Origin of the sequence: Variovorax sp. OAS795 (genome assembly GCF_040546685.1) — a bacterium.
Lineage (GTDB): Bacteria > Pseudomonadota > Gammaproteobacteria > Burkholderiales > Burkholderiaceae_C > Variovorax.
Window position 1 is genome coordinate 554860 of record NZ_JBEPOH010000002.1, and the last position, 111051, is coordinate 665910.

Here is a 111051-nt window from a genome sequence, read left to right on the forward strand (position 1 = left end):
CGCATCGAGGTCTTCGTCCATTTGCCAGCACCTCCGCAAAGGGATGAGGCGGGCGAACTGCGCCTGGGCGCAATCCCCAGCCCGAGAGTGCGCAGGATAGTGCGAGGCGGCCGAACTGCCCAGCTTTCGAACGACCGGCTGGCGGCCTATGCCGCGCCCGCGTGCGACCAGCCGAGCGACACGCGGGTGCCTTCACCGCGCCGGCTCTCGATGCGCAGCCGGGCGCCGATCGCCTCGGCCTGCTCCCGCAGTCCCACCAGTCCGTAGTGGCCCGCCGCCTCGGCGCCCGGATCGAAGCCGATGCCATCGTCGGCGATCTCCAGCTCGACGCCGCCATCCGCCGCGCGCTGCAGGCGGACCAGGAGCCTCGCCGCGCCCGCGTGGCGTTCGACGTTGCGCAGCACTTCCTCGCACATGTGAAACACGGTCTCCGCCGGCTCGGCCGCCAGTGCGGACAGTTCGGGGTCGATGCGGGCATCGAGCTCGATGCCGGAGCGCTCGCCCAGGCTCTTGGCCAGTTCGGCCAGGGCCGCACCCAGCCCGATGTCGCGCACCGGGTTGCTGCGCAACTGCTCGATCGCGCGGCGCGCCTCGTCCAGGCCGTCCCGGGCCGCCTGCTCGGCGCGGACCAGCTCGTCCGGCAGCGCATCGGGCCGGCTGGACGCCAGGCGCTTGAGCACCCGAATCTCGGTGAGCATCGCCATCATCGAATGCGCCAGCGTGTCGTGCAGTCCGCGCGCCAGCCGCAGGCGCTCGCGCACCACCGCGGCGTCGCGCGATTCCTTGGCCAGCCGGTTGATCTCCTCGGTGCGCTGGCGCACGCGTTCGTCCAGCTCGGCATTGAGTTGCCGCAGTTCATCGCGCTCGCGCTGCAGCGTGTCCAGCAGGCGGTCCAGCGCGCTGCCCAGCCGCGCGGCCTCGTCGACGCCTTGCGGCACTTCGATGCGCGTGGCGCTTCCGGCCAGCACCGCGTCGGCCGAATGCGCGATCACGCTCACGCGGCGCGTGAGGCGGTGCGCCACCACGACACCGGCCGCCGCGGCGGCCAGGCCCAGCAGGCTCAGCACGATGGAGATGCGCCATTCGATGGCGGTTGCAAAGGCCGCGACCGATTCGACCGGCTGGATCACCACCGCGTGCCAGCCGAGCCGGCGCAGCGTGCCGTCGCGGGCATTGGGCGGGGTCGCGATGAGGTAGGGCCGGTTGTCCAGCAGCCGCCTGGTGCGGATGCGCGTCGGCAGATCGGACCCGTCGGTGCCCAGGCCGGCCACGGTCGGATCGAAGGGCGTGACCGGTTCCCCGAGGTCTTGCCAGCGCTTGCCCAGCAGCGCGCCCGGACCGTGGCGCACGATGCCGTCGCGATCGACCAGGAGCCATTCGCCCGGCGAGGCGCGGATCTCGCCCACCATCTTCTGCACCCAGTTCCAGCTCAGGTTGGCGGCAACCACGCCGATGATCGCGCCGTCGGCGTTGCTCACCGGCGCGGTGAGCTTCAGGAAGCGCTCGTTCGGCGAGCGGCCGTCCTCGATCCACGCGGCGTCCAGGCCTTGCGAGATCCATGCATGCTGGTTGACGTTCTGGCCGACCACCTGTTCGTCCGTCGCCGCGACGATGAAACCGTCGGCGTCGGTCACCGCCAGCCAGATCAGGTCCGGCACGCCGCGGCGCACCGCCTGCAGCGACCGCTTCAGGCGTTCGCCCTGGCTGTCCTGCACGTCTTCCGACAGCATGGTCGCCACCACGCTGACGGCCTGCAGGCGCAGCAGCAGTGCGGTGTCGAGCTCGGCATTGACGTGTTCGGCCGCGGCCTCCAGGCGCTGGCCGTGCTGCTCGAGCAGCGTGGTGCGCACGAAGCTGCGCAGCCACAGGTTGGCCGCGAGTGCCAGGCACAGGGTGAGCGCGATCAGCAGCCAGCCGATCGCGGCCGCCATGGAGCGCCGGGGATCGATGCGACGTGCGAGGTTCATTGCATGCGGATTCTCGCAAACGGAGGCCATGACTTTCGGCATGGGTAGTTCCCCTTGGCACTCGGGGTTTGTCTCGATCCGCCGCGTGACTTCCGGCAGGCGCGCCCGCGGCGGTTTGCGGCAACAGTTGCACCCATCGCGATCCGTGCCCCCAGCGCGACTGATTCACAACCCTGACAACGTGCCGCGACGCGATCGGCGCGACAACGAACGGAGACAAACGAATGAACCCCACTTCCCCGGCACAGCCCGCATCCGGCGCGCCGCCCCGCCTGTTCGACAACCGCTGGCTGCAACTGGCCGTCGGCATCGTCTGCATGATCGCCACCGCGAACATCCAGTACGCATGGACCTTGTTCGTGCCGGAAATCCAGGGCAAGTTCGGGTGGGAGCGGGCGTCGATCCAGATCGCCTTCACCATCTTCGTGCTGGTGCAGACATGGCTCGCGCCGATCGAGGGCTATTTCATCGACAAGTTCGGGCCGCGCCTGATCGTGGCCTTCGGCGCACTGTTCATCGGCGCCGCCTGGGTTGTCAACTCGCAGGCCACGACGCTGATGGGCTTCTACCTTGGCGCGGCCATCGGCGGCATCGGCGTGGGCTCGATCTATGCCACCTGCATCAACAACGCGCTCAAGTGGTTCCCCGACCGCCGCGGCCTGGCGGTGGGCCTCACGGCCGGCGGCTACGGCGCCGGCTCGGCCGCCACCATCCTGCCGATCGCCGCGATGATCGAATCCTCGGGCTTCCAACAGGCGTTCCTGTTCTTCGGCCTGCTGCAGGGCTCGCTGGCCTTCGCCGCGGCCTGGTTCCTGCGCCAGCCCAAGGGCAACGAAGTCCGCGGCTCGACCAAGCTCGCGCAGAGCCGCCGCGACTACACGCTGGGCGAAGCGCTTCGCACGCCGCTGTTCTGGCTCATGATCCTGATGTTCTCCTGCGTCGTCACCGGCGGCATGATGGCCGTCGCCCAGCTGGGCGTGATCGCACAGGACCTGGGCGTGAAGAACTTCAAGGTGGACCTGTACTTCGTCACCATGGCCGCACTGCCGCTCGCGCTGATGCTCGACCGGGTCATGAACGGCATTTCGCGTCCGCTGTTCGGCTGGATCTCCGACCACATCGGCCGCGAGAAGACGATGGTGATCGCCTTCACGCTCGAAGGCATCGGCATCATCGCGCTGGGCTACTTCGGCCACAACCCGTGGGCCTTCCTGATCCTGTCGGGCGTGGTCTTCCTGGCCTGGGGCGAGGTGTATTCGCTGTTCTCCGCGCTCGCCGGCGATGCCTTCGGCACCAAGCACATCGGCAAGATCTACGGCGTGCTGTACTGCGCCAAGGGTGTCGGCGCGCTGTTCGTGCCGCTGGGCAACCTGATGATGGAAGCCACCGGCACCTGGTCGACCGTGCTCTACACGGTCGCGGGGCTGGACCTGTTCGCGGCCTTCCTCGCCATCGTCGCGCTGCGGCCGATGCTGGCCCGTCACACCTCCGGCAACGCTGCCGCATCGCATGCGCCATCGCCGTCGCCTTCGCCTGAAATCGCGATGCCGGGGCTCTCGCCCGCAGGCCGCTCGGCCTGAGCGTCCCGCTCTCTGAATTCAATGCACCCGTGGGTCCGGCCTTGCCGGTCTCACGGGTGCATTTCGCATTCAGGGAGGCGCCGAGGCGCGTCGCGGACTACTTCTTCAACACCAGCACCGCCAGTTCGGTGCGCGTGTTCGCGTGAAGCTTCTGCATGATGCGGCTGACGTGGTTCTTGGCCGTTCCCTCGGCAAGGTTCAGCGCGGTGGCGATCTGCCGATTGCCGTAGCCCTTGGCGATCAGTTCGAGCACCGCGGCCTCGCGCTCGGTCAGCGGCTTGGTCGCATCGGGCTGCGGCGACGTGCCGGCCTGGGCCTCGGCGCGCGCATCCGGCACGGGCATGGGTGCGGGAGCCGGCTCCTGCGCGACGCGGTCCGCGAGCAGGCGGAACTGGTCCATCACCTTGCGCGCGATCTGCGGCGTGAGCCGCGATTCGCCGCGATGCACCGCGCGGACCGTGTCCAGCACCTCTTCTTCCGAGGCATCCTTGAGCAGGTAGGCTTGCGCGCCGGCACGCACCGCGTCGAACACGAGGTCGTCGCGGTCGAAGGTGGTCAGCACCATCACGCGCGTGTGCGGCAGCGCGGCCGAGATCTCACGCGTGGCGAGCACGCCGCCCTTGCGCGGCATGTGCAGGTCCATCAGCACCACGTCGGGCCGCGCGCGGCGGGCCAGCTCCACGGCTTCGACGCCGTCGGCGGCCTGGCCGACCACTTCGATGTCGGGCGCGGCATCGAGCAGCATGGCCATGCCGCGGCGGATCAATGCCTGGTCGTCGGCAATCAGCACGCGGATTTTCGGCGCGGCCTGCGCAGCGGAAGGCGAGGGTTCGGCAGTGGTGCTCATGGCTAGGCCGATTGTGCCCCGAGGCGTGCGGAAAGGGTGTTGCAGATGTGTACGGCCTCACGGCCTGCCTGCACCCTTTGGATCTACGCGTACCCCAGGAGAATCTTCGTGAGCGCTTCAGGCGCGAGCCGCGGGATATCGTGTGCGCAGTCCAGGCCGTGCGTGGCCCATCCGGGGTCCGCTTGCAGGCGCTGGTACAGATCGGCGAACGGACTGCCCTCCCAGCCGCACGCCGCGATGAAGGCCTTGCTGCGCACGAGGCGCCAGTTGCCCGTCAACGCGATCGCCTGCAGGAAGGTGGCGATCGGATGCGGACGGCACCGGCGGTCCAGATGCGCCGGCGGCGCGCAGTTCAACCCGTCCGCAGCGGCGCCCATGATGAAGCGCTCCCTGTAGGCCGGCCCGGCGAGTGCCCAGACCGACTCGCCGTGTTCCGGCACGTACGCATCGGCATAGACGATGGCCCTGACCAGCGAGGGCTCCTGGTCCGCCGCGCCGGTGATGACCATGCCTCCATACGAATGGCCGGCGAGCACGGCTTGCGTCTCGCGCGTGCGAAGGGCTTCCACCACCTCGTCGATGTGCCGCTCGAGATTGGTTCCGCTCGCCGGCTCGTCGCCGAGCCCCGAGAGAGTGAGCGCCTGGACGTCATGGCCCTGGCGCAAAAGCGCATCGCCGACCGCGTCGAATGCCCAGCCTCCATGCCAGCCACCCGGCACCAGGATGAATCTTGCCATCGTGTGTCCTCTCGAATGCGGCCGCAGTCAATTCGGCCCGCGCTCATTGTGGCCCGGAGACCTTCCGGGAGCCATTCGCCGCACGCAGGCAGGCACCACGCCTGACGCTTTTCGCCAATCGGCTCGAGCGCTGCTGCCATTGCCGCGCTGCCGCACAGCGCCTAGATTGCAGCCCACATGACCTCTTCTCCTGAATCCACGGCGCGCGCATCCACGGGTGCGCCGCTCGCCGGCGTGCGCGTGCTCGACCTGACCCGCCTGCTGCCCGGACCGCTGGGCACCATGCACCTGGCCGACCTGGGCGCGGACGTCGTCAAGATCGAAGACACCGGCGCCGGCGACTACGCAAGCCCCTCGGTGCGCGCGCTCGTCAACCGCAACAAGCGCGCGATCCGCATCGACCTGAAGCAGGCGCAGGGCGTGGCCACGCTGCTTCGCCTGTGCCGCGATGCCGACGTGCTGGTCGAGGGCTTCCGGCCCGGCGTGATGCAGCGCCTGGGCGTGGGCTATGACGCGGTGGCGGCGGTGAACCCGCGCATCGTCTATTGCAGCATCAGCGGCTTCGGCCAGACCGGCCCGTTGCGCGACACGCCGGGGCACGACCTGAACTACGCCTCGCTCGCGGGCGTGGCCGACCAGATCGGCAATGCCGCGGGCCCGGCCCTGTCGAACCTTCCGGTGGCCGACCTGCTGGGCGGCACCATGACCGCGGTGGCCGGCATGCTGGCCGCGCTGTTCGATGCCGCGCGAACCGGCCGCGGCCGGCATGTCGACATCGCCATGGCCGACGGCGTGCTGGCCCATGCAGTGCTGCCGCTGGCCGGCCTGCACCAGCACGGGCAGGTGGCGCGCGTCGGCCACAGCGCGCTCACGGGCGCCCTCGCCTGCTACGGCTACTACCGCACGGCCGACGACAGGCAGGTGGCGGTCGGTGCGCTGGAACCCAAGTTCTGGCAGGACCTGTGCCGGCTGCTCGAGCGCCCCGACCTCGCACCGCTGCACCGCAGCGGCGATGCCGCCACCGAGGAGCGCCTGCGCGACGCGCTGGCCGCCATCTTCCGCGCGCGGCCGCTCGCGCACTGGCGCGACCTGTTCCACGACGGCGTGGGCTGCGTGACGCCGGTGCTGCGCATCGACGAGACGCTGGAACATCCACATTTCCGCGCGCGCGGCATGCGCGTGGCCACCGACGACGCGGCGCCGCCGCAGCTCGGCTGCCCCATCAAGATGACCGGCTTCGAGCCCGCCCCGCCGCGCCCTGCCCCTCGCGCCGGCGAGCACACCGACGAGATCCTGCGCCAGGCCGGGCTCGACGCATCGGCCGTGGCCGGCCTGCGCGCGGCCGGCGCCGTCGATTGAAGCGCCCTCCCCTGCGGGAGCGCTGCCTACAATCCCGACGGCCGCATTGCAGCGGCCGCGAACGATGACGCCCACCCACCACACCGTTGCCATCCAGCAGGTGCACAGCATCCTGATGGGCGCGCGCCACCGCGGCGTCGATCCGGCGCGCGTGCTGGTGCGTGCGGGCATCGCGCCCTCGCTCCTGGAGTCGCCGCTCGCGCGCATCTCGCAGCGCCAGTACGCATCGCTGATCCGCGCGCTGCGGCGCGAACTGCGCGACGAGATCTGGGGCCTCTTGAGCGAACCGCTGCGGCCCGGCAGCTTCGGCCAGTGCATGCGCCAGCTGGTGCGCTGCGCCACGCTCGGCGAGGCGCTGCGCGACGGCTTTGCCGCCTACCACCTGCTGCTGGACGACTTCGTGCCGCGCCTCACGGTGCAGGGCGGCAGCGCGCGCGTGCAGTTCGTGCTGCGCCGCGAGGCCGATGCGCGGATGGACTATGCGGTGAAGGCTTTCATGCTGTTTGCCTTCAACGCATCGTCATGGCTGGTCGCGCGCCGCATTCCGCTGCTCGAGGTCGACTACACGGCCGAGCAGACGAATACGGAGACCTCGCGGGTCTACCAGGTGCCGATCCGCTACGGCCAGGCGCATGTCGGCATGTCGTTCGAGGCGCGCTGGCTCGACCTGCCAGTGGTGCAATCGCCACAGAGCCTGCGCGAGTTCCTGGCTGGATCGCCGGCCAACCTGATCGTGAAGTACCGCGACGCCAGCAGCCTCACGGAGCGCATCCGCCGGCTGCTGCGCAAGCGGCTGGGCAGCGAGCTGCCGTCGCTGGAAGAAGTGGGCGATGCGCTCGCCGTCACGCCCCAGACGCTGCGCCGCCGGCTGCGCGACGAAGGCCGCGGCTTCCAGCAGATCAAGGACGAGCTGCGGCGCGACGCCGCCATCGAATACCTGCTGCACACGCCGCTGCCGCTGCTCGACATCGCCAACCGCGTGGGCTTCTCGGAAGCCAGCACCTTCCACCGCGCCTTCAAGCAGTGGACCGGCGTGGCGCCCGGCGAGTACCGCGCCACGCACGGCCCCGAACGCTGAGCGGTTTCGCCAAGCCCTTTGGCGCTTCCCGCCATGGGTGCGGCGCACGGTGCGCCATAAGCTGTGCCGCATCTTCGTTATCCCTCGGCGGCTCCCATCGTGTACCTGACCCAAGGCCTGCATCGCGCGCTCCAGCGCAACTCCGGCATGACGGCGCTCACCCACGTGAGCGACAGCGGCGCACGGCGCCAGACGCACGTGCAACTGGCGGGCAGCGTGGCACGGCAGGCCGCCGCGCTGGCACGGCGCGGCATTGCACGCGGCGACCGCGTGGCGCTGCTCGCCCCCAACAGCGACCAGCTGGTAAGCGCCATCCTCGCGTGCTGGTGGCTCGGCGCCGTCGCCTGCCCCTTGAACGTCCGCTGGAGCACGCCCGAGCTCGCGCATGCGCTGCAAGACAGCGAAGCGTCGCTGCTGCTCGTGGACGACTCTCTGCTGACTCTTGCACCGGCCGGCGAGACCCCGCTGCTGCGCCTCGGCGCGCTCGAAGAAGAAGCCGCCGCGCTGGAGCCGCTGGCCGACACGCGCACCGGCGGCGACGCGCTCGCAGCCATCCTCTACACCGGCGGCACCACCGGCCGCTCCAAGGGCGTGATGCTGAGCCACGCGAACTTCTGGACCGCGTCGATGACGCGTGGCGCCGAGCTCAACAACGCGCCCGATTCGGTCTCGCTGCTGGTGGCGCCGCTGTTTCATGTGGCCGGGCTCGGGCGCCTCGTCGGCCAGCTGATCGTCGGCGGCAGCTGCGTGACCATGGCGCAGTTCCGGCCCGCGGCGGTGATCGAGGCCATTGCCGAGCACCGCATCGGCGACATCATCGTGGTGCCCAGCATGCTGCAGTCATTGCTCGACGATCCCTCGTTCACGGCCGAGCGCGTGCGCAGCCTCACGCGCATCGCCTTCGGCGCCGCGCCGATGCCGCCCGACCTGCTCGACCGCGCGCTGGCCGCCTGGCCGCATGCCGAGTTCTTCCAGGCCTACGGCCTCACCGAAACCGCGGGCGCGGTGTGCATCAACCTGCCGGCCAACCACCGGCCCGAGGCGCGCGCGCTGGGCCGCCTCAATGCCGTGGGCCGCGCAGGCCTCGGTGCCGAGATCATCGTCGCCGACGAAAGCGGCCGCGAGCTGCCGCGCGGCGAAGTGGGAGAGATCCTCGCGCGCGGCCCGATGGTGATGCGGGGCTACTGGCGCAACCCCGAAGCCACGGCCGCCGCGCTGCGCGATGGCTGGCTGCGCACCGGCGATGCCGGCCGCATGCTGGACGACGGCTACCTGTTCATCGTCGACCGCCTCAAGGACATGATCATCAGCGGCGGCGAGAACGTCTACTGCGCCGAGGTGGAGGCCGCGCTGCGCAGCCATCCGCAGGTGCGGCAGGCGGCGGTCATCGGCGTGCCCGACGTGCGCTGGGGCGAGGCGGTGCACGCGGCGGTGGTGCTGGCCGGAGAGGGTGCCGCCACGGCCGACGAGCTGCGCGCCTGGTGCCGCGAGCGCCTGGCCGGCTACAAGTGCCCGCGCGCCGTGAGCTTCATGCGCGAGCTGCCGCTGTCGGCCGCGGGCAAGGTGCTGAAGAACGTGCTGCGCGAACGGGTGCAGGCGTGATGAAACCCGTCACCGGCGCGGACCGACGCCACCTGTTCGGCCAGGTGCCGTTCATGCGGCTTCTGGACGCGCGCCGCGAGTTCTCCGAAGGCGGGCGCGCGCGCCTCGTCCTCGACGAGCGGGCCGAGCTCGGCAACGTCATCGGCGCCGTGCATGGCGGCGTGCTGGTCACGCTGCTCGACGTGGTCATGGCCAGCGCCGCCGTGTCGCTGTTCGACTTCGAACGCACCGCCGTCACGCTCAACCTCAACACCAGTTTCCACGCGCCGGGCCGCGGCCGCCTCACGGCCGATGGCGAAGTGGTGCAGCACGACGCCAACGTGGCGTGGTGCCGCGCCTCGGTCAGCGACGACGCGGGCCATGTGGTCGCGCGGGCGCAGGGCTCGTTCCGCTACCTGCCGCTGCCGCAACCCGCATGAGCCTCATGACCCGCAAATTTCAAACGACAGGAGACAACACCATGACGAAGATGCATCGCCGCGCGGCCCTGGCCCTGGTGGCCGCCTGCGCGCTGGCCGCGCCGCTGGCGCAGGCCGCCGACCCGTATCCGAGCAAGCCGATCCAGCTCGTGCTGCCGTTCCCGCCGGGCGGCTCCTTCGACCCGATCTTCCGCACGCTGGCCGAGGCCGCCTCCAGGGAGCTGGGCCAGCCCATCGTGCTGATGCACAGGGCGGGTGCGGGCGGCGTCACCGGCACCGCATCGCTGGCGGCCATGAACGACGCCGACGGCTACACGATCGCGGTCATGCACAACTCGGTGATCCGCGCGCCGCTGGTGCAGAAGGTGACCTGGGACCCGCTCAAGGACTTCACCTACCTGATCGGGCTGGCCGGCCTCACCACCGGCATCGTCGTGGCCGCCGACGCGCCCTGGAAGTCGCTGCCCGATCTGCTGGCCGACGCGAAGAAGCGGCCCGGCGCAGTGAGCTGGGGCAACGTCGGTGCGATCAGCATCAACCGCATCTATGCCGAGCGGCTCGCCAGGCAGGCCGGCACCTCCTTCAACCTGGTGCCCTACAAGGGCGGCAGCGAGGCCTTCCAGGCGGTGATCGGCCGCCATCTCGACGTCTACGGCGATCCCGGCTTCGGACCCCAGGTGCAGGGCGGCAAGGTGCGCCTGCTCGCCACCTTCACGGCGGAGCGGCTCAAGCGCTACGACGCGCCGACCGTGAAGGAGCTGGGCCACGACATGGTGATCGAGTCGCCGGTGGGCCTGGTGGCGCCGAAGAACCTCGATCCGAAGATCGCCGCCAAGCTGCACGCGGCCTTCGGCAAGGCCGCGGCCGACCCCGCCTACCTCCAGCAGCTGGAGCTGTTCGACATGCAGCCCAAGCTGATGACCGGCGAGGGCTATGCCGACTACGCGCGTGCACAGTTCGAGCGCGAACGGAAGATGCTGGCCGAGATCGGCTTCAAGCCCGAGTGACAGGAGCAATGAACCCCATGGACTTTTCCGCATTCGATTTCAAGGGCCGCCACGTGGCCGTGGCCGGCGGCTCCAGCGGCATCAACTTCGGCATCGCGCAGGCCTTTGCGCGTGCCGGGGCACGGCTCACGGTGCTGAGCCGCTCGGCCGACAAGGTGGCCGCGGCCGCGCAGCGCCTCGAGGCACTCGGCACCGAGGCGCTAGGCATCCCGGCCGACGTGCGCCAGCCCGAGGCGCTGGAGCGTGCCTTCGCAGCGGGCGCCGAACGCTTCGGGCCCATCGACGTGCTGGTCTCGGGCGCCGCGGGCAACTTTCTTGCGAGCGCGCTCGACATGTCGCCCAACGCCTTCAAGACCGTGGTCGACATCGACCTGCTCGGCAGCTTCAACGTCGCGCGGCTCGCGCACGCGCACCTGCGCAAGCCCGGCGCCTGCGTGATCCAGATCTCCGCCGGGCAGGCCTTCACGCCCACGCCGTTCCAGGCCCATGTGTGCGCGGCCAAGGCGGGCGTCGACATGCTGACGCAGGTGCTGGCGCTGGAGTGGGGTCCGCAGGGCATCCGCATCAACTCCATCGTGCCCGGCCCCATCGCCGACACCGAGGGCCTGAAGCGGCTCGCACCGACCGACGACACCATGGCCGCGATGGCCCAGCGCGTGCCGCTCAAGCGGCTGGGCCGCATCGAGGACATCAGCCGCATGGCGATGATGCTCGCGAGCGACTGGGGCTCCTACATCACGGGCGCGGTCATTCCCGTGGACGGCGGCCTCGCGCTGACCGGGCCGCGCGACTTCACGGCCGCCGCTGCCGCGTCGAAGCGGGGAGCCGCGCCATGAGCCTGCAGCTTGCGAGCACGGCGCCCGGAGGCGACGACCGGCCGCGCAGCGGACCGCAGCGCTACGTGCCGTTTTCCGAGCACCTCGGCCTCAGGGTCGAGCGAGCCGAAGGCGGCGAGTCGCTGGTGTCGGTGGCGCTGCGCCCCGAGCTGCTGAACAACCATGCCGCCGGCCACGGCGGCGTGCTGATGACGCTGCTCGACAGCGCCATGGCGCATGCCGCGCTTTCGCGCGTCGCCTATGCGCGCGAGGTCGTCACCGTCGACATGCACATCGCCTTCATGCGGCCTTCGAACGGCGTGCTGCAGGCCGAGGGACGCGCCACCGGCGGCGGGCGCTCGGTGTGCTTTTGCGAAGCCACGGTCACCGACGCGAGCGGCGAAGTGGCGGCGCGCGCCATGGGCACCTTCCGCTACCGCGACCCCGCGTGAGCGCAGCGCCGCGAACGCGCCGGTGAGCGTTTCGGCCAATCGTTTTGGGCCGATCCGCGATTGTCGGACGCGGTGCCCGGGCGGAGACTCATTCCATCGTCACCGCGTCCCATCAGGAGTTTCCATGACACGTATGCAACGCCCCGTCCATGTGGTCGGCGTGGGTATGATTCCCTTCACCAAGCCCGGCGCCAGCGACCCGTACACCGTGATGGGTGCACGCGCCGCCAGGCTCGCGCTCGACGACGCAGGCGTCGACTATTCGCTGGTGCAGCAGGCCTATGTCGGCTATGTCTACGGCGACTCCACCGCCGGGCAGGCCGCGATCTACGGCGTCGGCCTCAGCGGCATCCCGGTCTTCAACCTCAACAACAACTGCTCCACTGGCTCCAGCGCGCTGTTCCTCGCGCGCCAGGCGGTCGAGAGCGGCATGGTCGAATGCGCCATTGCGCTCGGCTTCGAGCAGATGCAGCCCGGCGCGCTCAAGGGCGCCTACGACGACCGGCCATCGCCGATGGCGCGCTTTGCCGATGTGATGGCCGAGAAGCAGGGCTACGTTCCCGAAGCGCCGCGCGCCGCGCAGTTCTTCGGCGGCGCCGGCCGCGACTACATCGCGCAGCACGGCATCCGGCGCGACACCTTCGGCCGCATCTCGGTGAAGGCGCGCCAGCACGCCGCACGCAACCCGCTCGCGGTGTTCCGCCAGACGCTGACGCTCGACGAAGTCATGGCCTCGCCGGTGGTGTTCGATCCGCTCACGCGCTTTCAATGCTGCCCGCCAACCTGCGGCGCGGCCGCAGCGATCGTCTGCTCGGCCGAGTTCGCCGAGAAGCACGGCCTCGACAAACGCGTGGTGATTGCCGCCCAGGCCATGACCACCGACACGCCCTCCACCTTCGAGAGCAAGGACATGCGCAAGCTGGTCGGCTACGACATGACCGTCGCCGCAGCCCGGCAGGTGTACGAGGACGCCGGCATCGGGCCCGAGGAGCTCGACGTGGTCGAGCTGCACGACTGCTTCACCGCCAACGAACTCATCACCTACGAGGCGCTGGGCCTCACGCCCGAAGGCACGGCCGAACGCTTCATCGTCGAGGGCGACAACACCTACGGCGGGCGCGTGGTGACCAACCCGTCGGGCGGCCTGTTGTCCAAGGGCCATCCGCTCGGCGCGACCGGCCTCGCGCAATGCGCGGAGCTGGTGTGGCAGCTGCGCGGCCGCGCGGAGCAGCGTCAGGTCGAAGGCGCACGCCTCGCGCTGCAGCACAACCTGGGCCTCGGCGGCGCCTGCGTCGTCACGCTGTACCAAGCGGTTTGAGATGATCGACCGCCGCCACATCGGCCACGACCTTCCGCCCTTCCAGGTGGTTGTGGAGAAAGGCCGCCTTCGCTTCTTCGCCAAGGCCACGGGGCAGACCGATCCCGTCTACACCGACGAAGCCGCGGCAGGCGATGCGGGGCACCCGGGCCTGCCGGTACCACCCACCTTCTTCTTCTGCCTGGAGATGGAAGCGCCGAACCCCGCGGCCATCCGCGAGCTGCTGGGCATGGACTACCGCAGCCTGCTGCACGGCGAACAGGGGTTCAGCTACCACGCCATGGCCTATGCCGGCGACACGCTGACCTTCCGCCAGCGCATCGAGGACATCTACGACAAGAAGAACGGCGCGCTCGAATTCGTCGTGCGCAAGACACGCGTCAGCAACCAGCGTGATGAACTCGTGGCCGAATTGCGCTGCATCACGGCGGTGCGAAACCAATGAACGACCGGAGCACGACGATGACCACCGCCAAACTCCCCGACTGGCGCGCGCTGCAGCCTGGCGATGCCCTGCCTCCGCTCGTGTTGCCGCCGATCAGCCGGCTCGACCTGGCGCTGTACTGCGGCGCCTCGGGCGACCACAACCCGATCCACGTCGACATCGACTTCGCCAGGTCCGCCGGCATGCCCGATGTGTTTGCGCACGGCATGCTCTCGGCGGCCTGGCTCGCGCGGCTGTTGACCTGCTGGGTGCCGCAGACGGCGATCCGTTCGCTCGACGTGCGCTTTGCCGCGCTCACCCTGGTGGGCGAGCGCATCCGCTGCACCGGCACGGTCGACGAGAAGTTCGAGCACGAAGGCCGCCGCAGCGTGCGCCTGAAGATCGCGACCGCCAACGCCGACGGCGCCATCAAGCTGAGTGGCGAAGCCCTCGTCGCCTGGCCCTGACACATCCCCGAGGAGACACCCCATGAACAGCAGCAGCAACAACAGAAAACTCGAAGGCAAGGTCGCCATCGTCTCCGGCTCCGGCCGCGGCATCGGGCGCGAGATCGCGCTCAAGCTGGCGAGCGACGGCGCGCGCGTGGTCATCAACGACCTGGACGCCGAACCGGCCGCGCAGACCGTCAACGACATCGTGGCCGCGGGCGGCAGCGCCATCGCCTGTGCCGGCAGCGTGACCGACAACGGCTTTGCCGACCGCTTCGTGGGCACCGCCGTCGAAAGCTACGGCGGCCTGGACATCATCGTCAACAACGCCGGCTACACCTGGGACAACGTGGTGCAGAAGATGAGCGACGAGCAGTGGGAAGCCATGCTCGCGGTGCACCTCACTGCGCCCTTCCGCATCCTGCGTGCCGCGTCCGGCTTCATCCGGGATGCCGCGCGGCGCGAAGCCGACGAAGGGATCGAGGTGTTCCGCAAGGTGGTCAACATCTCGTCCACCTCCGGCGTGTACGGCAACGCGGGCCAGGCCAACTACGCGGCCGCCAAGGCCGGCATCAACGGCCTGACCAAGGCCATGGCCAAGGAATGGGGCCGCTACAAGGTCACGGTCAACAGCGTGGCCTTCGGCCTCATCAAGACCCGGCTGACCGAGGCCGATGCCAGCGCGGGCGCGAGCATCGACATCGAGGGCCGGCAGATCAAGGTCGGCGTCAACCCGCAGATCCTCAAGAACGCCGAAGCCATGATCCCGCTCGGCCGCGGCGGCACGCCGCAGGAAGCGGCCGGCGCGGTCTACATGTTCTGCATTCCCGAATCGAACTACGTGAGCGGCCAGGTGCTGGTCTGCGGAGGCGGGCGGCCATGACCGGCGGGGCCGTTGCCACGCGGCCGTGGATGAACGAGGAACTCGAGATGCTGCGTGACAGCGCGCGGCGCTTCTTCGAGCGCGAATGCGTGCCCCATGAACCGCGCTGGCGCGCGCAGCACCACGCCGACCGCGGCATCTGGACCCAGGCCGGCCAGGCCGGCCTGCTGTGCGCCAGCATCCCCGAGGCATACGGCGGCGGCGGCGGCAGCTTCCTGCACGAGGCGGTGATCTGCGAGGAGCAGATGCGCGCGATGGCACAGGGCTTCAGCAACAACGTGCACAGCGGCATCGTCGCGCACTACCTGCTGGCCTACGGCACCGAGGCGCAGAAGCTGCGCTGGCTGCCGCGCATGGCCAGCGGCGAGCTGGTGGCCGCCATCGCCATGACCGAGCCCGGCGCCGGCACCGACCTGCAGCGCATCAAGACGCAGGCGCGGCGCGATGGCGAGCACTGGCGCATCAGCGGCAGCAAGACCTTCATCACCAACGGCATGCATGCCGGCCTGGTCTGCGTCGCGGCCAAGACCGATGCGGCGGCGGGTGGCAAGGGCATCTCGCTGCTGATGGTCGAGACCGAGGGCACGGCGGGTTTCCGCCGCGGGCCTCTCCTGGACAAGATGGGCCAGAAGACGCTGGACACCACCGAGCTGTTCTTCGAAGACGTGCGCGTGCCGGCCGACAACCTGCTGGGCGGCCAGGAGGGCGCCGGCTTCGCGCAGCTCATGGCGCAGCTGCCGCGCGAGCGCATGCTGATCGCCGTCGGCGCGGTGGCGACCATGCAGCGCGCCATCGCGGACACGCTCGACTACGTGCGCGAACGCCAGGTGTTCGGGCAGCCGCTCCTGAAGATGCAGAACACCCGCTTCAAGCTGGCCGAGTGCGAGACGCAGGCGCAGGTGGCGCGCGCCTTCGTGGACGACTGCATCGCCCGCCTGATGCGCGGCGAGCTCGACGTGCCCACCGCAGCCATGGCCAAGTGGTGGACCACCGACACCTGCTGCCGCATCGTCGACGAATGCCTGCAGCTGCACGGCGGCTACGGCTTCATGAACGAATACCCGATCGCGCGGCTGTATGCCGACGTGCGGGTCGGCCGCATCTACGGCGGCGCCAACGAGGTGATGAAAGAGATCATCGCCCGCGCGCTCGAAAAACAATGAGCGCCACAGCCGGTCAGCCGCCGCACTTCCGCTTCTGGCCCAAGGGCGTGGCACGCCATCTGCGCGTGCCACGCGCCAGGCTGCCCGACTACCTGGACACCGCCGCCAGGCGCTATCCCGACAAGCCGGCCATCGCCTACTGCGGCACCACCCTTGCCTACGCGCGGCTGCGCGAGCGCGTCGATGCCCTGGCTGCCTACCTGCAGCAGCGCCTGGGCGTGGCGCCGGGCGACCGCGTGCTGCTCGCGAGCCAGAACTGCCCGCAGTTCGTCACGGCCTTCTATGCCGTGCTGCGCGCCGGCGGCGTGGTGGTGCCGGTCAACCCCATGAGCAAGGCCGCGGAGGTGCGCCACCATGCGCTCGACAGCGGCGCGCGCGTGGCCTGCGTCGCGCAGGACCTGCTGGCCGCGCTCACCCTTGGTGAAGGCGACGGCGAGCTGCGCGCCGTGCTCGTGCATGCCTACGCCGATGCGGTCGATGCGAGTGTGGGCGACGACGTCTTGCCCGAGTGGGTCACGGCGCCGCGCGCGCCGCTCGACGATGCGCGGCTGCATGGCTTCGAACAGGCGATCGCGCCCGGCCTCGTGCCCGCCGATCTGCCGCTGTCGCCCGACGATCTCGCGGTGCTGCCCTACACCTCGGGCACCACAGGCCATCCCAAGGGTTGCATGCACACGCATGCCACGCTGCTGGCTTCGCTCGCATCCTCGGCGGTGTGGAAGCAGCTGCACGTGGAGACCGTGACGCTCGCCGTCGCGCCGCTCTTCCACATGCTGGGCCTGCAGAACGGCATGAACCTGCCGATGTTCCTCGGGGCCACGGCAGTGATGATGCCGCGCTGGGACCCGGCCATGGCCGCGCGCCTGATCGAGCGCCATGCGGTCACGGCCTGGTCGGCACCACCGGCGATGGTGATCGACCTGTTCTCCCACCCTGAAGCAGACCAGCGCGACCTCTCCAGCCTCGCGCTTCTGTCGGGCGGTGGCGCCGCGATGCCCGAAGCCGTGGCCGCGATGCTCCAGCAACGCCATGGCCTTTCGTACAACGAAGGCTACGGGTTGACCGAGACCGCCTCGTTCCTGCATGCGAACCCGCCCGCGCGCGGCAAGCGCCAGTGCCTGGGCATGCCCACGCAGGGTGTCGATTCGCGCATCGTCGATCCGGTCACGTTCGAGGAACTACCACCCGGAGAAACCGGCGAGCTGGTCACGCGCGGCGCGCAGGTCATGAAAGGCTACTGGCGCAACCCCGAGGCCGACCGCGAGGCCTTCATCGAGATCGGCGGCCAGCGCTTCTTCCGCACCGGCGACCTGGCCTCGATGGACGAGGAAGGCTACTTCTTCCTGCGCGACCGTCTCAAGCGAATGATCAACGCCTCGGGCTACAAGGTGTGGCCCACCGAGGTCGAGAACGCGATGTACGAGCATCCGGCCATCCACGAGGCCTGCGTGATCGCGGTGCCCGACGGCAAACGCGGCGAGTCGGTCAAGGCGCTGGTGGTGCTCAAGCCCGCACAGCGCGGCCTTGTCGGCGAGGAAGAGATCGTCGCATGGTGCCGCGAACGCATGGCCGTCTACAAGGCGCCGCGCGTGGTCGAGTTTCTCGACCGCCTCCCGAAGTCCGGCACCGGAAAGATTCTTTGGCGCGAGCTGCAGGAAGCCCATCGCGCCGCCGCCCAGGAGCCCACTTGACGAACGATTTCACCGCACTGCGCTACGAGCGCCACGGCAGCACCGCGCTGCTGACGCTCGACACGCCCGCCAATCGCAACGCCTTCACCCCCGTCATGCGCGACGACCTCGCACGGGCCATTGCACAGGTGAGCGCCGACACCGAGGTGCGCGCCCTGGTGCTCACCGGCGCTGGCGGCCAGTTCTGCTCGGGCGGCGACCTGCGCGGCATTGCCGATGCGAAGCTCGACAACGCCGGCTGGCGCGGCCGCATGCAGGCCACGCAACGCTGGTTCAGCGAACTGGTCCTGCTCGACAAGCCCGTGATCGCCGCGGTCGATGGTGCGGCCTATGGCGCGGGCTTCAGCCTGGCGCTCGCGGCCGACTTCGTGCTGGCGAGCCCGCGTGCGCGCTTCTGCATGTCCTTTCTGAAGCTGGGCCTGGTGCCGGACTGCGGCGCCTTCTACACGCTGCCGCGCGTGGTGGGCGCGCAGCGCGCACGCGAGCTGATGCTGTCGGCACGCGAGGTTGGCGCCGCCGAGGCGCGCGAACTCGGCATCGCCATGGAACTGCATGCGCCCGAGCAGCTGCTGCCGCGCGCATTGGCGCTGGCCGAAAGCTTTGCCGGCGCCTCGCCGCTCGCGGTGAGCCTGGTCAAGCGCGCAACCGGCGATGCGGGCGCGCTGGCCGCGCTGCTCGACACCGAGGCGAACGTGCAGGCGCTGGCCTTCGGCAGCGCCGAGCACCGCGACGCCGTGCACCGCTTTCTCGACAAGAAGCCGCTGGCCTTCCAATGGCCCGCGAACAAGGAACCGAACCCATGACCGAGAACACCACCGGCGTACAGGCCTTCCATCAAGGCGAGCTGGACGCCGGCCGCTTCCTGCTCCAGCGCTGCGGCGACTGCAGCCGCCATGTCTATTACCCGCGCGAGAACTGCCCGCACTGCGGCGGCGCGGCGCTCGAATGGAAGACACCCGGCGGGCTCGGCACCGTGCATGCGGTGACGACCGTGCGGCGCAAGCCGTCCGACGGCGGCGACCTCAACGTCAGCCTGGTCGAGCTCGACGAGGGCGTGCGGCTCATGAGCCGCATCGAGAACCTCGCGCCCGGCGCCGTGCGCATCGGCCAGCGCGTGAAGGCGCGGGTGCAGGTGAAGGATGGCCGCGGGCTGGTGCTGTTCGATGCGATCGAAGGAGTAGCGGCATGAGCGCTGGACTCAAGGCATTGCGCGGCAGCGCCGCGATCGCAGGCGCCGCCACCTTCGGCTGCGGCGAGATGCCGGGCTTCACCGACATGGAACTGCTCGCACGCGCCGCGCGCGCGGCCGTGGCCGATGCGGGCTTGCAGATGCGCGACATCGACGGCCTCTGCACCGCGAGCGCCTCGGCCGCGATGTGGGCCTTGCCGGTGGTCGAATACCTGGGCCTCAATCCGCGCTACATCGACGGCACCATGCTGGGCGGCAGCAGCTTCATCGCGCACCTGCTGCCTGCGATGCAGGCCATCCGTTCGGGCCAGTGCAGCGCGGTGCTCATCTGCTACGGCAGCGCGCAGCGCAGCGCCGCCTTCGGCCGGCGCGAGATCGTGGCGGCACGGCGCTTTCTCGACCCGCAGCCTTACGAGCATCCCTACGAGCCGATGCTGCCCGTTTCGGCCTACGCGCTGGCGGCATCGCGCCACATACACGAGTTCGGCACCACGCGCGAGCAGCTCGCCGACGTGGCGGTGGCGGCACGTGCCTGGGCCGGGCTCAACCCGGAGGCCTTCATGCGCGAGCCGCTCACGCGCGAAGAAGTACTAGGCGCGCGCATGGTGTCCGATCCGCTCGGCGTGCGCGATTGCTGCCTGGTCACCGATGGCGCGGGCGCCTGCGTGCTGGTGAGCGCCGAACGCGCCAGGGACCTGCCGAAAAAGCCGGTCTATGTGCTGGGCAACGCCACGGCGGTGTGGAACCGGCAGATCTCATCGATGGCGGACCTCACCACCACCGCAGCCAGCCAGTCGGGCCGCGAGGCCTTTGCCATGGCCGGCCTCGCGCCCAAGGACATGGACGTGGTGCAGCTGTACGACGCCTTCACCATCAACACGCTGCTGTTCCTCGAAGACCTGGGCTTCTGCCCCAAGGGCGAGGGCGGCCGCTTCGTGGCCGAGGGCGCCATTGCGCCGGGCGGAAGGCTCGCGGTCAACACCAACGGCGGCGGGCTCTCGTGCGTGCACCCCGGCATGTACGGCATCTTTGCGCTGATCGAAGCGGTGCGCCAGCTGCGCGGCGACTGCGGCGAGCGCCAGGTGAAGAACGCGCGCACCGCGGTCGCGCATGGCAACGGCGGCATGTTGTCGAGCCAGGCCACCGCCGTGCTGGGCACCGCGGAGGCCCTGTGACTTGCATCTGCGTGCGCGAAGCGATGCGCTGAAATTTTTCCGATCCACCCGAGGAGACAAAACACCGTGAAGACATCGAAGATGCGAAGACTCTGCCTGGCCGCCGGCCTGGCTGCGCTGCTGGCCGCGCCGGCACTGGCGCAAACGCCCTACCCGGCGCAGCCGATCAAGCTGATCGTGCCCTACCCCGCCGGCGGCGCCACCGACACGCTCGCGCGCACCATCGGCCAGAAGCTGCAGGAAGCCTGGGGGCAGACCGCGATGGTGGAGAACCGGCCCGGCGCGGGCGGCACCATCGGCAACAGCGTCGTTGCCAAGGCGGCGCCGGACGGCTACACGGTGCTGATTGCCATCACCGCGCTGATCCAGCAGCCGACGCTCATGGAAAAGCTGCCCTACGACCCGCTGAAGGACCTCGCACCGGTCACGATGATCGCGCGCAGCCCCAGCATGCTGGCCGTGCCGCTCGACTCACCGGCCAAGGACCTGAAGAGCTTCATCGCGCTGGTCAAGGCCAGCCCGGGCAAGTACAACTTCGGCAGCTACGGCGCGGGCACCTCCTCGCACATCCAGGGGGCGCTGCTCAACATGCAGGCCGGCATCGACCTGGTGCACGTGCCGTTCCAGGGCGCCGCGCCGCTCGTGACCAACCTGGTGGGCGGCCAGCTCGCCTCGGCCTTCATCGACAGCGCGACCGCGCGGCCGCACCTCAAGTCGATGCGGCCGCTGGCCGTGACCGGCACGCAGCGCATGCCCGGCCTGCCCGACGTGCCCACCTTTGCCGAACTGGGCTACCACTCGTTCGATCCGTATGGCTGGTTCGGCGTGTTCCTGCCGGCCGCCACGCCGGCCCCCGTGGTGCAGAAGCTCTCGGACGAGATCAACCGCATCGTGCACCTGCCGGAGGTCAGCGCCAAGATCGAGGCGCTGGGCCTGCAGGTGGCGGGCGGCAAGCCCGAAGAGTTCCAGAAGGTGGTGCGCGGGGATGCCGCCATCTACGCAAAGATCATCAAGGACGCCAACATCCGCGTGGCGCAGTGAGGGCGGCGCCCTGAGGCGCCGGAACTTCGCTTCAATGGGCCATGCACCTCGCGGCGTGGCTCTGGCGTGGGGTCCGAACGGGCGTCCGTCCAAAAGTAGGCGCAGCGTTGCGCGTGACTGTGGGTGTCATGTGTTCTCCCAGGACGCGACAAAATCGGACTTTCGTCACGGCCACCGGGTTTCGTTCCCGGGCGTCGTCACCGGCGCCCGACCATTGGCTACATTCGCGCCCAACGATGAAGCCCTATTCGCGCGAATGATCTACCGACTGGATCCTGTCTACCTGGAGCGACTGGAAGGTCAAAAGAACTTGAGGATGTTCTACGGCCATTCAATCGCGCTAGGTGTCTTCGTCGTATCAATCTCGCAGCTGGGGATCCGCGCAGCACCTCTCGCCGCCCTCGCCTTCGGCGCATCCGCTTTTTTTCATTGGAAGCTCGACCAGATTCATGCCCAGAACATGAAATCGGCCGAAGACTTCGAGGTTGAAGTCGTCGACGGCTACCTCGTTTTCCGGTCCGCGGTAGACGAGCATCGTCTCTTCCTGAAAGACCTTGAATCGGCTCGACAAGCATCCAGATTCGAGCCCATCAAACTGGTTTTCAGTGGGAGACCTCCGCTCAAGCTCGAAGGCTTGCGTGATGCACACAAGCTGGTCGACGAACTTGCCGGGCACGTCCGATAGCCCTTGGCGAGCATTTGGCCAGTCGCTGAAGTTGGCTGTGCCCCTCCCATTCGCTCTTCCTCAAAATGCACAAGTCCCCCCCTCTTTCGCAAGGAGAATACAACGGCCCACCGGCCGCAAAGAAGGATCGGTGGAGACTATCGCGACCAGCGACACGCAAAGGACCAAGCCCTCTCCGACGCAAAGCGAAGTTCAATGCACGCCAACGTGCATCGCGGCCGTGACTACACGCCTCTTTTCAAGTTCCTGCTGGCGAATGTAGGCAAGTCTTGGAACGAGATTTACTCAGAAGCGGCTAGCCGGCTCGATCGTCCCGAGCCGATTTTCTGGTTGGTTGCGTTGACTGAACGCGATCGTCGTGAGTTCGTTCGCGTGGGGGAGTCGTCCTACTACAGTGGCCTCTATGTCGACGACGGCCTTCTGCTACGAGTCAATCCGAAGCTCGGACCGTCCAGCCTGGCTCCGAGTTGCAAATGCTGTACACACACGTTCAACGGTGTCCGCTTCACTCAGCCGTTCCGATTGGCGGATTCCGCCTTAGAGTCAGGTTGAAATTCTGAGGTTAGGCGTACTCCTGCTGCAACGTTTTCGAGCCGAGCAAGTCAAGCCTTGTCCCGATCGACAATGTCTGCAGTTTCACACGGTTGCGAGCCAGCATGACCAAGATTTATGTTTACGGGGCTGAGGCGACGTACGCCGGAGAAGGCGACTACGAATGGGAAGCGCCCACCCTCGGTGCCACACATAGGCTTATGCTTTTTCTGGCACAAGAAGAAAATATCTCTCGAGAGGACAAAGCCACATCAGAGCTGGCGCGATTTGGATTCATCGAAGTGCACGTCGCCGCTGGGCGACCGATCGAGGTTGAATCGCTCAACGACCCGCGGATGCATGCGTTCAAGAAGCACTATGAGGGTGCGCTGTCAGAGGGCTCCTCACTTGTTTGGTATCCGTAGTGGAGCTAAGTGGGAAAGGCAACATTCGGCCTCAACCGGTCGTTTGCCGCGCTGCTGATTTCGACGGGTAGCCGACGTTCGAGGGCCCGTGCAATGATGTCTGTTCGGTTCCGGACCGCTTGCCGTTCCAGGATGCCCGAGAATCTCCGCATGCCCCATGCAGTCGCCCGCCTGCGCTCCGCCCGCCTGGCGCGCAGCTCCAAACCCTTTCTTGCCCGTGGCGGCTTCAAGCGCGAGCGCTGCGTGGACTGCCGGCTGGTGCCCAGCCATTGCATGTGTTCCGTGCGCCCTTCGTTGACCCACGCGCGCAGGGGTGTGTTTGCTCATGGCGGACATCGAGCCGCTCAAACCGAGCAACACGGGCTGGTTGGTCGCCGATGTGGTGGCCGATACCTTCGCCTTTGGGTGGACGCGCACCGACGCCGACCGAGACCTCCTGGCCTTGTTGAGTGACCCGCAATGGCAGCCCTACGTCGTGTTTCCGGGCCAGTACGCAGCGCCCGAACGGGTGGTGCGCACCGTTGATCCTCCCGACAGCCTCTTGGATGACGCTCGGCAGAAGCGCCCGCTCTTCATCGTGCTGGATGGGACCTGGTCCGAGGCGCGCAAGATGTTCCGAAGAAGCCCTTACCTGGACCGACTGCCGGTGTTGAGCCTGGAGCCCGACCGGACATCGCAATACAAGCTGCGCAGCTCCGGGCGCACCGACCACCTTTGCACCAGCGAGGTGGCCGCCCTGTGCATGAAGCTCGCGGGCGAACGCGTTGCCGAGCAAACGCTGGAGGCCTACCTGGCGGTGTTTACCCACCACTATCTACACGCGAAAAACCAACAGCCCATCGTGTGGGATGGCTTGGCCCACCAGCAATTGCACGAGGCGTCGCACCTGCCAACGGGATCTCTGGGGTAGGTGCTCAAAGGAACTGCTGGCAGAGCTGAACGCCCATGGCGCTCCAGTTCCGGAGGCTGAATTCGTGTACAGACTGACCGACGTCTTGTGGCCGGCTACGGCCGTTCCGTCCCGACGGCCACAAGAACGAGGAATCGATGCTTGGCAAAAAGAGCTTCGCCTGCACATCATTTTCGTCAGTACATATCGGCTGGCAGCGCCGTCACGCTCTCCGCACCCTCGACGATGCTGTCGCGCATCCCCGGCACCTTGTTCAGGATGTGCTCGGCATAGAAGCGCGCCGTGGCCACCTTGGCCTGCATGAAGGCGGTATCGACGTTGCGCGAGGCCAGGTCTTCCGCGATGACCAGCGAGCGTGCGAGCTGCCAGCCGGCCATGAGGTTGCCCGCGAGCATCAGGTAGGGCACGCTGCCCGCGAACACCGCGTTCGGCGATGCCTTGGTCTGCCCCGCGACGAAATCGACCACCTGCACGAAGGCCTCGCGTGCGGCCTTCAGGCGCTTCCGCACCGCGGCGGCCGCTGCGCTGTCGTGCTTCGCAAGCTCGCCCTCGGTCTTCTCGATCTGCGCGGCGATGGCCTTGGCGGTCTGGCCGCCGTCGCGCGCGGTCTTGCGGCCCACGAGGTCGTTGGCCTGGATCGCGGTGGTGCCTTCGTAGATCGTCAGGATCTTGGCATCGCGGTAGTACTGCGCCGCGCCGGTCTCCTCGATGAAGCCCATGCCGCCGTGCACCTGCACGCCCAGCGAGGTCACTTCCAGGCTCATCTCGGTGCTGTAGCCCTTGACCAGCGGCACCATGAATTCATAGAACGCCTGGTTCTGCTTGCGCGCGTCCGCATCGGGGTGATGGTGCGCGGCGTCGTAGGCGGCGGCAGCCACGCTCGCCATGGCGCGGCAGCCTTCGGTACAGGCACGCATGGTCATCAGCATGCGCTTGACGTCGGGGTGGTGGATGATCGGCGCGCTGGCGTTGATCGAACCGTCGACCGGGCGGCTCTGCACGCGGTCCTTGGCGTAGGCCACGGCGTGCTGGTAGGCGCGCTCGGCAATGGCGATGCCCTGCATGCCCACGGCATAGCGGGCCGAGTTCATCATGATGAACATGTACTCGAGGCCGCGGTTCTCCTGGCCTACGAGATAACCGACGGCGCCACCGTTGTCGCCGTACTGCAGCACCGCCGTGGGCGAGGCCTTGATGCCCATCTTGTGCTCGATGCTCACGCAGTGCACGTCGTTGCGCTCGCCCAGGGACCCGTCCTTGCCGACGATGAACTTGGGCACCACGAACAGGCTGATGCCCTTCACGCCTTCGGGCGCGCCGGTGACGCGGGCCAGCACCAGGTGCACGATGTTCTCGGCCATGTCGTGCTCACCGTAGGTGATGAAGATCTTGGTGCCGAACACCTTGTAGGTGCCATCGGCCTGGGGCTCGGCGCGGCTGCGCACCATGGCCAGGTCGCTGCCGGCCTGCGGCTCGGTGAGGTTCATGGTGCCGGTCCACTGGCCGCTCACCAGCTTCTCCAGGTACACCGCCTTCAGTTCGTCGGAGCCGGCTGTGAGCAGCGCCTCGATGGCGCCGTCGCTCAGGAGCGGGCACAACGCGAAGCTCATGTTGGCCGAGTTGAGCATCTCGCCGCAGGCCGCGCCGATGGTCTTGGGCAGGCCCTGGCCGCCGAAGTCCGCCGGATGCTGCAGGCCCTGCCAGCCGCCCGACACGTACTGCGCGAACGCTTCCTTGAAGCCCGGCGTGGTCACGACCTCGCCGTCCTTGAAGGACGACGGGTTGCGGTCGCCCGCCACGTTCAGCGGCGCAACCACGTCCTGGTTGAAGCGCGCGCATTCCTCGAGCACGGCCTGCGCGGTCTCGAGGCCGGCGTCTTCGAAGCCGGGCAGCTTGGCGATCTCGCCGATGTTGGCCAGGTGCTCGATGTCGAACAGCATGTCCTTGAGGGGGGCGGTGTAGCTCATCTCAACTTTCCTTTTCCTTCCTTTCATGAGCATCCACGAGCTGCGCGAGCAACCTCATGAAAACAACGCGATCTTCTGGCGACAGCGGTTCGATCAGCAGTTCTTGAGAGCGGTGAATGCTTTCTTGCAAGTCGTTGATCAGGTTGAGTCCATCCGTGGTGATTACCGAAAGCCTTGATCGACGATCGTCCGGGTTGACGCGGGTTTCGACCAACCCTTTGTCACCGAGACGCTTCAGAACTTCCGCCGTCGTTGTCCGGTCCAGCGAAAGCTCTCGACCGATCGCTTTCTGATCCAGCCAAGGGTTCATCGAAAGCGCCGTCAGCATGCCGACCTGCAGCGGAGTGATGCTTTCGGACTTGCATAGATCAAAAAAGATCGCCTGTCCGATCTGGGTCAACCTGCGGATGAGGAAACCCGGGCGGCGCCACATGACTTGGCGCAATGGATTGAAGGGCTCCAGGACCGGGGGCTTGGTCACTTCGGCGGAACCGGGTGTCTTTTTGTGAGCGGGAGAGCGCTTTGTCATTGTCTCGAGATCGCTGATAGTGGCGGCCGACGAGTTTATCGACTCCCCTGCTTGTGAATGGAAACAAGCGCGCTTCAGGTTGCCCTAGCGCAGGTCGACCTTCAGGTATTCACCAAGCAAGCGGTGGAAATCTTCCTCGTCATCCCACGGGATCATGTGCCCAGCGTTCAATGCGGTGCATTGCAACAATCCAGGCGCGAGAGCCTCGATTTCCGCCAAATCTTCCGGCAGCATCACCCCTCCTCGCCCCGCCGCCATCAGAAGTCCAGGCGTCTGCAGTTTGGGTAGATCAGCATGAATGTCGTCCTTGTGGAAGCCAGCATGCGCCTGGACGATGGCACCCTGGTCGCACGTATGAAGCCATTCGGCCCGAAGCTGCACTTGTTCGTCTGTCCAAGTGGGTGCATAGGGGCGAAGCTCTTCGGCCGTGATGCCGCTGACAGCCATTTGGATCGACTCGACATACCAAGACAGAGGGACTGGGTAAGGTCGGCGGCCCGGGCCGGACATTGGCGGATCGACCAGCAGCAGCCTGGCCATGCGTCCCGGATCGAGCGCTGCGGCGCGAATCGCCACGCGGGCGCCCATTGAGTGACCCAGTACCGTCACGGACGACCACCCCAGGACGCCCAGCAGATCCAGCACATCGGCCGCCATGGCGTCAAGGCTCGCGTCCATCCCGGGCGCGCTGAAGGACAGACCGCGCCCACGGAAGTCAAGGACATGGACGTCGAAGTGCCGCGCCAAACGCTCGGCGACGAAGCCCCACGTGATCGCGGGGCTTGTGATTCCGGGCAACAGGAGCAGTCGAGGGCCCTGCCCTCCGTAGCGCAAGAGGTGCAGCCGCACCCCGTTCGCTCGGACGTGATAGCCATGAAGAAAGCGACCCATGTCAGGCCTGCGGCGACTTTCCAAACCAGCCACGGATACGACTCCAGAGCACGCTCCACATCATCCCGGCGACGGAAACCGTGGGTTGTGGTTCGCTGGAAGCACCCGTATGCCCGCCCAGCCTTCGCGTGATCTGCTTTCCAAAGTCCGCGACCATGCGGCGCACGAAATCCTTCACGAGCCCGGAGCGCGAGAATTGAGCGAGCGGACCCTGAAGGGCATAGATCATGTCCACGTGGACACGGGTGCTGCCGGCCGACAGTGCTTCCAGGCGATAGATGATGTCTCCCTGGGTGCGCGATTTGCTCAGGCTGTCCTGGCCGGCACCACGCAGCACTGCGCGCCTGGCAACGTCGTCACGCTCCAGCCGCGCTGCACCGGCGAAGGCCGCCGACATCGGACCGAACTTGATCGCGATGGTGCCCTTGACCCTCTCCCCTTCGTGCGAGTCGATGGTTGCACCGGGCAAGCAGGAGGCAACCGCAGGCAGGTCGCCCATGAACTCCCACACCTGATCCGCCGGATAGGGCACATCGAAATGCACTTCGATCGCGTTGCCCTTGGCCTTGGCCTTGGCCATCGCGACGGGATCGACCTCCGCCATTTCCGCGGAAGCCACCGGATCCGCCGCTGGCGGCTTGGCGGGGGATCGGGCGGGCAGCTGCGCCTGATTCGGTGACGTGAGCCGGTCCACTGCAATGGTCCGCGGCAAGCTCAGTGCCTTTCGCAGGTTTTCGACTTGCGTGTCGGGGGTGTCACGCTGCTGTTGCAGCACATCCAGGATGGCGTCCACGATGCCCTGGTATCCGGTGCAACGGCACAGGTTCCCGGACAGCTCGAGGCGCACGCGCGCCTCGTCGGCATGGGGCACGCGGAGCACGATGTCACGCGCCGTGGTGAGCATTCCGGGTGTGCAAAAGCCGCACTGCAATGCATGGTGACGCGTGAACGCCGGGCGCAGCCTCTGCATCACTGCATCATCGTCGTAGCCCTCGATGGTGGTGACCTCCTGGCCCTCGCACGCCACGGCAAAAGTGATGCATGAGCGTGTCGGTTGCCCGTTGACGAGCACCGTGCAGGCGCCGCAGACGCCATGCTCGCAGCCAAGGTGGGTTCCTGTGAGGCGCAGTTCGTCCCGCAGGAAGTCGCCGAGATGCATCCGCGGCTCGGCGCGCCGGCTGTAGCCGCGGCCATTGACCTGAATAGAGATGGAGTCCAAGTCTGCTTACTCCGCAATCTTGAGGTTGGAAAAAACGTCGGATTGCTCGAGTGCGCGCTCGACGCAGGCCGTGAAGAGCTTCCGGTCGATGGCATCGCGATCAGGGAGAGCGGCGCTGACGGCCGCGTGGACCTTTTCACGCTCTGCAGCCTGCGCACCCTTGCTGGCAACTTCCACTGCGAATTCATTCAACAGGATCGGTGGGCCGTCCGTGGCCCCCAGAACGACGCGTGCACGCTTGCGCGAGACATCGAAATAAGCTGCGGCACTGGCCTCGGCAAATTCGCCAGGCTTGCGGCAGACCTTGTGATACCCCCAGCGCGTCGTGGGCGTCTCGGATGGCACAAGAATGGCCACGATCAACTCGTCAGCCTCGAGCACCGTCGTATAGGCGCCGAGCATGAGGCCGTCCGCCTCGATCGTGCGTTCTCCACGCGGCGACCTGACCACGATGCGCGCACAAAGTGCAGCGAGCGTCACGACCCAGTCCGCTGCAGGATCTGCATGCGCCAAGCTACCTCCGACGGTGCCGCGGCTGCGGATCGCCCGGTAAGCGATCCCTCCTGCGACCTGACGCATGGGATGCGCCGCCAGCGGCGGGTACACGCCATCCTCGATCTCGGCATGCGTGACGGCTGCGCCGATCTCGACCCACTCGTCCTTGCGACTGACCGCGCGCAGCGCTGCAATATTGGCGACGTCGACCACTTGAGCCGGTCGCGCCAGTCTCAAGTTGAGCATCGGACCGAAGGATTGACTTCCACTCATCGCCTTTGCCGTGCCGCCGCCGTTGGCCAGCAACTCGATCGCCTCATCCACGTCGAAGGCCCGCGTGTATGCAAATTTCGCAGCCTTCATCTGACGACCTCCGCTTCTAGCTTCGCGCTTTCGAGGGCCTTGAGCAAGCGACGCGGTGTCAGGGGCGTCATCAGCACCTCGGCAGCACCTGTGCCTCGCAACGCGTCGTTTACGGCATTGAAGATCACCGCCGGCGGCGCGATTGCACCCCCCTCCCCCACGCCCTTGGCACCGAATTCGGTGTGAGGCGAAGGTGTCTCGAAGTGCTCGATACGGATGCGCGGCACTTCCGTGGCGCCAGGCAAGATGTAGTCGGCCAGCGTGGAAGCCAGGGGCTGGCCTTGGTCGTCGTATGGGCTTTCTTCATACATCGCGGTGCCGATGCCCTGCGCGATGCCCCCGATGGTCTGCCCCTCCACGATCATCGGATTGACCATGGTGCCGCAATCCTCGACGACGACGTAGTCGAGGATCTCGACCTCGCCAGTCTGCGTATCGACGGCGAGAACGACGGCATGGGTGGCATACGTGAAGGTACCCGTGTCGACTTTGGGCTTGTACGCACGCGAAACCTCCAGTCCACCGAGATGAACGTTCTCGGGCAGGTCCTGTGGCGTGAGATACCACGCGCCGCCCACTGTGGACAGGGGAATCGACTTTTCCCCGGCGACGGCGAACCCCTCGACCAATGCGACGGTCTGCGGGTCCACGCCCATGAGATACCCGGCGATCGACTGGATGCGAGGCAACAGTTCCTTGCACGCCGTCGAGATGGCGCCGCCCGACATGACGGTGGCCCGGGAGGCGTAGGTGCCCGAGGAGAAGGGCGTGAGCGCGGTGTCGCCATGCACGACCCGGATCCGGGACACAGGAATGCCAAGTACATCGTTGGCGATCTGCGCAAAGCTGGTCTCCATGCCTTGGCCATGCGAGTGCACGCCGACGCGCACTTCCAGTCCGCCATCCGCGGTCATCCTGACGACCGCCTGATCGAAGCCAGGCACAACCGGCAACCCCCAGTTGGCGAAAACAGTCGTGCCGTGGGCAGACTGCTCCGTATAAGTTGCCGTTCCGAACCCGATCCGGCGTCCGTCCGGCTCTCCCCGGGCTTGCCGCTCGCGGACTGCAGCGAGTCCGATCATCTCCACGGCTCGGCGCAGGCTCGCGGGAAAGTCGCCACTGTCAAAGTGCTTGTTGGCCACGTTGACGTAGGGCATGGCGGCGGCGGGGACCAGGTTGTCCATGCGGACCTCCCAGGGCTCTCGGCCCACTTCACGCGCCACGGCATCCATGAGAAGTTCGATCGCGAAACACACGCCGGTGCGCGCCACGCCGCGGTAGGCCATGAAGCCCGGCTTGTTGGTTGCGACACACAAAGTCTCGCAGCGATAGCCGCGGAAGGTGTAGGGGCCCGGCAGGTTACCGATCGCCTGGCCAGGTTCCAGACCGACGAAGAACGGATAGTAGGAATACGCACCGCCGTCGATGGTGATGACAGCGTCCAAAGCGAGCAGCTTTCCCGTCCGATCCGCGTAGGCAGTGAGCTGGTAGTGATGCTGCCGCGTGTTGGCGCCGACGATCAGATGCTCGCGCCGATCCTCGAGATAGCGGAACGGCGTTCGGTACGTCTTGGCCAGCCAGGCAACGCACAGATCTTCGGGGTACAGCTGCCCCTTGTAGCCAAAGGCGCCCCCGACATCAGGGGACACCACGCGCACCGCTTCCTCGTTCATCGAGAGGTGCTGGGCGATACCGACGCGCAGCAGATGCGGGACTTGCGTCGCGCTGACGACCACGAGTTGATCGGCCTGGAAGTCCCAGTAGGCCAGCACCGACTTTCCCTCCAGCGGCACGATGCACTGACGCGACAGCTCGACGGTGCGGCTGACCTTCACCTCCGCCTTCGCGGCAAGCTCATCGAAGTCGCGATTGGCCCGCAGCGTGAGAAAGACATTGTCTTTCCACCCGGGGTGAAGGAAGTCATCCGTCGCCGCAAGCGAGGACTCGGCGCCGTGGTAGACGGGCAGCTCGTCGTAGCAAACCTGCACCTCCTCGAGCAGGTCTTCCGCCACTGCACGGGTTGGCGCAACAGCCATGGCGATCGCCTCGCCCACATGCCGGACCTTGCCCGAAGCCAGCGGCGGCAAGGCCGAGTACTGGTATGTGGGCAGCGAAGAAGGCGAGCCGATGTCCGCCGCGTCCAGCATCATCTCGCGCAAGAACACCTTGCCCGCGAGCTCTTCCGGAATCTCGACACCCGTGATGGTGGCATGCGCCAGAGGGCTGCGCAGGAACGCGACCTCCTGGAGACCCGGCAGCACGAAGTCGCCCACGAAGTTGCCTTTGCCCACCATATGGCGCGCGTCCTCCTTGCGAGGCACCCGGGCTCCGATGCCTTCGCGCTTGAGCACTCTCGCCGGAATGTCTGCCTGGTTCATGCGTTTCCTTTTCCTTGACTGATTTTCCCGGGCGCGCCGCACGGCATGCGTGGCACGGAGGCACTGTGTCGGCGATTCAGCGCCAGCCGCTCCGTTTCATGACTTCCGTTCTATTTTATGACAGTACACGTGCAGAAGTATAGACGTGATGATCCGGCCTGTGAAGCAAGCGGTTCTCGATGAAAACCCTGACACATTGACTTCACTCATTCGGTGCGTTTGCCAGTGGCTACGCACCCTTTTCACCCGTCGGCCAGGTGCAACCTCATCCACTCTGGTGCAGCCCCACCAAGTACAAACCCGTACTTGAAAAGACGATCTGATCCGCCTAATATGACAGTTCACTGAGTATTTATTTTAGGTCTTTCAACAGCAGGATGGAGCCATGGATTGGATCAAGGTCGCCTCGGCGCAGGAGCTGAGCAACGATGAAGCGAAGACGGTCGACGTCGCTGGCCACGGTGTTGCGCTGTACCGGATCGATGACGAGTTTTTCGCCACGGACAGTTTGTGCACCCATGCCACCGCGCTGCTGTCGGAGGGGTACGTGGAAGACGGTTGTGTCGAATGCCCCTTGCATCAGGGCCGCTTCGACATTCGGACGGGCAAAGCAATGTGTGCGCCGGTCACCGTGGACCTGCGCACTTACGCCGTGAAGCGGGAGGGCGACCACATCTACGTGTTGTCGCCTGCTGGCAAATGACCTCGCGCGGCATCGTCATCGTCGGTGCGGGCCAGTCGGCAGCCGTGGCGGCCCAGGCCCTGCGCGAGCATGGTTACAGCGGGCGCATCACGATGCTGGGTCGGGAGCGCCACAGACCGTACGAGCGCCCGGCTTTGTCCAAGGCCGCCCTGGTGGCTGCCGGGGACCCCAGGCTCGACGTCCTCACGGACGAATCCTGGACGCGCAGCAAGATCGACCTGCGCAGCGGCAGCGATGCGGTTGCATTGGATCTTCTGCAGCAGCAGGTTCGCCTTGCGAACGGGCAGGTGCTCGAGTACGAGATCTGCCTGATCGCCACCGGCGGTGAGGCCACCACGCTCGCAGCCGCGACGGCCGGCCGTCCGGGTGTGCACTACCTGCGCACCCAGGATGACGCGCGCAGGCTGCGGGCAGCCCTTCAAGGAACGCCGCGGGTCGCGATTCTGGGCGGTGGTTTCCTCGGCCTCGAAATTGCCAACTCGGCACTGTCCGCAGGCGCTTCGGTGACGGTGATCGAACGTGCGACATCCCTGCTCGATCGCTTTGTGCCGCCGGGGGCGTCGGCATGGCTTGCATCGCGAATGCGGGCGGCGGGCGCAAGGCTCCTGCTCGGCGCTTCCTGCAGCGGCGTTCATTCAGTGCCCGTCGATCGGTTGTGCCTGACCACCAGCACTGGCGATCTTGAAGTGGATGAGGTGATCATTGCCATCGGCCTCTCTCCCAACGACGCGCTGGCCCGCGATGCGGGGCTGGAGATCGCGGCAGGCGGCGGCATTCTGGTCGACGCGTCCTGCCGCACGAGCAACGAACACGTGTTTGCATGTGGCGACTGCACCAGCCAGCGTCGCCCGGGCCAGGCTGTGCCAACGCGCATCGAATCCTGGCAAAACGCGAATGAGCAGGCGCGCACTGCCGCCGCTGCCATGCTGGGCGCGCCTCTTCCTGCGCCCGCGCTGCCCTGGTTCTGGACCGACCAGGGAAAACACAACATCCAGATGCTGGGCCTGCCGTCCCGCGATCTCGAATATGTGCGCCGCGGCGACCCCGCCAACGACAAGGTGCTGTGGATCGGCCATCGGGGTTCTGTCCCATTGCACGGCGTCGCCATCAATGCAGGCGCCGATTTGCGAGCCGTTCGCCCTCTCTTCGAACGCGGGCAGCCCGTGCGGTTGGAGGACTTTCAACGGGACGCCACCAACCTGCGCGCCTGGGCCAAGCAGATGCAAGCCGACACCGCGACACCCGCTTAAACCACCTCTCTCAAAGCTAAGGAGCTTTCATGTATCAATCGCAGGCGCTCATCGGCATCACGAATGCCCGAAAGAACCCGCCCCTGGAACAGTGCGTCTGGCCAGCGGACGCCATGAACAACATTCCGGACTGGGTCTACACCAGCCAGGCGATCTATGACCAGGAGATCGAGCGCATCTTTCGGGGGGACACCTGGAACTTTGTCGCCCTGGAAGCGGAGATTCCCAACCCGGGCGACTACAAGCGCGGGTATGTGGGCGCCACGGCCGTCGTGATCGCTCGCGCAGAGGACAACACGATTTCCGTCTTCGAAAACCGCTGTGCCCATCGCGGCGCGGAGTTCTGTCGCTCCAGCCAGGGAAATACGAAGGAATTCGTCTGCCCCTACCACCAATGGTCGTACGACCTCAAGGGAAACCTGCAGGGCGTCCCGTTCAAGCGCGGCATCAACAAGGTGGGCGGCATGCCGGCGGACTTCAAGAACGCCGACCACGGCACCCGCCAGTTGCGCGTGGCCACACGCAACGGTGTGATCTTCGCCACCTACTCCGACAAGACCCCCCCGTTGGAGGAGTACATGACCAAGGAGATCGTCGAGGAGTTCGACGTCCCCTTTTCGGGCAAGAGACTCAAGATCCTGGGCTATTGCCGCAACGAGCTCCCGTGCAACTGGAAGATGTACCACGAGAACCTCAAGGATCCATACCACGCGACCCTGCTTCATTCGTTTCTCGTGGTGTTCGGCCTGCTGGTTCCCGGCATCAAGTCCATCGTGTTTGCAGACAAGGCGCACGGTCGCCATGGCTTCATGGCATCGGCCAAGCCGGACGAGATCTATGCCACTGTCGCCGCCGACGACAAGGCGGAGATGCGATCCTTCAGCGACAACCTCCGGTTGCGCGATGAACGGTTCCTGGACTATGTACGGGAGTTCAATTCGCCCTGGTCGGCCAACATGATGACCATGTGGCCGAATCTCATCGTTCAACGCCAGATGAACACGATGGGTGTGCGCCAGATCATCCCGAACGGTCCGAACAGCATGGTGATGCAGTGGACGATGTTCGGATACGAGAATGACACACCGGAAATGACCCGGCACCGCCTTCGTCAGGGCAACCTGATGGGCCCGGCCGGCTTCCTGGGCCTCGAGGACAACGAGGCATTGAAGTTCGTGCAGGAAGGCCTGCGCAACTCGTCCACTGGCAACAACGTCGTCAAGCTCGATGCCGGCCATCAGGGCACGGCACGCAATCTCATTTCAGAGTCCTGTATCCGCTCCCTCTACCGGTACTACCGGGACGTGATGGACATCCGTGTCGCGGAGAAAGCAGCATGAAGGAGCGGCTCGCCTATGCCAAGGCCAGCATCTCGCCGCGACGCGCCGCCGAGCTGCGCGCCGAGATCGAGTCGTTTCACGTCGAATACTGCGCTGCCTTGGATGCGAACGAGGTCGAACGCTGGCCAGACTTCTTCAGCGAGGAAGCGACGTACCGCGTGACATCGCGCCAGAACGCGCTTCTGAACATGCCCGTGGGACTCATCTACTGCGAGGGCCTGAACATGATCATCGATCGCGCCCTTGCCGTAGCGCACTCGCAGATGTTCGCGCCGCGACACATGCTGCATGTCCTGGGTATTGCGCGCGTACTGCAAGAGACAGGAGACGCTATCAGCTCCCAGACGCCCTTCATCTTGCTGCAGACCCTGGTGGAGGGCCCATCGACGGTGCATCTCGCCGGGGTCTATCACGACCGCTTCGTGCGCGAAGGCGACCGGCTGCTCCTTGCCAGCCGCGAAGTGGTCCACGACACGGAAATTCTCGACACCGCCTTGGCGTACCCGGTCTGAGGCCACTTAGGAAAGACTATGAATCAAACCCCAAAAATCGCGCTGGAGGAGCACTTCTCCGCTCCCGGCTTCGACGCGTACTCGGCTCCCTATACGCGAGCGCTTCCCGCCGAATTCGTCGCCAAGCTCGACGCCAGGCTGGCCGACTTCGACGACCAGCGCCTTGCGGAGATGGACGCAGGGAACATCGAGTACGTCGTGCTGTCGCAAACGATGCCTGGTGTACAGGCTGAGACGGATCGCGACACCGCCATCCGCCGAGCGCGCGAGAACAACGAGTTCCTCGTCGAACGCGTGTCGCGCCATCCGCAACGTTTCGCCGCCTTTGCCCACGTGGCCATGCAGGATCCGGCCGCCGCAGCAGAGGAGCTGGAACGAACGGTCGTCGAGTATGGCTTCAAAGGCGCAATGATCAACGGCCATACCCTGGGCCGCTACTACGAAGGTAGCGCATTCGATGTGTTCTGGGAGCGCGCGCAGGCGCTCGGAGTGCCCATCTATCTGCATCCCAACGCGTTCAGCCAGGCACCGGCTCTGCTGGAAGGCATGCCGGTGCTCCAGGGCGCTGCGTGGGGTTGGGGCGTGGAGACGGCGGGCCATGCGTTGCGCCTGCTGTTCGGCGGGGTGTTCGACCGGTTCCCGCGCCTCACCCTGGTCTTGGGCCACATGGGGGAGGCCCTGCCATACCAGCGCTGGCGCATGGACAGCCGCTTCGCCGCGTATCCGTCCGGCATCAAGTTGGCGCGCAAACCGAGCGAGTACATCGGCAGCAACATCCTGATCACCACGTCCGGGGTGTGCTCTGCACCGGCATTGCTGGGTGCCATTGGCGAGCTCGGGGCAGAGGCCGTGCTCTTTTCGGTGGACTACCCCTATGAGTCAACCGCCGCGGCCTGCACCTTCATTGAAGACGCACCGCTCGACGACAGGACCCGGGCGCAGGTGTGCCATGGCAATGCGCGCCGGCTCTTCAAGCTAGGCAGCCCGGAAGACCTGGCGCTGCTGCAGTTCTGACACTTCACTCCAAAGGACGAAAAATGGCAGTCAGCGATTCTCAAATGATCAAGGCCTGGGACGAAGTCCTGAAGCTCAGCAAAGTGGCGCGCGGACAGACGGTCTCGATCTTGTGCGGCCCCCACACGCACCCTCAGACCCTCCAGACAGCAACGATCGCAGCGCAGGCCGCGGGCGCAATCGTGACCAGGATCGAGTTGCAACCCATCAACGCGGAGAAGGCCACCAGCCGCGACCTGATGAACTACCTGGGCGCAACGCCCCTGACCAACAACCCGGCCGCGCTGGCGGCGATGAAGAACAGTGACCTCGTCCTGGATTTGATGCTGCTGCTGTTCTCGCCCGAGCAGATGGAGATCCTGGAATCTGGAACGAAGATCCTACTTGCGGTGGAGCCGCCGGAGGTACTGGTGCGCGCGCTCCCGACCGAAGCCGATCGCAAGCGCGTACTGGACGCTTCGAAACTGCTCAAGAAGGCAAAGAGGATGCACGTGACCTCGCCGGCGGGCACGGACGTGATGTTCCAGCTCGGCGAATTTCCGGTCATCAGCGAGTACGGCTTCTGTGAGGAACCCGGGCGTTGGGACCATTGGCCGAGCGGCTTCCTCTTTACCTTCGCCAATGAAGGCGGCAGCGACGGCACCATCGTGATCGATCGCGGCGACATCCTGCTGCCGCAGAAGAACTACGTCTCGGACAAGATCACGATGAATCTGAGCGGTGGTTTCGTGCGCAGCATCGAAGGTGACGTCGACGCCGCCCTGCTGCGCGAGTTCATGGAAGCCTACAAGGACCCCGAGGCCTACGCCATCGCGCACATCGGCTGGGGGATGCAGCCACGGTGCTACTGGCACACACTGTCGCTGATGGACCGCGAGGCGACGACTGGCCAGGATGCGCGCTCGTTCGAAGGCAATTTCCTGTTCTCTCTCGGGCCGAACAACGAGGCCGGCGGTTCTCGCACAACGCCTTGCCACCTCGACATTCCGCTGCGCAATTGCACGGTGACGCTGGATGACATCGTCGTGGTTCGCGACGGCAAGGTGATCGACGGGGCTTTCCAATGAGCTTCGATCAAGACATCTACGAGAAGCAAGGATTCGGCAACGCCGTGGCGCCCATGGCGCCCTACGGCCTGTTGATCATCGACTTCATCAACGGCTTCGCCGATCCGCTCACGTTTGGCGGCGGCAACATCGCCAGTGCCATCGAATGCACGCGCGGGCTTCTTGCCGAAGCGCGCCAGCGCCAATGGCCGATCGTGCACACGCGGGTCGTGTACCAGGACGATGGCGCCGACGCCAACATCTTCGCGCTCAAGGTACCCCCCATCCTCGCCCTGCGGGAGGATGCGCCCGAAAGCCAGATCGTGCCGCAACTGCAACCATTGGCCGGAGAGTTGGTGCTGCGCAAGACCAGTCCCTCGGCCTTCTTCGGGACTTCGCTGGCCGCCTGGTTGTCCCTGCGTGGCACACGGACTCTCTTGATTGCCGGGTGCACGACCAGCGGCTGTGTCCGTGCCAGTGTGGTGGACGCGATGTGCCACGGGTTCCGTCCCCTCGTTGTCACCGACTGCGTAGGCGACCGGTCACTGCAAGCACACGACGCCAACCTGTTCGACATGAATCAGAAGTACGCGACCTTGATGGCCCGTGATGCCGCCCTCGAAGCGACCACCAAGGCAGGAAGCGGCGCCTCGGCCTGATACCCGTTCGGAAGTCCCGTCACCTCTTTGGAACCCTGGCGCATACGGCACCAGACACGCCCCACCACTCGGAGAAAAGAATGACCATCAAATTCGTTGCCGCCTTGGCGGTTTCACTCTCGACGATTGCCTTCCAGGCCCGCGCCGACATCATCAAAGTGGGGGTCATCGCTCCGATGTCCGGACCGTTTTCAGCTGTGGGGCAGACCTGGGAAGGTGCGACCAGGGCATACCAGAAGCTCAATGGCACGACCGTGGGCAAACACACGATCGAAGTCATCTATCGCGACCTTCCGGAGATCAACCCCGCGCAAGCCAAAGCACTGGCACAGGAACTGATTGTGAAGGAAGGCGCCCAGTACATCGCCGGCCTCTATTTCACTCCTGACACCTTGGCCGTCGCTGCGCTCGCCCAGGAGGCCAAGGTACCGGTCGTGATCTTCAACGCGTCGACGTCCTCGCTTCTGGACAAGTCGGACTTCCTGCTGCGCACTTCGTACACCTTGCCGCAGATGGCTGTGCCGGTGGCCAAGTACGCGCTCGAGAAGAACGTCAGGAATGTTGTCACGCTGGTCAGCGACTTCGGTCCCGGCCTGGACGCCGAGAAGGGCTTCACCACTGCGTTCGTCGACGGCGGAGGCAAGCTGCTCGAGGCCATCCGTGCTCCACTGAAGACAACCGACTTCGGTCCCCTGATGCAGCGCGTGAAGGCGCTCAAGCCCGATGCCCTGTACGTCTTTGCCCCGGGCGGTCCTTCGACCTACGCGATGGTCAAGGCATACAACGAGGCTGGATTGAGGGCGGCCGGCGTGCGCTTTCTCGGTACTGCCGAAACCGATGAGGATCAGCTGCGAGCGATCGGCCCGGATCTTCTCGGCATCGAGACGGGCATGTTCTATTCGGCTACGCACAACTCTGCGCTGAACAATTCCGTCATCAAGGCCCTCGGTGAGGTTGCCCCCAAGGCCATCCCGACCGTTCAGCTTGCGAACGCGTATGACGGTCTGCATGTGATCTATCACATGGTCAAGGCAACCGATGGGAAGCGCGATGGCGCCAAGGCGCTTGCCAGCGCCAAGGGGCACACTTGGGAAAGTCCGCGAGGCCCCGTGAAGATCGACCCGGTTTCCCGCGAGTTCGTGCAGAACGTCTACATGCGCGTGGTCGAAAAGGACCCGTCCGGTCGCTACGTCAACCGGGAATTCCGGACGTTCGAGATGCAGCCCGATTACGGCCGCATCCAGAACGCGTCCAAGTAACGCAGAGTCTGCAGCATGTCTCTCGCGCTTCTTAGCAGCATTCTCATCGACGGGATCGCGTACGCGATGATCCTTTTCATGATCACAGTGGGCCTGTCGATGACGATGGGCCTGATGCGGGTGGTGAATCTGGCCCATGGCGCCTTCGCGATGCTCGGCGGCTTCTTTGCAGCCACGATCCCGCAACGCCTGGGTGTGCCGATCTGGCTGGGCTTCGTGCTGGCCATCGTTCTGGTCGGACTGGTCGCGCTGGTGTTCGAGCGCATCCTGCTTCGGCGGTTCTATCGACGCGACGATCTCGATCAGATGCTGGTGACCATCGGGCTGATGTTCGTGGCAACAGCCGCGGTGAACCTGCTGTTCGGTTCGACCGTGACATCGGTGGCGCTGCCGGAGTTGTTCAACGGCACGATCGATCTGGGCTTTCGGTCCATCCCTCGGCATCGGCTCATCGTCGTGGCCTGTGGAATCGTCGTCGTCTTCGTGCTTTGGCTGGCGGTGGACAAATCGTCTTTTGGCATCCGGGTACGCGCTGCCGTCGACAACGCGCCCATCGCAAGGGCCATCGGCATCGATACGACCAAGATCTATGCAGCCACTTTTGTGATGGGTGCAGCGCTCGCAGCACTGGGAGGCATAGCCGGCGCGGAATTGCTGCCCATGGAGTCGACCTACGCCTCCAAGTACTTGGTGATCCTCCTGGCCGTTGTCGCCGTGGGAGGCAACGGTAATCTGTTTGGCTCATGCTTTGCAGCGTTGCTGCTCGGCATTGTGGAGACTTCGATGAAATACATGGTTCCGCAGCTCGCATCGGCAGCGTTTTTTCTCACGATGATCATCGTCCTGCTGGTTCGACCGCAAGGGTTGTTCGGGAGACACGCATGAACGCAGTCAGTGCGCCGATGACAGTGACCGCACAGCCTCGCGCCCGTCCATGGATGCAGCTGCGCGGAGAGCTCGTACTGATGCTGGTGGGACTGCTGGCCTTCGTGCTGTTCCCGCAAGATCTCGGCTTGCTCACCAACATGGCGACCATGTCCATTTTCGCGCTGTCGCTGAGCCTCGTGCTGGGACAAGCCGGCATCGCGACCTTGGGCCAGGCCGCGTTGTACGGCAGCGGTGCCTACGTCGCGGGCTGGACGGCGCTGTATCTGACGGCAGATCCGATTGTCGGCTTGCTGCTCGGCGGACTGGGCGGCGGCGTGATCGCGCTGCTGAGCGGCGCCGTGATGCTGCGGTCGACCAAACTGACGCTGGTCATGCTGACCATCGCGGTCGCCCAACTGCTGCTTGAACTTGCCAATTGGGCGAGGTGGCTCACGGGCGGCGATGACGGACTTGCCGGTTTCAACATCGGCCCGCTGCTGGGCATCTGGGAATTCAACTTCCTGAGCTACACGGGCTACTTCTATGCCTTGGGCGCGCTTGTGCTCGTGTACTTCCTGCTGAGAAACCTCGTGGAATCGCCGTTCGGTCTCACGGCCAGGGCCATTCGGCAAGATCCCGGTCGAGTTCAGGCGCTGGGCGGGCGCGTCTACTTGCACTTGCTGGCCGTCTACACCGCCGGCGGCATCGTGGCGGGTCTGGCTGGCGCATTGACAGCACAGACCAGCAAAGTCGCCAACCTCTTCATGCTGGATTTCACGACTTCGGCCGGTGTCGTGGTCATGATCGTTCTGGGTGGAACACGCCGCCTGTCCGGCGCCGTGCTCGGCACCGTCGCGTACATGACCATCCATCACATCTCATCGACCATGAACCCTTATCACTGGCTGTTCTTCATCGGGTCGATGCTGATCGTCGTACTCATCGTCCTGCCTGAAGGTTTGATCGGCCTTGTGGACCGTACTGTGATGTACACGAAACGGCCTGGCAGTGGGGTGGCACGATGACCCACCGACTCCAGACCCAGAACCTGAGTCACTCCTTCGGCGGCCTGGCGGTCACGCAGAACGTCACGCTGTCCCTTCCCGAGGGAGCCCGCACGGCATTGATCGGTCCGAACGGCGCTGGCAAGACGACTTTGGTCAACCTGCTGAGCGGGGCGTTGCGCCCGCAGTCGGGTGATATTCAGCTGGACGGCCGCTCGATCGTCCAGCTGCCGCAGTACGCACGCGTGCGCAACGGCATCGTTCGCACGTTCCAGATCAGCCGCCTGTTCAAGGAACTCACCGTGGCGGACAACGTCAAGGTCGCCGTGTTGCAGCGGCACCGGGCTTCCATGCAGTGGTGGCCCTCGCCGACGCGTTCCGCACGCGTGCAGGAAGATGTCGACGAGACACTCGGCATGCTGGGGCTCCACCCCTATGCGAATCGGGTGGTGGGACAACTCGCGCTGGGCGAGCAGCGGCTCGCGGAGATCGCCCTGGCACTCGCGATGAGGCCCCAGGTGCTCCTCCTCGACGAACCGGGCGCCGGCGTACCACAGGGAGAGGGGGGCCGCATCATGGACGCCATCGGGAGCTTGCCGAAGGATCTGTCCGTCCTGCTGATCGAGCACGACATGGACCTGGTGTTCCGGTTCGCCTCGCGCATCATTGTCCTGGTCGCCGGTGCGGTGATGGTCGAGGGGACGCCGCAGGAAGTCGCTGCCAACGAGCAGGTCAAGCAAATCTACTTCGGACGAGACGGTCATGCCCAAGCCCACCATTGAACTCCGTTTCGACGACGTCACCGCAGGCTATGGTGGCCTGCCAGTCCTCGAGCATCTCAGCTTCAGCGTACGCGAAGGCGAGCGCCTCGGTCTGATCGGTCGCAACGGCGCCGGCAAGACAACGACGCTCGCGACAGCCATGGGCCTGGCCGACCTGATGAAGGGGCGCATTCATTTCGGCGCCGACGACATCAGCAACGCAAGCACCTACGCTCGCGCGCGCGCCGGCCTCGGCTACGTACCCCAGAGCCGCGACATCTTCCCCTCACTGTCAGTGGAGGAGAACCTGCTGTCGGGCCTGCAGGGACGCTCGGCCAGCGTCGCCCTGCCACCCGTCTATGCGCTGTTTCCGCGGCTCAAGGAGCGCCGACGCAACGGAGGCACGCAGCTGTCGGGCGGCGAGCAGCAGATGCTGTCCGTGGCACGCGCGCTCGTCGGGCGGCCGCGCATCCTGTTGCTCGACGAACCGCTGGAAGGTCTGGCGCCGATGGTGCGCGAGGAGTTGATGGATGCCATCGTCCGGATGAGTGATCAGCTCGGCGTGGGCTGCATCATCGTGGAGCAGCACGTCGATGTCGTTCTCGAATTTTCCAACAACGTGATCGTCCTGGAACGCGGCCTGGCCGCCTACTCCGGGTCGGCGGCGGTGCTGAGCGGCGAAGAGGCATTGCTGAACCGCACCATCGGCATCCAGAAGTGCTGAAGACGAATTCGTCGTTCGTTCAACCTGACCTCGCACTTCCACTTCGTCTCAAGCATCTGCACATGACGGCCTCTCCTCATTCACCTTCAGAACTGCGGCAGCATTGGCGCTATGTCCTGGGCTGCTTCCTCGGCCTTGCCAGTGGCGTCTCATCCCTGTACTTCTACAGTTCAGGTCTGTTTCTGAAGCCGCTCGCTGCCGAGTTCGGATGGACCAGAGGCACCGCGTCCCTGGGCTCGCTGATCAGCAGCGTGCTGCTCGGATGCGCGGCGCCGTTCATCGGACAGGTGATCGACCGGTACGGCGCGAGACGCGTCACCCTGCTCTCCCTGGTGGGCCTGTCGACCTCGTTCCTGCTTCTGGGCGCTTGGACACAGGGGTTGGCCAGCTTTCTGGCGCTGGTCACGGTCCTGACACTGCTCGGTGGCGCGACCTCGCCCCTGTCCTTCACAAGGATCCTCGTGGGCAAGTTCTCTCGGCAACGAGGACTGGCCCTGGGCATCGCCATCACCGGAACCGGCGTCGGGGCCATCTTGATACCGTTGATCGTCACGCCGGCCATCGCCCATTTCGGATGGCGAGCCACCTACCTGGGTCTTGCCGCCGTTGTCCTTGCACTTTTGCCACTGATTGCCTATTTCCTTCGGGGCGTGGATGCGACCCCCGCAGAGAAAATCCGCAGTGCCCAGTCCGCAAGTAACCTGAAGGCTCTGGCCGATCCGCGCTTCATCCGCATCGCCGCAGTCTTCCTGTTGTGCTCCGTCGGCATCTTCGGCACGATCGTGCACGTCGTTCCGATGCTCACCGACCTCGGGCTTTCCCCGAATCGCGCCGCCGGTCTTGCCAGCATCCTTGGTGTGGCCGTCATCGTCGGACGGATCGTCACCGGCCTTCTGCTGGACATGTTCGATGCCGCGCGCTTGTCGGCGACGCTCTTCGTGCTGTCTGCCACCGGCATGCTGCTCCTGGCAACGGGCCGACCGGCGTTGGTGCTTCCCGGATTGCTCATGACTGGCTTCGCTGTCGGCGCAGAGTTCGACCTCGCGGCCTATCTGGTGAGCCGAAAATTTGCCCTGGATCTCTACAGCACCCTCTTCGGGGGCGTCTATGCCACGGTGGCGATTGGCGCCGGGATCGGGCCATTCATCGCGGGAAGGCTCTTCGACATTTCCGGCAGCTATATCTCATGGCTCTGTCTCGCAGCGGGACTGCTGCTTGCAGCCGCAATGATCTGCCTGACCGAGCGGCCTGCCGCCAAGCACGCGAGCGGCACGGATGCAGCGACGGGCGCGAGCGAGCGCTGAGTTCGCTCCCTCCGCCTTCACCTTGTTCGCGATGCACAGCCTCCGTGCGCTCCTGGGCCCGCTGCGCGTTTTCGATGCAGTGTGCCGCGCCAAGGGGATCACGCGCGCCGCCCAGGTGCTTCATGTGACGCCCGGTGCAGTCAGCCAGCAAGTCAAGCAGCTGGAGCTCGGGCTCGGCGCGCAGCTGTTTCAGAAATCCGGCCGCGAGATCGAGCTCACCGCGGTGGGCAAACGACTGGCCCACCGCGTCTCGGATGCTTTCGATCGCCTGAACGATGCGCTCAATGACGTGGTCGATATCCCGCCGGACAAGCGGCTGCGCCTCAAAGCGACGCCGAGCCTCGCCATCCGGTGGTTGGTACCTCGCCTGCGCGGCTTCTACGCGCAACATCCCGACATCGACCTCGAGATTTCGACCATTGCAGTGGCCGACGATATCCGGCTCGAGGGCGCAGACTGCGCAATCCGGCATGGCATGGGAGAGTGGGCGGATGTCGAGTTGGACCACCTCTTCGACGACGAATTTCTTCCTGTTTGCGCACCCAACCTGGCCAGGCATTTGAAGACACCTCACGACCTGCTGCAAGCCAACCTGCTGCACTCGATGATGCGGCCGGAAGCCTGGTCGCTATGGTTCAGTTCGACTGAGCTTGTGGAATGCCCGCGCCTGCATGGCATCACGTTGGCGAATGCTGCCTTGTGCTACCAGGCTGCCGCTGATGGATTGGGGGTTGCCATCGCCCAGCGAGCCTACGTTGACGACGACATCCGCAGCGGGCGGCTCGTCGTTGCCGTGGATCACGTCGCCAGAACGGAGTCCGGTTATTACCTGGTCTGCGATCCGCTGAAAGCGGCCGAAGCTCCCGTGAGGCTTTTCAGAGATTGGATCCGTTCTGTCCGGTAGCCACGGGTGCGAAGCGACGCGCCGCATCGCCCATCGCGCGTCAGTCACACTGGCTCCCGTCGCCAGGCGAGCGCAACCATGGCGTGCACGAACGCTGAACGACACCCTTGAAGGAGCAGTGCTCATGAATGCAACAAAGGCCGCATCCATCGCCGTGGTGGGTCCGGGTGCCATCGGCACCGCAGTCGCGGCGGCACTGCACGAAGCTGGTCGCACACCGTTGCTGTGCGGCCGCACACCCCGGGAGTGCCTGACGCTTCAGGATGGCGATCGCGTCATCACCGTGCCCGGTCCGGTCCAAGTGGATCCCGAACAACTGGGGCGTACCGTCGACCTCGTCTTTCTGGCGGTCAAGGCGACACAGATCGAGGCGGCGGCAGAATGGCTCACCGCGTTGAGTGGGCCGAACACCGTCGTGTGCGTTTTGCAGAACGGCGTCGAGCAGTTGGAGGGGATTGCCCTGCATGCCCGGCCCGCGCAGATCGTTCCCGCGGTCGTGTGGTTCCCTGTGCAAGCGCAATCCGACGGCTCGGTGCGCCTGCGCGCAGACATGCGCCTGAGCTTGCCAGACACGCCGCCCGCCCGCGTGGCGGCCGAGGCGCTGCAAGGCACACGCTGCCGCGTCGAGCTGGCCGCAAGCTTCCACGCGTTGGCCTGGCGCAAGCTGCTGCAGAACGCGGTGGCCGGATTCATGGTGCTCACGCAACGCCGCTCGGGAATGTTCGGCCGGCCCGACATCGCCGCGCTCGCACTTGCCTATCTGCGGGAATGCCTGGCCGTGGCTCGCGCCGAGGGTGCAGAACTCGACGACGAGGTGCCGCAGGAGATTCTCGACAAGTTCCAGTCATCTCCCGCAGACATGGGCACCTCCATCCTCACGGATCGCGAAGCCGGGCGGCCGCTCGAATGGGATATCCGCAACGGTGTTGTCGCGCGCCGCGGCCGCGCTCGGGGTGTCCCGACGCCGATCAGCGATATCCTGGTGCCGCTGCTCGCGGCCGCGAGCGACGGCCCTGGCTGATCCTGCGGCCGATGAACGCACTGCGGCGCCGCTTGCCCCTCGCCGTCGACGCCGCAATCCTCAGTGGAGTTGCTGTCCAGCCGGGGTGCGACCACAAGCCGCCACGGCCCTAGTCCGCTTTGAATCCCGAAGCTTTGACCACCGGCTCCCAGAAGGCACGCATTTCGCCGAACCTGGCTCGAGCCTCAGCCGGCGAGCTTCCCGTCTCCACAAAGCCGAGCGTGCGGATCTTGCGCGCGAACTGCTCGGTTGCAACTGCTTTTCGGATCGCAGCGCTCCATTCGGAGACGACGACTGCGGGCGTCCCAGGAGGCAGGCATAGGGCCAATACGCCCACCGCGGTGAGCTCCTTTCGGCCGAGCTCGCCGAACGTAGGAACGTCAGGCAGAAGGGGTGAGCGTTGCGCAGAGGTGACTGCCAGCACGCGAAGCTTGCCGGCGTTATGGTGCTGTGCAAAGTCTCCGACAGTTGAAGTTCCCGCTGCGACACTGGCGCCGACAAGGTTCACGATCATCGGGGCAGCGCCCTGGAACGGGACGTCCTGCAGGGGGGTACCGATGACTTTGGCGATCTGCAATCCCAGGAAGTGGGTCGGGCCACCCGATGCGGCATGGCCGAAGTTGGCATGCTCAGGATGGACGCGCACCCATTGGGCATATTCGGCAAAGCTCTTGACGGGCGAGGATGCGGGTACAGCCAGCGCCATCGGAAACTCGACCACCGTTGATGCCGGCAAGATATCCCGCTGCGCAGCGTAGTTGAGCTTGTTGAAGACGAATGGATAGATCGATTGCAGGAAGTCAGGACACAGCATGGCTACGCTTCCGTCGGCAGGGGCGGCGCGCAGCGCATCGATCGCGATCTTTCCGCCGGCGCCGGGCCTGTTCTCCACCATGACTGTGCGATGGAGCGGCTCGTGCAGCTGATCCGCGAGCGCCCGTGTGACGACGTCGAGCGTCCCGCCAGGCGAGAAGCCCACAAGAATCCTTGAGGGTGGTCGTCTGGCCGACTGCGCGATGGCCGAAGGCGTGTCGAAGGACGCGGCAACGATGAGTGCGAGGCTGTAGAGCCAGGCGGTACTCGGATTCTTCAAAAACTGCTCCAGGGAAATTCAGTGAGGTCAAGTCGGTTGCTGCGGCTCGGCACGAGACCACTTTGGGATGCGAAAGCGCAGCGCCCCCCCACGCTCGAGCCTCTGTGCGAGGCAAAGTCAGCGGCCGCGGAAGACCGGGGCGCGCTTGTCGGCGAACGCACGGCGCCCCTCCAGTCGGTCCTCGCTGTCCCTGAGCACGCCAAAGGCCTGGCGCTCCAGTTCCAGTCCACCCGCCAGTGGCAGCTCGCGTCCGGTCATCGCCAGACGCTTGGCCGCGGTCATCGCCAATGGGGCATTGGCAGCCATTGCGCGTGCCAAATTGATCGCGGTTTGCTGCAGCGCGGAAAGGGGAACGACCTTGCTGACCAATCCGATCCGCAACGCCTCGTTGGCATCGATGCGGTCGCCCGTCAGCAGCATCCACATCGCGTCCGACTGGCCCACCGCGCGGATCAGGCGTTGCGTGCCCCCGGCGCCTGGAATGCTGCCAACGCGCACTTCCGGCAAGCCGAACTGCGCGTTTTCGGAACAGATGCGGATGTCCGCAAGCAAAGCCAGTTCCAATCCACCCCCAAGGGCATAGCCATTGATCGCGGCAATGACAGGCTTGTCGGTCTGCAGCGTGCCGAAATTGGAATGTCGGGTGCCGGCGCGAAAGACCTGGCGGGCTGCGCTGTCGGCGGGCGGCATCGTTTTCTTGAGGTCTGCACCTGTGCAAAACGCGCGCTCGCCCGCGCCGGTCAGGACGACTACGCGGATCTCCTCGTCGCTCGACACCTGGTCCCAGATCGCGAGCAGCTGCTCGTTGGATTCCGGGTCGATGGAATTCATGGCTTCGGGCCGATTCAGGGTGACGATGGCGACGCCATCCTGGACTGTTTTGACGATGGGCATGATTTGTCTCAGTTCGTGGGAGAGTCGGCGGCGATGACCGCTTCGATGTTTGCTGGCGGCATGCCCAGGTCGACGAGCACCTCGCGCGTGTGCTGTCCGAGCGTTGGAGCGGCCCGTCGCGCCCGAGGCCGCTCGCCAACCGCACCAATGACGCTGCGTGGCATCGTCAACGCTCCTGCGACCGGGTGCAGCAAGGTCTCTGTGAGTGCCGCTTCGACGAAGGGCACGGACTGCGCGACCTCGGCATAGTCGTTGATCGGCCCGCAGATGATGTCCACGGCCGCGAACTGCTCGAGCCAGAAGCCACGGGGATGCGCAAGCATGCGTGCTTCGAGCAGGCGCAACAGGGCCTCGCGGTGCTGCAGCCGACTCTTGTTGTCAGCGAAACGTGGGTCCGATGCAAGCTCGGGCGCGCCGATCGCAGTACACAAGGCCTGCCATCGCGCAGGGTGATAGGCCGCCACCATGATCCACCCGTCGGCGCAACGCAAGGCCTCGTTTGGCGTCGAATACGGCGCTGCGTTTCCTTGCGGGACGGGCACATGGCCGTCCGCGAAATAGGATGCGAAAGCCACATGCTGCAGCGCGATGGCGCTGGCGAACATGCTTGCTTCCACATGCTGGCCCAACCCCGTGCGTTGGCGATCCGCGAGCGCAGCCAGGATGGAGATGGTCGCGAACGACCCCGTGACCAGATCGACCACAGGCACCGGCACCTTGCACGGCTCTCCATCAGGCTGGCCGGTGACGCTCATGAGGCCGCTCACGGCTTGCAGTACGCCATCTACCCCCGGCAGGTCTTTGCCAGCCCCGCATTGGCCATACGCCGAGACCGAGCAGTAGATCAGCCGTGGGTTGTCAGCAGACACCGTCGCATAGTCCAATCCGAACCGGGCCATCACGCCCGGCCGAAAGCTCTCCACCACGACATCCGCTTCGGCGATCAGACGCAACGCCACCTGCCGGTGCACCGGCTGCTTGAGATCCAGCACGATGCTGCGCTTGTTTCGATTGAGCGCAAGAAAGGGAACGCCCTCGCCATGGACCCAGGGCGAGAGCGCCCGCGAGAGATCGCCGGTGGGTGCCTCGACCTTCACTACGTCGGCGCCGAGGTCGGCCATGCACAATGTGCAGGTCGGCCCAGCCATCACCTGGGTGAAGTCGATAACCTTCAAGCCCTCGAGAGAATTCGCCAGCATTTACGAGCCCATCTGGATATTGTTGGCGCGGATGATCGGCTCCCATTTGGCCCGTTCAGCTTGCAACATTCGTTGGTACTGGTCCTGTGTGACCGCCATAGGTTCGAGCCCCGCCGCCGTGAGCGTCGCCCGGACCTCAGGGTCCTGCACGGCCTGGGTGACCTCGGCATGCAGGCGTCGCACGACGCCCTTCGAAACACCCTTCGCCACGCAAACGTCATACCAGTAGCTCGCGTCGTACCCTTTCACTCCGCCTTCTGCCAGCGTCGGGATCTCAGGTGCCAGTTCGGAGCGCCTTGCGCTGCCAATGCCCAAAACCTTCAACTGTCCGCTTCGGGCAAATTGAATTGCAGTCGACAGCCCGACGATCGCAAGCGGTAGGTGCCCGCCGATGACATCTTGAACGGCGGGAGCAGTGCCGCGATAGCCGATGTGGGTCAATTGCAGCCCAGCCAGAGAAGCGAGCAGCACTCCGGCGAGATGATGCGGAGTCGCGGGACCAGGAGTTCCATAACTCATACCCGGGTTCTGCTTGAGATAGAGGATCAGTTCGGCCACGGTTTGGGCAGGAACCTTGTTGCCCGCAATCAAAACAATCGGCACGCTCGACAACGGAGCTACCTGCACCAGGTCCGTGGCGGCATCGAATGGCAGTTTGCTGTTCAGGAGATTCAGTAGCGACGTAATGCCGGAGCCTGTCGTCAACGTGTATCCGTCGGGCTTGCTGCGCACAAGTTCGGCATATGCCAGTGCGGCCCCGGCTCCTGGCTTGTTCTCGACGACGATCGGCTGGCCCAACTGCTCACTCAGCTTCTTCATCACGACGCGTGCCGCGAGATCAGTGCCTCCCCCAGCGGTGTAGGGAACGAGCAATCGGAGTTGTCGAGACGGGTACTCCTGCGCGATCGCTGGGGCGGTCGACAACGTACCGAGTGCCGCAAAAGAGTGAATAAATGTCCTGCGTTTCACCACTGCTCTCCCGTTGTTGCCTGGTCTTAGACAGACGGGCTACTCAGACTGCGGCCACCACAGACGTAGAGAAGTTGGCCGGTGACGTAGCTGGAGCCGGGTTCCGCGAAAAAGCGAACGGCGCGACCGATGTCTTCTGGCTGCCCGATACGCTCCATCGGCACGGTCTTGTGAAGACCCTGCCTGACCTCCTCGGTGAGCGTTTCGAACAGTGGGGTCTCGACGATGCCCGGAGCAATGGCATTCACGGTGATGCCCTTTCGCGCGTACTCCAGCGCCAGCGAGCGGGTGAGGCTCACCACCGCGCCTTTGGAAGCGGAATAGGCCGCCTGGCCGCGATTGCCCAGCCAGGCACGAGAACCGATATTGATGATGCGTCCGAACCGGTTTTCCGCCATCTGGGTCAAGACCGCCTTGGAGCAAATGAACTGCGAATGGAGGTTGACCTCGATCACCCGGCTCCAGAACGCCAGATCCATCTTGGAAACAAGCTTGTCTCCACCAATGCCGGCGTTGTTGACCAGGATGTCGATGCGCGCATGGGATGCGAGCAGTTGGGCCACTGTCGACTCCACCTGCTCCACCGAACTCACGTCAACCTTGAAGGTCTTCACGTCGGCCCCCTCGGTCGCAAGGCTGCGCTGGGTTGCTTGCAGGGCTTCTTCGTCGAAGTCCCACAGCGCGATACGGCAGCCGGCCTGCGCCAGCTCGCGGGCGATGCCAAGGCCGATGCCCTTCGCACCTCCGGTCACGACGGCGACGAGGCCTTGCAGCGAGGCAGGCGCGGTTGGATTTGTCTGGTTCATGTCGGCCCGATCAAAGCGAAAGAATATGGATGGCGCAGGCGGCGTGATCCACGCCCCAGATACCGCCCCCAGTCACCTGCGTGAGGCCGATGCGCGCCCCCTGCACTTGCCGGGCTCCCGCGCGGCCTTGCAACTGCTCGCAGACCTCCACGATCTGTGCGACGCCGGTCGCGCCGGGCGGATGTCCCTTTGCGAGAAGGCCGCCACTCGGGTTGACAGGCACCCGCCCGCCCAAAGCCGTCGCGCCGCTGTGCAGCAACGCTGCCGCGTCGCCGCGATCGCAAAGTCCCAGCGCTTCGTAGTAGAGCAATTCGGAGATGGTGAACGCGTCGTGCACTTCCAGCAGGCTGAGATCCTGGGGTCCCACACCGGCCTGCTCATAGGCCAGCCTGGCGGCACGCCCCGTGATCTCGGCCTCCGTCATATCGACCGGTGTGGTTTCGAACAACCCGGACTGCACCACGGACGCCAGGACCTGAACCGGCTTTGCGACGCCTCCGGAAGGTTTGGTGCTGAGGACGAGGGCGGCTGCGCCATCCACCACGGCGGGACAGCACTGCAGCAGTGTGAGCGGCTCAGCCACCGGCCGGGACGCAAGAATCTCCTCGCAGGTCGCCAGCTTTGCAAACTTGGCGATGGGATTGAGAACACCGTGCTTTCGGTTCTTCACGGAGATATCTGCAAGCGTCTCGGGCGTGAGCCCGTGGTCGTGCATGTATCGCCGAGCGCGCATGGCGTACAAGGCGGGCATGATCATCCCCCGCCTGTTGTTCCAGTCTTGTTGGCTCAGTTGCAATGGCCCGCCTCCGAGTCCGCTCAGATGGTCCATCCCGAACACCAGGACGGTGTCGTACTGGCCGACCTTGAGCGCCTGCAATGCGAGATTCAGTGCGGTCGCGCCGCTGGAGCATGCGTTGTCCACGTTGTAGACCGCGCCCCCGTCCGCATGCAGTTCACGCAGTGCCCGCTGCCCCGGCAACATCGCCCCGAGTGCGTTGCCGCAGTAGAACGCCTGTACCTCGGAAAGCCGCGTGCCGGCATCTTCCAGGGCGTCAAGAATGGCCGATTGGACCATGGCCTCTTCGGTGAACTCCGGAAAGCGGCCAAAGTCGGTAATTCCCACGCCGGTGATCATTGGTTGCTTCATTTCATTACTCCTGGAAGGCGTAGTCGGGTGTGCCGTCCGGCAATGCGAAAGGCACCACCCGCACGCGGCTTTCGATCGCGGGGGGGCTTCCATCGAACAAGAGCCGACCGAAGGCGCGAACCCCCGACTCGAAGTCGACCATCGCCAGCCCGTAGGCGGGCTTGTCCTTGCCGGGATGGACCACAGTGAAGCTGTAGAGGGACCCGATCGGCCCGATCTCGACTTCCTCGATCGGCTGGTCGTTGTGAACGAACTCGATCGGCGGAAACTGGGCAGGCTTCCCGCCTGCCTGTGTGGCCACAAGCACCATGCCACGAGAGTTTTCACGGATGTGGGAATCCGTGCGCTTGATGATCTTCAAAGGTGTCTCCTGTTCCGGTGGCGATGGCCACGGCAACAGGAAGTGTGGTGACCCGGGGCCGTCCGGTCATTGGATTTGTGCTGCGAACTCTTTAGCTTTTCTAGAGTGTTCCAAGCGTGTAGTTCTGCTAAAGCGAAAGCAGCCAAACTGCAAGGACGGGGGCCATGCGCACGCGCATACTGAATGAATGAAAGAACAAATAAGCGTTCCAGTCACCTTGATGCGCGGCGGCACAAGCAAGGCTGTGTTTCTCGCACAGCGTGACGTGCCGTCCGATCCGCAAGCGCTGCAGCGATTCCTTCTGGCGCTGTTCGGCAGCCCGGACGTGCGCCAGATCGACGGGCTTGGAGGCGCCGACATCCTCACAAGCAAATGCGCGATCATCGGGCCACCGTCACGACCCGACGCAGACATCGACTACACCTTTGTGCAGATCGGGATCGATCAGCCCAACGTGAGCTTCGAGATCGTCTGCGGCAACATTTCATCGGCCACCGGCGTCTATGCGCTGCAGGAGCGTTTGATCCCCGTGCAGGAGCCCGCCACCACCGTGCGAGTTCACAACACCAACACCGGCAAGATTCTGCGCATGGTGGTGCAATGTGCGCGCGGCGAACCGCGCGTGGAAGGTGACACCGAAGTGGATGGGGTGCCCGCCAAGGGCGCTGAGGTCGCGTTGGACTACTCCGGCACCAGCGGCGCCACCACAGGCAGATTGCTGCCCACCGGGCAGGCACGTGATTCGGTCTACGTTTCAAAACTCGGCCGTGAGATACCCGTCTCGATTGTCGATGTGGGAACGGCGTGTGTCTTCATCCGCGCCGCGGATCTGGGCGTCACCGGCACGGAGCTCCCCGGTCAGCTCAGTTCTGATATCTACGAGATGGCCGAGGAAGTCAGGCGCTGGGCCGCTGATCGTTGCAACCTGCCAGCGTCAGGAACCCTCACGCCCTACCAGATCCTCATTACCCCAGCGCAGGATTACCGAACCATCGGCGGCGATCGAATCGTCAAGTCGTCGGAGATCGACTTCGTGGCGCGCATGGTTCTCAATGGCGGCGCGATGCACAAGGCTTTTCCAGGCGGTGGCTCGGTCTGCCTTTCCGTGGCGGCACAGATCGCAGGGACGATTCCTGCTGAGGCGCGAGGCAGTCATGCCGGTCCCACGCGCATCCGAATCGGCCATCCGAGCGGTGTGATCGGAATTTTTGCGAACGTGGCTCACACTGCCGACGACGAGTGGACGGTCCGGGAAGTGCACTTCACGCGAACCGCCCGGCGGCTGTTGGATGGCACCGCCTACGTGAGGCGAGCCCTTCTCGAGGTGGACTGATCTCACCGAACTGCCGAAGCATCGCAATGACGACACATAATCTTTTTTCTCTGCGAGGCCGCACGGCTCTCGTCACGGGTGGTTCACGGGGTATCGGTCGCATGATCGCCGAGGGATTCCTGGCGCAAGGCGCACGCGTCTACATCAGCGCGCGCAAAGCTGCGGCATGCGATCTGGCAGCTTCAGAACTGTCGAAGAACGGGCACTGCGTCTCGCTGCCGTACGACGTCTCCACGGTCGCCGGCTGCCAGGCCCTGGCCGCTGCCTACGCGCACCATGAGACCACCTTGGACATCCTGGTCAACAACGCCGGCGCTGCCTGGGGAGAGGACTTCGATGCTTTCCCCGAAAGCGGCTGGGACAAGGTGGTCGATCTCAATATGAAGACACCCTTCTTCTTGACGAAGGCGCTGTCCGAGCCGCTGCGCGCCGCGGCCCAGGAGCGTGTGGGGAAGATCATCAATATCGCTTCCACGGATGGCATCGCGCTCAACCCTCAGGAAAATTACTCCTACGTCGCCAGCAAGGCGGGCTTGATCCACCTGACCCGGCGCATGGCGCTGCGCCTGGCGCAGGACAACATCGCGGTCAGCGCCATTGCACCTGGTGCGTTTCCATCCGAGATGAACCGCAACGCGCGCGACCGGGGCGAGGAGCTGTCCGAACACATACCCGCCAAACGCATCGGCACTTCAGATGACATCGCAGGCGCGGCGATCTTCTTGGCGTCGCGTGCAGGTGACTACGTGATGGGCGCTACCCTGGTGGTGGACGGTGGTGTGACCCACGCCCGAGCCTACAGGTGACCGTGTCTATGGGATGGCCGTCGGTGTCCGCGACGCGCTGACCTGAATCGACGTGTCATCCGCCGACCCGAAAGCGGTCGTTGATGTAGGTAGCGGGCGGCTTTCCAAAAGCCTTCTTGAACATCGTATTGAAGGCAGAGGGTGACTCATAGCCCAGGTCATAGGCGACTTGCTGGACGGTCGCGCCACCGGACAGCTCGCGAAGCGCCACGATCATCTGCAGCTGGCGTCGCCAGCGGCCAAAGCTCAGGCCCGTCAGCGACGTGCACAGTCTGTTCAACGTTCGATCGCTCATGCCCAATTCGCTTGCCCAGTTCGTCTGGGTCCTGCGATCGGACGGATCGCGCATCATCGCCGTCGAGATCTTTCTGAGCCTTGCGTCCTCTGGCATCGGCAGGAACATTTCCTCCCTAGGCATCGTGCACAGCTGGTCGAGCAGCACCTGCGCCAGTCGATCCGTCGGCCCATTTGCTTCATAGACGGGCGGCAATCCTGCGAGGAACTGAATCATCTCGCTGAGCATCGGGCTGATGCGCAAGGTGCAGCAACGATCCGGCAACGGGGCCGCGCCCGGCTCAACGAAGAGGTAGAAGATCAGCGCGTTCGCCGTTCCGCGGTTGCTGTGCGGCGTACCCCCGGGAATCCACACGCCCGCCTGGGGTGGAACCATCCACAGGGCACCGGGCACCTCACAAGAGACGGCACCGCGCAGTGCGATCACGAGCTGGCCGGACCGGTGCTCGTGCACAGGGATCTCCCGCTCGCGCGCCGCCACATCGACGCGCAGTGCCATCACGGGCACTGACGGTTCGTAGTCCAGACTTGGCTCGTCGAATTCTGCGCTTCGCATATCAGTCTCTTCATTGTTGCCAGGTCGCGCCGCCCCTGGCGATGACCGAATAGAGAAGTCAGTCGTCCAAGTTTGCAATTCGCGGCTTGCGTGCCGGTCAGTAGCATCGTTGCATGAAAATGATTCGCAGCAAGAATGAAATGGTATCGGCCCAGCCACTGCTCGTTCCTCGGGCCGCGGCATGATCGCGCTGCCGCGTTTCTCTCGGCAGGAATTGCTCTTCTCTCTCAAGAGCTTCGTCGCCGCCATGCTTGCGCTTTACCTGGCGAGCCGCTTCGGGCTCCCCCGGCCCTTCTGGGCCATGATGACCGCCTACATCGTGGCCCACCCTCTGGCCAGCCATGTGCGCTCCAAGGCTCTCTACCGACTTCTGGGCACCTTGCTCGGGTGCGCAGCGTCCGTGGTGCTCGTCCCCTCGCTGTCCGGGTCACCGGAACTACTTTCGCTGGCCGTGGCCCTGTGGGTGGGACTGTGCCTTTATGCTTCGCTGCTGGACCGAAGCGCGCGTTCTTACGTCTTCATGCTGGCTGGCTACTCGGCCGCCTTGATCGGCTTCCCCCTGGTAGAAGCTCCCGCTGCGATGTTCGACACGGCCGTCGCACGGGTCACTGAAATCGGGCTGGGCATCCTGTGCGCCAGCCTGGTCCACAGCATCGCGCTTCCTGCAGGCCTGGGTCCGTCCCTGCTTGGCGTAATGGATCGCGCGCTTGGCGATGCGCGGGAATGGCTCACCGATCTGCTGTGCGAGACACCAACCGGAGCAAGGGACGCTCGAACTGCGGCGGACCGCCAGCGGCTGGCGCTGGACATCACACAACTGCGTCTGCTGTCCACACATGTGCCCTTCGACACCGATCTGCGCTGGACCGGGGGCGCCATCGGCGCCCTGCAAGACCGTGTGGCCGCCCTCACCCCAGTGCTGTCGGCGGTGGAGGATTGCCTGCAAGCGCTGTGCACCGCCACAGGCGGTGTGCCGGACGACATCGGCTCGACCTTCGCGCAGCAATCGCGCTGGCTGGCCCCGGGCGCGACGAACGCGAGATTGGACGAAGCGCGCGCCGCCTTTCGCGCCATCGCGGACGGTCCGGCCGCTTCGCCGTGGATCCGCGCGCTGCGGATTGACCTGGCAACCCGCCTGGAGGACCTGGTCGCGCACTGGGATACCTGCACCACGTTGCGCAACGATATCGACGCTGGCGTTGCCGGGAATCGCGGGCCGTTGAGGCGCACCGCGGCCCTGGATCGCAGGGTGCTTCACCTGGACAGAGGGCTCGCGCTGCGGTCCGCGATCACTGCGGTGTTGGGTACCTGCCTATCGTGTGCCCTGTGGATCGCGACGGGCTGGCCCTCGGGATCGGCTATGCCCATGGGCACTGCCGTCTTTTGCAGCTTCTTCGCCACCATGGACGATCCGGTGCCTGCCATGCACAAGTTCATCACGGCGCTGTCGTGGTCCTTGCCCGTGTCGGCTTTTTATGTCCTGGGGGTCATGCCGCTGGCACATGACTTTGGCATGCTGGTGCTGTGCATCGCGCCTGTGTTCTTGGTGGTCGGGTGCTACATGGCACGACCGGCCAGTTCCTTGTCGGCCCTTGGCATGTTCTTCGGTGTCGCCGGAACGCTCGCCCTTCAAGATACGGCCACCGCCGATTGGGTGAGCTTCATCAGTTCCAACCTGGCCTTGTTCGTGGGTGCGGTGATCGCCGCCCGCGTTACCGCTCTCATGCGCAGCGTGGGGCGCGACTGGACGGCCAAGCGCATACGCCGTTCCACATGGCACGATCTTGCCGATCTGGCCGCCCATCCGCAGGACGCATCCGCTCGAGACGCCTTTGGCTCACGCATGCTCGACAGGATTGCGCAGTTGGCGCCGCGCGTCGCTCCTGACGGTCCCGAAGAGGTCCAGATCGCAGCACACCGCGCGCTGCGCGAACTGCGCATGGGTGCAGACATCGCTGCGCTACAGCGGCATCGGGGGCGCCTTCCGGCAGAACCCGTCAATCAACTCTTCAGGGAATTGGCCCTCATTTTCCGCGCCCAAGGGGCAGGAGCGCCACCGCGGCATGCGTCGCTGCTGCCGCATATCGATCGGCTGTTGCTCGACGCCCTGATGGCGGGCACCAAGCGGCCTGCCGTTGCGGCACTTGTGGGCCTTCGACGCAACCTCTTTCCCACCGCTCCCGCCGCGCTCCAACCATGATCGAAGTCAACTTTCTTGGCGTGCGGTTGCCCTGGCTATTGCTGCTGGCAGCCTGCGCGCTGCCGTGTGCCTGGGCAACGCGCCGCCTGCTGGCCATCGCCGGTGCCTACCGATGGATCTGGCACCCCGCCCTGTTTGACCTTGCGCTGTACGTCCTGGTGCTCGGAGCCTTGGCTTACCTCACCGGCACAACCACCATCTCGTCCTGAAATCCGGACCGCTTCAACCCATGAAATCCGACGCCCTCCCCCTGCCCATCCGGGCTTCCCGACTTGCCCGTCCCTTTGTTCGTCTGCTGATTACCGTGCTGATGGTGGCCGCGGCCGGCTGGGTGGGCTGGCGCTTATGGGACCACTATGAGCTTGCCCCGTCGACACGCAACGGACGCGTGCGGGCCAATGTCGTGCAAGTCGCGCCCGACGTGTCTGGGATGGTGGCGAATGTGGCGGTGCACGACAACCAATCCGTTGCCGCTGGCGCCGTGCTGTTCTCGGTGGACAAGGTCCGCTTCGAGTTGGCGCTGGAACAAGCCCAGGCCACCGTCGCAACGCAGCGCATCGCAATCACCAACCAGCGCATCACACTCGCTCAGGCGCAGCGCGAGAGCAAGCGCAATGCCGACCTGGGCGATCTGATCTCGCTGGAAGTTCGCGAGCAGTCGCGCCTGAAGGTGGACCAGGCCAAGGGCGCACTTCAAGCGGCCGAAGCGGCATTGCGGCAGGCGCAGGCCGCGTTGAACACCTCGAAGTTGAACCTGGATCGCACTCAGGTGCGCGCACCCACAGCTGGGCTCGTGACCAATCTCGACCTGCGCCAGGGCGCCTATGCGAGCGCCGGCCACCCCGTGATGGCATTGATTGACGCGGGCTCCATCTACGTCGAAGGTTATTTCGAGGAAAACAAGCTGGCTCGGATCCGTCAGGGCGACCGCGTGCGGGTCACGCCCATGGGTGGCCCGGCGCTCGATGGCACCGTCGAAAGCATCGCCGCCGGAATCGCTGATCGTGACCGCAGCACCAGCACCAACCTGCTTCCCAGCGTCAATCCCACCTTCAACTGGGTGCGGCTTGCGCAGCGCGTGCCCGTGCGCGTGAAGCTCGATCTGACGTCCTCCGGCACCCGTTTGGTCGCCGGCCAGACGGTCACGGTTGAAATCCTCAAGACTGCTCGGACCTCGGCTGTCACGGCCCGAACTTCGGAAAACCGGGGATGAATGCCATGTCCCTACTCCTGGCCACCGCCGCAGCGGCAAGTGCACTGCTCACCGGTTGTGCCCACCCACCCGTAGGACCGGACTACGTGCCCCCCGCCCCCCTGTCTTTGGCGCAATCCGCTTCCGCGGGCGCCTTCCGATCTGCCGGCCGCAACGCGGCAGACACGACGCTGCCGCCACACTGGTGGAGGCTCTACGACGACCGGCAGCTGGATGCGCTGGTCACACAGGCGCTGAAACACAACACCGACCTGCGGCAGGCGGCGGCCAACCTGGAACGCGTCCAGGCGCTGGCGTCCGAGGTGCACGGAAATGAGAGGCCAACGGTGGCAGCCGGCGGAGGTCCCGGCTTCGGGCATGTGTCGGGCTTGAGCCTTCTGCAGCGCGACGACGAACCGCCCAGCCGCGGCACATACAGCGCGGGTGTTTCCTTGTCGTATCAACTGGATCTGTTCGGCCAGCTGCGCCGCGCCATCGAAGCGGCCGAAGCCGACACCGGCGCCGCCCAAGCGGCGTTGGACCTCGTACGTGTGAGCGTGGCCGGCGGCGTGGCGCATGCCTATGCGCAAGCATGTTCAAGCGGCTATCGCTTGCGCACAGCGCTAGCGTCGGTTCGTCTGCAGGAAGAGGCGATCCGACTCGCCGAGCGGCTCCAGCAAGCAGGCAAGGTGGGGGAAATCGACATTGCCCGTGCGCAAGGCCAGTTGGAACAACTGCGTGCCGCGGTGCCGCCGCTTCGGGCCCAGCGCCAAGGTGCGTTGTACCGGTTGGCAACACTGACCGGCGCAGCACCTCGCGACTTCCCCGCGGCAGTGGCCGCGTGCGAGGAGCCGCCGCGCTTGGTGGGGCCGCTTCCGGCAGGAGACGGCGCGGCCCTTCTGCGCCGGCGGCCCGACGTTCGCCAGGCCGAACGCGGCCTGGCCGCCGCCACCGCCCGCATCGGCGTCGCAACAGCCGACCTCTACCCAAAAGTGTCGCTGGGCCTCTCGGCGAGTTCGGCGGGCTTCCTGGCAAGAATTGGAAACCGGGAAACGCTCGGCTACAGCCTGGGCCCGTTGATCAGCTGGACGCTACCCAGCACCGGCGGTGCCCGCGCTCGCATCGCGCAGGCCGAGGCGGCCACCCGGGGTGCCGCCGCCCGCTTCGACGGGATCGTATTGACGGCACTGCGCGAGGCGGAAACGGCGCTCGATGTCTACGCACACGAGCTGGAACGTCATGCTGCGCTCTCGGCCGCGCGAGATCAAGGTGCCATCGTCGCCCGGCAGGCGCGCACCCTCTATGTCAACGGCAAGACCGGCCAGCTTGAAGCATTGGATGCAGAGCGCACCCTCGCAGCCAGCGAAGCCGCCCTGGCAACGTCCGCTGCCCTGTTGGCAGAGGATCAACTCGCCGTATTCATGGCGCTGGGAGGTGGCTGGGAAGCCGATGAAGTCCTCGTGAATGCCAGGTACTGACGCACACCTGGGCGTTGCTGGTGCGATGGATGGGACAGGCGGAAATTCCTCTGCGCAAATCCGAGCGGGCCGGGATGCTTGATGGATGGGTTTAATCTTCTGAAGACCTTCCTGGAGGTCGCCAACGTCGGCAGCTTCTCACGCGCAGCATGCAAGCTGGGAATCTCCAAGGCCAGCGCAAGCAAGCATGTCGCGACGCTTGAGGCGCGCTTCAACGTACGACTCATGAACCGCTCAACGCGGTCGGTGACATTGACCGATGCTGGAAGGCTGCTCCAGCTTCGCAGCACACCGTTGATGGAGATGGTCGAGTCGACGCAGAGCGAATTGCAGACGCATGGCTCGCGCCCAAGCAGCCGTCTGCGCGTGGCGGGGCTTCACGGGCTCGTGCAAACCGACTTCCCGAGCCTGCTGAGCGAGTTCCTGACTCTCTACCCGGATGTTCATATCGACCTGCAGATCGGCAATCGCGTGATCGATCTCGTGGAAGAAGGCATCGACATTGCGTTGAGGTTCGGCCGTATCGGCGACGAAAACCTCATCGTGCGCCGCCTCCAACGGGTGGAGCTTGCGCTTTGCGCCACACCCGGTTACTGGACGCGGCGCGGCATACCTGCAACACCTGACGACATGCGAAGGCACGACGTGCTCACCTACTCGCTGGCGCCGGGTGCACCGCACCTTCCGTTCGAAGTTGACGGCGTGCCATACAACCTTCCGATCTACGGACGTATGGATGCAAACGACTCGAGCACACTCGTTGCCGCGGCACTCGCCGGCATCGGCGCTGTATGCGTGCCCGTGCAACTGGCTCAGCCGTACATAGAACGCGGCAGCCTGGTCACGGTGCTCAAGGAATTCATGCCACGTGACATCTGGCTCTACGCGGCGTACACGCAGCGCCGGCACAACAGTGCAGCCCTGCGCGCATTGCTGGAATTGCTTGAGCTTCGCATGCGCGGTGGCGCATCCAACGACCTGTCCTAGCGACGATGGCAGGCAACGCCGCCCTGTTCACGCTCTATTCAGAGCGCTGCGCAGAGCGTGAAGCAGATTTTCCGTGGGCATGACATCGGCATACTTGCTTGCCATGTCGAACAGATTCACGGCATGCGACGTCTGCGACCTGTCATACACGGCATCCTCAGGCACAACCACCCTGAAGTTCAGGGCGCACGCATCGATGACCGTCGCACGCACGCAGCCGCTCGTTGTGCAGCCAGTGACGATGACGGTATCCACTCCCAAGCCGATCAGATGACTGGTCAGGGGGGTGCCATGAAAAGCGCTGGCCTGAAACTTGGGAATCAGGATGTCTGCCTGAGTTGGCGCCACCTCGGCAACGAAGTCATATCCGTGCTTCGGGATACCCATGACCCCAGGCACCTTGAGTTCGAATTGACCTCGGTTCTGGGGCCCTTTGGGCGCAACATAGGGATAAAGAATGGGAGCACCCATGTCCCTGAATGTCGCCAGGAGTTTTGCGATGTGGGGCACGGCACGCCAGCCATATTCACCGCAACTCGTTGGCAGCGTCGTGATTGCCTCGTCGATGGGCATGGGTGTATCACCCATCGAGCGATACTGCACGTCGATCACCAGCAGAGCCGGCCGCTTGCCAAGACCGGTAGGTGTCCCCCAGCCGGTCTTTCGATAGATGGCCTGCTCCTCCTCGGGGATGACGCCGTCCCAGGGACGGCCGCGAGTTTCACTAGCAGCAAACATCTCAGACCTCCACAGTCGTCGCATCGTAGGCAAGCAGCCAGTCGTAGCGCTGGCGCACGACGTCGGGGGCCCAGTTCTTTTCGATATAGGGTCGAGCGGTTTCGATTCTCTCCAAAGCCGGGTCGTGGAAGATTTTCAGCATTTCCATCGATCTGGCCTTTGTCAGATTGGTGCGTTCGATGCGCGCCTTGTCGTACCGCTCAAGCGCCTTTTCGATGTCGTCTGGCTGATCTTCCAGGCACCGAGCCAGGACATACGCGTCCTCCATCGTGACATTCACGCCCATGCCCAGATAGGGCGTCATCGAGTGGCATGCATCGCCCACCAATGTCACGCGTCCCTTCGACCAGCGTTCGAGCGGGTCCCGGACGAACAAGCCCCACCGGAAGAGGTTCTCGGAGTTGATGAAGAGGTCGAGGATGTCCTGGTTCCAACCTTCGAAATCCTTCAGCGCATCGGCCAGTTCGCCGCGCTCGGACCATGATTCGGTCTGCCAAACTTCGCTGTCTACCTGGGCAGAGAAGCTCACGAACTGCTCGCCATTGCGTTGAACCGGGTAGCAAGTTACATGCGCCGTCGGGCCCACCCAAGTCGACGCCAAGGCGCGCTTGTGCTGAGGTTTCAGACTGGACATCGGTGCCAGGCCACGCCAGGCCACCGCACCTGTGTAGCGTGCGGGGGCTGGGCCGAACTGCGATTGGCGCACGCGCGAGTGAGCGCCGTCGCAACCCACCACCACGTCGCCTTCAGCGAAGGTTTCGTCATCGAACAACAGCCGCGCGCGATCGCCGATCGTCTCGGCGCCAAAGGAGCGGGCACCGAAATGGACCGCATTCGGCTTGAGTTTGATGACGGCCTCGTAGAGCATGCGCTGCAGTTCGCCACGCAGCACCTGGATTAGCGTGTGGTCTGCCTTGGAATCGTTGGTGTCTCGGTTGTAGACAGAATGTTCTTCGCCTGTCTTCCAGAAACGGATGACGCGATCCTCGGGTGGAAGATTGATTGCCTGCAGCGCTTCCTTCAGACCCAGGTCCGCCATGACGCGGCTGCCGTTCGCCGAGATCCAGAGTCCCGCACCCACTTCCCGCAGTTCAGGAGATTGTTCGTAGATATCGACGTCGCATCCCTTTCGCAGGAGTGAAATGGCAAGGGTCAAGCCGCCCATGCCAGCGCCGGCAATAATCACATGTGGCTTGTTGGCCTTTTGTCTAGCTTGAGTCATTTCGTCTCCGGTTCGAAGCTCAGTGGGTTTTGCACGAGGTCCTTGATGGCCTCGAGGATCTTTACGTATCCCGTACATCGACAAATGTTGCCGCGTAGGAAATGGCGAATGGTTTCTTCCGACGGGTTGTCGTGTAACGAGAGCATCGACTTCACCGCCAGGATCATTCCAGGCGTACAGAAGCCGCATTGCAGTGCGCCATGGGCGATGAATGCGCGTTGGACGGGATCCAGCCGTCCTTCATGCGCCAGGCCTTCGATCGTCGTGACATGGCGGTTGTGGACATCCGCGCACAGCGTCGTGCAACTCGAGGTGGGCATTCCGTCGACCAGGACAGTGCAAGCGCCGCAGACCTGTACATCACAGGAGCGCTTCGTGCCCGTCATTCGAAAGCGCTCTCTCAACACGTCAATGAGGAGTTCTCGTGGCTCGATCTCGACAGACCTTTCCGTGTCGTTCAGCGACATATCCACTCGGACAAGCGGAAAGGTTCCAGTTGATTGGTTCATTTCAAGCACTCCTCGAGGGCGCGTTGAGCAAGGACCGTGATCAGATGCCTCTTGTATGCGGCACCACCATGGAGATCGTCATGCGCATCCATCTTCTCGGCCTCCGCGGTGATCACCGATTCCAGGGCTCGCCATGCATCCTCGAAAGAGGCGTCGGGCGGTAGGCGCTCAGCGGCTTTTTGCGCCTCCAGCAGCGGCGCAGGAACAGCGACGATCGCGCCGACCCAGAGACGCAGGCGCTGCGGCCCTTGCGGCGACCAGACTGCGGCCACGCCGACGGCGGGACGCTCGGTGTGGCCAAACGGTCGATACGCAGATCTGTCGCCCGGCAGCTGTCGAGGCACGTCGATGGATACGAGCAGCTCGTCATCTTCGCGCGCCGTTGCAAATTCGCCGACGTGGAACTCGCGCGCGGAAATGTCGCGTCGACCCGTTGTGCTGGCCAGTGCAAACCGAGCATCCAGCGCGCACAGCATCGTCGGCGCGTCGGCGTGTGGTTCCGCGAAGCAAAGGACGCCGCCAAGGGTCCCCGCGACGCGAACCCGGATGTTCGCCACATGCTCGCTGAGGTGGGCATAGCCGGGAATCAGCTGCTGGACGAGCGGATCATTGGCAATCACGTGATGCGTGCACAGCGACCCAATGCTGAGTGTTCCGTCATCGAGGAGGCGAATGTCGCGCAGCTCTTCGACCTGCTTGATGTCGATGACATGGTCGTACTGCAGCACCCGAGCCTTCAAGGCAACCAGCAGTTCGGTGCCTCCGGCGTGAAAAGTGGCGGCATCTCCGAACTCGGCCTTCAACGCCAGCGCTTCGCGCAGGCTCGTGGGCCGATGGAGCGCAAAGCGCGCTGGACGCATCAGTCGGCTCTCCGTCCAAGTCCGGCTGCAACGCCCAGCATCGGAGCCACGATCCACCATCCTGGTGACTGGGCAAATGCGGTCGTCGCTGCATACGCCACCACGCATGCAACCGCCACGCTGACACCAACGCGCGGCCATTGCAGCACCAGCTCAACCCCGCGGGAAGGCCGGGACGCCGGCGCATGCTGCTGGGAGGAGTACGCATGTTGCGGATGCAACATTGAAGCCGCTTGCACCGAAGCCGATGGCGCTGGAGCCCCAACCGGTGCGCCCGAGATGGGTCGTTCCGCCGGTGCGGCGGCAGCCGGGCCTGCGGGAGATATCGGAGCAACAGGCGTGGCACCGTCTGAGGACACGGGCTCCGAGAAGCCTGCCAGTTCATTGCGCAGCCGCCTCTCGAACTCGCCAAAGAGCTCTTCCGAGCGCTTCTTGACGACCGGATAACCCAGCGAGGCGAGTCGGCCGGCGACCTGCATTTGCGCATCGATTCCCAGCGTGCACTCAACCTCGCCGTCGCCCGACTTCTCATCGAGGTTGACCTTCATGCGGACATCGATGGTCGTTCCAGTGAACTTATCGCGCCCGGTGGCACTGAGCTCGACGTGGCGATCCAGCGTGTAGTCGCCAAGTACGATGGTGGTCGGAAGCTCCAGCTTGAACGGGCCGATTTTTTGTTTCATCAGCGCCGAGAACTGCTTGAGCGGCTCGACCTCCGTCACGTTCTCGCAGCCGGGAATCAAGCCAGCAACGCGCTGGACATCGAAGAAGATGGCCCAGAGCTGGGCGGCCGATGCCGGGAGAGTGGCGTCAATCCTGAAATCCATGTGGTCCTCGTTAGGTTTCTTTGGCTGCCTTGGCCGCCTTGAGCGCTCGCCAGACTCGCTCGGGTGTGAGTGGCAGGTCTTTGATTCGCACCCCCCAGCCTTGGAAGAGTGCATTGGCGACGGCCGGGGCGACGGGGAGGATGGCGCCTTCGCCACCGCCGCGGGAGCCAAACGGACCTGGCCCGTCAAGGCTTTCGATCAGTACGGTTCCCACATGAAACGGCGCGTCCTCCATGGTCGGCACCCGGTAGTCGAACAAGGTGCCGTTCACGACCTGCCCGTCCTCGTACACGTATTCCTCGAAGAGTGTGTGACCCAGGCCCATCACCATGGCGCCTTCGTCCTGACCTTCGGCCGCCTTGGGATTCATGACGTAGCCCAGGTCCGCGGCCCCTCCGACGCGGACCAGTCGGATCGCGCCAGTGCCCTCGTCTACCTCGATCTCGCAGGCGCCGGCGCCGGTTTCCCAGAACAGGGGGGCCAGCTTGAACGCGCCGTTCTTCGTCTCCGAATTGACCCGGCCGACACCAAGGAACTCGCCAGCGCTCATGCCATTGAAGCGCCTGAGCAGTTCGAGGATGGAGATCGATCCGGCCGGCCCTTCGATTCGCCCCTCTTCGAGTTGGTAGTCCTCGGGCGAGCCCCCGAGCACGGTGGCGGCCGTCTCGCCGATCTGGCGCAAGATGTCTTCGCAGGCCATCTGCACGGCCAGGCCGATGATCACCGTCGATCGGCTGGCGCCGGTCCCCCAGTCGTACGGCGCGAGCAGGGTGTCCGGCTCCGAGACTGAAATCATGCGCAGTGGCTGGCGCAGCATCTTCTGCGCAACGATCCGCAGGACACCTCGATTGCCTTGCCCGATTTCGACCGAGTTTGCCGATACGTTGATCGAGCCATCCGCGCGCAGGCGCACCGTGGCCCCGCCGATAGGCATGATGCCCGGATCACTCACGCCGACCGCCACGCCTCGGCCGCGACGCCGTTGCGCCGTCATCGCGGGAAGCGCCTCCAGCGCCCCCACAGCCTTGCGCAGGGAATTGCGCATATCCACGTCCAGGGGACGCAGATCCGGTTTGATGATCTGCCCCTTGTCCGCCATGTTGAACATGCGGAACTCGATCGGGTCTACGCCCAATGCGTCCGCCATGATGTCCATTTGGGACTCTGTCGCCCAGACGGCCTGAGGTCCCCCGATCGATCGGAAGGCCGCGCCTGGAACCGTGTTGGTGTAGACCCCGTATGACTCCAGCTGTAGGTTGGGAATGTGGTACGGGCCGATGGCGCGTATGGCTGCCTTGATGGCGATCGCCGGGCCGGTGTCGGCAAACGCTCCGCCGTTCAGTACGGCTTTGATGGACTTGGCCGTAATCCGGCCGGTTTGATCGACCGCGGTCTTGAGCGTGATTTCGGCATCCAGGCGTCTGCAGGTCAGCATCGATTCGGCAATGGACAGGCAAACACGCACAGGTGCCCGGGCCTTCCAGGACAGTGCCGCCACAAGCGGATCGATCTTGACCGACGCCTTTCCTCCAAACCCACCACCGATGTAGGGCGAGTGCACGCGCACGCATGCCAGTGGAACGCCGAGCGTTTCCGAGCAAACCCGCGCGATGGCGGTAGGCGTTTGGCCGCCGCTCCAGATCTCGAGTGCATGCGGCTTCCAATCGGCGATGCTGACATGCGGCTCCATCGCGAAATGGAACACCATCGGAAAGGTAAAGGTGTCTTCGAAAACGCGGGCTGCCGCCACAAAGGCCTGGTCGACGTCCCCACTGCTGTATTTCCAGTGTTGGAAGATGTTCGTGCCTTCCACAGGACTCGCTTCGCCCCGGAAGTAGAAGTCCTTCAACTTGTCCATGTCTTGATGGACAAGTTCGGCGCCCTCCGCCATCGCTTCTCTTGCCGTTGTCACGAAGGGCAACGGGTCGTACTCGACGACGATGGCATCCACAGCCTCCTCGGCAGTGACTTCATCGATGGCCGCGACCGCTGCGACCGGATCGCCGACGTACCGGACCTTGTCGATGGCGATCACTTCGCGGTCGCGCAGGTAGAGGCCCCACCGGTTGGCGGTCCCAGGCAGATTCTTCATGTCGGCCCCGGTCAGGACCGCAACCACACCCGGCATGGCCAAGGCAGCGCTCGTGTCGATGCTGCGGATGCGCGCATGCGGCACCGTGCTGCGCAAGATCTTCCCTTGCAGCATGCCGGGCACCTCCACGTCGCTGGCGAAGATCGCCGTACCCGTGACCTTTTGGAGATAGTCGGCACGAGGCTCCTGATGGAGCGGAAGTTTCGGATGTGAGTGCATACCGAGAGGAAGAGAGCTACTCGTCCAGCGTGATACGCGACTGGGAGATCACGCCTGCCCAGGTCTTCGTCTCCGCGGCTTGACGCTTTGTGACTTCCTCGGGCGAACTGGACGTCGGCTCGACACCGACTGCGTGCATCCGCTCCTTAACTTCTGCGGAGTTCATGGTTTTTGCAATCTGGGGAACCATCTTCGCGATGACGCTCTTTGGAACGCCAGAGGGCGCATAGAGGGCGAACCACGTGACAGCTTCAAAGCCGGGAAGAACCGTCTCGGAGAGGGTTGGAATGTTTGGCATTGCCTGCGCCCGCTTGGCCGTCGTCACTGCCAGGGCCTTGAGCCTGCCAGCCTTGATTTGCGAAAGCACTGCTGGGCCCTGTTCGATCGCCATCACGACCCGCCCAGCGATCAGGTCCACCACCATGGGGCTGCTGCCCTTGTACTGGACCGGTAGAAGGTCGACCCCAGCACGCTGCTTGAACAGTTCCATGAACACATGCTGGGACGTCCCCTTGCCGGCGGAACCGTAGGCGTACTCACCTGGCTTTGCCTTGAGGTAGGCGATGAGCTCCTGGATGGTGTTGACCGGCAGCGAGGCTGGCACGACGACATAGGAGGGATTGAAACCCAGGATGGAAACAGGCTCGACATGGCTGGCAACGTCCTTCATGCGCGGCAACAGCTGCGGCAGGATGGAAAACATCGATGACGCGCCGATGAGCAGCGTGTGCCCGTCCGCCGGCTGCCGGGAGACGTACTCGGCGCCGATCAATCCAGAAGCGCCGGCCCTGTTGTCAACGACTGTGGGCTGCCCAAACTCGGCAAGTCCATTCGCCACCGAACGGGCGTAGAGATCCGTTGCACCGCCCGGCGGGTACGGCGCAACGATCGTGATGGCTTTGCTGGGAAAGGTCTGTGCTTGTACCGAGTTCGCAAGTACAGCCAGTGCGACACCGCAACACGCTGCAAGCAGCTTTTTCATGGTGAACATCAGTTACTCCAACAAATGGGTCTAGCGAGAAAGTCCATCTTGTTCGTTGCGTACAGCAGAACGAGATATCGTTTGAGGGAACGCTATTCTGTTTGGCGCCACGCTATGATGTCAAGCAGAATTTGGGGGCGGGTTCGAATCAAGGCCCGGGCTTTTTGCTATGTGGGAGATGGCAATGGCGGCCAATCGGTTTAGCTTCAGCCGAAGACAACTTAGAAGATATTTGGAGAGCTACTGATGGCAGCTGAAAAGACAGACGAGCAAAAGGTCGGAGGCGTTGCTGCGGTGGAAAGAGCTTTTGCGATCCTCCACGCTTTCCGCGCGGGCGACACTTCGCTCAACCTGAGTGAATTGGCGCAGCGCACCGGGATGTACAAGAGCACGATCCTGCGAACCATGACCTCGCTGATTCGCGAACATTGCATCGTTCGCCTGGACGACGGCACCTATCAACTAGGCTCGATGCTTCTGCATTGGGGGGGGCTCTATCAAGCGGCCCTGCGACTCGACGATCATGTCCCCGCCATCCTGAGACGGTTGGTTCAGGAAACAGGCGAAGGCGCCTCCTTCTTTACTCGGGAGGACAATCTGCGGGTGTGTCTGTTTCGAGTGGACTCGCCCAAATCTGTGCGCGATCACATCCGGACAGGTGACCTGCTGCCCTTGGACAAGGGCGCTGCCGGCAGAGTCCTGTCCAGCTTCGACCGTGCGCTCACTCCGCCGGCCAACTTTCCCGAGCAGCCGTTCATCGTGACCATTGGAGAGCGCGAGCCTGACATTGGCGCAATTGCTGCGCCGGTCTTCGGGCCCATGGGCAGTCTGCGAGGCGCCTTGGCCATTTCTGGCCCGTCCGCGCGTTTTTCGTCAGATTTCATACCTGGCATGTCGCTGGCCGTGCTCAAGGCGGCCTCAGATTTGACCCGGCGCCTCGGTGGCGACCCTGCCGTTTTCGAAACAGCATCCGCAAAATTTGACTTTGCGGCCATGGTTCCATCGACGCCATCCGCGAGCGCGACCTAGCATCGCGCGCCAGTCTGCGGCGCAAGCCGGTTCAAGTCTCGGTGGCAATCAAGAGACTGGCCCCATCACGCGCCAGAAGACGTGAGTTCGACTCGCATTTCCGGGTGAATGACGTCGCCGTTCTTCAGAATCTGCACGTCGTCCAGCCAAAGGTTGCAATTCCGCATGGGCAGATCGAGGTGGCACGCGGTGTCGTTCGTACCGCCAAGCTCCAGGTTCGGTCCGAGCGAGAAGAGCACGTTGCCATAGAAGGAAAGCGCATTCATGACGTGCTCGCTCGTCAGCTGGCGGGACACTGAAAATTGATACCAGCGGGCCTTCTCATTGAGGCCCCATCCAATGTGAGAGATGGCATAGGCCCGAGGGTCGTTGAAGCTGTCGATGTAGCTACGGATGAGCTGGGCGTCCAACCCCTCCCCGGTTATTTCAACGACGTGGCCTTTCTCAACATGCAGCGCCACCGGCGATTCGACGTACTTTTTGAATGCACAAAGGATGTCACCGGGCTGCATTACGACAACACCGTCCACGCCGCCATCGTCACCTTGAGTGAAAGAAAAACCCGACGGGAAATGGTCCCAGCGCCCTGCCTCGGCGGTGAATCCGTACTCTGAAATAACCGGATATTGCCCGAGCTTGTAGACGATGTCAGTCCCGCCATCCGAGGTGAAGCGCAGCTGCTTTGCAGACTCCAACAGCCCCTTCGCATACTCGACTCGACGCTGCAGGTCCGCAGTCGGGAACATCTGCTTCAACACATGGAATGGCTCCATTACCCGCAAGATGCGCACGCCAGCGGCCTGGATCTCCGCCTGCTCACGCGAAAAGAGAAGGCCGACCATATCGATGACCATGCTCGCGGATTTCAGGGCGGACATCGCGAGCGCATTGCCCACCAGCGGGTGCCGTCCTTGCACACCGACTGCGTTTTGCTGGCCCCTGCGCAGATTCATGTTGAAGGTCGTGGCCCCGAGGTGCGAGGCGGCGGCCATGAATGCCTGCGCGTGGTCCTGCCATTCATCATCGGCCGTCAGCACCACAATGTTCTCTCCCGGTTTTACCCGGCAGAGCTCCAGCTCACGAGTGAACAGCTCGAACATCTCGACATCAAGTTTCATTTCTTTTCCTGGTTCGATGGATATTGGTGGCGCAAGGCGGCTCTCAGAAGTTCGCTGAATCCAGTGAAGTTTTCTGCTTGCAGCTGATGTCCGGCCCCTGCCAGACGGAACGCCTCCATATCTGGACGCAGGTGGCGCATCTCTTCGATGTCTGTATCGGAGACCACGCCGCCCTCGCCCGCGCATATCAGGGAGACAGGGCACTCCGTCCTTGCGAGGTCCGCAAACATGTCCTGAGAGTGGAAGTCCTCGTAGGCCGCATAGACAGCGCGCTCGTCGCAAGTCGACAACCATTCCGCGCGCAAGCGTTGCAGATCCTCCGGCCAGGGAGCCGCCATGCTCGAATGCAAGGCTTCTGCCGCTTCTCCCTGGCGGGCCGCCTGCAACAGGCCTAGCGTGCGCGCGATGGGGATGGGGTAGGTCCTCCTCCCCGGCCCGCTGGTAGGTGGATCGACAAGCACGAGCGCGCGGACGAGTTCCGGAGCTTTCGTCGACATTCGCAGCGCAATCCGCGCACCCATCGAATGTCCGATCAATGTCGCAGACCCGATGTGTGTTTCGCGAATGAAGGCTGCGACGTCTTCTGCGCAAGCGTCCAGCCCGTAGTCCAGATGCGGCCCGGATTCGGACAGCCCACGGCCGCGAACATCGAGCACGAAGCAATCATGGTCGGACATGAGCCACCTGCCCACGTGGCTCCAAAGAATTGCAGGGCTCACGATGCCGGGCACGATGAGCACGCGAGGGCCAACGCCTGGGAAATGCAGGTAATGCTGTCGAATGCCATTGGCACGAGCCACTTTTCCTGTTCCGAAGTTCAAGGTTTTCTCCAAGGGCGCCGCCGAGGAAAGCGCAATACGGGTTATTCTGCTGCACAGAATGTTATTCCGTCAAGCGCTACAAGGCGCCACTCAGCACGTGGCAGGTGATCCGTTGCGTGCCCCCACACACGGCCGCGCTGCGGCGTCGACTCTCAGAGAACCCCGGCGCGGCAACCGCGGGGTGCGTGAGCAAACGATGGCTGAAGTCGCCGCGGTGAAGGCGCAGCGGCTACCCAGGCCTGCGAGATCCACATCGGCCCGCGTCAGGACCTGCTCGACCTCGCGAATAAGGAGCGTCTAGTGTGGTCCGGTCCATGCCTGCTCCTTCGTTCATGAAAGCCGCTTTGGGCGACCGTCACGCCGCAGTTGAGTGACAAGCTCACCTGACGATCGGCAACGCATACATCGGAACTGCCTTGTAGAGGAAAGATGGCCAATCGCCAGCACGCGCCAGATTCCATAGTTCGACCTGGTCGGCTCGAGCCGATCGAGAACTCTGGCGTGGTCCTCGTCGCACGCCGTGGCCGAGTGAACATGCCGCGTTTACTCACAAACCCTTGTCGACAAACTGCGGCAGCTCAAACGACCGGAGCGCCTGCTTGCGAAGGTTGAGATAGATCATTCCGCACGCTGGGTCGGCGGCATGGTCATTTCGATGCGCTCGCCACCTGGCAGGTACGCCGAGAGGATCGGATCACCCTCATCGAAGGGCCTCTGAGAGATGTTGACACGATGTGGGCCCGACCTCGGGTATCGCCGGGAAGCGATGGCTCCCGACGGCGCTCATGCGTGAGCGAGAATATTGACCAGCCTCCCGAATGGATCGCGGACGAAGAACCGGTGGACTCCCCAAGGTTCGTCGGTAGGGCCGTACTCGATAGAGAAGCCGGCGGCTTTTATGCCCTCGAGTGCGGCATTCAAGTCATCCACTTCGATCGATAGGTCCGGCACCGGAGCGCCGGAGCCACCTTCCGCAGCGAAGCTCACCTGTACGGGCCCGGCTCGGGTCGGTCGCCTCGAAATTGGCGACTATTCGTTTGACTTGCAACTTACCTCCTTCTGCTTTCGTGGATGGTGCTGCTCCGCTCGCTTTGACGGCGGGCCTCAACGACGGCTTGTGGCCGGCTGAGCCGGTCGGTCGGTCAAATTCTGGTCAGTCATCGAGCCGAGCATTGTCCAATGCACAGCAAGATTAGCGCTCCCCCATCCGACAGGGTGCTGCGGCCAACATCCGCGCTGCGCGCAGGAACGCCGTCGGACCGACCCAACTGACGTTCCAGTTGCCCGCGACCGGCACTTGCCGCTTGTGCGCGATCACCATCTCCCGCTTCGGTACGACCAAGATGTACTGGCCATGAACGCCCCACGCCATATAGGCGCCGCTCAGCGGCGAGTCTTGCGGCTCGTCGAGCAGCCACCACAGATAGCCATACCCGAAGCCGCGCCGTGCCGTGTGCGGTGGATGCATCTGTGCAGCGGGCGTGGTCTGTTGCGTCATTTGCTTGACCCAGCCGGCCGGCACGAGTTGCTGGCCGCGCCAATTGCCCTGGCGCAGCATCAAGTAGCCCAGACGTGCCATGTCACGCGTGGACAGGTAGAAGGGGTAGGCCAAGTGCTGTGAGCGGCGCGCGTCGCCGCTGCGTGCATGGCGGGCCAGATCGAAATCTTCCAGTTGCAGGGGCGTGGCCAGATCGTCCGCGAACGCCTGGTAGATGTCTCGCCCGGTCAGGCGTTCGAAGATGGTGCCCGCAGCGTTGAAGTCCCAGTTGTTGTACAAAAAGTAGCTGCCGGGCACATGCGATCCACGTGGGGGCGCGGCCGCCGCATCGTCACCGCCATTGGCGGCCGCGTGGTAGACCCCCGAACGCGCGGCGAGCAGGTCGCGCAGCCTGGCTTGCCGTTCGATCGGCAGCAAGCCGCCCACGTCGTCGATGCCCAGGTCGGCCAGCGTGCGGTCGAGGTCGATGGTGCCGCTGGCTACGTACTTGCCGTACATCATCGAGAGCACGCTCTTGCGCACCGAGAACACGATGCTGACGGTCTGGACCGGGCCCTCGCTGAAAAGCACGCTGCCGTCCTGCACGGCCATGAGCGAGGTGGTGTCCAGTGTGCGTACGTAGTTGCGAGTGGCATCCAGGTCGCGGCGGCAGGTGCTGCCCGGTTCAGCCTCGGGCGCTACCGACCAGGATGCTCCGGGGAAGACCACTGGCGCGGCAGGCGTTGCGGTAGCGTACCCGAAGGGCAGAAGCAGCGTGATCGCTAGTGCTGAAAATCGCCGGCTCAATAGACTGGACATGGCCGGATTCTCTCGCCGGCTGGCAGGTCGAACGGGCCTGCAGCAAGCATCATTTACCTGCGATATCGGAGAAGCCGTCGGTGTCGAATCGGCAGCACCACTTGACGTGGGGCCAGGTGCCTGTTGAGTTGGCCTCGACGACCCCCCGCGCGAACAGCACTTCGTGCGTGCCGTCGTCATAGAGGTTTTCTTCCTGGACCTCAATGGGTAGACCTTCAACGAGTAGCACGGGCAAGCCGTTGATGTCTTTTCGGAGATCGGTTTGCGACAGCATGATGAGATCGCGCTCAAGGAGTTCGTTGAAATCAACGGAGAAGCGAGGTGCCATATCGAATGTCTGGGTCTGGCCGTACCGTGCCCTTACTCCTCGGTCGGCCCGGTAGGCTCATACTTTTCGCGCATCTCAAAATACGCCTTCTTGCAATGTTCGAAGTACGCTCGTTCGTCGTCTGCGATGCGTTCGGCCTCATGCCCAGAAATCACTGGGTCAGCAAGGTTTGTCTCGACGATGCAAATGCTCACCACATCGCCAGCCTGCAAATTGGTGCGCAGCCACTCCAAGTGTTCATCCACGGCACCGTTCGCGCGTGCCGTCAGTCCTCCCAGACGCAGGTCAATGTCGACGCTCCCGTCATCACGACGCGGTTCTGCCTCAGGCCCCAGCTTTCCCGTCAGAGACAGGATGGCAGAGAGCACACACAGGTCGTTCGCACCGCCTGTGACAGGCTCCCGTCCGTTGATTGAGATTTTCAAGGCGTACATGGACAGATTCTCAAGGATTGGAGACGGGCGCTGACCGTCCGCCCCTGACCGCTTTCTGCCGTCCCCTTGGCTTCAGGCACCCTCATCCGCCGGCACATGACACACGACGCAAATCTTGTTCCCATCCGGATCGCGAAAGTACGCCCCATAGTAGTTCTCGTGGTACTGCGGGCGCAGCCCTGGGGGCCCCTCGCAGGTGCCGCCGTTCTCCAGCGCAATCCGGTGCGTCTCCCGGACGGCTGCCCTCGAGGCCGCTGCGAACGCAACCATCTGCCCGTTCCCGGGATGGTGCGGCAGTCCGTCATAAGGCTTGCAGATGACGAAGAGAGGGCGGGCGCCGCCTGCGCTGTGCCAGCCGGCCCATGGCTTCTCTCGCTCGCAGAAGCGCAACTCGACACCGAGGCTGTCCATCACGGCGCCGTAGAAGCGAAAGGCGCGATCGAAATCCACGACGCTCACAAAGACATGGGAAAACACGTTGGCTCCTGAGACAACCCGAGGTCGCCATTGTGCCCAGGGCGCAATCCAGCCTGTGGATAAAGAAACGGCCCGCGCGATCGGCTACGCCGGCGCCCTGCCCTTGACGGCCCACGCCAGCGCCGCATAGGACCGCGGACCATCGGCTTCGCCATCGAGATAGGCCGCCTGCACGGCATCCTTCAGCCGTTCACGCGCGTCCGCGTCCAGCGTGGCGACGTACTCCGCGCCGGGGCCGTCCCTGCCTTCGTACGGGCCCCAGTAGTCGGCGAAGGAGGCGAACTCCATGCGGATCGCGAGCGTGGTCTCTTCGACGCGCTCGAAGCCGGCTTCGCGCCAGGCCTTGGCGAGTTCGCCGGGCCGCGTCAGGGGCCGCGTGTAGTTGCGGGCGCGGCGCGGGGCGGCCTCGGGATCGAGCACGGCCGCGGTGTCGAAGAACATGCGGTTGGAGATCCAGCCGCCCCGCACATCCCAGACCGCCCCGCCGACGATCGCGCCTGGCTTCGAAACGCGCCGCATCTCGGCGATCGCCCTGCCCGGCTCCGGCACGAAATGCAGCACCAGCAGCGAGAGCACGCGGTCGAAGCCCTGTGCCGGGTACGGCAGCGCGCACGCGTCGCCCACGTCGAAGGCGATGCGCGCATCCTGGTTGTGGCGCCTGGCATGCTCGATGTAGGGCGGCGCAAGGTCCACGCCGCGGATCTCGCCGGCGCCGGTGCGGCGCGCCACGGCAAAGGCCAGGTGGCCCGTGCCGCATCCGACGTCCAAGATGCGGTCGCCGTCCGCGGTGCCCACGAAGTCCAGGAAGGGCAGCGCGAGGACGCGGCTCCAGCGGCCCATCAGCCGTTCATAGCCGTCGCCGTCGGTGGCGACGAAGGTCGAAGATGTGGTGCTCATGGCAATCCCTCCGCACGGACGGCCTCGGGCGCAAAGCCGTGCAGGCGGATGCTATGCCTCGGCCGGCGGCCGCGTCAACGCCCGCGCACCGAAGCCGCTGCGCGCGTCGGGCGCGAAGCGTTCGGCAAATGCGTCACGGCACGATCTGCTTGTAGCGGCTCGCACAACCGCAGCCTGCTTCGTGCAGCACCCTCATTGCAGCATCGGTGCGAGTGGCCTGCCGCCTAAACTTTTGGACATCCGAAGCCCCGGCCCGAGCAAGCATTCCGGGGCCACGCCTTGATGGATGGCAATGAACAACCCTGACCTGATTTCCCAGAAAGCCGACGCCATGAACTCCTCCATCGTCGAGCATCTCAGGCGCGCCGGCCGCCTGGACCGCATCTTCGTGGACGGCGAGTGGGTGCTGCCCGACACCCAGGCGCGCAGCGCCGTCATCGACCCCTCCACCGAGGAGCCCGTCGCCGAGATCGCTCTCGGCAGTGCACGCGATGTCGCCGCCGCCGTCGTGGCCGCACGGCGCGCGTTCGCCACCTGGTCCGTGAGTTCCCCCCACAGCCGCGCCCAGCTGCTGGACCGCATCCACGCCCTCATCCTGGAGCGCGCCGAATTGTTCGCTCAGGCCATCTCGCTGGAGATGGGCGCGGCCATCGGCTTCGCGCGCCTCACCCAGGTGCCCTCGGCGGCCGAGCACATCCGCGTGGCCCGCGACAACGCGCGCAGCTACCCCTTCGTCACCCAGCGCGGCGACATGGCCCTGGTGCGCGAGGCCATCGGCGTGTGCGCCCTGATCACCCCGTGGAACTGGCCGCTCTACCAGATCACCGCCAAGGTCGGCGCCGCATTGGCCGCCGGCTGCACCGTGGTCCTCAAGCCCAGCGAACTCTCCCCCCTGAGCGCCCTGCTCTTTGCCGACGTGATGCACGACGCGGGCACCCCGGCCGGGGTGTTCAACCTGGTGAACGGCAGCGGCGCGGAAGTCGGCGCCGCGCTGGCCGAACATCCCGACGTGGACATGGTCTCGTTCACCGGCTCGACAAGGGCCGGCGTGCTGGTGGCCCAGGCAGCCGCCCCGACGGTCAAGCGCGTGGCGCAGGAGCTCGGCGGCAAGTCGCCCAACCTGATCCTGCCGGACGCGGACCTTTCCGTGGCCGTGCCCAAGGGCGTGGCGACCGCGTTCCGCAATGTCGGCCAGTCGTGCAGCGCCCCCACGCGCATGATCGTGCCGCGCAGCCGGCTGCCGGAAGTGGAGCGGCTTGCACTGGAAGCGGCATCGGCTTTCGTGGTGGGCGATCCGCGTTCGCAGCAGACCACGCACGGCCCGGTGGCCAACCGGGCGCAGTTCAACCGGGTGCAGGAAATGATCGGCGTGGGCCTGGCCGAAGGCGCACAGCTTTTGTGCGGCGGCCCCGGACGGCCCGAGGGCCTGGACCGGGGCTTCTACTGCCGCCCGACCATCTTCAGCGCGGTGCACTCCCGCATGCAGATCGCGCAGGAGGAGATCTTCGGGCCGGTGCTGGCGATTCTTCCCTACGACAGCATGGACGAGGCGGTGGAGATCGCCAACGACACGGTCTACGGCCTGGGCGCGCATGTGCAGGGCCAGGACCTGGGTGCGGCGCGCGCGGTGGCGGCGCGCATCCGCTCGGGGCAGGTGCACATCAACTACCCGGCGTGGAACCCCGAGGCCCCCTTTGGCGGCTACAAGCGCTCGGGCAATGGGCGTGAATACGGGGTCGAGGGGTTCGAGGAATATTTGGAAACCAAAGCCATTCTTGGCTACCAGGATGCCTCGGCACCCGCCAGCGCCTGACAGGATTTCAGTGAAGACATCGCGCATCGCGCAGGAGCAATCATGACCGTGGCCCTAGTACTGCATCGCGCCGATGGCGCGCCCGTTTCAACGGCTTTCCGCCGTGCGCCGTTCGGCAAGGACGACCCCTTTGCGCGGCATCGCGAGATCGCGTGGGAAGGCCCGGGCGCAATGAGCGCGGGCCGCACCAGCTTCATCGGCGAGCTCGACATCGCAAGCTATCCGCACATCGAGACCATCGTGGTGATCGAGGGCGAGCTGACCCTGACGGCCGAAGGCGCGGCCCCGCTGGTGGTCGGTCCGCAAGCGGGTGCCGTGATCGGAAGCGGCACCTCGCTTCGCATCGAGGCGGCGTCCCGCGTGCGATTCGTGTTCTGCGCGGCTGCCTGCGACAAGCCGACGCAGCGCGGCGTCTTCGCGCTGCATGCCGACGCCGACTTCAAGCCCACCGGCACGCTGCCCGCCGAAGTGCTGCTGGGTCCCGTGCCGGAGTGCCGCAGCGACAAGGTCTTCACCGATGACGCTGCGCAGTACCTTGCGGGCACCTGGGACTCGACCCCCTACCACCGGATCGTTCGCGCGCACCGCATGAACGAGTTCATGCATATCGTGGCGGGCGGCGTGCGCTTCGCAGCGCCGGATGGCAGCGTGCTGTCGGTGGGCACGGGCGATGCGCTCTTCGTGCCACAGGGCGCACAGATCGGGTGGGAGAGCAGCGACCGCGTGGCAAAGTTCTACGTGTGCCAGGCCGTCCCGGCCTGAGCGGGCGAGCGAGATCCATCGTGTCCCCTCCACTGCGCCACATCCAAACTTCGTCCATGCTGCCGGCTTCGGCCGACGTCGTCGTGATCGGCGGCGGCATCATCGGCGTCTTCACCGCCTACTACCTGGCCAAGCGCGGCGTGTCGGTGGCGCTGGTCGAAAAGGGCAGCATCGGCGCCGAACAGTCGAGCCGCAACTGGGGCTGGTGCCGCCAGCAGAACCGCGATGCGCGCGAACTGCCGTTGGCGAGCAAGAGCCTCGACCTGTGGGAACAGTTTGCCGCGGAGACCGGCGAAGACACTGGCTTCCAACGCTGCGGCCTGCTGTACCTCAGCAATGACGAAGCGGAGATTTCGCGTTGGGCCACGTGGCGCGATTTCGCGCAGACCGCCGGCGTGACCACCCACATGCTGAGCAGCCGCGAAGCCGCCGAGCGCGGCAAGGCAACGGGCCGCGCGTGGAAGGGCGGCGTCTTCTCGCCCAGCGACGGCACCGCCGATCCCGGCAAGGCTGCGCCGGCCGTGGCCGCTGCGTTCATCAAGCTCGGCGGCAGCGTCCACCAGAACTGCGCTGCGCGCGGCATCGAGACCGAAGCCGGACGCGTCAGCGGCGTCATCACGGAGGCCGGCGTCATCAAGACCAAGACCGTCGTGATGGCGGGCGGCGCGTGGGCGTCCTCGTTCTGCCGCCAACTCGGCATCCGCTTTCCGCAGGCCTCGATCCGCCAATCCATTCTCAGTGTGTCCGCGGTGGAGCATCGCTTGCCCGCCGCCGTGGTGAGCGCGGGCGTGTCTGCCACGCGCCGCAACGACGGACGCTATGCACTGGCCATCAGCGGCCGTGCGCGCGTGGACCCGACAGGGCAGTTCCTGCGCTTCGCGCCGCAGTTCGTGCCCATGTTCGCCAAGCGCTGGCGCAACCTTCGCCCGGGCGGCCTCGAAGCCATTCGCAGTGGCCATGAAACGCTGGCGCGCTGGCGGCTCGATGCGCCCACGCCCATGGAGCGCGTGCGCATCCTCGATCCGAAGCCCGATCCCGTGAGCATCCGGGACACCCACCGCCGCGCGGTCGAACTGCTGCCCCAGCTGCGCGATGCCAAGATCACGCACGCCTGGGCCGGCTACATCGACAGCACGCCCGACGGTGTTCCCGGCATCGGCGAAGTGCCGGGCCTGCCGGGCTTCATCCTGGCCGCGGGCTTCTCCGGGCACGGCTTCGGCATCGGCCCTGGCGCCGGCCACCTGATCGCAGACCTGGCCACCGGCGCAGAACCGATCGTCGATCCCGTGCCCTACAGGCCGGCGCGGTTCAGCGGCTCGTCATGGGGCAAGGTCGCTGATTTCTAAGCCGCGGCGGATGGCCGTGGCACCCGGCGTCATCGCGCGCTCCTTCGCCTCCATGGCGGCGGCGCAAGCGACTGGCGCAGCATCGCCAGAAAGGCCGTTGCCCGCGCACTCCGGCCGAAGCGGGTGCCCAGCATCGCGACGACGTCGGCCGCAGGAACTTCCCAGCTCGCAAGCACCCGCTTGAGCCGGCCGGCCGCGAGGTCGGCCGCAACGTTCCACTCCGAGCGCATGGCCACGCCTTGCCCCGACACCGCCCACTCGCACACCACCGCGCCGTCGTTGCTGCACATGGTGGGACGGATCCTGACGGTTTCCGACCCGCGCGTCGCGTGCGCGAAGCGCCACAGCGTGACGTCTTCGTCGTTCTCTCTCACGACCAGGCACCGGTGCCGCAGCAGGTCCGCAGGCGACTGGATCGGCGGCCCGCTGGCAAGATAGTCCGGGCTGGCGCAAAGGATGCGCCGGTTGGGCGCCAGCGTCGTCACGATCTGGTTCTGGGCACCGGGCGGTCCGATGTGGACGATGACGTCGCTGCTCTCGAGCAGGTGCGCGCCGGGATGATCGGCAAGGTCCAGCGTGACCGTCACGCCGGGATGCGCCTTCGCGAACGCATCGACCACGGGTGCGACATGCAGCCGCCCGAAGCCATGCGGCGCTGCGATGCGCAGATGCCCGCTGACGGCCTTCTTGCGGTTGGCCAATGCCTCGGTCAGCGCCTCCATCGCATCGGCCACGATCGTGCCGTGCGATGCGACCAGATCGCCTTCGTCGGTCAGGACCATCCTGCGGCCGGAGCGGTCGATCAGCCGGATGCCAATGCGTGCTTCCAGCGCTTGCAGGCGCTGCGTGACGGCCGGCGGCGTGACGTCCATCTTCCGCGCCGCTTCGGCGAGCGACGCGGACCGGGCCAGCACGTTGAAGAAGCGCAGGTCCTCGGAGCTGATCATTTAGTTGAGCCTTAACTTGCCATGCAGGATCGATAAATTGTAGGTTCAATCGATCGGGCGCAATATCCAGACATCGCACACGCACAATCCGGAGCACGACATTGGCCCCAGTCATTGCCACGAAGCAGGCACCAGCCGCCATGGCGACCCCGTCCGGCCACGCCGCCGACGATGACGCGGTGCTGCTGCCGTTCGGCACCGAGCACCTCGAAGACGCCCTCCGGCTTTCGCAGGAGATGGCATGGCCCTACCGGCTCGAGGACTGGGCCATCGCGCTCGAGCTCGGCCAGGGCTTCGTGCTCTGCAACCGCGCGGGCAAGGTGATCGCGACCGCAGTCTGGTGGGCCTACGGCGAGGGTCACGCTTCGTGCGGAATGATCATCGTCGCCAAGGCGGCCCAGGGCCGCGGTCATGGCGCCCGGCTGATGGACGCGCTGCTTGCAGCGGCACACCCCCGAACCATCACGCTCAACTCGACGGCCGAAGGCCTCGCGCTGTATGAGAGGCGCGGCTTCGTGCGCATCGGCGTCGTGCAGCAGCATCAAGGCGTGCCCCACGCGCACCACCAGGCGCCACCCGCCGACCTGGTCAGGGCGATGACGCCATCGGACGCCGAGGCGGTCGCGCGCCTGGACCTGGCCGCCACGGGCTGGACCCGGCCGCAGATGCTCACGCGGCTCGTCAAGGCCGGCGACGGCCTCGTGCTCGTGCGCGGCGGCGAGCCGCGCGGCTTTGCCGTGTCACGGCCCTTCGGCCGCGGGCAGGTCATCGGCCCCGTGGTCGCAGAAAGTGCGGCCGATGCGCGCACCCTGGTCGAAGCCGCGCTCGCAGGTCTGGGCCAGGTCTTCGTGCGCATCGACACCGCGGCCACCTCGCAGCTCGGCGGCTGGCTCGAAGGCATCGGCCTCGTCCAGGTCAGCGACGCCACCACCATGGTCAAGGGCCCCCGCATTCCGACGGCAGGACCGGCACGCATGTTCGCGCTGGCCAACCAGTCGTTCAACTAGGAGACATCACCATGACGCGCTCGAAGATGCCGCAAACCTCGAAAAGGCCGCTATGAAGCTGGCCTCGTATTGGCTGGACACCTCGGAGCCCTTCCGCAGTGCCGCTGCGGGCCCGGTGCAGGGTGCCTGCGACGTGGCGGTGATCGGCGGTGGCCTGACCGGCTGCTCGGCGGCGCTGGCGCTTGCCAAGAAGGGTGCACGCGTGGTGCTCCTGGAAGCCGGGACCATCGGGCACGCAGCCTCGGGCCGCAACGGCGGCATGTGCAACAACGGCTTCGCGCAGGACTACGGCACCATGTCGGCCAAGCTCGGCAAGGACGTTGCCGACCGGCTCTATCGGGCCTTCGACGCCGGCGTCGATACGGTCGAACGCCTGGTGACCGAAGAGAAGATCGACTGCAGCTTCGCACGCGTCGGCAAGATCAAGCTCGCGGCCAAGCCCGAGCACTACGAGAAGCTGGCGCGCAGCCAGGAACTGCTGGCCGCCAATGTCGACCCCGACACCGAGATGGTGAGCCGCGCCGACCTGGCGCGCGAGGTCGGATCGAACCGCTTCCATGGCGGCCTCGTCTACCGCAAGGGCGCCGGCATGCATGTGGGGCGCTTCGTGCGCGGCCTGGGCGAAGCGGCCGCGCGGCGCGGCGTGGAGATCCATGAACATGCACCGATGACGGCCCTGCGGCCGATCCCCGGCGGCGGGCACCAGATCGAAACGCCGAAGGGCCGGCTCCACGCGAGGCAGGTGCTGCTCGCGAGCGGCACCTCGCAGACGGGGCCGCTGGGTTGGATCCGCCGCCGCATCGTGCCGGTCGGCGCGTTCCTGATCGTCACCGAGCCGCTGCCGACGGAGACGCTCGACCGGCTGCTGCCGCGGCGGCGCATGGCGGTCGATACCAGGAACCTCGTCAACTACTTCCGCACCACGCCCGACAACCGGCTGCTCTTCGGCGGACGCGCGCGCTTCGCCGTCTCCAATCCCAACTCCGACGAGAAGAGCGGTGCGATCCTGAAGGCCGCGCTGCACGAGGTCTTTCCGGAGCTGCGCAACGCACGCATCGACTACTGCTGGGGCGGCATGGTCGACATGACACGCGACCGCCTGCCACGCGCCGGCGAGCGCAACGGCATCTACTACTCGATGGGCTACAGCGGCCACGGCACCCAGATGTCGACCCTCATGGGGACGATCATGGCCGAGGTCATGGACGGGCGCGCCGAACTCAACCCGTGGAAAGACTTCGACTGGCCCGCGATCCCGGGCCATGTCGGGCCGCCGTGGTTCCTGCCGCTGGTGGGGGCGTATTACCGGCTCAAGGACAAGCTCGCCTGAAGCCCGTCTCGCCTGCACATCGGACGAAGAGGAAACCATCGGAAATGCCAGGCGCCCTTCCGATTGACAAAGAAACTGCTTGGGAAACGCCGCGATATGGCACCTGCTGCAAAAGGGTGAGTTCTAGACTTCTTTCACCCCAACGCACCAGGTCCAACCATGATCTTCAAACCCAGATTCATCAGCTTCGATTGCTACGGCACGCTCATCAACTTCGAGATGGGTCCGACCGCCAGAGTCCTGTTCAAGGACCGCGTACCGGCCGAACGGATGCCGGCATTCCTCGACAGTTTCAAGGCCTATCGCCTCGACGAGGTGCTCGGTGAATGGAAGCCCTTCTTCGACGTGGTGGAGAACGCCATCCAGCGCACCTGCAAGGCGCACGGCATCGAGTGCACCGCATCCGACGCCGCCGCTCTTTATGACGCCGTGCCGACCTGGCAGCCGCACCCGAACGTGGTCGAGGTGCTGAAGGCGATCGCACCGCACGTGCCGCTGGTGATCCTGTCGAACTCGATGACCGATCTCATCCCCCGCAGCGTCGCGCACCTCAAGGCGCCTTTCCACGCGGTCTACACCGCCGAGGAAGCGCGCGCGTACAAGCCGCGCATGCAAGCCTTCGAATACATGTTCGACCGGCTCGGCTGCGGGCCCGACCAGATGATGCATGTCTCGTCGAGCTTCCGCTACGACCTGATGACGGCGTCCGACCTGGGCTTCATGGCCAAGGCCTTCATCGACCGGAGCCACGAGCCCACGTCGACCGAATACGGCGTGAGCCGCTTGACGGACGTGCGCCAGCTTCCTGCGCTGCTCGGGCTCTGATGTTCAGCCCCGGACCCGAGGGCGCGATGCCCGAGAGGCGGTTGGACGAGGCCGCTGCGCTGAGCACGCCGGCGCCCGACCTCGCGTGCGCGGAGGTGCAGGCGCTGGTGGCCCGCCTGTACGGTATCGAGGGCCGCGCGACGCCGCTGGCCGGCGAGCGCGACCAGAACTGCGCGATCGAAGCCGCGGACGGCGCGCGCTACGTGTTCAAGATCGGCAACCCGTCGGAACCGGTGTCGCTGGTCGATTTCCAGATCGCCGCACTCGAGCACATCGCCCGCACATCGCCGAACCAGCCGGTGCCGCGGATCGTGCGGACACTGGACGGCCGCGCGCGCGACACCGTGGCGCTTGCGGGCGGCACCCGGACCAGCGTGCGCATGCTCACCTACCTGGAGGGCGTGCAGATCCGCGAGACACCGCGCACCGGCGCGCAGCGCATGGCGATGGGCCGGGGCCTGGCCGAACTGGACCTGGCCCTGCGCGGCTTCAGGCACCCCGCGGCCACGCACGACCTGCTGTGGAACGTGTCGGCCGCGCACCGCCTGACGACGCAGCTGGGCAGCCTGGCCGATGGACCGCGGCGCACGCTGGCGCAGGCGTTCATGACGCGCTTCACCGACCATGTGCTGCCCCGCCTTGCCTCGCTGCGGGCGCAGGTGATCCACAACGACTATCACCTCTACAACGTGCTGGTCGCGCCCGACGACCCGGCGCGCATCACCGGCATCATCGACTTCGGCGACATGCTGCATGCGCCATTGGTGGGCGAAGTGGCAACGGCCGCAGCCTTCCACATGAGCGGCAGCGCCGATCCGTTCGAAGGACCGGCGCAGTTCGTCGGCGCCTACCAGGCGGTACTGCCGCTGACGGAGCCGGAGCAAGAGGTCGTCGCCGACCTGATGGCAACGCGCCACCTCATCACGGCGTTGATCTCGGAGTGGCGCGCCTTGCGCTATCCCGAGAACCGCGCCTACATCATGCGTCACAACCCCGCGGCCTGGGAGGCGCTGTCGCAGATGGCGGACCTCTCCCGCCATGAAGCGCGCGAGCGCTTGCTGACCCCCACACGTACCGGAACCTCCCCATGAAAACCACCGCCGACTTCAACATGGTCAACGCCTACATCCCGGGCCGCGCCAACCTCGGGCCCACCACCGAGGCCATGATCGAGCGGCGCAATGCGCTGCTCGGCCCGGCCTACCGGCTGATGTACGAACACCCGCTGCACATCGTGCGCGGTGAGGGCGTCTGGCTGATGGACCCCGAAGGCCGGCGCTACCTCGATGTCTACAACAACGTCACCTCGCTCGGGCACTGCCACCCCGCGGTGACCGAGGCCATCTGCCGCCAGGTGCAGACGCTCGCGACCAACACGCGGTACCTGCACGACACCATCCTCGAACTGGCCGAACGGCTGCTCGCCAGCGTGCCGGGAACGGACCTTGCCCACCTGATGCTGACCTGCACCGGCAGCGAGGCCAACGACCTGGCCTACCGCATCGCCAAGGTGCGCACCGGCGGCACCGGGGTGATCGTCACCGACACTGCGTATCACGGCATCACCGACGCCGTGTCGCAGTTCTCGCCATCGCTGGGCGCGACCGTCGACCTGGGTCCGCACGTTCGCCTGGTGCCCGCGCCGCGGCAGTACCACGCCGGGGGCGCCGACCTTGGCGAGCGCTTCACGCGCGACGTGGAGGCGGCCATTGCCGACCTGCGGCGCCACGGCATCAAGCCGGCCGCATTGATCGTCGATTCGCTTTTCACCAGCGACGGCATCCTGCCCGGGCCCGCGGGCTTCCTGAAGGGTGCCGCTGAGGCCATCAGGCGCGCGGGCGGCCTGTTCATCGCCGACGAGGTCCAGCCGGGCTTCGGCCGCACCGGCGAGCACATGTGGGGCTTCCAGCGCCACGGCCTCGTTCCCGACATCGTCACGCTGGGCAAGCCGATGGGCAACGGCCAGCCGATTGCGGGCCTTCTTGCGACCGCCGACGCACTGGCCGAGTTCGGCACGCACTCGCGCTACTTCAACACCTTTGCCGGCAACACCGTCTCCTGCGCGGCGGCGCTGGCGGTGCTGGAAACCATCGAGCGGGACCGGCTGGTGCCGCACGCGGGCAAGGTCGGCAAATTGCTGCTCGATGGCATCGCGGACCTGGCCGCAAGGCACGAGGCCATCGGCGATGTGCGGGGCGCCGGGCTCTTCGTCGGCGTCGAGCTCGTCTCGGACCGCACGACACGCGCCCCGGACCGCGGCCTCACCAGCCGCGTGGTCAACCTGATGCGCGACAAGGGCGTGCTGCTCAGCGCCTGCGCCCAGGGGCACAACGTGCTCAAGATCCGTCCGCCGCTGGTGCTGTCGGCCGAGCAGGCAGGCATGGTGATCCAGGCGCTCGACGAGTCGCTCGACGAGGCAAGGCGCCTGCCGCGGACTTGACCCGTACCATGACGCCATGAGCTCGGCAGTTCCGTTCGACAGGTTCGACCTCAAGATTCTCGTGCACCTGCAGCGCGAGGGACGCTGCTCGAACGTCGACCTGGCGGCGTCGCTCGGTCTCAGCCCCAGCCCGTGTCTTCTTCGCACCAAGCGGCTGCAGGAGTGCGGGCTGATCCGTGGCTACGGCGCCGACATCGCGCTGGAAAAGCTCGGGGATCACGTCACCGTGTTCTCGGAGGTCACCCTCAGCAGCCACCGGCCGCATGACTTTCGCAAGTTCGAGCAGGCCGCTTCGCAGTACGAAGAGATTGTCGAGTGGTACAACGTCAGCGGCGGCTACGACTACCTGCTGAAGATCGTGGCACCGGGCGTCGGCTACTTCCAGGCGCTGATGGAGAAGATGCTGGAAGACGACATCGGCATCGAACGCTTCGCGAGCCGCATCGTCCTGCGCCAGTCGCTCGCACGCCGTGGGCATCCGCTGGGCATCATCGCGGATCAGAAGCGTTGGGAGTGATGGCCGTGAGCCTCACTCGAGCTTCATCCCCGCACTCTTGATCAGCGGGCCCCACTTGTCGCGCTCGCTGCGCGCGAAGCGGTCCAGGCTCTCGGGCGTGCCGCCAGCAGCCTCATGGCCGAGTTCCAGCAGGCGCTGCCGGGCCTCGGGCAGGGCCAGGATCTTCGCAATTTCCGCATTGAGTTTCTGAACGATGGCGGCAGGGGTTCCATGGGGCGCGTAGAGCCCGTTCCATGCAATGACCTGGAAGGCGTCCAGTCCCTGGGACGCTGCCGTCTGGGTGCCTGGCAGCAGCGCAGATTCCTTGAGGGAGGTCACCGCCAATGCCTTCAACTTGCCGCTGGCGATGAAGGGCCGCGCCGCGCTGGCCGTATCGATGGCCACCAGCACCTGTCCGCCCATGAGATCGGTCATCGAGGTGCCGGAGCCCTTGTACGGCACGGCCCGCATGAGCGCGCCGCTTTGCTTGTGGATGAGTTCCTGCACCAGGCGCGACGTCGTGCTCGGGAGCCCGACGTTGACGGCATCGGGTCGCGCCTTCGCATCGGCGAGCAGGTCGGCCAGCGTCTTGTACGGCGCGCTCGGGTTCGCAAGGACCACCATGGGGAACGTGCTGACCAATGCCACCGGGTCGAAGTCTTTCACCGGATCGAATGGCATCGAGGGATAGAGGAACTGGTTCAGCACATGCGTGCCGTTGGTCCCCATGAGCAGGGTGTAGCCATCGGGGGCGGCGCGCGCGGCTTCCGCGGCGCCGATGTTGCCGCCCGCGCCCGCACGGTTCTCCACCACCAGCGGCTGCCCGAGCGCACGGCCGAGCTGCTCGGCCAGGTAGCGCGTCGCGACGTCGGTCCCCTGCCCCGCCTGGTAGGGCACGACGATGCGTATCGGCTTGGTGGGATAGGTCTGAGCCAATGCGGATTGGCCAGAGAACGCCAGCAGGGCCAGCAAGATTCCAGTGATGCGCTTCATACATAGTCTCCAGATATTGTTGTGTGGGGCGTGCGCCCTGTCTCGCGGCGCTGCCTACGGGCAGACGCCGCTTTCCTGCAAGTGGTCGATGTGTCCTTCATCGAATCCGGCCTCGCCCAGGACCTCTCGCGCGTGTTGTCCGAAGCGCGGAGGAGGCCCGGTCGGCCGGCCCGGTGTCTGCGACAGGCGAACGGGAACTCCGATGCCCTGGTAGCCGTCGAGCTTCACCTGCATGCCGCGGTGCACGGCGTGCGGTTGCGAGAAGGCCTCGAGCACGGTGTGCACCGGTCCCACCGGCACGCCGCTTCGCATCAGCGTGCTGCACGCCGACTCTCGCGGCCATGCTGAAAGTACGAGTTCGATGCGGCCTCGCAGTTCATCGCGGTGCTGCAGCCTTGCGGCGTTGCTCGCAAAGCGCGGATCGTCGATCAGCTCGTCCAGCTGCATCACGCTGCAGAACTTCGCGAACTGGCGGTCGTTGAGAATGCCGAGAAAGACCAGTCCGTCCTGGCACTGGAATTTGTCGTACGGGGCAATGTTCGGATGCGCGCTGCCCCAGCAAGCCCGGAACCTGGTCGGAGTACATCCAGTTGGCCGCGTGCGGCACCAGCAGGCTCAATGCGGTGTCGAACAGCGTGGCCTCCACGCGCTGGCCGCAGCCCGTCCTGTCTCGGTGGTGCAGCGCCAGCAGGATGCCCGTGAGCGCGCTGTAGCCCGTCAGGTGATCGACGATGGGAATGCCCATGCGCGTCGGCCCCGACGACGGGTCGCCGTTGACGCTCATGATGCCGCACATTGCCTGCAGCACCGCGTCGTAGCCCGGCAGTCCGCCCAACGGGCCGTCCGCGCCGAAACCCGATATGGCGCAGTAGATCAGGCCCGGAAAGCGCGGCTTCAGTTCGTCCTCGAAGTCCAGCCCCCAGCGCTGCATCGTGCCGGGGATGAAGTTCTCCACCAGCACGTCGGCATCCTTCAGCAGATGCAGCAGCGTCTCGCGGCCTTCGGGGTGGGCCAGGTTCATGGCCATGCCGCGCTTGCCGCGGTTCACCGCCGTGAAGTAGGCCGCGTCGCCTTCTTCGTCGAACGGCGGGCCGAGCGTGCGCGTCTCGTCGCCCGAGGGCGGTTCGATCTTGATCACCTCGGCGCCATGGTCCGAAAGGATCTGGGTGCACAAGGGTCCAGCCAGGACCCTCGACAGGTCGATGACGCGCAGCCCGGCTAGCGCGCCGTGCCCAGGGGCACTTCGCTTGGACGAATTTGGCATGGCCGATCTCGAGAGGCACCGCCGCGGTGAACTGGCACGAGCCAGCCGCCGGGGCGATCCCGGTTGCTAATCAATGGGCACCCCGTGCGGGGTGCGATGGCTCAGCCGCGCGTGGGCAGCTCGACCACGCCGGAGCCGAGCACGGAAAGCTCGTCGTCCTGGTTGTGGGCTTCCTGCGAAATCTCCACCAGGTGGCGCCCGTTCTCGACGAACTTGCGCTTGACGTGCCCCTTGATAAACAGCATGTCGCCCTCGGGGTTGTGGCGGCGGATCTTGCAGTGCGCCTTGCGCAGGAAGCCGTCGTCGCCGGCCCAGTTGGTCAGGTGGTGCGTGAGCCACGAGGTGCGTTCGGGACCGTAGTCGTAGGCACCGGGTGCGCCGACTTCCAGTGCGAAGTCCTCTTCCCAGTGCACGCGCTCGGGCACGTCGGGAATGCCGAATCGGTTCGTGATGCCCACGCCGGGATGCGCGTCGATCAGCTTCCACGCCAGCTTGTTCGCGCGGATGTACAGGCCACCCCATCCCTGGGCATACGCGATGAAGCCCGTGACGGTCATCGGTCCCTTGAACATGGTCGGCAGCGCCTCGCCCTCCTTCACGTCCTCCCAGTAGCGCGCCGTGCTGCCCCGCACCTCCTCCTTGGCGTAGAGCTTGTAGGCCTCCTGGATTTCTTCGGGCGTGTAGCGGCGCGGCGCCTTCGCACGCACTTCCTTGTACTTGCTGCCCTGCTCGCGCGCATGGTCCCGCTCGGTGCGGAAGCACCAGCTGTCCGCCTCGGCGACCTTGTCGCCATGCTGGTTGAAGAAGTCGACGTGGTAGGTCTGCTGGACCGCGCGGCCGGCGAACCTGGTCTGGTGCTCGACCAGGTCCTTGAGATAGGCCTCGGTGCGGATCGTGTCGTTGCGGTTGACGGGCTTGTGCCACTCCCAGTCCGCGCCCGACCACATGGCATGCACCCCCGGCAGGCCGCCGACATAGCCGGAGACGATACGGCTGGTCGAGAACAGGAAGCTCGGCAGCGCGATGATGCCGCCGTATTTCGACTTGGCCGCGTAGTCGGGGTCGCACCAGAGCGGGTTGTCGTCGCCGATGCCGTGCGCGTAGTGCCGGATGTTGTCGCGCGTCGCTTCATAGCACCACGGCTCGGCGGTGGCGCCGATCTTCTGGCCGATGCGCTCGCGCAGTTCGTCCAGGCCGTTCTCGGTGATCTTGGGGAAGGTTCTTTCGGTGGTGGTGGTGGACATGCCGTCTCCTGTTGAATGAAATGAATGAAGGGGTGGGTCAGGAACTGGTTACGGCGCCGGAGGCTTCCTGCTCGCGCAGCTTCTTGCGGTGGATCTTTCCGGCCGGGGTCTTCGGCAGCTCCGTGACGAAGCTCACCTGCCGCGGGTATTCGTGCTGGCTCAGGCGGGTGCGCACTGCGTCCTGGATCTCCTCGACGAATTTCTCTCCCGCGGGCCGATCCGAAACGACGAACGCCTTGACGACCAGGCCGCGAAGCGCATCCGGTACGCCGATGGCCGCCGCCTCCTTGACGTCGGGGTGCTTGAGGATGGCGTCCTCGACCTCGACCGCGCCGATAGTCCAGCCAGCCGAGATGATCACGTCGTCGGCCCGGCCGCCGTGCCAGAAGTAGCCGTCCTCGTCGACCCGGCCCAGGTCCTTCGTCGCGACCCATTCGCCGCGGCGCCAGAGCTTGAGCTCGCCGGTCGCACCGGGCGCGCAAGGCTTGCCCTCGGCGTCCTGCACCTCGACGCGCAGCCCGGGAATCGGCTTGCCGAGCGAGCCGGCCTTGACGGGGAAGTCCGGTGCGCCGGGGTAGGACACGAGGCACACGCCGATCTCGGTCGTGCCGTACATGCTGCAAGCCTTGTGGCCGAAGGTCGCCTCGATGAACGCGGCGGTCTCGCTGTCGATCGGCTCGCCGGTGAAGGACACCTTCTCGAGGAAGTAGCGATGCTTCGAGGCCGCACCCGAGTTGCGCATCATCCGGTAGTGGGTCGCCGCGGCCGACAAGGTATTGAACCGATGCGTCTCCAGGGCCTGCAACAGCCGCTCGCCACTGAACTTGCCGGCATAGGCGCCGATCGTGACCCCCATGGCGAGCGGCGCCAGCGTGCCATGCCAGAGGCCATGGCCCCACGCCGGCGACGACGGACACATGAACCGGTCGCCAGGCCGCACGCCCGTGCCATACAGCGCCGCGAGCATCAGCGTCACGATGGCGCGGTGCGTGTGCTTGACCGCATCGGGCAACTCCCTCGTGGTCCCGGAGGTGTATTGAAAGATGGCGAGGTCGTCGGCTCGCGTATGGACCTCGAAGCTGGGCGAGAAGCGATCCAGTGACGCGAGGAATGCGTCGTCCGCCACGAGCACCTTCATGTCGTCGCGCGCGGGAACGACTTCCGACTTCTCGGTGTTGGTCACGACCAGGCGCGGCTTGCAGTCCTGCACCCGCAGGCGGATTCCGTCCGGACCGAACAGCGTGAACATCGGGACCGCAATGGCGCCCATCTTCATCGCGCCGAAGATCGCCACATAGAACGCCAGCGAAGGCTCGAGCATCACGGCGACGCGGTCACCCGCCTCGACACCCTCCTCGACAAGAAAGTGCGCGAACCGCGAGGAGGCCTCGGAGATCTGCCGGAAGCTGATCGATTCGTCCTCGCCCGCCGCCCGGACGAGCACGACGGCTTCGCCCGCATCGACATGGCGATCGATGCACTCGTGCGCAATGTTCATGACCTGCGCGTCGCCGTCGAAAAGCTCCCACAGGCGCGCCGCGCTGCAGTGGGCTTGCGCATCCGCATAGGAGGTGTAGTGCGTCAGGTTCGTCATGGCTGTCTCTCGTCTTTCTTGCTGATGGAGAGACTTTGCGCGTCTGGCGTTTTATTGTCAATAGCGTCCATGAATTGTCTATAGACAATTCATGGACGCGCACTTCGCTCGGAGCCGCGTCGATACCTGCTAAAGGTGCACCGGGCAAAGCGTCGTATGCTTTGCAAAACTCGTGACCTCCCACCGTATGCCCGCTGCCGCTCCACTCCCTCCCCCTGCCAGCAAGGGGCCTCGCGTTCGACCCGTGCCGGCGGTTTCTCGCGCGCTGGCCATCCTCCAGCTGCTGGCCAGGTCCCCCGAGCCGCTGACGCTCAAGTCGATTTCGGAAGGCCTCGCGCTGGTGACGAGTACGTGCCTGCACATCCTGCGTGTGCTCGTCGATGAAGGCATGGTCAAGGTCGAGCCGGGAACGAAGCGCTACAGCCTGGACGTCGGCGTGCTCTCCCTGGCACGCAGCGTGGCCGAGAACAATCCGTTTCCGGCCCGCATCCAGGCCGCGCTCGATCGGCTCTCCGAGGCGTGGAACGTCACCACGATCGGCGTCAAGGTCTCCGGGGTCGAGGACCTCGTGGTGCTTTCGCTGGCGCGCTCGCGCGGCCCTTTTCGGCTCTACGTGGAGGTGGGCAGCCGGTTCCCCGCACTCACCAGCGCGACGGGACGGCTGGTCTCCGCCTATGCCGACCTGTCAGACGCGGAGCTGGCCCGCCGCTTCAAGACCCTGGCCTGGGAGAACCCTCCCGAGCTCGAAACCTGGAAGAAGGAAGTGCGCGCGGCGCAACGCAAGGGATTCGCCATCGACCGTGGCAACTACATGAGCGGCATTACGGTGATTGCCGTTCCGATCTTCGACGCCCAGAAGCGCATGACGCACGCACTGGTCGCGCTCGGTGTGGCAGACCAGATGACGAGCGAGCGCACCAAGTCGCTGACGGTGGACCTGGTGCGAGAGGCAAAGGCATTGTCATGACCGGCACCGAGCCCCCGGGCGCTCCCGGCGACGCGATCGCCGCACTGCAGGAGGCCGGCTGGCGACAGCGCGCGCTGCGCGGCTTCGCAGACCGGATGGGGCCCTTGTGGACCCGGAAGGAAGCAGAGGGATGGGCCTACGGCATCCTTGCGACTTCGGACCATCTGAACCCGGGCGGGTTCGTTCACGGCGGTGTGCTCTGCGCCCTCTTCGACCACGTCGTCAGCGCTGTCGCCTGGGAGGCGGTCGGCCGCCGCGCCTGCGTGACGGTCCAGCTCAACACGCAGTTCCTCGCCGCGGCGTGCGAGGGACAGTTTCTCGAAGCACGCGGCCGCGTGGTGCGCGCGACGTCCACGCTGGTGTTCGTGGAAGGCACGCTGAATTGCGGCGACGCGGAATTGCTGCGGGGTTCCAGCGTGCAGAAGATCATGGGCTGAATGCAGCGGGCATAGCGATCGGGCAACGCTCAGCGCAAGTCGAACAGCGCCGCCGCATTGCCCCATGCCACGCGACGCGCCACGTCCGGAGGCAGGTCGCCAAGCCAGGTGCGGTAGCCGCGCATGATCTCGTCGTAGGCGCTCCAGCGCTGGTTCACCCAGGTGTCGGAGCCGATCACGAAGCGCTCCGGATACTTCAGGATCAGCGCGCGCCATTCGGGGCACAGCTTGCCGCCCTCGCAGGTCAGCCCCGGCCGGTACGAGAGCTCGCCCATCAGCAGCGGATAGCGCTCCAGCAGCGCCTGCACCCGCTCGACGGGTGCGCCGCCGATGCCGGTGTGCGCCCAGATGAGCCGCAGGTTCCTGCCCTTCGAAGGCGCGTGGGCCATCAGCAGGTCGATCGCCACGTCGTCCACGTGCGCAAGCACCGCGAGCTTCTGCCGCTCCGCGAGTGCGATCAGCTTCCTGGCCACCGGCCCGTTGGCATTCGCGCTCTCGTACAGGTGGAACTCGCCGATGCCGCGGTAAGGTCCGCTCGCGGTGCCGCGCGCGAGCTCGGCCAGCACCATCTCGTGGATGCTCTCGTCGCGGAACCAGTTGCTGTAGTCGTCTCGGTTGCGGTACAGGCGCACGAAGGGCACCACCGCGACGCCCGCCGCGCGGGTTTCGGGCGCCGCGGCCAAGGTCTGCGTGCCGGCGTTGGGCCGCGAATTGGCCACGATGGCCGCGACGTTGTTGCGCTGCATGCGCGCGAGCGCCTCGGCGGGCGGATAGGGTCCGGCGCTGCCGTCCCAGGCTTCCTGGTTGTAGTGCAGGTGCGTGTCGAACAGCGGGCCGTCGTAGGCCTGCGGGCTGCCCTGCGCGGACTGGCCGTGGGCAAGGGGCGGCACGGCACAGCAGGCGGCCAGGACAAGGGCGGTGAAAGGGGCGATGGCTCTCATGTGCTTTTGCGCGGCGATGGATCGGTGCGTCGTTCGGACACCCGATTCTGGCCCGCCGGCGCCGTAGGTCAAAACGCCCACTTCCCTCATTCGCCGCATCGCCGTGTAATAGCAGCACCTGACCGACACTGAACATCGACATGGAATCCCTCTTCCTCGCCCGCGTCCAGTTCGGCTTCACGATCTCGTTCCACATCATCTTTCCGGCGCTGACCATCGGTCTCGCGAGCTACCTGGCCGTGCTCGAAGGCCTGTGGCTGCGCACCGGACGGCAGGTGTACATCGACCTGTACCAGTTCTGGATCAAGGTCTTCGCGGTGGCCTTCGGGATGGGCGTGGTGTCGGGCCTGGTGATGGCCTACCAGTTCGGCACCAACTGGAGCAACTTCTCGCGCTTTGCCGGCGGCGTGACCGGGCCGCTGCTGGCCTACGAGGTGCTGACCGCGTTCTTCCTCGAAGCGGGATTCCTCGGCGTGATGCTGTTCGGGCGCGAGCGCGTGGGGCCTGGCCTGCACTTCGTTTCCACGCTGGCCGTGGCGGTGGGTACCCTCATTTCCGCCACGTGGATCCTCGCTTCCAACAGCTGGATGCAGACGCCGCAAGGCCACGAGATCATCGACGGCCGCGTGGTGCCGGTCGACTGGTTCAAGGTGATCTTCAACCCATCCTTTCCCTACCGGCTGGCGCACACCGTCACCGCAGCCTACCTTGCAACCGCGTTGATGGTGGGCGGCGCCGCGGCCTGGCACCTGCTGCGCGGCCATGACAACACGCGCGTGCGCACGATGCTCTCGATGGCCTTGTGGATGCTGCTCGCGGCGGCGCCGCTGCAGGCGCTCATCGGCGACCAGCACGGCCTCAACACGCTGGAGCACCAGCCCGCCAAGCTCGCAGCCATCGAAGGCCACTGGGAGCGCACGCCGGAAGGCGAGGGCGTGCCGCTGATTCTCTTCGGCTGGCCCGACATGAAGGCCGAGGTCACTCGCTTCGCGATCGAGATCCCGCGCGCGGGCAGCCTGCTGCTCGCGCACAGCTGGGACGGCCAGATTCCCGCGCTGAAGGAGTTCCCGCCCGAGGACCGGCCGAACTCGACCATCGTGTTCTGGACCTTCCGCGCAATGGTGGGCCTGGGCGTGCTGATGATCGCGCTCGCCTTCTGGGGGCTGTGGCTGCGCCGCGGGCAGCGGCTGTTCACGCAACGCGCGTTCCTGCGCCTGGCGGTGGCGCTCTCGCCCGCGGGCCTGGTGGCCATCCTGGCCGGCTGGTTCACCACCGAGATCGGCCGCCAGCCCTGGGTCGTGTACGGCCTGATGCGCACGGCCGATGCGGTGTCGCCGCAGCATTCGGCCTCGCAGGTCGGGTTCACGCTCGCACTGTTCGTCGTCGTGTACTTCATGGTCTTCGGCGCCGGCACGGCCTATGGGCTGCGGCTCATCGCCAAGGGCCCCACGGGCGGCCACGGCGATCCGCCCTTGCATGGCGGCCCGGGAGAACCGCGGCAACCCATGCGTCCGCTTTCAGCAGCCTCGGAGTCCGGCGATGGGCATTGATCTTCCGCTGATCTGGGCCGTGATCATCCTGTTCGGCATCATGATGTACGTGGTGATGGACGGCTTCGACCTCGGCATCGGCATCCTGTTTCCTTTCCTGCCGGCCAAGGAAGACCGCGACGTCATGATGAACACCGTGGCGCCGGTGTGGGACGGCAACGAGACCTGGCTCGTGCTCGGCGGCGCCGGACTGCTGGCGGCGTTTCCGCTGGCCTATGCGGTGATCCTCAGCGCGTTCTACCTGCCGCTCATCCTGATGCTCGTGGGGCTGGTGTTTCGCGGCGTCGCGTTCGAGTTCCGCTTCAAGGCGCGGCCGGGCAAGCGGCGCTGGTGGGACGCGGCGTTCATCGGCGGCTCGTTCACCGCCACCTTTTTCCAGGGCGTGACCCTGGGTGCGTTTCTCAACGGCCTGAAGGTGGTGGACGGCAACTTCGCCGGCGGCTCGTTCGACTGGGTCTCGCCGTTCTCGCTGTTCACCGGAATCGCGCTGGTGGCGGCCTATGCGCTGCTCGGCGCCACCTGGCTGGTGATGAAGACCGAAGGCCGCCTGCAGGAGCGCATGCGCAGCCTGGCGCGGCCTCTCGCGTGGCTGATGCTGGCCGTCATCGTCGCCATCAGCATCTGGACGCCGCTCGCGCACGAGGCGATCGCGACGCGCTGGTTCAGCCTGCCCAACCTGCTGTACTTTGCGCCGGTGCCGCTGCTCGTGGCGCTGGTGGTCTACAGGCTGCTGCTGGCACTGCGGGGCGATGGGCACGCGTCGCCCTTCGTGCTCACGCTGGCGTTGCTCTTCCTCGGCTATACGGGTCTCGGCATCAGCCTGTGGCCCCACGTCATTCCGCCGGACATCTCGATCTGGCAGGCGGCGGGGCCAGCGCAGAGCCTGGGCTTCGCGCTGGTGGGCGCGCTGCTGATCATCCCGGTCATCCTGATGTACACCGCGTGGAGCTACTGGGTGTTCCGCGGCAAGGTCCGCCATGGCGATGGCTACCACTGACGAGCGCGCAGGCAGCCGCAAGTGGCTGCGCCGCCTCGGCTGGCTCGGGGCCATCTGGCTCGCGAGCGTGGCATCGCTCTACCTCGTTGCCCTGCTGCTTCGCTTCCTCATGAGCGCGGTCGGCCTGGGCCGGTAAGCTGCGGCGGGGCATTTTCGAGCGACCGATCAACCGTTCTGGCAGCGCAGGCAGTGCTCGAAGAATGCATCGAGTTCGGTGGACTTGTCGAACACCGCGTCGGCGCCGAGCGCCAGGCATCGCTGGCGCATCTCGGGCGTGGGGTAGTTGGTCAGCACGACGACGTATTTGCCTTCGGGACGATCGCGGCAGGCGCGCAGGATCGTGAGGCCGGACCCCTCCCTGAGAAAGAGGTCGACGATCACAAGCTGCCAGGACGCATGGCGCTCCAGTGCCTCGATGGCCTCCTGGGCCGTATCGGCCAGCGCGACGACGTGGGCGTCGGCAAGCTCCTCCAAAGCGGGGACCAGGTTGTCCCGGATCGTCTGGCTGTCCTCGACAAGGATGGTGATGAGCGACATGCACGCGCTTTCAGCGCTAGAAGGAGGACCGGGTTGACTCAACCAGCAAGTCGCATCTTTCTAAGACTTATGTATCTTCTTCCTTGTAGGCTGGGCCCGCGACTTGCCGAAGGCGTGCAGGGCAGCCGCGGTGGAGTGTGCAGGGAGCCTCACGAAGTCTTCTTGGCGACTTCATCCAGGGTTTCAGCCACCTTCTCCAGCACGTCGGCGGACTTGGCGAGTTTCTTTTCGATTTGCTCCGTCTTTTCGATGGCGCGGTCCACTTCATCGGTGCGCGCGTCGGGCGCGATTTCCTTGTCGAGCACGACGTGAACGACGGCGAGTTCGTCCGCCGCTTCCTCCACCGACTTCTGTACGTCCTTGCTCTTGTCCAGTGCGCGCTTGATGGGATGCGCGTTGCCGCTCGCGGGTGATTTCGTGTCTGCCATTCGGTCTCCTTTGCAGTGCTTTCATCGTATATCGCAAGTGACGAAGCGTCGACATCGAATGACGGGCTTGAGCGCGCCGTGCACGACGATGTATCTATTCGTACATGCGCGCGCTCCGTCGGCCTACAGCAAAGCGGCGGTGGCAATCAACAATGCCGACATGGTGGAACCGGAAGAATCTGACCCGCAAGCCCTCGCGGCGCAAGCCGCGGAGTGGCGCCGGCGCGCACTTCGCGGGGACCGCCATGCACGCGGCATCGCCCACGCCCTCGAAGTCAAGGTGCGACGGCTTCGGGGCGCCGCGCCTCCCGCCAACCTTGACCTGGACACACGGCCTCTCGCGCCATGGGAGCCTGCGCGCCTGTGGTGGAGGCCCTGGCGGCGCGGCTGACCCGCGGCGGGTCCCGGCCCCGCACCAACAACCTACCCCGCGCATCGGCGCCGTCCGACAGGAGCAGGCCGGCCCGCGCGCACGCTGAAAGCGTCACGGGACAAACGCACGCGCCATGCGGTGCGCAGCAAAGGGGGATCATGAAGAACCGGACGGCTCACGAGGCGACCGTCACACTCAAGCTGCCATCCAGTGTGCAGGGCCGTGCACTGGTCGAGGCACTTCGACGTGGCGGCATTCCGGTCGATGCGCTGGGCAGCGTGGCTTCAGGCTATCTCTTCGTGCGAACCACCGGCCGCTTCGGCAAGCGGTCCAATACCTTTCGATGGTTTGCCGCCGACGGCAGCGAGGACCCGGTGGCATCGTTCGCTTCGCCCACAGCCGAAGAGAAGGTCGAAAACCAATCGACCGCCGCCAGCACGCCAGCGCTCATTCCTCCGCCCGCGCCACAGCGCTTGCCCACGCCGGTGAGCTACCTCAGGGTGTGGAAGGAACTCGAGCAGCGCGCACGCCGTGCGGAGGCCGAATTGCATGCGAAGCGCATCGCCTACTTCCGGGGGCTGGGGCCCGCGCCGGACACCGTCGACCGGGAACTCGTCAAGCGCGCGTGGGCCATTGCGACGCAGTGCCTCGCGGCTGCGAACGACGAGACGAGCTACCGCGATCCGGACGGCGAGCCGCTCGTGGATTTCATCGGGATGCCGGCCGGCGGAGTTCCCGAACCGTAGGACTTCTCCCCCGCCATTGACACTTCAACGCCATCACCGTACCGGGGCATGCTGCGCCATCAGCGCCGCGATCCAGTCGATGAACACACGCACCTTGGCGCTCACATGCCGGTTGGGCGGATACGCAACGTGGATGGGCATCGGGTCGAGTCGCCAATCCTCGAACAGCGGCACCAGTTCGCCGCGCGCCACCTGCGCCTGCGCCATGTAGTGCGGCAGCCAGAGCACGCCCAGGCCCGCGAGGCCGGCCGCGAGGTAGGCATTGCCGTCGTCGACCGCCAGCACGTAGCGGCCCTGCACCTCGATGCGCTCGCCACCCTCGCGGTGCAGGATGCAGGGCGTAACTTTTCCAGCGCGCGGCCAGTGGAAGCCCACGACCCGGTGGTGCGGGTGCTCCAACTCGCGCGGGTGCGCAGGCGAGCCCGCCCGCGCCAGGTAGGCCGGCGCCGCGTAGACCCCGAGCGGCAGGTCGCCCACGCGGCGCGCCATCAACGACGGGTCGGTGAGTTCGCCGCCCCGCACCACGCAGTCCACGTTCTCGCCGATCAGGTCGACCACGCGATCGCTCACGCCCATGTCGAACTGGATGTCGGGGTAGCGCGCATGGAATGTCGGCAGGGCCGGCACCAGGATGAAGCGCGCGAGCGGGCTGGGCACGTCCACGCGCAGCCGCCCCCTGGGCAGCGCCGACGCGCCCGAAAGGCTGGTTTCGGCGTCGTCCATGTCGCCCAGCAGGCGCACCACGCGCTCGTAGTAGGCCGCACCGTCGGCCGTGACGTTGACCTTGCGCGTGGTGCGGTTCAAAAGCCGAACGCGCAGGCGCGCTTCCAGCTGCTGCACCAGCTGCGTCACGCTGGTCTTGCTCATGTCCAGTGTCTCGGCAGCCTTGGTGAAGCTGCCCGTTTCCACCACGCGGGCAAACGCCTGCATCGCATCGAAACGGTCCATCTCTCGCTCCTGCCTCGAAGATTGTTTGGCCACCGCAAACAGTGATTATTGGCCTGGGCGGTTTATCTGCGGGATGCGAAACCCTAGAGTCCCTTCATCGCAATCACAGGGTCGGCTTCGGCCCGCACAGAAAGGTAGACCATGGCCAGCCGCGACGTCGTTTTTCCGCCCGGGCGCCGGGCGCTCTATGAAAGGAACCGCTATTCGCCGGCGATCCGGTCGAACGGCTTCCTCTTCGTTTCGGGCCAGGTCGGCAGCCGCGAGGACGGCTCACCCGAACCCGACCTGGAGGCGCAGGTCCACCTCGCATTCGGCAACCTGAACGCGGTCCTTGCGGCCGCGGGCTGCACCTTCGACGACGTGATCGACGTGACCGTCTTCATCGTCGATCCCGAATCCAAGTTCGAGAAGATCTGGCAGCTGGTGCCCGCCTATTGGGGCAACGCGCCGCACCCGACCCTGACGGGCGTCGGCGTGACGTGGCTCTATGGCTTCGACTTCGAGATCAAGGTGATTGCGAAGCTGCCGGAGGGTGCTTCGTGATGAAGTGCACAGCGTCGAGCCCCGCGATCCAGCTGCCCGGCAAGATCGATCCGGATGCCGGCAAGATACTCGGCATATTTCAATCACAGGTCCAAGACCAGGGAAAAGTTTGACACGCCGATTCAATGATCCTTCGAACAGGACGGGCTCAAGGGTGCTGATCTTGATGATGGTTGCCCTGGGTCTTGTACAGGGCTGTACGAAACCCGCCGACTCGATCATGAGCGACGAGGACTTCATGGCTCACTACAGGCAAACTTATCCCACAAACTACGCGGTCTATTTGGCCGCGCAAGATTTCTCCAACGAGCTCCACGGAAAAACCGCGCTTCGCATCAAGCCCGAGCTTCCAGACATCCGGGCCTTCTACGATACCTGCCCTGAAAAATTGACGGTCGATATCGGCTATCGAGGGCCGCTTGATCAGGCACCATTCGCCGGCGAGCGGAAGCCCGTCTTCATGGTGCATTGCATCGTCGAAGGCCAAGGCATGGAAGACAAGGTGCTGTGGTCCGCCAAGGTGCATTCCGTGCCGCCGCGCTACCCTTCGCGGCCCTGACCTCCGGGGACCCCCTCAACCGCGCCCCTGGATCATCTTCCAGCCGTTGCCCGACGGATCGCGAAAGCCCGCGTCCACGGTGCCGAAGCGTTCCACCGGCTCCTGCGTGAACTCCACTCCGCGCGCGCGCATGCGGTCGAAGGCCGCGCGGCAATCGGCCACGGTCAGCACCAGTGGCGGCATCGCGCCCTTCGCGACGATGGCGCGCACCGCCTCCGCCGTCGCCGCATCGAGCACGGGCGGTCCGGGCGTGAACAGCCCGAGCTGGAACGAAGGCTGCTCCGGATGCTGCACCGTGAGCCAGCGATAGTCGCCGTTCTTCACGTCGGTATGGACGCGAAAGCCCAGCTTCTCCACATAGAACGCCAGCGCCTCGTCCTGGTTGCGCACATACAAACCGACGACTTCAATGCCCTCTTTCATGAACTCTCCTGTTGTGGGGCCTCGTTTGTATCGCTTGCCGCCAGGCGCCGCTTCTCCGAAACTGCGGTCGCGAGATGGGGCCGGCGCGCGGCGCTCGCAATGCACAGGGGCACGCGGCCGATTTCTTCCTGGGCCGGCCTCCCGCGCGCGCGCACCGCGCTCGGGCTGTCGCCCGTGATGTCGCGGAAGGTGCGCCCGAAGGTGCCCAGGCTGGCCCAGCCCGTGTCGAAGGCGATGTCGGTGATGGGCAGGTCGGTTTCGCGCAGCAGCGCCATCGCACGCTCGATGCGTCGCGTCAGCAGGTAGCGGTGCGGCGGCACGCCGAAGGCCTGCTTGAACGATCGCGCGAAGTGGGCCTCGGACACGCCGCTCACCTGCGCCAGCCGCCCGACGGGCCACTCTTCATGCGAAGCGGCGTCGATGCGGTCCTTCGCGCGCAGCAGCCGGCGCAGCAGGTCGGGATCCTGGGTGTCGGCGGGCAATGAGCCTCTCCGCGCGCGCCGCGCCTCAAGCCACCGGCGGCAAGCGGTCCAGCAGCTTGTCGAGCGTGATCGGGTAGTTGCGCACGCGAACGCCGGTCGCGTTGTAGACGGCGTTGGCCACCGCCGCGGCGACGCCGCACATGCCCAGCTCGCCCACGCCCTTGGCCTTCATCGGCGAAGAGATCGGGTCCGTCTCGTCGAGGAAGATCACCTCCTGGTGAGGGATGTCGGCGTGCACCGGCACCTCGTAGCCCGCGAGGTCGTGGTTGACGAAGAAGCCGTGCCGCTTGTCCAGTGCCAGCTCTTCCATCAGCGCACCACCCACGCCCATGGTCATGGCACCGATCACCTGGCTGCGGGCCGACTTGGGATTCAGGATGCGGCCGGCCGCGCACACCGCGAGCATGCGCCGCACGCGGATCTCGCCGGTGGCGGCGTCCACGCCCACCTCCACGAAATGCGCGCCGAAGGTGGACTGCTGGTATTTCTTGTCCAGGTCGCCGTACTCGATGAAATCCTCGGCGGCGAGGCCGTTCGAGCCGGCCGCTTCGGCCAGCGGCACCACGCGCTCGCCGCCGCGCACCATGCCGCCCGAGAACTCCGCATCGGCCACGGCAAGACCCAGCTTGCGCGCCACGGCTTCGCGCAGCTTCATGCAAGCCGCGTAGACACCCGAGGTCGAATTGTTGGCGCCCCACTGCCCGCCCGAGCCCGCCGAGGCGGGGAAGGCCGAGTCGCCCAGGCGCACCAGCACCTTGTCGAGCGGCACGCCCATGGTTTCGGCCGCGGTCTGCGCAATGATGGTGTAGGAGCCGGTGCCGATGTCGGTCATGTCGGTCTCGACCGTGACCATGCCCCGGTTGTCCAGCCGCACGCGCGCGGCGGACTTCGTCAGCAGGTTGTTGCGGAAGGCCGCGGCCACGCCCATTCCCACCAGCCAGCGTCCGTCGCGCAGCTGCGCCGGCGTTGGATTGCGCTTGCTCCAGCCGAAGCGCTCGGCCCCGGTGCGAAGGCACTCGATGAGCTTGCGCTGCGAATAGGGGCGCTCGGGCTTTTCCGGATCGACCTGCGTGTCGTTGAGTACGCGGAACTCGAGCGGATCGATGCCAAGCTTCTCGGCCATCTCGTCCATGGCGATCTCCAGCGCCATCATGCCCGGCGCCTCGCCGGGTGCGCGCATCGCGTTGCCCTCGGGCAGGTCGAGCACGGCCAGCCGCGTGGTCGTCAGCCGGTTGGCACCGGCGTACAGCAGCCGGGTCTGGTTGACGGCTGTTTCCGCCTGTCCGCCCGGCAGGTCGCCGGACCAGCCCTCGTGCGCGATGGCGGTGATCTTGCCGTCCTTCGCGGCGCCGATCCGGATGCGCTGGATGGTCGCCGGCCGGTGCGTGGTGTTGTTCATCACCAGGGGCCGCTGCAAGGCCACCTTGACCGGCCGCTTCGCTGCCCGCGCGCCGAGCGCCGCAAGCACCGCATCCACGCGCACGAACAGCTTGCCGCCGAATCCGCCGCCGATGAAAGGCGAGACCAGCCGCACGTTGGCCTTGGGAATGCCCAGCGTCTTGGCCACGTCGCCGACGCCCCAGGCGATCATCTGGTTCGATGTCCAGAGGGTGAGCTTGTCGCCCTTCCATTGGGCGATGGAGGCATGCGGCTCCATCATCGCGTGCGACTCGTCGGGGGTGGTGTAGGTCGCATCCATCTGCACGGCGGCCGCCGCGTAGGCGCCGGGGAAATCGCCGGTCCTGGTCTCCGGCTCGCCCGAAAAAGGATTGGGCTTGGGCATCTGCGCCGCGTCCTTTTCGGCGGACAGGTCGAAGCGGCCCGGCGTGCGCGTGTACGCAATGCGCACCAGCTGCGCCGCCGCGCGCGCCTGCTCGAAGCTGTTGGCCACGACGAGCGCCACCGCCTGGTGGTAGTGGTCGATCTCGGGTCCGCCAAGCAGCTTGGCGGTGTTGAAGTCGCCCTTGCCGAGCTTGCCGGCATTGCGCGCGGTGACGATGGCCAGCACGCCCGGCGCCGCGCGCGCGGCCGTCAGGTCGATCGAGGCGATGCGGCCCTTGGCGATGCCGGCGCCCACCACGTAGCCGTAGGCGGCGTTGGGCACCTCGCTGTGGCGTTCGTAGGCATAGCGTGCGGAGCCGGTGGTCTTCAGCGGCCCGTCGATCCGGTCGGTCGGCTTGCCGATGATCTTGAGCTGGTCGATGGGGTTGGTGGTGGCGGGTGTGTCGAATTTCATGCTCAGCTCCTCGCTTGCACCAGCGCCGCGGCCAGCGCGCGCTCGGCCAATGGCAACTTGAATGCGTTCTCGTGCGTCGGCTGCGCACCGGCCAGCAACTGTGCGGCCACCGCCCTGGCACCCTGCGGCATTGCGGCCTCTGCCGCCTCGACGCGCCACGGCTTGTGCGCCACCCCGCCCAGCGCCACGCGGCCCGAGCCGTCGCGCTGCACGATCGCGGCGACGGACACCAGCGCGAAGGCGTAGGAGGCGCGGTCGCGCACCTTGCGGTAGACGTGCGTGCCGCCGATGGGCCTTGGCAGCGTCACGCCGGTGATCAGCTCGTCGCGCGCCAGCGTGGTCTCGATGTGCGGGGTGTCGCCCGGCAGCCGATGGAAATCGGCGATCGGGATCACGCGCGTGCGGCCGTCGGGGCGCACCGTTTCCACCGCCGCGTCGAGCACGCGCATCGCCACGGCCATGTCGCTCGGATGCGTCGCGATGCAGGCCTTGCTCGTGCCGATCACCGCGTGCTGGCGCGTCACGCCGCCGATGGCGCTGCAGCCGCTGCCGGGTTGGCGCTTGTTGCAGGGCTGGTCCGTGTCGTAGAAGTAGGGGCAGCGCGTGCGCTGCAGCAGGTTGCCGGCGGTCGTTGCCTTGTTGCGCAACTGGCCCGAAGCCCCGGCCAGCAGTGCGCGCGACAGCACGCCGTAGTCGCGGCGCACCCGCTCGTCGGCCGCCAGGTCGGTGTTGCGCACCATGGCGCCGATGCGCAGGCCGCCGTCCGTCGTGGGCTCGATCCTGTCCAGCGCCAGGCCGTTCACGTCGACCAGGTGCGTGGGCGCCTCGATCTGCAGCTTCATCAGGTCCAGCAGGTTGGTGCCGCCGGCAATGAACTTGGCACCTGGGCTTTGCGCCACGGCCGCAGCCGCCTGCGCCGGCGACTGCGCGCGCTCATAGGTGAATGGCTTCATGTGCGGCTCCCCGCCACCTCGGTGATGGCATCGACGATGTTGGAGTAGGCGCCGCAGCGGCAGATGTTGCCGCTCATGCGCTCGCGCAGCTCGTCGGCCGACAGCAGCGGGCGCGCCGTGAGGTCGGCGCTCGCGTGGCTCGGCACCCCGCGCTTGATTTCGTCGAGCACGGCCACGGCCGAGCAGATCTGCCCGGGGGTGCAATAGCCGCACTGGTAGCCGTCGTGCTTGACGAAGGCGGCCTGCAGCGGATGCATGTTCTGCGGCGTGCCGAGTCCTTCGATGGTGGTGACCTGCCCGCCGTCGTGCATGACGGCGAGCGACAGGCACGCGTTGATCCGCCGGCCGTCGGCAATGACGGTGCAGGCGCCGCACTGGCCGTGGTCGCAGCCTTTCTTGGTGCCGGTCAGGTGCAGGTGCTCGCGCAGCGCATCGAGCAGGGTCGTGCGCGTGTCGAGTTCGAGCGCGTGGGTCTGGCCGTTCACGTTCAGCGACAGCCTGGCGCGCGGGATCGCCGAGGCCGAGGCCGCGGGTGCGGCCTGCGCCGCCGCGGCGGGCGCGGAGGAAGAAACCGCCGCCGCGGTGGCGGCGCCCACAATGAGGGCGCCGCGCCGCGAGATCAGGGGGTTGGTGGGACTGTCCATGTCAGCTCCTGTTGTTCGAAGTTCGAGGCAAGTCGTGGGGAAATGCGCCGGCTGCGAGCGGGCGCCCTGATCGCCATTCTTCTAGACCTGCGAGGCGATGGATAGCGCATTTCGCTCGTTTTCTTGCCTGATCCGATGAGGCCGCAGCATGCTGTGGACCTAAGTTCTCACGCGTGATCCGGCAACGCCTGCTTGTGCCCGTCGACGCCCCTGGCGCCGCCGCGCAGCACGCCGATGTCGCGCTTGGGCGGCGCGCCGAACAGGCGGCTGTACTCGCGGCTGAACTGCGAAGGGCTTTCGTAGCCGACCCTGAAAGCCGCGCTCGCCGCATCGAGGTGCTCGGCCAGCATCAGGCGCTTCGCCTCGTTCAGCCGCAGCCACTTCTGGTACTGCAACGGGCTCATGGCGGTGAGCTGGCGAAAGTGGTGGTGGAAGGTCGGCGTGCTCATCCGCACGCGCAGCGCGAGTTCGTCGACGCGAAGCGGCAGGGCGTAGTTCAGCGTGAGCCAGTCGATCGCCCTGGCGATGCGGTGGCCCTGTCCATCGACCGACGCGATCTGCCGCAGCTTGCCGGCCTGGTCGCTTGCCAGCAGCCGGTAGTGGATCTCGCGGCAGATCATCGGCGCGAGAACCGGGATGGCTTCGGGCTCGTCCAACAGCGCCAGCAGCCGCGCGATCGGTGCCAGCAGCGCCGGCGTCGCGGTTCCGATGCCCACGCCCGCACCGCCCGGGCGATCGCGTTGCGACGGCAGGTTGCCTTGCGCGATCAGCTCGGCCAGCACGCGCACATCGAGCTTGAGCAGCAGGCCGAGGCAAGGCTGCTGTGCGCTTGCCAACCTGACCTCCGAATTGGCGGGCAGGTTCAGCGATGTCACCAGGAATTGCGAGGTGTCGTAGGGATAGGCCTCGCCGCCGACCCACATCTGCTTGGCGCCCTGGGCGACGAGGACGATGCTCGGCGCGACCATGCAGGCGGCAGGCGGCGCAGGCGCATCGCGCCGGAAGAAGCCGAGTCCCGGAATCGGCGTTTCGAAGTCGCCCGCACCCGGGGTGCGCGCGCCGATGATCTGCGCCATCGCTTCCTGCAGTTGCCTGCACTGTGCTGCCGCATCGGTGTGTCTGGGTGCCATGTTGCCTGGAGCCTCCACGACGACTCTAACGCCCAAGCGGGCCCGCATCCACAAAAGAGGGACGATGCCAGAGGATCGGGCAAGAAATCCAGCGGACTGCGCAAGCCGGCCGGGGCAGCGCTAGCTCGGCAGCCCGAAGCCGAAGGCCGCGCCTTTTTTCCTGCGTTCTTCATGGTCCGATCCGCTCGCGGGCTCGGGCTCGGGTGCCGACTCGCGTTCGGCTTCGGATTCAAGCTCCTCTTCCCGCGGGCCCAGGTCGAGGTCTTCGACCATCGCCTGCAGTTCGACCAGCCCCGCCGCCATCGCGGCCTTGTAGGTCTTCATGGCCCGCGGCTGCTGGCGCAGCAGCCGCCAGTTGTCTTCTTCCAGTTCGACGAGGCGCCAGCGGTAGGCTCCTTTGCTGTCTTCGAGGACAGTGACCGCGACGCTTCGAAGCGATGACATGGCGCCCATGGTCGGCGATCCGCGGCCGGCGCGGTGTCGGACGCGGCCCCGCCTATGGCTCGGGGTCTTGCGATGCCGCGAGCCGGTGCGCGGGAAACCGCAGCGTGAACGTGGTCCCGCCGGCGGCGGACGAGCTCACGTCCATCGCGCCGCCATGGGCCTTCGCAATCTCGTTCACGATGAAGAGACCGAGCCCCACGTTGCGCGCCGAGCTGCCTTCGGGGACACCCCGCACCATCGGCTCGAACACCGTGGCGAGCACGGCCGGCGGAATCGGCTCGCCCTCGTTGTGCACCGTCACCCTCGCTTCCGGGCCATCGACCTCCGAGCGCACGGCAATGGCCGTGCCGCTGCGGCCGTAGGTTGCCGCATTGCTCACGAGGTTGCCGATGAGTTGGGCCAGCCGGTCCGCGTCGGCGGTGCATGCCCCTGGTCCATGCGACCGATGGGTGATGGTTCGGTCAGGAAACGCGAGCATCAGCTCGTCGACCGCCTGCGCGGTGATCTCGTGCAGGTCGGCGGCCGCCAGCTTCACGTGGATGCCCTGCCCGACCCGCGCCTGCGTGAAGTCCAGCAGTTCCTCGATGAGCCGCCGCGCACGCTCGGCCGAGTTGCGCACATGCCCGACCACGCGCGCCCGGCGCTCGCCCTCGGTCCTGCCCAGCAGCTGGATGCCCATCAGGATGGCAGACAGCGGATTGCGCAGGTCGTGGCTCACGATGCCGACCATCTGCTCCGCAAAGAGCGCACGGTCGCGCAAGAGGGCCTGCGTCTCGCGTTCCGTTTCCAGCAGCGCATCGGCTTTCTTGCGCGCGGCCATGAGCTCGCGCTCATAGCGGTTGCGGTCCCGGGCCACGAAGGCGGCGATCTCGTCGAACTCGCCTTCCTTGCGGGTGCGCCGGCGCGCGTTGAAGATCATCGGGATGCTCTGCCCGCCGCGGTGCCGCAGGTCGAACTTGACCTCGGCCAGCGAGCCCTGCATCTGGAGCGCCGGAGCCCAATGGGTCTGGTGGAAGATGCGACCGCCCATCGTGAACAGGTCCTGCACGCGCTTGATGCCCACGAGCTCTTCGCGCGCATAGCCGATCCATTCGCAGAACGTGGCGTTGACGCGGAGAATGGTCCCGTCCGGCGCGGTCACCAGCAAGCCGCAGGGCGCCTCGTCCAGCAGGTCGCCCGGCTCGGGAAGCGTCGTGCTCATCGGCCTTGCGGCTGGCCGAGCGCGGCCAGGAAGTCCTCGATGGCATCGCAGCTCGCGCCGGGTGCGCTCAGGTGCGGGCAATGGCCGGTGTTGGCCACCACGCGCAGGGTCCCGTTCGGCAGCGTGCGCTGCATGTACTCGCCCACGGCCAACGGCGCGATCAGGTCGTCGGACGACTGGATCACGAGCGTGGGCGTCTGCAGCCGGGCCACGTCCCGGCGGTTGTCGGACAGGAAGGTGACCTTGGCGAACTGCTTCGCGATCTCGGGGTCGGTGCGGCAGAAGCTGGCGGTGAGCTCGGCGCCGAGTTCCGGCCGATCCGGCACGCCCATGATCGCGGGCGCCATGCTGCTGGCCCAGCCGAGATAGTTGCCTTCCAGCGTGTCGAGCAGCGACTCGATGTCCTCGCGCGTGAAGCCGCCGACGTAGCCGTCGTCATCGATATAGCACGGCGATGGGCCCACCATCATGTGCGCTGCGAAAGTGCCCGGCGCCTTGAGATCCGCCAGCATCCCGATCATGGCGCTCACCGAATGCCCGACAAACAGCACCGGGCCGCTGCCGAACTCGCCGGCGATCTCCAGCAGGTCGTCGGCATACCCTTGCAGCTGCGAATACTTCGCCTTGTCGTAGGCGCCCAGATCGGATTGGCCCGAGCCGACAAGGTCGAAGGTCACCACGCGAAAACGCCCGGCGAACCTCGGCGCCATGAAGCGCCACATGTTCTGGTCGCAGCCGAAACCGTGAGCGAAGATCATCGTTCGCTCTCCCTCGCCGGAGACACGAACGTTGTTGCGTTGCTGGATGTTCACAGAGCGGTCCTCGAGCCTCCGAAAGAGTTCATTTTGCGCCCTGCCGGCCCCCTCCTCCGGCGCGCCTTCCTGCGCCGGTCGAACGGCTCCGCTATCGTTGTCCGAACGCGGCGCCCTCGAACAGGTCCTGGTACTCGCGCGGCTGCGACCGCCAGTACTGCCGGGGTGCGAACACGTGCGCGCCCAGCTTCGCGGCGGCATGCCACGGCCAGCGCGGGTCGTACAGCATCGCGCGTGCCAGCGAGACGGCGTCGGCCTCGCCGTTCGCGACGATGCTTTCCGCCTGCTCGGCCTCGGTGATCAGCCCGACCGCGATGGTGGGGAGGCCGACCTCGGCCTTCACCCGCTGCGCATAAGGCACCTGGTAGCCCGGGCCCAGCTTGATCGCCTGCTGGGGCGAGACGCCACCGGTCGACACATGCACGGCCGCGCTGCCGCGGGCCTTGAGCGCGTGGGCCAGCGCGAGCGTGCCTTCGATGTCCCAGCCGCCGGGCACCCAATCGGTGGCCGAGACCCGCATCCACACCGGCTTGTCCGCGGGGAATTCGGCGCGCACGGCATCGAACACCTCCAGCGGGAAGCGCATGCGGTTCTCCAGGCTGCCGCCGTATTCGTCGGCCCGATGGTTCGCGATCGGCGACAGGAACTGGTGCAGCAGGTAGCCGTGGGCGCCATGCACCTCGATGCCGTCCAGGCCCAGCCGCGCCGCACGCCGCGTGGCGACCACGAATTCGTCGCGCACGCGCCGCAGCCCGTCGCAGTCGAGCGCCATGGGCGCGTCTTCGCCCTCTGCATGCGGCACGGCGCTGGGCGCTTCGGTCTTCCAGCCGCCGGGCTCGCCGGGGCGGATCTGCACGCCGCCCTCCCAGGGCGCCCGGCTCGAGCCCTTGCGGCCGGCGTGCGAAAGCTGGACCGCGAGCGCCATGGGCGAGTGCGCGCGCACGGCATCCAGCACGCGGCGCAAGGCCGACTCGTTTGCGTCGGCGTACAGGCCCAGGTCCTGCGGCGAGATGCGGCCCGTGGCCGACACGGCCGTGGCCTCGAGGATCAGCAGCCCCGCGCCGGAAAGCGCGAGGTGGCCCAGGTGGATCATGTGCCAGTCGGTGGCGCACCCTTCGTCGGCCGAGTACTGGCACATCGGCGCAATGACGATGCGGTTGGGCAGCGCCAGCCCGTCCAACGACCACGGCTCGAACAGTCGGCTCATGCGTTTCTCCTTTTCATTTCCCGATGCTACCCACGGGCAGCATCCCGCGCAGCGCAGCGAGATTTCGGAACGCGCTGGTTGGCACTATCGGTGGGAAGCATCCTCCAGGATCAGGTCGGCCGCCTTTTCCGCGACCATCATGACGGCCGCCTGGATGTTGCCGGACACCATGCGGGGCATCACGGACGCATCGACGATGCGCAGTCCGCTCATCCCGCGCACGCGCAGGCGCAGGTCGACCACCGCGGCATCGTCCTCTCCCATGCGGCAGGTGCCGATGGGGTGATAGATCGTCTGCCCGTTCTGGCGCG

114 protein-coding genes and 2 pseudogenes (2 of these 116 cut by a window edge) are annotated in these 111051 nt (G+C 65.9%); 62 read left to right on the plus strand and 54 right to left on the minus strand.

Features of this window, described 5'->3' with window-relative positions; translation table 11 throughout:
• Window positions 1-21 carry the 5' portion of a hypothetical protein gene (locus ABID97_RS28170; RefSeq protein WP_354402722.1) on the minus strand. The gene continues 249 nt to the left of window position 1, outside the view, so the window shows 21 of its 270 coding nt (coding positions 1-21); its start codon is at window positions 19-21; its stop codon lies beyond the left edge, outside the window.
• A 125-nt stretch (window positions 22-146) separates the two neighbouring features.
• Window positions 147-1967 (minus strand): histidine kinase, encoded by a 1821-nt coding sequence (locus ABID97_RS28175; protein WP_354402724.1) that lies wholly within the window; start codon window positions 1965-1967, stop codon window positions 147-149.
• Window positions 1968-2191: 224 nt separating this feature from the next.
• Here ABID97_RS28175 and oxlT point away from each other — a divergent pair, with 224 nt between their 5' ends.
• A complete protein-coding gene (gene oxlT, locus ABID97_RS28180) occupies window positions 2192-3547 on the plus strand; it encodes an oxalate/formate MFS antiporter (RefSeq protein WP_354402726.1) in 1356 nt (451 codons plus the stop codon).
• A 97-nt stretch (window positions 3548-3644) separates the two neighbouring features.
• On the opposite strand, the gene ABID97_RS28185 is transcribed toward oxlT, so the two are convergent.
• Together ABID97_RS28185 and ABID97_RS28190 are read right to left on the minus strand one after the other, a co-directional pair.
• A complete protein-coding gene (locus ABID97_RS28185; protein ID WP_354402728.1) occupies window positions 3645-4394 on the minus strand; it encodes a response regulator transcription factor in 750 nt (249 codons plus the stop codon).
• 83 nt (window positions 4395-4477) lie between these two features.
• Window positions 4478-5131, minus strand: coding sequence for an alpha/beta fold hydrolase (locus tag ABID97_RS28190; RefSeq protein WP_354402730.1), 654 nt, complete (start codon window positions 5129-5131; stop codon window positions 4478-4480).
• A 177-nt stretch (window positions 5132-5308) separates the two neighbouring features.
• On the opposite strand from ABID97_RS28190, the gene ABID97_RS28195 reads away from it, so the two are divergent.
• From ABID97_RS28195 to ABID97_RS28295, 21 genes and pseudogenes are all read left to right on the plus strand, one after another.
• Window positions 5309-6490: a CaiB/BaiF CoA transferase family protein gene (locus tag ABID97_RS28195; RefSeq protein ID WP_354402732.1), complete on the plus strand. Its 1182-nt coding sequence runs from the start codon at window positions 5309-5311 to the stop codon at window positions 6488-6490.
• Between the two features lie 64 nt (window positions 6491-6554).
• A complete protein-coding gene (locus tag ABID97_RS28200; RefSeq protein ID WP_354402734.1) occupies window positions 6555-7568 on the plus strand; it encodes an AraC family transcriptional regulator in 1014 nt (337 codons plus the stop codon).
• A gap of 99 nt (window positions 7569-7667) precedes the next feature.
• Complete coding sequence (locus ABID97_RS28205) at window positions 7668-9170, plus strand: class I adenylate-forming enzyme family protein (protein WP_354402736.1); 1503 nt, start codon at window positions 7668-7670, stop codon at window positions 9168-9170.
• Window positions 9170-9589, plus strand: coding sequence for a PaaI family thioesterase (locus tag ABID97_RS28210; RefSeq protein ID WP_354402738.1), 420 nt, complete (start codon window positions 9170-9172; stop codon window positions 9587-9589). Before ABID97_RS28205 ends, ABID97_RS28210 begins: the two co-directional genes overlap by 1 nt.
• A gap of 41 nt (window positions 9590-9630) precedes the next feature.
• Window positions 9631-10596 carry a tripartite tricarboxylate transporter substrate binding protein gene (locus ABID97_RS28215; RefSeq protein WP_354402740.1) on the plus strand — a complete coding sequence of 322 codons (966 nt, stop codon included), beginning with the start codon at window positions 9631-9633 and terminating at the stop codon, window positions 10594-10596.
• A gap of 17 nt (window positions 10597-10613) precedes the next feature.
• Window positions 10614-11432, plus strand: coding sequence for an SDR family oxidoreductase (locus ABID97_RS28220; protein WP_354402742.1), 819 nt, complete (start codon window positions 10614-10616; stop codon window positions 11430-11432).
• Window positions 11429-11863 carry a PaaI family thioesterase gene (locus tag ABID97_RS28225; RefSeq protein WP_354402744.1) on the plus strand — a complete coding sequence of 145 codons (435 nt, stop codon included), beginning with the start codon at window positions 11429-11431 and terminating at the stop codon, window positions 11861-11863. The genes ABID97_RS28220 and ABID97_RS28225 overlap by 4 nt, the downstream gene beginning before the upstream one ends.
• A gap of 133 nt (window positions 11864-11996) precedes the next feature.
• On the plus strand, window positions 11997-13181 hold the full coding sequence (locus tag ABID97_RS28230) for a lipid-transfer protein (RefSeq protein WP_503012837.1): 1185 nt from the start codon (window positions 11997-11999) through the stop codon (window positions 13179-13181).
• Window position 13182: 1 nt separating this feature from the next.
• Window positions 13183-13626, plus strand: a complete 444-nt coding sequence (locus ABID97_RS28235) for a MaoC family dehydratase N-terminal domain-containing protein (RefSeq protein WP_354402748.1) — start codon at window positions 13183-13185, stop codon at window positions 13624-13626.
• A gap of 17 nt (window positions 13627-13643) precedes the next feature.
• Window positions 13644-14072, plus strand: coding sequence for a MaoC family dehydratase (locus tag ABID97_RS28240; RefSeq protein WP_354402750.1), 429 nt, complete (start codon window positions 13644-13646; stop codon window positions 14070-14072).
• A 22-nt stretch (window positions 14073-14094) separates the two neighbouring features.
• Window positions 14095-14937, plus strand: coding sequence for an SDR family NAD(P)-dependent oxidoreductase (locus ABID97_RS28245; protein WP_354402752.1), 843 nt, complete (start codon window positions 14095-14097; stop codon window positions 14935-14937).
• Window positions 14934-16100 carry an acyl-CoA dehydrogenase family protein gene (locus ABID97_RS28250; RefSeq protein ID WP_354402754.1) on the plus strand — a complete coding sequence of 389 codons (1167 nt, stop codon included), beginning with the start codon at window positions 14934-14936 and terminating at the stop codon, window positions 16098-16100. Before ABID97_RS28245 ends, ABID97_RS28250 begins: the two co-directional genes overlap by 4 nt.
• The gene (locus tag ABID97_RS28255) at window positions 16097-17791 is read left to right on the plus strand and encodes a long-chain-fatty-acid--CoA ligase (RefSeq protein WP_354402756.1); all 1695 of its coding nucleotides are present in this window, start codon (window positions 16097-16099) and stop codon (window positions 17789-17791) included. Before ABID97_RS28250 ends, ABID97_RS28255 begins: the two co-directional genes overlap by 4 nt.
• On the plus strand, window positions 17788-18594 hold the full coding sequence (locus tag ABID97_RS28260; protein ID WP_354402758.1) for an enoyl-CoA hydratase/isomerase family protein: 807 nt from the start codon (window positions 17788-17790) through the stop codon (window positions 18592-18594). Before ABID97_RS28255 ends, ABID97_RS28260 begins: the two co-directional genes overlap by 4 nt.
• Window positions 18591-18980, plus strand: coding sequence for a Zn-ribbon domain-containing OB-fold protein (locus ABID97_RS28265; RefSeq protein WP_354402760.1), 390 nt, complete (start codon window positions 18591-18593; stop codon window positions 18978-18980). Before ABID97_RS28260 ends, ABID97_RS28265 begins: the two co-directional genes overlap by 4 nt.
• A complete protein-coding gene (locus tag ABID97_RS28270) occupies window positions 18977-20155 on the plus strand; it encodes a thiolase family protein (RefSeq protein ID WP_354402762.1) in 1179 nt (392 codons plus the stop codon). Before ABID97_RS28265 ends, ABID97_RS28270 begins: the two co-directional genes overlap by 4 nt.
• 66 nt (window positions 20156-20221) lie before the next feature.
• Window positions 20222-21196, plus strand: coding sequence for a Bug family tripartite tricarboxylate transporter substrate binding protein (locus tag ABID97_RS28275; protein ID WP_354402764.1), 975 nt, complete (start codon window positions 20222-20224; stop codon window positions 21194-21196).
• 130 nt (window positions 21197-21326) lie between these two features.
• Entirely contained in the window at window positions 21327-21881 is a 555-nt protein-coding gene (locus ABID97_RS28280) for a hypothetical protein (RefSeq protein WP_354402766.1), read from the plus strand.
• A gap of 195 nt (window positions 21882-22076) precedes the next feature.
• The gene (locus ABID97_RS28285) at window positions 22077-22433 is read left to right on the plus strand and encodes a hypothetical protein (RefSeq protein WP_354402768.1); all 357 of its coding nucleotides are present in this window, start codon (window positions 22077-22079) and stop codon (window positions 22431-22433) included.
• A 104-nt stretch (window positions 22434-22537) separates the two neighbouring features.
• Window positions 22538-22837, plus strand: coding sequence for a hypothetical protein (locus ABID97_RS28290; RefSeq protein ID WP_354402770.1), 300 nt, complete (start codon window positions 22538-22540; stop codon window positions 22835-22837).
• Window positions 22838-22987: 150 nt separating this feature from the next.
• Window positions 22988-23747 (plus strand): annotated as a pseudogene (locus tag ABID97_RS28295) (tRNA-uridine aminocarboxypropyltransferase).
• Between the two features lie 176 nt (window positions 23748-23923).
• Here the strand turns inward: ABID97_RS28295 and ABID97_RS28300 are convergent.
• The 6 genes from ABID97_RS28300 to ABID97_RS28325 all read right to left on the minus strand — a co-directional run bounded on the left by ABID97_RS28300 (window position 23924) and on the right by ABID97_RS28325 (window position 31589).
• Window positions 23924-25714: an acyl-CoA dehydrogenase gene (locus tag ABID97_RS28300; protein ID WP_354402772.1), complete on the minus strand. Its 1791-nt coding sequence runs from the start codon at window positions 25712-25714 to the stop codon at window positions 23924-23926.
• Window position 25715: 1 nt separating this feature from the next.
• Entirely contained in the window at window positions 25716-26243 is a 528-nt protein-coding gene (locus ABID97_RS28305; protein WP_354402774.1) for a MarR family winged helix-turn-helix transcriptional regulator, read from the minus strand.
• A gap of 84 nt (window positions 26244-26327) precedes the next feature.
• Window positions 26328-27134, minus strand: coding sequence for an alpha/beta fold hydrolase (locus ABID97_RS28310; protein WP_354402775.1), 807 nt, complete (start codon window positions 27132-27134; stop codon window positions 26328-26330).
• A gap of 1 nt (window position 27135) precedes the next feature.
• Complete coding sequence (locus ABID97_RS28315; protein WP_354402777.1) at window positions 27136-28353, minus strand: xanthine dehydrogenase family Fe-S subunit; 1218 nt, start codon at window positions 28351-28353, stop codon at window positions 27136-27138.
• Between the two features lie 6 nt (window positions 28354-28359).
• On the minus strand, window positions 28360-29211 hold the full coding sequence (locus tag ABID97_RS28320; RefSeq protein ID WP_354402779.1) for an FAD binding domain-containing protein: 852 nt from the start codon (window positions 29209-29211) through the stop codon (window positions 28360-28362).
• The gene (locus tag ABID97_RS28325; RefSeq protein ID WP_354402781.1) at window positions 29208-31589 is read right to left on the minus strand and encodes a xanthine dehydrogenase family protein molybdopterin-binding subunit; all 2382 of its coding nucleotides are present in this window, start codon (window positions 31587-31589) and stop codon (window positions 29208-29210) included. The genes ABID97_RS28320 and ABID97_RS28325 overlap by 4 nt, the downstream gene beginning before the upstream one ends.
• Before the next feature lie 385 nt (window positions 31590-31974).
• On the opposite strand from ABID97_RS28325, the gene ABID97_RS28330 reads away from it, so the two are divergent.
• The 15 genes from ABID97_RS28330 to ABID97_RS28400 all read left to right on the plus strand — a co-directional run bounded on the left by ABID97_RS28330 (window position 31975) and on the right by ABID97_RS28400 (window position 45957).
• The gene (locus ABID97_RS28330; protein WP_354402783.1) at window positions 31975-32292 is read left to right on the plus strand and encodes a non-heme iron oxygenase ferredoxin subunit; all 318 of its coding nucleotides are present in this window, start codon (window positions 31975-31977) and stop codon (window positions 32290-32292) included.
• Window positions 32289-33542, plus strand: a complete 1254-nt coding sequence (locus tag ABID97_RS28335) for an NAD(P)/FAD-dependent oxidoreductase (protein WP_354402785.1) — start codon at window positions 32289-32291, stop codon at window positions 33540-33542. Before ABID97_RS28330 ends, ABID97_RS28335 begins: the two co-directional genes overlap by 4 nt.
• Window positions 33543-33571: 29 nt before the next feature.
• Window positions 33572-34882, plus strand: a complete 1311-nt coding sequence (locus ABID97_RS28340; protein WP_354402787.1) for an aromatic ring-hydroxylating oxygenase subunit alpha — start codon at window positions 33572-33574, stop codon at window positions 34880-34882.
• Window positions 34879-35394, plus strand: coding sequence for an aromatic-ring-hydroxylating dioxygenase subunit beta (locus ABID97_RS28345; RefSeq protein WP_354402789.1), 516 nt, complete (start codon window positions 34879-34881; stop codon window positions 35392-35394). The genes ABID97_RS28340 and ABID97_RS28345 overlap by 4 nt, the downstream gene beginning before the upstream one ends.
• A gap of 18 nt (window positions 35395-35412) precedes the next feature.
• Window positions 35413-36408 carry an amidohydrolase family protein gene (locus ABID97_RS28350; protein ID WP_354402791.1) on the plus strand — a complete coding sequence of 332 codons (996 nt, stop codon included), beginning with the start codon at window positions 35413-35415 and terminating at the stop codon, window positions 36406-36408.
• Between the two features lie 23 nt (window positions 36409-36431).
• Entirely contained in the window at window positions 36432-37475 is a 1044-nt protein-coding gene (locus ABID97_RS28355) for a 2,5-dihydroxypyridine 5,6-dioxygenase NicX family protein (RefSeq protein WP_354402793.1), read from the plus strand.
• Window positions 37472-38113 (plus strand): isochorismatase family protein, encoded by a 642-nt coding sequence (locus tag ABID97_RS28360; protein ID WP_354402795.1) that lies wholly within the window; start codon window positions 37472-37474, stop codon window positions 38111-38113. The genes ABID97_RS28355 and ABID97_RS28360 overlap by 4 nt, the downstream gene beginning before the upstream one ends.
• A gap of 80 nt (window positions 38114-38193) precedes the next feature.
• Window positions 38194-39372, plus strand: coding sequence for an ABC transporter substrate-binding protein (locus tag ABID97_RS28365; RefSeq protein WP_354402797.1), 1179 nt, complete (start codon window positions 38194-38196; stop codon window positions 39370-39372).
• A 15-nt stretch (window positions 39373-39387) separates the two neighbouring features.
• Window positions 39388-40257, plus strand: a complete 870-nt coding sequence (locus tag ABID97_RS28370) for a branched-chain amino acid ABC transporter permease (RefSeq protein WP_354402799.1) — start codon at window positions 39388-39390, stop codon at window positions 40255-40257.
• On the plus strand, window positions 40254-41264 hold the full coding sequence (locus ABID97_RS28375) for a branched-chain amino acid ABC transporter permease (protein WP_354402801.1): 1011 nt from the start codon (window positions 40254-40256) through the stop codon (window positions 41262-41264). Before ABID97_RS28370 ends, ABID97_RS28375 begins: the two co-directional genes overlap by 4 nt.
• Window positions 41261-42025 (plus strand): ABC transporter ATP-binding protein, encoded by a 765-nt coding sequence (locus tag ABID97_RS28380; protein ID WP_354402803.1) that lies wholly within the window; start codon window positions 41261-41263, stop codon window positions 42023-42025. The genes ABID97_RS28375 and ABID97_RS28380 overlap by 4 nt, the downstream gene beginning before the upstream one ends.
• On the plus strand, window positions 42006-42728 hold the full coding sequence (locus ABID97_RS28385) for an ABC transporter ATP-binding protein (protein WP_354402805.1): 723 nt from the start codon (window positions 42006-42008) through the stop codon (window positions 42726-42728). The genes ABID97_RS28380 and ABID97_RS28385 overlap by 20 nt, the downstream gene beginning before the upstream one ends.
• Window positions 42722-44032 (plus strand): MFS transporter, encoded by a 1311-nt coding sequence (locus ABID97_RS28390; RefSeq protein ID WP_354402807.1) that lies wholly within the window; start codon window positions 42722-42724, stop codon window positions 44030-44032. The genes ABID97_RS28385 and ABID97_RS28390 overlap by 7 nt, the downstream gene beginning before the upstream one ends.
• A gap of 31 nt (window positions 44033-44063) precedes the next feature.
• The gene (locus tag ABID97_RS28395) at window positions 44064-44936 is read left to right on the plus strand and encodes a LysR substrate-binding domain-containing protein (protein ID WP_354403078.1); all 873 of its coding nucleotides are present in this window, start codon (window positions 44064-44066) and stop codon (window positions 44934-44936) included.
• Between the two features lie 124 nt (window positions 44937-45060).
• Window positions 45061-45957, plus strand: a complete 897-nt coding sequence (locus tag ABID97_RS28400; RefSeq protein ID WP_354402808.1) for an oxidoreductase — start codon at window positions 45061-45063, stop codon at window positions 45955-45957.
• A gap of 109 nt (window positions 45958-46066) precedes the next feature.
• Here the strand turns inward: ABID97_RS28400 and ABID97_RS28405 are convergent, their stop codons facing one another.
• The 7 genes from ABID97_RS28405 to ABID97_RS28435 form a co-directional block, all read right to left on the minus strand.
• Window positions 46067-47050: a Bug family tripartite tricarboxylate transporter substrate binding protein gene (locus ABID97_RS28405; RefSeq protein ID WP_354402809.1), complete on the minus strand. Its 984-nt coding sequence runs from the start codon at window positions 47048-47050 to the stop codon at window positions 46067-46069.
• A gap of 117 nt (window positions 47051-47167) precedes the next feature.
• On the minus strand, window positions 47168-47944 hold the full coding sequence (locus tag ABID97_RS28410; protein ID WP_354402810.1) for an enoyl-CoA hydratase/isomerase family protein: 777 nt from the start codon (window positions 47942-47944) through the stop codon (window positions 47168-47170).
• A gap of 8 nt (window positions 47945-47952) precedes the next feature.
• Window positions 47953-49143 (minus strand): CaiB/BaiF CoA transferase family protein, encoded by a 1191-nt coding sequence (locus ABID97_RS28415; RefSeq protein ID WP_354402811.1) that lies wholly within the window; start codon window positions 49141-49143, stop codon window positions 47953-47955.
• On the minus strand, window positions 49144-49962 hold the full coding sequence (locus ABID97_RS28420) for a Bug family tripartite tricarboxylate transporter substrate binding protein (RefSeq protein WP_354402813.1): 819 nt from the start codon (window positions 49960-49962) through the stop codon (window positions 49144-49146).
• A gap of 176 nt (window positions 49963-50138) precedes the next feature.
• Window positions 50139-50918, minus strand: coding sequence for an SDR family NAD(P)-dependent oxidoreductase (locus ABID97_RS28425; protein ID WP_354402814.1), 780 nt, complete (start codon window positions 50916-50918; stop codon window positions 50139-50141).
• Window positions 50919-50928: 10 nt separating this feature from the next.
• Entirely contained in the window at window positions 50929-52065 is a 1137-nt protein-coding gene (locus ABID97_RS28430) for a thiolase family protein (protein WP_354402816.1), read from the minus strand.
• A 4-nt stretch (window positions 52066-52069) separates the two neighbouring features.
• The gene (locus tag ABID97_RS28435) at window positions 52070-52426 is read right to left on the minus strand and encodes a Zn-ribbon domain-containing OB-fold protein (protein ID WP_354402817.1); all 357 of its coding nucleotides are present in this window, start codon (window positions 52424-52426) and stop codon (window positions 52070-52072) included.
• Window positions 52427-52613: 187 nt separating this feature from the next.
• On the opposite strand from ABID97_RS28435, the gene ABID97_RS28440 reads away from it, so the two are divergent.
• Both ABID97_RS28440 and ABID97_RS28445 read left to right on the plus strand, forming a co-directional pair.
• A complete protein-coding gene (locus ABID97_RS28440) occupies window positions 52614-53759 on the plus strand; it encodes a PrpF domain-containing protein (protein WP_354402818.1) in 1146 nt (381 codons plus the stop codon).
• A 26-nt stretch (window positions 53760-53785) separates the two neighbouring features.
• Window positions 53786-54565, plus strand: a complete 780-nt coding sequence (locus ABID97_RS28445) for an SDR family oxidoreductase (RefSeq protein ID WP_354402819.1) — start codon at window positions 53786-53788, stop codon at window positions 54563-54565.
• 55 nt (window positions 54566-54620) lie between these two features.
• On the opposite strand, the gene ABID97_RS28450 is transcribed toward ABID97_RS28445, so the two are convergent.
• Window positions 54621-55415 (minus strand): AraC family transcriptional regulator, encoded by a 795-nt coding sequence (locus tag ABID97_RS28450; protein WP_354402821.1) that lies wholly within the window; start codon window positions 55413-55415, stop codon window positions 54621-54623.
• A gap of 181 nt (window positions 55416-55596) precedes the next feature.
• On the opposite strand from ABID97_RS28450, the gene ABID97_RS28455 reads away from it, so the two are divergent.
• The 5 genes from ABID97_RS28455 to ABID97_RS28475 all read left to right on the plus strand — a co-directional run bounded on the left by ABID97_RS28455 (window position 55597) and on the right by ABID97_RS28475 (window position 61272).
• Window positions 55597-57615 (plus strand): FUSC family protein, encoded by a 2019-nt coding sequence (locus ABID97_RS28455; protein ID WP_354402822.1) that lies wholly within the window; start codon window positions 55597-55599, stop codon window positions 57613-57615.
• Window positions 57612-57824, plus strand: a complete 213-nt coding sequence (locus tag ABID97_RS28460) for a DUF1656 domain-containing protein (protein WP_354402824.1) — start codon at window positions 57612-57614, stop codon at window positions 57822-57824. Before ABID97_RS28455 ends, ABID97_RS28460 begins: the two co-directional genes overlap by 4 nt.
• 20 nt (window positions 57825-57844) lie before the next feature.
• The gene (locus tag ABID97_RS28465; RefSeq protein ID WP_354402825.1) at window positions 57845-58828 is read left to right on the plus strand and encodes an efflux RND transporter periplasmic adaptor subunit; all 984 of its coding nucleotides are present in this window, start codon (window positions 57845-57847) and stop codon (window positions 58826-58828) included.
• Window positions 58825-60285 carry an efflux transporter outer membrane subunit gene (locus tag ABID97_RS28470; RefSeq protein ID WP_354402827.1) on the plus strand — a complete coding sequence of 487 codons (1461 nt, stop codon included), beginning with the start codon at window positions 58825-58827 and terminating at the stop codon, window positions 60283-60285. The genes ABID97_RS28465 and ABID97_RS28470 overlap by 4 nt, the downstream gene beginning before the upstream one ends.
• 81 nt (window positions 60286-60366) lie before the next feature.
• The gene (locus ABID97_RS28475; protein ID WP_354402829.1) at window positions 60367-61272 is read left to right on the plus strand and encodes a LysR family transcriptional regulator; all 906 of its coding nucleotides are present in this window, start codon (window positions 60367-60369) and stop codon (window positions 61270-61272) included.
• A 27-nt stretch (window positions 61273-61299) separates the two neighbouring features.
• On the opposite strand, the gene ABID97_RS28480 is transcribed toward ABID97_RS28475, so the two are convergent.
• The 7 genes from ABID97_RS28480 to ABID97_RS28510 are packed head-to-tail and all read right to left on the minus strand — an operon-like array spanning window position 61300 to window position 68730.
• Complete coding sequence (locus ABID97_RS28480; protein ID WP_354402830.1) at window positions 61300-62010, minus strand: isochorismatase family protein; 711 nt, start codon at window positions 62008-62010, stop codon at window positions 61300-61302.
• A 1-nt stretch (window position 62011) separates the two neighbouring features.
• Entirely contained in the window at window positions 62012-63232 is a 1221-nt protein-coding gene (locus tag ABID97_RS28485) for an FAD-dependent monooxygenase (RefSeq protein WP_354402832.1), read from the minus strand.
• Complete coding sequence (locus ABID97_RS28490; RefSeq protein ID WP_354402834.1) at window positions 63229-63741, minus strand: (2Fe-2S)-binding protein; 513 nt, start codon at window positions 63739-63741, stop codon at window positions 63229-63231. The genes ABID97_RS28485 and ABID97_RS28490 overlap by 4 nt, the downstream gene beginning before the upstream one ends.
• Window positions 63738-64601, minus strand: a complete 864-nt coding sequence (locus ABID97_RS28495) for an FAD binding domain-containing protein (RefSeq protein WP_354402836.1) — start codon at window positions 64599-64601, stop codon at window positions 63738-63740. The genes ABID97_RS28490 and ABID97_RS28495 overlap by 4 nt, the downstream gene beginning before the upstream one ends.
• Entirely contained in the window at window positions 64601-65428 is an 828-nt protein-coding gene (locus ABID97_RS28500; RefSeq protein ID WP_354402837.1) for an SRPBCC family protein, read from the minus strand. The genes ABID97_RS28495 and ABID97_RS28500 overlap by 1 nt, the downstream gene beginning before the upstream one ends.
• Before the next feature lie 10 nt (window positions 65429-65438).
• A complete protein-coding gene (locus ABID97_RS28505; RefSeq protein WP_354402838.1) occupies window positions 65439-67739 on the minus strand; it encodes a xanthine dehydrogenase family protein molybdopterin-binding subunit in 2301 nt (766 codons plus the stop codon).
• Between the two features lie 16 nt (window positions 67740-67755).
• Window positions 67756-68730, minus strand: a complete 975-nt coding sequence (locus tag ABID97_RS28510; RefSeq protein ID WP_354402840.1) for a Bug family tripartite tricarboxylate transporter substrate binding protein — start codon at window positions 68728-68730, stop codon at window positions 67756-67758.
• Between the two features lie 237 nt (window positions 68731-68967).
• On the opposite strand from ABID97_RS28510, the gene ABID97_RS28515 reads away from it, so the two are divergent.
• Complete coding sequence (locus ABID97_RS28515) at window positions 68968-69750, plus strand: IclR family transcriptional regulator (RefSeq protein ID WP_354402841.1); 783 nt, start codon at window positions 68968-68970, stop codon at window positions 69748-69750.
• 65 nt (window positions 69751-69815) lie between these two features.
• Here ABID97_RS28515 and ABID97_RS28520 read toward each other — a convergent pair whose 3' ends face one another.
• From ABID97_RS28520 to ABID97_RS28555, 8 genes and pseudogenes are all read right to left on the minus strand, one after another.
• Window positions 69816-70868 (minus strand): 2,5-dihydroxypyridine 5,6-dioxygenase NicX family protein, encoded by a 1053-nt coding sequence (locus tag ABID97_RS28520; RefSeq protein WP_354402842.1) that lies wholly within the window; start codon window positions 70866-70868, stop codon window positions 69816-69818.
• Window positions 70865-71689 (minus strand): alpha/beta fold hydrolase, encoded by an 825-nt coding sequence (locus ABID97_RS28525; RefSeq protein ID WP_354402844.1) that lies wholly within the window; start codon window positions 71687-71689, stop codon window positions 70865-70867. The genes ABID97_RS28520 and ABID97_RS28525 overlap by 4 nt, the downstream gene beginning before the upstream one ends.
• Window positions 71690-72472: 783 nt before the next feature.
• A pseudogene (locus ABID97_RS28530) lies at window positions 72473-72682 on the minus strand (VOC family protein); the annotation flags it as partial.
• Window positions 72683-72881: 199 nt separating this feature from the next.
• On the minus strand, window positions 72882-73985 hold the full coding sequence (locus ABID97_RS28535) for a serine hydrolase domain-containing protein (protein WP_354402845.1): 1104 nt from the start codon (window positions 73983-73985) through the stop codon (window positions 72882-72884).
• 49 nt (window positions 73986-74034) lie between these two features.
• Entirely contained in the window at window positions 74035-74313 is a 279-nt protein-coding gene (locus ABID97_RS28540; RefSeq protein ID WP_354402847.1) for a hypothetical protein, read from the minus strand.
• Window positions 74314-74345: 32 nt separating this feature from the next.
• On the minus strand, window positions 74346-74747 hold the full coding sequence (locus ABID97_RS28545) for a hypothetical protein (RefSeq protein ID WP_354402848.1): 402 nt from the start codon (window positions 74745-74747) through the stop codon (window positions 74346-74348).
• 72 nt (window positions 74748-74819) lie between these two features.
• Window positions 74820-75224: a VOC family protein gene (locus ABID97_RS28550; protein WP_354402849.1), complete on the minus strand. Its 405-nt coding sequence runs from the start codon at window positions 75222-75224 to the stop codon at window positions 74820-74822.
• Window positions 75225-75308: 84 nt separating this feature from the next.
• Window positions 75309-76121: a class I SAM-dependent methyltransferase gene (locus ABID97_RS28555; protein WP_354402850.1), complete on the minus strand. Its 813-nt coding sequence runs from the start codon at window positions 76119-76121 to the stop codon at window positions 75309-75311.
• A 331-nt stretch (window positions 76122-76452) separates the two neighbouring features.
• Between ABID97_RS28555 and ABID97_RS28560 the strand changes: the two genes are divergently transcribed.
• The 3 genes from ABID97_RS28560 to ABID97_RS28570 are packed head-to-tail and all read left to right on the plus strand — an operon-like array spanning window position 76453 to window position 80042.
• Entirely contained in the window at window positions 76453-77934 is a 1482-nt protein-coding gene (locus tag ABID97_RS28560) for an aldehyde dehydrogenase family protein (RefSeq protein WP_354402851.1), read from the plus strand.
• 42 nt (window positions 77935-77976) lie between these two features.
• The gene (locus ABID97_RS28565) at window positions 77977-78696 is read left to right on the plus strand and encodes a cupin domain-containing protein (protein ID WP_354402852.1); all 720 of its coding nucleotides are present in this window, start codon (window positions 77977-77979) and stop codon (window positions 78694-78696) included.
• Window positions 78697-78716: 20 nt separating this feature from the next.
• Window positions 78717-80042, plus strand: coding sequence for an NAD(P)/FAD-dependent oxidoreductase (locus ABID97_RS28570; RefSeq protein ID WP_354402854.1), 1326 nt, complete (start codon window positions 78717-78719; stop codon window positions 80040-80042).
• Window positions 80043-80071: 29 nt separating this feature from the next.
• Here ABID97_RS28570 and ABID97_RS28575 read toward each other — a convergent pair whose 3' ends face one another.
• Window positions 80072-80989, minus strand: coding sequence for a LysR family transcriptional regulator (locus ABID97_RS28575; protein WP_354402855.1), 918 nt, complete (start codon window positions 80987-80989; stop codon window positions 80072-80074).
• A 140-nt stretch (window positions 80990-81129) separates the two neighbouring features.
• Here ABID97_RS28575 and ABID97_RS28580 point away from each other — a divergent pair, with 140 nt between their 5' ends.
• The 6 genes from ABID97_RS28580 to ABID97_RS28605 all read left to right on the plus strand — a co-directional run bounded on the left by ABID97_RS28580 (window position 81130) and on the right by ABID97_RS28605 (window position 87108).
• Window positions 81130-81996 carry a GNAT family N-acetyltransferase gene (locus ABID97_RS28580; RefSeq protein WP_354402856.1) on the plus strand — a complete coding sequence of 289 codons (867 nt, stop codon included), beginning with the start codon at window positions 81130-81132 and terminating at the stop codon, window positions 81994-81996.
• Between the two features lie 52 nt (window positions 81997-82048).
• Window positions 82049-83326, plus strand: coding sequence for an NAD(P)/FAD-dependent oxidoreductase (locus ABID97_RS28585; protein WP_354402857.1), 1278 nt, complete (start codon window positions 82049-82051; stop codon window positions 83324-83326).
• Window positions 83327-83485: 159 nt separating this feature from the next.
• Window positions 83486-84151 carry a haloacid dehalogenase type II gene (locus ABID97_RS28590; protein WP_354402858.1) on the plus strand — a complete coding sequence of 222 codons (666 nt, stop codon included), beginning with the start codon at window positions 83486-83488 and terminating at the stop codon, window positions 84149-84151.
• Window positions 84151-85242, plus strand: a complete 1092-nt coding sequence (locus ABID97_RS28595) for a phosphotransferase (protein ID WP_354402859.1) — start codon at window positions 84151-84153, stop codon at window positions 85240-85242. The genes ABID97_RS28590 and ABID97_RS28595 overlap by 1 nt, the downstream gene beginning before the upstream one ends.
• The gene (locus ABID97_RS28600) at window positions 85239-86591 is read left to right on the plus strand and encodes an aspartate aminotransferase family protein (protein ID WP_354402860.1); all 1353 of its coding nucleotides are present in this window, start codon (window positions 85239-85241) and stop codon (window positions 86589-86591) included. Before ABID97_RS28595 ends, ABID97_RS28600 begins: the two co-directional genes overlap by 4 nt.
• 16 nt (window positions 86592-86607) lie before the next feature.
• Complete coding sequence (locus ABID97_RS28605; RefSeq protein WP_354402861.1) at window positions 86608-87108, plus strand: Lrp/AsnC family transcriptional regulator; 501 nt, start codon at window positions 86608-86610, stop codon at window positions 87106-87108.
• Between the two features lie 12 nt (window positions 87109-87120).
• Here ABID97_RS28605 and ABID97_RS28610 read toward each other — a convergent pair whose 3' ends face one another.
• The 5 genes from ABID97_RS28610 to ABID97_RS28630 all read right to left on the minus strand — a co-directional run bounded on the left by ABID97_RS28610 (window position 87121) and on the right by ABID97_RS28630 (window position 92182).
• Entirely contained in the window at window positions 87121-88080 is a 960-nt protein-coding gene (locus ABID97_RS28610; protein ID WP_354402862.1) for a Bug family tripartite tricarboxylate transporter substrate binding protein, read from the minus strand.
• Window positions 88081-88134: 54 nt separating this feature from the next.
• Entirely contained in the window at window positions 88135-88566 is a 432-nt protein-coding gene (locus tag ABID97_RS28615; protein WP_354403080.1) for a CoA transferase, read from the minus strand.
• On the minus strand, window positions 88457-89344 hold the full coding sequence (locus ABID97_RS28620) for a CaiB/BaiF CoA transferase family protein (RefSeq protein WP_354402863.1): 888 nt from the start codon (window positions 89342-89344) through the stop codon (window positions 88457-88459). Before ABID97_RS28620 ends, ABID97_RS28615 begins: the two co-directional genes overlap by 110 nt.
• A gap of 101 nt (window positions 89345-89445) precedes the next feature.
• Window positions 89446-90588, minus strand: a complete 1143-nt coding sequence (locus ABID97_RS28625) for an FAS1-like dehydratase domain-containing protein (RefSeq protein ID WP_354402864.1) — start codon at window positions 90586-90588, stop codon at window positions 89446-89448.
• Between the two features lie 37 nt (window positions 90589-90625).
• Window positions 90626-92182 (minus strand): acetate--CoA ligase, encoded by a 1557-nt coding sequence (locus ABID97_RS28630; RefSeq protein WP_354402865.1) that lies wholly within the window; start codon window positions 92180-92182, stop codon window positions 90626-90628.
• Between the two features lie 244 nt (window positions 92183-92426).
• On the opposite strand from ABID97_RS28630, the gene ABID97_RS28635 reads away from it, so the two are divergent.
• Window positions 92427-93149, plus strand: coding sequence for an IclR family transcriptional regulator (locus tag ABID97_RS28635; RefSeq protein WP_354402866.1), 723 nt, complete (start codon window positions 92427-92429; stop codon window positions 93147-93149).
• The gene (locus ABID97_RS28640) at window positions 93146-93586 is read left to right on the plus strand and encodes a PaaI family thioesterase (RefSeq protein ID WP_354402867.1); all 441 of its coding nucleotides are present in this window, start codon (window positions 93146-93148) and stop codon (window positions 93584-93586) included. Before ABID97_RS28635 ends, ABID97_RS28640 begins: the two co-directional genes overlap by 4 nt.
• 29 nt (window positions 93587-93615) lie before the next feature.
• Here ABID97_RS28640 and ABID97_RS28645 read toward each other — a convergent pair whose 3' ends face one another.
• Window positions 93616-94527 (minus strand): amidohydrolase family protein, encoded by a 912-nt coding sequence (locus tag ABID97_RS28645; protein ID WP_354402868.1) that lies wholly within the window; start codon window positions 94525-94527, stop codon window positions 93616-93618.
• A 140-nt stretch (window positions 94528-94667) separates the two neighbouring features.
• On the opposite strand from ABID97_RS28645, the gene ABID97_RS28650 reads away from it, so the two are divergent.
• Genes ABID97_RS28650 through ABID97_RS28660 form a run of 3 tightly spaced genes read left to right on the plus strand, consistent with a single transcriptional unit; the run spans window position 94668 to window position 97210 of the window.
• Window positions 94668-96077: a cytochrome ubiquinol oxidase subunit I gene (locus ABID97_RS28650; RefSeq protein WP_354402869.1), complete on the plus strand. Its 1410-nt coding sequence runs from the start codon at window positions 94668-94670 to the stop codon at window positions 96075-96077.
• Window positions 96067-97074, plus strand: a complete 1008-nt coding sequence (gene cydB / locus ABID97_RS28655; protein WP_354402870.1) for a cytochrome d ubiquinol oxidase subunit II — start codon at window positions 96067-96069, stop codon at window positions 97072-97074. The genes ABID97_RS28650 and cydB overlap by 11 nt, the downstream gene beginning before the upstream one ends.
• The gene (locus ABID97_RS28660) at window positions 97061-97210 is read left to right on the plus strand and encodes a DUF2474 domain-containing protein (protein WP_354402872.1); all 150 of its coding nucleotides are present in this window, start codon (window positions 97061-97063) and stop codon (window positions 97208-97210) included. The genes cydB and ABID97_RS28660 overlap by 14 nt, the downstream gene beginning before the upstream one ends.
• A 29-nt stretch (window positions 97211-97239) precedes the next feature.
• Here ABID97_RS28660 and ABID97_RS28665 read toward each other — a convergent pair whose 3' ends face one another.
• Together ABID97_RS28665 and ABID97_RS28670 are read right to left on the minus strand one after the other, a co-directional pair.
• Window positions 97240-97611: a response regulator gene (locus ABID97_RS28665; protein ID WP_354402873.1), complete on the minus strand. Its 372-nt coding sequence runs from the start codon at window positions 97609-97611 to the stop codon at window positions 97240-97242.
• 149 nt (window positions 97612-97760) lie between these two features.
• Window positions 97761-98039 carry a hypothetical protein gene (locus ABID97_RS28670; protein WP_354402875.1) on the minus strand — a complete coding sequence of 93 codons (279 nt, stop codon included), beginning with the start codon at window positions 98037-98039 and terminating at the stop codon, window positions 97761-97763.
• A 531-nt stretch (window positions 98040-98570) separates the two neighbouring features.
• Between ABID97_RS28670 and ABID97_RS28675 the strand changes: the two genes are divergently transcribed.
• Window positions 98571-99158, plus strand: a complete 588-nt coding sequence (locus ABID97_RS28675) for a hypothetical protein (protein WP_354402877.1) — start codon at window positions 98571-98573, stop codon at window positions 99156-99158.
• A 33-nt stretch (window positions 99159-99191) separates the two neighbouring features.
• On the opposite strand, the gene ABID97_RS28680 is transcribed toward ABID97_RS28675, so the two are convergent.
• Window positions 99192-100106 (minus strand): LysR family transcriptional regulator, encoded by a 915-nt coding sequence (locus ABID97_RS28680; RefSeq protein WP_354402878.1) that lies wholly within the window; start codon window positions 100104-100106, stop codon window positions 99192-99194.
• A 141-nt stretch (window positions 100107-100247) separates the two neighbouring features.
• Between ABID97_RS28680 and ABID97_RS28685 the strand changes: the two genes are divergently transcribed.
• A complete protein-coding gene (locus ABID97_RS28685; protein ID WP_354402879.1) occupies window positions 100248-100649 on the plus strand; it encodes a RidA family protein in 402 nt (133 codons plus the stop codon).
• 220 nt (window positions 100650-100869) lie between these two features.
• Window positions 100870-101208 (plus strand): hypothetical protein, encoded by a 339-nt coding sequence (locus ABID97_RS28690; protein WP_354402880.1) that lies wholly within the window; start codon window positions 100870-100872, stop codon window positions 101206-101208.
• 15 nt (window positions 101209-101223) lie between these two features.
• On the opposite strand, the gene ABID97_RS28695 is transcribed toward ABID97_RS28690, so the two are convergent.
• From ABID97_RS28695 to ABID97_RS28745, 11 genes are all read right to left on the minus strand, one after another.
• Window positions 101224-101631, minus strand: coding sequence for a VOC family protein (locus tag ABID97_RS28695; protein ID WP_354402881.1), 408 nt, complete (start codon window positions 101629-101631; stop codon window positions 101224-101226).
• Entirely contained in the window at window positions 101628-102113 is a 486-nt protein-coding gene (locus ABID97_RS28700; protein ID WP_354402882.1) for a helix-turn-helix transcriptional regulator, read from the minus strand. Before ABID97_RS28700 ends, ABID97_RS28695 begins: the two co-directional genes overlap by 4 nt.
• 25 nt (window positions 102114-102138) lie before the next feature.
• Window positions 102139-104349, minus strand: coding sequence for an aldehyde oxidoreductase molybdenum-binding subunit PaoC (gene paoC, locus ABID97_RS28705; RefSeq protein WP_354402884.1), 2211 nt, complete (start codon window positions 104347-104349; stop codon window positions 102139-102141).
• 2 nt (window positions 104350-104351) lie between these two features.
• Window positions 104352-105302, minus strand: a complete 951-nt coding sequence (locus tag ABID97_RS28710; protein ID WP_354402885.1) for an FAD binding domain-containing protein — start codon at window positions 105300-105302, stop codon at window positions 104352-104354.
• Entirely contained in the window at window positions 105299-105946 is a 648-nt protein-coding gene (gene paoA / locus ABID97_RS28715) for an aldehyde dehydrogenase iron-sulfur subunit PaoA (RefSeq protein ID WP_354402886.1), read from the minus strand. The genes ABID97_RS28710 and paoA overlap by 4 nt, the downstream gene beginning before the upstream one ends.
• Before the next feature lie 167 nt (window positions 105947-106113).
• On the minus strand, window positions 106114-107076 hold the full coding sequence (locus ABID97_RS28720; RefSeq protein ID WP_354402887.1) for an AraC family transcriptional regulator: 963 nt from the start codon (window positions 107074-107076) through the stop codon (window positions 106114-106116).
• 120 nt (window positions 107077-107196) lie between these two features.
• Window positions 107197-107520 (minus strand): hypothetical protein, encoded by a 324-nt coding sequence (locus ABID97_RS28725; RefSeq protein ID WP_354402888.1) that lies wholly within the window; start codon window positions 107518-107520, stop codon window positions 107197-107199.
• A 52-nt stretch (window positions 107521-107572) separates the two neighbouring features.
• The gene (locus ABID97_RS28730; RefSeq protein ID WP_354402889.1) at window positions 107573-108721 is read right to left on the minus strand and encodes a PAS domain-containing sensor histidine kinase; all 1149 of its coding nucleotides are present in this window, start codon (window positions 108719-108721) and stop codon (window positions 107573-107575) included.
• On the minus strand, window positions 108718-109533 hold the full coding sequence (locus ABID97_RS28735; RefSeq protein ID WP_354402890.1) for an alpha/beta fold hydrolase: 816 nt from the start codon (window positions 109531-109533) through the stop codon (window positions 108718-108720). The genes ABID97_RS28730 and ABID97_RS28735 overlap by 4 nt, the downstream gene beginning before the upstream one ends.
• A gap of 91 nt (window positions 109534-109624) precedes the next feature.
• On the minus strand, window positions 109625-110740 hold the full coding sequence (locus ABID97_RS28740) for an NADH:flavin oxidoreductase/NADH oxidase (protein WP_354402892.1): 1116 nt from the start codon (window positions 110738-110740) through the stop codon (window positions 109625-109627).
• Between the two features lie 84 nt (window positions 110741-110824).
• On the minus strand, window positions 110825-111051 hold the end of the coding sequence (locus tag ABID97_RS28745) for a GMC family oxidoreductase (protein ID WP_354403081.1). Its footprint extends 1372 nt past the window's final position; only the last 227 of its 1599 coding nucleotides appear in the window; the start codon falls outside the window, past its right edge; its stop codon occupies window positions 110825-110827.

Bases quoted from the DNA above. Each gene is read 5' to 3' on its own strand.
- ABID97_RS28175 (WP_354402724.1), bottom strand. From the start codon at position 1,967: ATGAACCTCGCACGTCGCATCGATCCCCGGCGCTCCATGGCGGCCGCG.
- oxlT (WP_354402726.1), top strand. From the start codon at position 2,192: ATGAACCCCACTTCCCCGGCACAGCCCGCATCCGGCGCGCCGCCCCGC.
- ABID97_RS28185 (WP_354402728.1), bottom strand. From the start codon at position 4,394: ATGAGCACCACTGCCGAACCCTCGCCTTCCGCTGCGCAGGCCGCGCCG.
- ABID97_RS28190 (WP_354402730.1), bottom strand. From the start codon at position 5,131: ATGGCAAGATTCATCCTGGTGCCGGGTGGCTGGCATGGAGGCTGGGCA.
- ABID97_RS28195 (WP_354402732.1), top strand. From the start codon at position 5,309: ATGACCTCTTCTCCTGAATCCACGGCGCGCGCATCCACGGGTGCGCCG.
- ABID97_RS28200 (WP_354402734.1), top strand. From the start codon at position 6,555: ATGACGCCCACCCACCACACCGTTGCCATCCAGCAGGTGCACAGCATC.
- ABID97_RS28210 (WP_354402738.1), top strand. From the start codon at position 9,170: ATGAAACCCGTCACCGGCGCGGACCGACGCCACCTGTTCGGCCAGGTG.
- ABID97_RS28215 (WP_354402740.1), top strand. From the start codon at position 9,631: ATGACGAAGATGCATCGCCGCGCGGCCCTGGCCCTGGTGGCCGCCTGC.
- ABID97_RS28220 (WP_354402742.1), top strand. From the start codon at position 10,614: ATGGACTTTTCCGCATTCGATTTCAAGGGCCGCCACGTGGCCGTGGCC.
- ABID97_RS28225 (WP_354402744.1), top strand. From the start codon at position 11,429: ATGAGCCTGCAGCTTGCGAGCACGGCGCCCGGAGGCGACGACCGGCCG.
- ABID97_RS28230 (WP_503012837.1), top strand. From the start codon at position 11,997: ATGCAACGCCCCGTCCATGTGGTCGGCGTGGGTATGATTCCCTTCACC.
- ABID97_RS28235 (WP_354402748.1), top strand. From the start codon at position 13,183: ATGATCGACCGCCGCCACATCGGCCACGACCTTCCGCCCTTCCAGGTG.
- ABID97_RS28240 (WP_354402750.1), top strand. From the start codon at position 13,644: ATGACCACCGCCAAACTCCCCGACTGGCGCGCGCTGCAGCCTGGCGAT.
- ABID97_RS28245 (WP_354402752.1), top strand. From the start codon at position 14,095: ATGAACAGCAGCAGCAACAACAGAAAACTCGAAGGCAAGGTCGCCATC.
- ABID97_RS28250 (WP_354402754.1), top strand. From the start codon at position 14,934: ATGACCGGCGGGGCCGTTGCCACGCGGCCGTGGATGAACGAGGAACTC.
- ABID97_RS28255 (WP_354402756.1), top strand. From the start codon at position 16,097: ATGAGCGCCACAGCCGGTCAGCCGCCGCACTTCCGCTTCTGGCCCAAG.
- ABID97_RS28265 (WP_354402760.1), top strand. From the start codon at position 18,591: ATGACCGAGAACACCACCGGCGTACAGGCCTTCCATCAAGGCGAGCTG.
- ABID97_RS28270 (WP_354402762.1), top strand. From the start codon at position 18,977: ATGAGCGCTGGACTCAAGGCATTGCGCGGCAGCGCCGCGATCGCAGGC.
- ABID97_RS28285 (WP_354402768.1), top strand. From the start codon at position 22,077: ATGCACGCCAACGTGCATCGCGGCCGTGACTACACGCCTCTTTTCAAG.
- ABID97_RS28290 (WP_354402770.1), top strand. From the start codon at position 22,538: ATGACCAAGATTTATGTTTACGGGGCTGAGGCGACGTACGCCGGAGAA.
- ABID97_RS28300 (WP_354402772.1), bottom strand. From the start codon at position 25,714: ATGAGCTACACCGCCCCCCTCAAGGACATGCTGTTCGACATCGAGCAC.
- ABID97_RS28305 (WP_354402774.1), bottom strand. From the start codon at position 26,243: ATGACAAAGCGCTCTCCCGCTCACAAAAAGACACCCGGTTCCGCCGAA.
- ABID97_RS28310 (WP_354402775.1), bottom strand. From the start codon at position 27,134: ATGGGTCGCTTTCTTCATGGCTATCACGTCCGAGCGAACGGGGTGCGG.
- ABID97_RS28320 (WP_354402779.1), bottom strand. From the start codon at position 29,211: ATGAAGGCTGCGAAATTTGCATACACGCGGGCCTTCGACGTGGATGAG.
- ABID97_RS28325 (WP_354402781.1), bottom strand. From the start codon at position 31,589: ATGAACCAGGCAGACATTCCGGCGAGAGTGCTCAAGCGCGAAGGCATC.
- ABID97_RS28330 (WP_354402783.1), top strand. From the start codon at position 31,975: ATGGATTGGATCAAGGTCGCCTCGGCGCAGGAGCTGAGCAACGATGAA.
- ABID97_RS28335 (WP_354402785.1), top strand. From the start codon at position 32,289: ATGACCTCGCGCGGCATCGTCATCGTCGGTGCGGGCCAGTCGGCAGCC.
- ABID97_RS28340 (WP_354402787.1), top strand. From the start codon at position 33,572: ATGTATCAATCGCAGGCGCTCATCGGCATCACGAATGCCCGAAAGAAC.
- ABID97_RS28345 (WP_354402789.1), top strand. From the start codon at position 34,879: ATGAAGGAGCGGCTCGCCTATGCCAAGGCCAGCATCTCGCCGCGACGC.
- ABID97_RS28350 (WP_354402791.1), top strand. From the start codon at position 35,413: ATGAATCAAACCCCAAAAATCGCGCTGGAGGAGCACTTCTCCGCTCCC.
- ABID97_RS28355 (WP_354402793.1), top strand. From the start codon at position 36,432: ATGGCAGTCAGCGATTCTCAAATGATCAAGGCCTGGGACGAAGTCCTG.
- ABID97_RS28360 (WP_354402795.1), top strand. From the start codon at position 37,472: ATGAGCTTCGATCAAGACATCTACGAGAAGCAAGGATTCGGCAACGCC.
- ABID97_RS28365 (WP_354402797.1), top strand. From the start codon at position 38,194: ATGACCATCAAATTCGTTGCCGCCTTGGCGGTTTCACTCTCGACGATT.
- ABID97_RS28370 (WP_354402799.1), top strand. From the start codon at position 39,388: ATGTCTCTCGCGCTTCTTAGCAGCATTCTCATCGACGGGATCGCGTAC.
- ABID97_RS28375 (WP_354402801.1), top strand. From the start codon at position 40,254: ATGAACGCAGTCAGTGCGCCGATGACAGTGACCGCACAGCCTCGCGCC.
- ABID97_RS28380 (WP_354402803.1), top strand. From the start codon at position 41,261: ATGACCCACCGACTCCAGACCCAGAACCTGAGTCACTCCTTCGGCGGC.
- ABID97_RS28385 (WP_354402805.1), top strand. From the start codon at position 42,006: ATGCCCAAGCCCACCATTGAACTCCGTTTCGACGACGTCACCGCAGGC.
- ABID97_RS28395 (WP_354403078.1), top strand. From the start codon at position 44,064: ATGCACAGCCTCCGTGCGCTCCTGGGCCCGCTGCGCGTTTTCGATGCA.
- ABID97_RS28400 (WP_354402808.1), top strand. From the start codon at position 45,061: ATGAATGCAACAAAGGCCGCATCCATCGCCGTGGTGGGTCCGGGTGCC.
- ABID97_RS28410 (WP_354402810.1), bottom strand. From the start codon at position 47,944: ATGCCCATCGTCAAAACAGTCCAGGATGGCGTCGCCATCGTCACCCTG.
- ABID97_RS28415 (WP_354402811.1), bottom strand. From the start codon at position 49,143: ATGCTGGCGAATTCTCTCGAGGGCTTGAAGGTTATCGACTTCACCCAG.
- ABID97_RS28420 (WP_354402813.1), bottom strand. From the start codon at position 49,962: ATGAAGAAGCTGAGTGAGCAGTTGGGCCAGCCGATCGTCGTCGAGAAC.
- ABID97_RS28425 (WP_354402814.1), bottom strand. From the start codon at position 50,918: ATGAACCAGACAAATCCAACCGCGCCTGCCTCGCTGCAAGGCCTCGTC.
- ABID97_RS28430 (WP_354402816.1), bottom strand. From the start codon at position 52,065: ATGAAGCAACCAATGATCACCGGCGTGGGAATTACCGACTTTGGCCGC.
- ABID97_RS28440 (WP_354402818.1), top strand. From the start codon at position 52,614: ATGAAAGAACAAATAAGCGTTCCAGTCACCTTGATGCGCGGCGGCACA.
- ABID97_RS28445 (WP_354402819.1), top strand. From the start codon at position 53,786: ATGACGACACATAATCTTTTTTCTCTGCGAGGCCGCACGGCTCTCGTC.
- ABID97_RS28450 (WP_354402821.1), bottom strand. From the start codon at position 55,415: ATGCGAAGCGCAGAATTCGACGAGCCAAGTCTGGACTACGAACCGTCA.
- ABID97_RS28455 (WP_354402822.1), top strand. From the start codon at position 55,597: ATGATCGCGCTGCCGCGTTTCTCTCGGCAGGAATTGCTCTTCTCTCTC.
- ABID97_RS28460 (WP_354402824.1), top strand. From the start codon at position 57,612: ATGATCGAAGTCAACTTTCTTGGCGTGCGGTTGCCCTGGCTATTGCTG.
- ABID97_RS28465 (WP_354402825.1), top strand. From the start codon at position 57,845: ATGAAATCCGACGCCCTCCCCCTGCCCATCCGGGCTTCCCGACTTGCC.
- ABID97_RS28470 (WP_354402827.1), top strand. From the start codon at position 58,825: ATGAATGCCATGTCCCTACTCCTGGCCACCGCCGCAGCGGCAAGTGCA.
- ABID97_RS28475 (WP_354402829.1), top strand. From the start codon at position 60,367: ATGGATGGGTTTAATCTTCTGAAGACCTTCCTGGAGGTCGCCAACGTC.
- ABID97_RS28480 (WP_354402830.1), bottom strand. From the start codon at position 62,010: ATGTTTGCTGCTAGTGAAACTCGCGGCCGTCCCTGGGACGGCGTCATC.
- ABID97_RS28485 (WP_354402832.1), bottom strand. From the start codon at position 63,232: ATGACTCAAGCTAGACAAAAGGCCAACAAGCCACATGTGATTATTGCC.
- ABID97_RS28490 (WP_354402834.1), bottom strand. From the start codon at position 63,741: ATGAACCAATCAACTGGAACCTTTCCGCTTGTCCGAGTGGATATGTCG.
- ABID97_RS28495 (WP_354402836.1), bottom strand. From the start codon at position 64,601: ATGCGTCCAGCGCGCTTTGCGCTCCATCGGCCCACGAGCCTGCGCGAA.
- ABID97_RS28500 (WP_354402837.1), bottom strand. From the start codon at position 65,428: ATGGATTTCAGGATTGACGCCACTCTCCCGGCATCGGCCGCCCAGCTC.
- ABID97_RS28505 (WP_354402838.1), bottom strand. From the start codon at position 67,739: ATGCACTCACATCCGAAACTTCCGCTCCATCAGGAGCCTCGTGCCGAC.
- ABID97_RS28510 (WP_354402840.1), bottom strand. From the start codon at position 68,730: ATGTTCACCATGAAAAAGCTGCTTGCAGCGTGTTGCGGTGTCGCACTG.
- ABID97_RS28515 (WP_354402841.1), top strand. From the start codon at position 68,968: ATGGCAGCTGAAAAGACAGACGAGCAAAAGGTCGGAGGCGTTGCTGCG.
- ABID97_RS28520 (WP_354402842.1), bottom strand. From the start codon at position 70,868: ATGAAACTTGATGTCGAGATGTTCGAGCTGTTCACTCGTGAGCTGGAG.
- ABID97_RS28535 (WP_354402845.1), bottom strand. From the start codon at position 73,985: ATGTCCAGTCTATTGAGCCGGCGATTTTCAGCACTAGCGATCACGCTG.
- ABID97_RS28540 (WP_354402847.1), bottom strand. From the start codon at position 74,313: ATGGCACCTCGCTTCTCCGTTGATTTCAACGAACTCCTTGAGCGCGAT.
- ABID97_RS28545 (WP_354402848.1), bottom strand. From the start codon at position 74,747: ATGTACGCCTTGAAAATCTCAATCAACGGACGGGAGCCTGTCACAGGC.
- ABID97_RS28555 (WP_354402850.1), bottom strand. From the start codon at position 76,121: ATGAGCACCACATCTTCGACCTTCGTCGCCACCGACGGCGACGGCTAT.
- ABID97_RS28560 (WP_354402851.1), top strand. From the start codon at position 76,453: ATGAACTCCTCCATCGTCGAGCATCTCAGGCGCGCCGGCCGCCTGGAC.
- ABID97_RS28565 (WP_354402852.1), top strand. From the start codon at position 77,977: ATGACCGTGGCCCTAGTACTGCATCGCGCCGATGGCGCGCCCGTTTCA.
- ABID97_RS28575 (WP_354402855.1), bottom strand. From the start codon at position 80,989: ATGATCAGCTCCGAGGACCTGCGCTTCTTCAACGTGCTGGCCCGGTCC.
- ABID97_RS28580 (WP_354402856.1), top strand. From the start codon at position 81,130: ATGGCGACCCCGTCCGGCCACGCCGCCGACGATGACGCGGTGCTGCTG.
- ABID97_RS28585 (WP_354402857.1), top strand. From the start codon at position 82,049: ATGAAGCTGGCCTCGTATTGGCTGGACACCTCGGAGCCCTTCCGCAGT.
- ABID97_RS28590 (WP_354402858.1), top strand. From the start codon at position 83,486: ATGATCTTCAAACCCAGATTCATCAGCTTCGATTGCTACGGCACGCTC.
- ABID97_RS28595 (WP_354402859.1), top strand. From the start codon at position 84,151: ATGTTCAGCCCCGGACCCGAGGGCGCGATGCCCGAGAGGCGGTTGGAC.
- ABID97_RS28600 (WP_354402860.1), top strand. From the start codon at position 85,239: ATGAAAACCACCGCCGACTTCAACATGGTCAACGCCTACATCCCGGGC.
- ABID97_RS28605 (WP_354402861.1), top strand. From the start codon at position 86,608: ATGAGCTCGGCAGTTCCGTTCGACAGGTTCGACCTCAAGATTCTCGTG.
- ABID97_RS28610 (WP_354402862.1), bottom strand. From the start codon at position 88,080: ATGAAGCGCATCACTGGAATCTTGCTGGCCCTGCTGGCGTTCTCTGGC.
- ABID97_RS28620 (WP_354402863.1), bottom strand. From the start codon at position 89,344: ATGCCAAATTCGTCCAAGCGAAGTGCCCCTGGGCACGGCGCGCTAGCC.
- ABID97_RS28625 (WP_354402864.1), bottom strand. From the start codon at position 90,588: ATGTCCACCACCACCACCGAAAGAACCTTCCCCAAGATCACCGAGAAC.
- ABID97_RS28630 (WP_354402865.1), bottom strand. From the start codon at position 92,182: ATGACGAACCTGACGCACTACACCTCCTATGCGGATGCGCAAGCCCAC.
- ABID97_RS28640 (WP_354402867.1), top strand. From the start codon at position 93,146: ATGACCGGCACCGAGCCCCCGGGCGCTCCCGGCGACGCGATCGCCGCA.
- ABID97_RS28645 (WP_354402868.1), bottom strand. From the start codon at position 94,527: ATGAGAGCCATCGCCCCTTTCACCGCCCTTGTCCTGGCCGCCTGCTGT.
- ABID97_RS28650 (WP_354402869.1), top strand. From the start codon at position 94,668: ATGGAATCCCTCTTCCTCGCCCGCGTCCAGTTCGGCTTCACGATCTCG.
- cydB (WP_354402870.1), top strand. From the start codon at position 96,067: ATGGGCATTGATCTTCCGCTGATCTGGGCCGTGATCATCCTGTTCGGC.
- ABID97_RS28660 (WP_354402872.1), top strand. From the start codon at position 97,061: ATGGCTACCACTGACGAGCGCGCAGGCAGCCGCAAGTGGCTGCGCCGC.
- ABID97_RS28665 (WP_354402873.1), bottom strand. From the start codon at position 97,611: ATGTCGCTCATCACCATCCTTGTCGAGGACAGCCAGACGATCCGGGAC.
- ABID97_RS28670 (WP_354402875.1), bottom strand. From the start codon at position 98,039: ATGGCAGACACGAAATCACCCGCGAGCGGCAACGCGCATCCCATCAAG.
- ABID97_RS28675 (WP_354402877.1), top strand. From the start codon at position 98,571: ATGAAGAACCGGACGGCTCACGAGGCGACCGTCACACTCAAGCTGCCA.
- ABID97_RS28680 (WP_354402878.1), bottom strand. From the start codon at position 100,106: ATGGACCGTTTCGATGCGATGCAGGCGTTTGCCCGCGTGGTGGAAACG.
- ABID97_RS28685 (WP_354402879.1), top strand. From the start codon at position 100,248: ATGGCCAGCCGCGACGTCGTTTTTCCGCCCGGGCGCCGGGCGCTCTAT.
- ABID97_RS28690 (WP_354402880.1), top strand. From the start codon at position 100,870: ATGAGCGACGAGGACTTCATGGCTCACTACAGGCAAACTTATCCCACA.
- ABID97_RS28695 (WP_354402881.1), bottom strand. From the start codon at position 101,631: ATGAAAGAGGGCATTGAAGTCGTCGGTTTGTATGTGCGCAACCAGGAC.
- paoC (WP_354402884.1), bottom strand. From the start codon at position 104,349: ATGAAATTCGACACACCCGCCACCACCAACCCCATCGACCAGCTCAAG.
- ABID97_RS28710 (WP_354402885.1), bottom strand. From the start codon at position 105,302: ATGAAGCCATTCACCTATGAGCGCGCGCAGTCGCCGGCGCAGGCGGCT.
- paoA (WP_354402886.1), bottom strand. From the start codon at position 105,946: ATGGACAGTCCCACCAACCCCCTGATCTCGCGGCGCGGCGCCCTCATT.
- ABID97_RS28720 (WP_354402887.1), bottom strand. From the start codon at position 107,076: ATGGCACCCAGACACACCGATGCGGCAGCACAGTGCAGGCAACTGCAG.
- ABID97_RS28725 (WP_354402888.1), bottom strand. From the start codon at position 107,520: ATGTCATCGCTTCGAAGCGTCGCGGTCACTGTCCTCGAAGACAGCAAA.
- ABID97_RS28730 (WP_354402889.1), bottom strand. From the start codon at position 108,721: ATGAGCACGACGCTTCCCGAGCCGGGCGACCTGCTGGACGAGGCGCCC.
- ABID97_RS28740 (WP_354402892.1), bottom strand. From the start codon at position 110,740: ATGAGCCGACTGTTCGAGCCGTGGTCGTTGGACGGGCTGGCGCTGCCC.